A 114,585-nucleotide genomic window follows, 5' to 3' on the forward strand; every position below is an offset into this window, starting at 1 on the left:
CCGCCGCTGGCGACGCCGTCGCCGCCGCTGGCGACGCCGCCGCCGCTGCCACCGACGCCGCCGCTGCTCCGGCCGACGCCGCTGCCGCTCCGGCCGACGCCGCCGCTGCTCCGGCCGACGCCGCTGCCGCTCCGGCTGCCGAAGAAGCCAAGAAGTAATTCTTGCTTCGAAGGTTGTACCCAGAAAGACCCGCCTCGGCGGGTCTTTCTTTTTGGCCTGATGACCCGCCTCGGCGGGTCTTTCTTTTTGGCCTGATGACCCGCCTCGGCGGGTCTTTCTTTTTGACCCGATGACCCGCCCCGGTGGTTCTTGTGATGTCCGGAGGCGGCCGATACGTGCCGGATCGCAATCGTGCGGATCGAGCGCAAGGCCATGCAGTTCGCAAACAGGTGGTGCGGCGCGACCTGGCGCTCTAGTATCGGCGGCGCGACGAGGGGGGACCGGCGCCCGGCACAGACGCCGCCACCGCCGGCTCCCGAGACCCGATGCCGCCACGCACATCCCATGCACTGGAGAATCCGAATGAACCGTCAGCTCTTTGTCCTGCTCGCCGCAAGTGTTTTCGCGCTGTCGGCCTGCAAGAACGAAACCGAAACCGCCCAGAACGAAGCGGCTGAAGCCGCCGCCGCGATGGATCAGGCCGGCGATGCCGCCGCCGATGCCGCCAAGGCCGCCGGCGATGCCGCGACCCAGAGCGTCGACGCCGCCGCTGCCGCGACCGGCGAAGCCGTGGGCGAAGCGACCGCGACCGTCGACGAAGCCGCCGACAAGGCCACGGCCGCTGCGGCCGAAGCGACCGCCGACGCTGCGAACGCCACCGCCAACGCCGCGAACAAGATGGCCGACAAGGCCGACGCGATGGCCGACAAGGCGAACGCTGCCGCGGAAGAAGCCAAGAAATAAGCCGGAACCCGTCCGGGCGTCACCGAGAGACCCGCTGCGGCGGGTCTCTTCTTTTCCGGCACGCATTTTTTCGGAGCCTGCCTCAATCCACGCGATCAGTGCGACCGGCGCAACGGGTATCCTTGTCCTTCTCGACGATGAGCCTCCTTGCGCCATGCCCGTGCTGAGCACCCGCCTCGACCCGCAATCCCAGGAGTTCCGCGACACCGTCGCGTACCACCGCGAACTCGTCGCCGAACTGGATGCCCGCCTCGCGCGCGCAGCGGAAGGCGGCGGCGAGAAGGCCCGCAGCAAACACACCGAGCGCGGCAAGCTGCTGGCGCGCGACCGCATCACCGCCCTGCTCGATCCCGGCTCGCCGTTCCTGGAAATCGCGCCGCTCGCGGCCGAGGGCATGTACGACGACGCGGCACCCGCGGCCGGCATGGTCTGCGGCATCGGCCGGGTGATGGGGACCGAGGTGGTGATCGTCGCCAACGACGCCACGGTCAAGGGCGGCACCTATTTCCCGATGACGGTAAAAAAGCACCTGCGCGCGCAACAGGTCGCGCAGGAGAACAGACTGCCGTGCATCTATCTGGTCGATTCCGGCGGCGCGTTCCTGCCGCTGCAGGACGAAGTCTTTCCGGATCGCGAGCATTTCGGCCGGATCTTCTACAACCAGGCGCGGATGAGCGCCGAGAACATCCCGCAGATCGCGGTGGTGATGGGCAGTTGCACCGCCGGCGGCGCCTACGTCCCGGCGATGAGCGACGAAAGCGTGATCGTGAAGGAACAGGGCACGATCTTCCTCGGCGGCCCGCCGCTGGTGAAGGCCGCGACCGGCGAAGTGGTCGATGCCGAAGCGCTCGGCGGCGCCGACGTGCACACCAGCGTCTCCGGCGTGGCCGATCACTTCGCCGAGGACGACCGTCACGCGCTGCAGATCGCGCGCAATCTGGTCGGCAACCTCAACCGCCGCAAGACGCTGCCGGTCGCGGTGCGCGCATCGAGCGAACCGCTGTATCCGGCCGAGGAGCTGTACGGCATCGTGCCGAAGGACACTCGCCGGCCGTTCGACATCCGCGAAGTGATCGCGCGCATCGTCGACGGCTCGGATTTCGACGAATTCAAGGCGCGCTACGCCAAGACCCTGGTCACCGGTTTCGCGCATCTGCACGGCTATCCGATCGGCATCGTCGCCAACAACGGCATCCTGTTCGCCGAGAGCGCGCTCAAGGGCGCGCATTTCATCGAACTGTGCAACCAGCGCGGCATTCCGCTGGTGTTCCTGCAGAACATCACCGGCTTCATGGTCGGCCGCAAATACGAAAACGCCGGCATCGCGAAGGACGGCGCGAAGATGGTCACCGCCGTCGCCTGTTCCAGCGTGCCGAAGTTCACGGTGGTGATCGGCGGCAGTTTCGGCGCCGGCAACTACGCGATGTGCGGACGCGCCTACGGCGCGCGCTTCCTGTGGATGTGGCCGAACGCGCGGATCAGCGTGATGGGCGGCGAACAGGCCGCGAGCGTGCTGGCGACGGTGCGCCGCGACGGTATCGAAGCCGCGGGCAAGGTGTGGACGCCGGAAGAGGAAGACGCGTTCAAGGCGCCGATCCGCGCGCAATACGAAACCCAGGGCAATCCCTACTACGCCACCGCACGCCTGTGGGACGACGGTGTCATCGATCCCGCCGACACCCGGCGCGTGCTCGGCCTGGGGATTTCCGCATCGCTCAATGCACCGATCGAACCGGCGCGCTTCGGCGTGTTCCGGATGTGAGGCGGGCCGGCATGTGGCGCCGCCGCGCGTTCGCGATTCTCTCGTCGCTGTCGTTCATCGCCGTGCCCGTCGCCGCGCAGGCCGCCGGCCCCGCGCACTGCGCGCGTCTCGAACAGGCGCTGATGCGATTGGGCGATCCCGATCCCGCCGAATGCCTCGAAGGCAAGGCGCTCGACAACGTACGCGCCACGCTGCCGAAAGGTCTCAGGCTGGCGGCGGTGCGCGGGCTGTATGTCGACGACGGCGGTCGCTACGTCGAAGTGGATCCGCGACGCACGCCGGTCGACCTCGACCGGCCGAATGCCGAGGGCAACCCGTTCGGCGGTGCGTTGCTGGTCGCCGGCAAGCGCAAATGGCGAGGTCATCTGCGTTACGAACCGAACAACGCCTGGCATTTCGCCTTCGTGCCCGAAGCGCAGAGCGACGATGCATCCGCACCGCTGCAGCGCGCGTTCGCGACCATCGTGCTGGATCGCGACGACGGCACGCCGCCGGTCTCGCCGCCCGCCGCGCTCGCCGCCGCGGGCTGCTGGGAAGCGACGGCGACCGCGCATTTCGCGGATTTCAGCGTGCTGCTGGGCGATGGCGAACTCGCCGGCGTGCGGCCGATGCTGTTCCGCCTGTCCAACGTGCGCGATTTCCGCGCCTGCCCCTCCCCGGATTCCACCCCATAGCAGAGCCCTTCGCGACATGATCGTCGGTATCGACCTCGGCACCACCCACTCCCTCGTCGGCGCATATTCGGAATCCGGCAGTCGGCTGTTCCCGAATGCGCTCGGCGACGTGCTGACCCCGTCGGTCGTCAGCGTCGACGGCAGCACCGTGCTCGTCGGCCAGGCCGCGCGCGAACGGCTGATCAGCCATCCGCATCACACCGTCGCGTCGTTCAAGCGCTGGATGGGCACCGCGCGCGAAACCCGACTCGGCGATCGCAGTTTCCGCCCGGAAGAACTGTCGGCGCTGGTGCTGCGCTCGCTGCTGGCCGACGCAGAGGCCGCGCTCGGCGAGAAGATCGAGGAAGCGGTGATCAGCGTGCCGGCGTATTTCTCCGATGCGCAACGCAAGGCCACGCGCACCGCGGGCGAACTGGCCGGCGTGCGCGTGGAGCGTCTGATCAACGAACCGACTGCGGCCGCGCTGGCGTACGGCCTGCAGAACCGCGACGGCGAAGGCCGGTTCCTGGTGTTCGACCTCGGCGGCGGCACCTTCGACGTGTCGATTCTCGAATGCTTCGAGAACGTGTTCGAAGTCCACGCCAGCGCCGGCGACAACTTCCTCGGCGGCGAGGATTTCCTCGACGTGCTGGTGGAAGCCTTCTGCCAGGACAACCACCTGCGGCAGCCGGCGATCCTCGCGCAGGAATACGGCCAGCTGCGGCGACGCCTGGAACTGCTGAAACGCGAACTCGGCGGCACCGCCGTGGCGCCGCTGCAGATGGCGATCGGCGGCCGCGACTATGTCTGGAGCATCGACGAAGAGCGCTTCGCGCGCCTGGCCGAGCCGCTGGTGCAGCGCATGCGCACGCCGATCGAGCGCGCGATGCGCGACGCGAAACTGCAGCCGTCGCAGCTCGACGAGATCGTGCTGGTCGGCGGCGCCAGCCGCATGCCGTTGGTGGCACGGCTGGTGTCACGCATGTTCGGCCGCCTGCCGCTACGCCATGTGAATCCCGACCAGGCCATCGCGCTGGGCGCCAGCGTCGCCGCCGGGCTGAAGTCGCGCGACGCGAAGCTGGAGGAAATCATCCTCACCGACGTCTGCCCCTACACCCTGGGCACGCAGATCGCGCGCCGCGACCCGAACGGCCAGATCCACACCGGCTTCTTCCATCCGATCATCCTGCGCAACAGCACGGTGCCGGTGAGCCGCGAGGACCAGTTCTTTCCGATGCACGACAACCAGCAGAAGCTGACCATCGACATCTTCCAGGGCGAGAACCCGCTGGTCGCGAACAACATCAAGCTCGGCGAGATCACGGTCGATCTGGACAAGCGTCGCCAGACCGACGAGAACGGCGTGACCGTGCGCTTCACCTACGACATCAACGGCCTGCTGCAGGTGGAAGTGACCGAGCATGCGAGCAAGCGCCGGCACGAACTGCTGCTCGAACAGAATCCGGGCCTGATGACGCCGGAGGAAATCCGCGCGCGGCTGGCCGCGCTGGCCGAACTGAAGGTCCACCCGCGCGAGCAGCAGGAAAACATCGCCGTGCTCGCGCGCGCCGAGCGCCTGTACGAGGAATTCCTGCACGAACGCGAACGCCTGCAGGAATGGATCATGCACTTCCGCGCGATCCTCGACACCCAGGACAACACGCTGATCGCGCGCCAGCGTGGCCAGTTCGTGGAAGCGCTGGACGCGCTGGAAGCGCAGGCCTGAAGCGCAGCGACATGCATTGGGCGCTGGACACCCTGGGCGTCGGGCCCGATGCCGACGAGCGCGCGATCAAACGCGCCTACGCCGCGAAGCTGAAGACCACGCGGCCGGAGGAAGATCCGCAGGGGTTTCAGGCGTTGAACGAGGCGTATCGAGCCGCCTTGGCGTGGTGCGCCGATGTCCGCACCCGTTCGACCGATGCGGACATCGCGGCAAAGCCGGGAGAAGCGAAAGACGAAGCACCCAGCGACGAAGAGACATCGCGCGCGACGCGCGATGCGGCTGCCGCACCGCCGTCCGATCCCGATGCCGGCACACCGTCTGGCAGTAATGCGCAGCCCGTGCCGGGGTATCGCGCACGCACGCAGATGCGCGATGTCGCACGCGACGCCGCCGATCTCGATGCGCTGCTGGAGGACTGCCTGCGCGCCGCCTACGACGAAGATCCGGGGATGTTGCGCGCATGGGTGACCGAGCACCCGGCACTGTGGTCGCTGCAGCGCAAACGCCAGATCGGCGAACATCTGCTGGGCCTGCTCGACGCGCGCCGCCCGCCGGTGCCCGAACGCAACTTCGACGCACTCGCCGAGCATTTCGGCTACGACGATCTGCACAACGCGATCGATCCGCTGGCGTTGCGCGCGCTGCGCGCGGATCTCGACGGGATCTGGCACGGGGAGCGACTGCGCTTCCGATCCCATGGTTCCCGGCCTTCGGCGCCGCCATGGAGCGCCGAAGCCTCGCGACAGCGCATGCTGGGACAGGAAAGTGCACAGCAACGCGAGACCAGCGCACTCGAAACGCAGCAGAACGAAACCCGCCGGCAGCGCGAGCGCTGGCTGCTCGACGGCGCGAACCGCGAACACCGCCAACTGCTCGATCCACCCAACCTGCTACGCGATCTGCAGCGCATGCTGAAACCCGGTTATGCCACCACGCTGTCGAACTTCCTGATCGAAATGGGCTGCGACGATCCCGACAACATCCCGCAAGGGCTGCGCGCGGACCAGGTGCGTTTCTGGACGGCCGCCGGCAACCGCGAAGTCTGGTCGCTGCCGCGACTGAAACTCGCATTGGTGCGTTTCGGTGCCGCGCTGCTCGTGGTGTGCATCGTTTTGGCGCTGGCGGAGCTGTTGGGGGCGTTCGATGGATGAGCGAGCGCGTACGATGAACCGCATCTTCGAAACGCTCGGCATCGACCCCAGCGCCGACGAACGCATGATCAAGCGCGCCTACGCCGCGAAGCTGAAGACCACGCGACCGGAGGAAGATCCGCAGGGGTTTCAGGCGTTGAACGAGGCGTATCGAGCCGCGCTGGCCTGGCGCAGCGCGCGCGACGCGGGCGAGTTGGACGACGTGGACGCGCGCGACGCCGAAGAGGAGCGCACGACGCAACCCGCAGCCGTCGAAGCCGACAACGACCGCGCCGCGGACGGAAACTCTTCACCCGAAACGACCCCCGACGCCCCGTCGCCACCGGCTATCGAGACCACTGCGGAAGCGCCGGCCACGCGCGCGGACGATGCGACGGACAGCGAAAGCGAACCGTTCGACGTGGAGCGATTCTTCGACGACTGTTTCGCCTCCGCGCGCGACGGCGATCCGAGGGTGATCGATCGTTGGCTCAACGCGCAACCGATCCTTTGGTCGCTGCAGCACAAGGCCATGATCGGGCACTGGCTGCTGCGCGCGATGCACGAGCGCACACCGCCGATGCCGGATCGCAATTTCGATCGCATCGCCCATTTCTTCGGCTATCACGAACTGCACGGCGGCTACGATCCGCTGGCGCTGCAGGGCCTGCGGGCGCGGGTCAACGAGGCATGGCGCTGGGCCCGGCAGGCGAACCAGGCGCCTCCGGTTGCGAACCGCATCGAACGTGCGGACGCCGGACATGACCCCGAGGCCCTGCGCAAGCGACGGGAGACCGAGGCGATGGTCGCGGTCGCACGCCAACATCCGCATCTGGCGCGCGCGGAATCGATCACGTCGCTGCTCTGGCTCGCTCTGGATCCATGGCAGGCCGCATCGATCAGGAAGCTTTTGCAGACGATCGGCGGCGTGGAGATCGACCTGGATGCGCTCCCGCCCCGGATCGACCGCGCGCAGGCGCGTTTCTGGCGCGCCGCGACGGATCCCGCGCGCCTGTCGCCGTGGCGCCTGCTTGTCGCCGTGCTGCGCAGCGCGGTCGCCGCGATCGGCATCGTCGCCCTCATCGTCGCGGGTACGCTGTTGCTCGCGCCGGGCACGTTGGGCGGTCTGGATACGCTGGGCGATGTTTTCGTCTCGTGTTTTTCCGCATTCACCGGCATTTGGCTGGCCTATGCGACGCTGCGGGCGTTTCTGCACTGGCAGTCGCGTCCGGACCCGGAAGCGCTCTGGCATCGCATCCTGCACCGGATGGCGGTCCCCGCACTCCTGCTGGCCGCCGGCGCCGGCACGATGCAGTACGAAGCGAGCCCCTTGCCGATCCTCTTCAGCGTATTCGCGCTGGTCGCCGCGATCATGCGTAGAGGCGCCGCCAGGACGGCCTCGACGCCGGCAAGGTTGCCGCGCTGGATCAGGGCGAACATGCACTGGCAGCATGGCTTCCTGCTGGCGATCCTCGGGCTCGCGACCCTGCCCGCGCTGCTGATGTCCGAAGGCTTCCATGCCCTGGTGCTGTCGGTGGTGTTTCTGATTTCGCTCGTCGTCTGGGCGCTGGACCTGCGCAGGCGCATGCGTCTTTCGGGCAGGAAAAAACCTTTGGAGCCGCAGTCGTGAACTGGGCCCTGCGCCGCCTCGGCCTGCGCGCCGATGCCGACGAGCGCGCGGTCAAGCGCGCGTATGCGGCGCAGTTGAAGACGACGCGGCCGGAGGACGATCCGGAAGGCTTCCAGTCGCTCAACGAAGCCTATCGCGCCGCGCTGGCGTGGGTGCAGTCGAGGCCGCCGGAGGCGCATGTCGAGGACGATGTCGAGGACGACGATATTCCGCGCGACGATGCGACGCAGCCCCCGACCGACGCGAACGCGGCGGCCATCGAACTGCCTGCGGACGTGCTGGCTGCGCTGCAGGATATCGACGCGCAGGTCGAAGCAGCGCGCACGTTGCTGGATCGCGTACAGGCGAACGACACCGCAACCGTCGGGGCGCGCGCGCGTGTTGCGGCGCAGATCGACGATGCGGATGCGTTCGACGCCACCGCATTCCTCGACGAATTGATCGCGCTGGCCGTCCACAGCCGCCACGGCGATCTCGAACGCTGGCTGCATGCGCAACCGGCGCTGTGGTCGCTGGCGCGCAAGGCGCAGATCGGAGGATGGCTGGTGCAGCAGTGGCACATGCGGCGCCCGCCGATCCAGGCGCAACGCTTCGATGTCGTCGCCGATTTCTTCGGGCTGCTCGATCTGAACGGCGAGCACGACGCCTACACGATCCAGCGCCTGCGCCACCGCCTTCATCTGGCGTGGGAAGTGCAGACGAAACAGATGCGCGCGCTGGCCGAACGTACCGGACAGGACGGCGGCAGCGTGGCCTCCAACCTGCGCCAGACGGCCCGCATCCTGCGTCAGCTCACGCGGCCGCTGCAGTGGCCGCAGGTGCTGTGGGCCGGGTTGATGCCGGGTTATCCGACCGCGGTACGCAAATTCCTGCAGCATCTGGATTACGGCGATCTCGACGATCTGCCGCCACCGATCCGCGAAGATCAGATCGCGTTCTGGGACGCCGCCGGCGACCGCATGCGCCTGTCGAAGCCGCGCTGGGCGGTCTCGATCGCGCGGCTGTTCGCGTATTCGACGCTGATCACCCTGGCGTACGCAGGATTGCTGACGCTCCTGCACCGCCAGGACAGCGCCGGCGATGTGCTGCAGGCGCTCTCGTGGCCGCGGTTCGCGGCGGCCACGTTCGCGCTGCTGGGCTCGGTGTGGCTCGGCCAGCTCGCGTATCGGTGCTTCGCCCGCTGGCAGGCGCTGGCGGACGGCGAGGCACCCGCGCCGCGATGGCACGCCGCCGCGATCCCGCTCATGACGGCCCTCGCGATGGGTCTGCTCTGGGCCGCGCCCGGCGACGGCATCGCCGCGGGTGTCGCGGTCGGTCTGTTGCTGGTGTTCGCCGGCATGGCCGCCTGGGTGCGCCATCGCGAACGCAGCGGCCCACCGCTCGGCCGCCACATCGGCTTCTGGCGGGCGATATTCCTGGTGTTGATGGCGCGCACCGCAGGCGACGCGTTCGGTTGGTACGACGATGCGGGTTTTCTCGCGTTGATCGCCGGCGCCATCCTGTTCGTCTGGGCCAAGGACCTGTGGATCCAGCGACGCGCACGCACGCATTGATGAACGCGGGAGAAACATCGCGGCTGGCGGCCGCTGCGATTCTGCTGCCGCAGTCACACCGGTGCCATCGCCGCGGGGCTATGGTGCGAAGTCCTGCCGCATGCCGTCGGCGTTTCCGGAGTCCTTCCGACATGGCCATCTTCAATCAGTCCTCCTCCAGCAAGAAAGACGCCCCGCCCGTCGCCGATACGCCCAGCTTCGCCGCGCGCGAAGCCGCGACGCCGCCGGCGCACACCGATTTCTCGCCCGCCACCTTCCCGCGCGGCAGCGCCGCGGTGGAAACCGCGCCCGTCGCGAAGGAGTCGCTGATCGCCGCCGACCTCACCATCGAAGGCAAGATCGAAGGCTCCGGCCACGTCCGCATCGCCGGCAAGTTCAAGGGCGACGTGAACGTCCAGGGCGATCTGTCGCTGGAGCGCGGCGCCAGGCTCAACGGCGGCGTGCGCGCAAAGAAGGTCGTGGTGGCCGGCGAGCTGGAGGGAAACATCGAATCCGCGGCGCGGGTCGAACTGCTCGACACGTCGGTGCTGATCGGCGACATCAAGGCCGGCACGCTCACGGTCGCGGCCGGCGCGAAGATCCGCGGCCACATCGACTGCGGCTGGGAAACCAGCGGTACGCAGAAATCCGGCGTGAAGGCGGAGTCGGCTCCCGAAGCATGAGCACGCGCCCGGGCACCGCGGGCGCCACCCGCGAGTGCCCGCACTGCAAGGCGACCATTCTCGAAAGCGCGGTGATCTGTCCCGCGTGCAAGCACTATCTGCGCTACGACTCCGACGCGCGGCCGGCGCAACCCAACCAGGTGCCGCTGCAGGTCGAGGGCACCATCCGCCACCCGGCGGATGGCGACCCGTGGGAATACTCGGTGGTCGTGGTGATCCGCGACGAACGCGGCAACGAAGTCGCGCGCAAGGTCGTCGGCGTCGGCGCGATGCATGCCGGAGACGAGCGCAGTTTCAGTCTTTCGGTGGAAGTCTTCGAGGCCAGGGGCGCGAAGCCCAGAAAGCACTGAGCGGACCGCCCCCGTTCGACGCCCTGCCCCGGCGCCATGCATCGGGGTGCGATTGACATCCCTCCCGCCCGCGCCGAAAGTCGGACCGTCATCCGCGGCCGGACGCTTCGTGCAGGGTCCCTTCCGCTGCGGCGACGCCCGTCAACAGCAGGAGAGCACACGTGAGCAAATCAGTGATCGACGAGATCGGCCGGGAACGCGCCGAGGGCCTCATGGCGGAGGCGGTGCAGGACGCGGTCGAAAAAGCCGCCGCACTCGGACTGCCGCAGGTGGTCAGAGTCAACGGCGCCTGGTGCAGGCGTTATCCCGATGGACGCATCGAACCGATCGGCGAGGGGGCATGAGCCATGGAAGATTTCGACGGCAGGGAGCAGGCCGGTAGACCGAAGATGGTGGTGCTGGCCGGACCCAACGGGTCGGGCAAGAGCACGGTCACCCGGGGACTGATGGAAGACCCCCACTTTCCGAAGGATCGTTACGTCAACGCCGACGACATCGCGAAGCGGCTCGAACAGCCGATCGAAGATGCCGAGACGCGGCGGCGATACGCCGCAGTCATCGAACCGAACATGCCGGAACTGCCCCTGGTCGGGAAGATCTGGTACATGGGCTCGCGGATGAGCGAGGAGCAGATCGCCACCGAACTCGGCCGTGGCGTCAGCAATGTCGACCAGCGCAACGGGTTCGCGGCGATCCTGGCCGACGACGCGCGCAAGGCCGAACTGCGGGGCGGCCACGACTTCGCGTTCGAGACGGTGATGTCGACGCAGGGCAAACTCGCGATGTTCGACGAAGCGCGCGGCAAGGGCTACGACGTCGACATGGTGTTCGTCACCACCGAAAGTTCGCTGATCAACCAGCAGCGCGTGCTCAACCGGGTCGCCCAGGGCGGCCATGCCGTGGACCCGGACAAGATCGCGGAACGCTACAACCGCGCGATGCACATGCTGCCGGCCGCGCTGCAGATGGTCGAAACCGCGAGCGTGTACGACAACTCGTTCCACACTCCGGTGCTGATCGCGAAGAAGGAACGCGGCGAGATCGTGTTTCCGGAAGTGACCATGCCGACCATGGAAGACATGCAGAAGCGTCCGGAGCTGCGCAAGGAAGGCCCGCTCGGCGCCTGGTACGTCAGTTCGATGTGGCAGAGCGACTGGGCCGAGGCGCGGGAGGGCATCACCGGCCTGCAGAACCGGATCCGCGAGAACGTCCAGGGGCAGCAGCACGATTTCGACGCACTGCACGACCGCTACGCCAAGGCCGACAAGCCGATGGCGCGCGCCGACATCCAGAACGGCAGCGAGACCGCGGGCCGCGTCGTCGAAGTCACCGACCGCCACGTGCTGCAGTTCGACCGCGAGAACAATCGTTACGTCGCGCACGACCGCACCCTGCTGACGCCGGGCGTGATCGCCAACCTGCAGGAAGCGCAGGTGAGCGGCAAGGACGTGACGATCGCCTACAACTACGGGCCGGACAGCAAGCTGGTCGATCAGAACAAGACCCTGAACAAGACGCCCGAGCTCACCCAGGCCTCGCTCGATCAGTACCTGTTCGATCCTTCGTCGCGCGAAGAACCGAAGCCGAGACAGATGTGAGTCACCGCGCCCGCGCCGCGACGGCGCGGGCGTTTCGACGCGAGCGTGCCGACGCGGTCAGCGGTCGCGCGGCCCGCAGTCGTTGCAGCCGCCGCAACCGTCCGCGACGGCCATCGGCATCGGCGCGATCCGGCGCCCGCATGCGCGCAGCCATGCCGGACGCCCTTCGCGCACCAGCGGCAGCGCGAGCGCGATGCGCAGGCGCCGCGCGGCGGCCGGCGCCTGTTTGCGGAACACCACCCACGCGCTGACCGCGACCGCCAGGGCCACGATCAGATACTGCAGCGTCAGCGAGGCCTGCGGCGACATGCTCAGCCCGCCCCCAGCGCGACCGCGAGCTGGTAGGTGACGAACGAAGCCGCATAGGCCAGACCGAACAGATAGACGATCGCGACGATCATTTTCTGCGCGGAGTTGGTCTCGCGCTTGATCGTGGCCAGCGTGGAAATGCACATCGGCGCGTAGATGTACCAGACCAGCAGCGACAGCGCGGTGGCCAGCGACCAGTCCTGCGCGATCAGCGGCGACAGCGCCTGCGCGGCGATGTCGTCGTTGGCCGCGGACACCGCGTACACCGTCGCCAGCGACGACACCGCCACTTCGCGCGCGGCGAGGCCCGGAATCAGCGCGATGCAGATCCGCCAGTCGAAACCCAGCGGTGCGAACACGACCGTCATCGCCTGTCCGATGCGACCGGCGAAGCTGTAATTGATGGCCGGGCCGACGGCGTCCGCAGGCGCGCCCGGAAACGACAGCAGGAACCACAGCAAGATGGTCAGCGCGAGGATGATGCCGCCCACGCGCTTGAGGAAGATCATCATCCGCTCCCACAGGCCGATCAGCAGATCGCGCGGATTGGGGATGCGGTACGACGGCAGTTCCAGCAGCAGCGCGTGTTCCCCCTTGTCCCGGCGCCAGCGTTTCATCACCGTCGCCACCAGCAGCGCGCTGACGATCGCGGCCGCATACAGGCCGAACAGCACGAGTCCCTGCAGATTGAACACGCCGGCGACTTCGCGACGGGGAATGAAGGCGCCGATCAGCAGCGCGTACACCGGCAACCGCGCGGAACAGGTCATCAGCGGCGCGACCAGGATCGTCGCGAGGCGGTCGCGCGGATCCTGGATGCTGCGGGTGGCCATGATGCCGGGCACCGCACAGGCGAAGCTCGACAGCAGCGGAATGAAGCTGCGCCCGGAGAGACCGGCCTTGTGCATCACCCGGTCGAGCAGGAACGCCGCGCGCGGCAGATAGCCGGACTCTTCCAGCGCGAGGATGAAGGCGAACAGGATGAGGATCTGCGGCAGGAAGATGACGACGCCGCCGAGACCGGCGATCACGCCGTCGACGATCAGGCTTTTCAGCGGCCCTTCCGGCATCGCCGCGCCGACGCGATCGCCCAGCCAGACGGTCGCGAGATCGATCGTGTCCATCAGCGGCGTGGCCCAGGCGTACACCGCCTGGAAGATCAGGAACATCACCAGCGCCAGCGTGATCAGTCCGATCGCCGGGTGCAGCAGCCAACGGTCGAGCGCATCGTCCACGCGCGCGGTGCGCGTGGGCATGCGCACCGCCAGATCGATCAGGCGTCGGGTCTCGGCATGCAGATCCGCACCTTCGGCCATGCCGTGCGCGGGCGGATGCAGCCTGTCGGCCATGGCATCGAGCTGCGCGAGCAGCGCCTGACCGCCGTCGCGGCGCACGGCCACGGTCTCCACCACGGGAACCCCGATCTCGCGCTGCAGCGCCGGCAGGTCGATCTCGATGCCGCGACGTTTCGCGGCGTCCATCATGTTCACCGCCAGCACCATCGGCTTGCCGAGCGCGCGGACTTCCAGCGCGAAGCGCAGGTGCAGGCGCAGGTTGGTGGCGTCGACCACGCACACGAGCAGGTCCGGCGCCGGCTCACCGGGGTAGAAACCGCGGCAGATGTCGCGGGTCACCGCTTCGTCCAGGCTCGCCGCATGCAGGCTGTAGGCGCCGGGCAGATCCAGCAGCACCCATGGACGACCGGACGGCGTCTGCAACCGGCCTTCCTTGCGCTCGACGGTCACCCCGGCGTAATTCGCGACCTTCTGGCGGCTGCCGGTGAGCAGGTTGAACAAGGCGGTCTTGCCGCAATTGGGATTACCGACCAGCGCCAGCCGCGGCGCCTGTGCCGAGCCTGCGCTCACGCCGCCGCCTCTTCGCGCAGTCGTACCCGTGCGGCCTCGTTGTGGCGCAGGGCGAAGCGGGTGTAGCCGATCTGGACCAGCAGCGGCTCGGCGCCGAACGGACCGGCGGCCACGATTTCCACCGGCTCGCCGGCGACGAATCCCAACTCGCGCAGCCGCCGCGCGATGTTGTCGTGCGGGTCCTGGTCCAGCACCTCGTCGACGATGGCGCGGGTGCGTGGCGGCAGCTCGTTCAGCTTCACGTCCGGCTCCAAATAAGAATTGTTCTCATTCTATACCAGCCGGCGGAGCGCGGAACCGATCCGGATCAAATTCGCGGCAGGAACCGCGACCGGCGTCGCCGCCGCAGGCGAACGGATATCATTCGGCACTCCGCAATCATGGACCAGAACAGGGGATCCGCGCATGTCCGACGCGCTGCAGCACCATCGCAATGGGCCCATCGTGCGGCTGCGCCTGCACCGGCCGGACCTGCACAACGCCTTCGATGCCGACCTGATCGGCACCCTGACCGCCGCGCTGATCGCGGTCGGCGAAGACCGCACGGTGCGGGTGGTCGTGCTCGAAGGCGCAGGCCCCAGCTTCTCCGCCGGCGCGGACCTGAACTGGATGCGCGGCATGGCCAACGCCACCGAGGACGAGAACCGGACCGACGCCCTGGCGCTCGCACGGCTGATGCGGATTCTCGACGAACTGCCGCATCCCACGATCGCCCGGGTCCAGGGCGCGGCCTTCGGCGGCGGCGTCGGGCTGATCGCCTGCTGCGACATCGCCATCGGCGTACCGGAAGCGAAATTCGGCCTGACCGAAAGCAAGCTCGGCCTGCTGCCCGCGGTGATCTCGCCGTATGTCGTCGACGCGATCGGCGCGCGCCAGGCCCGGCGCTGGTTCGCCTCCGCGGAGATCTTCGACGCGGCCGAGGCGCAGCGCATCGGCCTGCTGCATGCGGTGGTGCCCGCGGATGCGCTCGATGCCGCGGTGAACCGCCAGATCGATCTGCTGTTGAAGGCGGGTCCGCACGCCGCGAGCCACGCGAAGATGCTGGTGCGCCGCGTCGTCGCCAGCCACGACCGCAGCCGCCTCGATCGCGACAACGCCGACCTCATCGCGCGCCTGCGGGTGTCTCCCGAAGGCCAGGAAGGCCTGGCCGCCTTCCTGGAAAAGCGCAAGGCCGGCTGGGCGCCCTGAGCCCGTCTCCCCTCTCCCCCGACAGGAGCGATCGCATGTTGGACCATCTCGGCTTCACCGTCGTCGATTACCCGCGCAGCCGCGCGTTCTACCGCAAGGCGCTGGCCCCACTGGGCTTCGACGTGGTCATGGATGTGACCCGCGAGATGAGCGGCGGCTACGAAGGTTGCGGCTTCGGCCCGCCGGGACGCCCGCAGTTCTGGATCGGCACCGGCACCGGCGAAGCCGGTCGGGGCATGCACATCGCCTTCAGCGCCGGCACCCGCGCCGAGGTCGACGCCTTCCATGCCGCGGCGCTCGCCGCCGGCGGCATCGACAACGGCGCGCCCGGCCTGCGCCCGCAGTACCACGCGAACTACTACGGCGCGTTCGTCATCGACCCCGACGGCCACAACATCGAAGCCGTCTGCCACGCACCGGAACCGACCGCATGAGCGACGCCGCGCGAACGCCCGCCCCCGGTGCCGGGATCGTCAACCTCGACGCGCTTGAATTCGTCGGCCTGCGCGAACGCGCGCGGGCGCGCGGACAGAGCGAACCGCCGGCACGTTTCGACGCACGCCTCGCTCCGATCGGCGAGAAGATCGGGGCGAGGAAGCTGGGCTGCAATCTCACCGTGATTCCTCCGGGCAAGGCCGCGTTTCCGCAGCACAGCCATCGCGTCAACGAGGAACTGTTCTTCATCGTCGAAGGCACGGGCGAACTGCGGCTCGGCGACACGGCGCACGCCGTGCGCGCCGGCGACGTGATCGCCTGCCCCCCCGGCGGCCCCGAAACCGCGCACCAGTTCGTCAACACCGGCGACGCGCCGCTGAAATTCCTCGCCGTGAGCACGATGGAATATCCCGACGTCTGCGAGTATCCGGATTCGAACAAGTTCCTCGTCCGCACCGGCTTCGCCGCCGACGATTTCTTCACTATCGGCAGGCGCGGCGAAGCGCTCGATTACTGGGATTCCGAATAATCCATGCGCGCAACGACGATGCTCTCCACGATGATGTTCTCCAAAGTCCTCATCGCCAACCGCGGCGAGATCGCGTGCCGCGTGATCCGCACCTGCCGCAGGCTCGGCATCCGCACTGTCGCGGTGTATTCGGATGCCGACGCCGACGCGCAGCACGTGCGTCTGGCCGACGAAGCGCACCATATCGGCGGCGCGCGGCCGCAGGAGAGTTATCTGCTCGGCGAGGTCATCCTCGAGGTCGCGAAACGCAGCGGCGCGGACGCCATCCATCCTGGCTACGGCTTCCTCAGCGAGAACGCGGATTTCGCCGACGCGGTCGAGGCCGCGGGTATCGTGTTCATCGGCCCCAAGGCGGGGTCGATGCGCAAGATGGGCAGCAAGGCCGGCGCCAAGCAACTGATGCACGCCGCGGGCGTGCCCGTGGTGCCCGGCTACACCGGCGAAGACCAGTCGCCGGATCTGCTGCAGCGCGAGGCCGACGCGATCGGCTATCCGCTGATGATCAAGGCCGCGCACGGCGGCGGCGGCAAGGGCATGCGCATCGTGCGCACGTCCGCGGAATTCCTGCCCAATCTCGAAAGCTGCCAGCGCGAGGCGCGCAACGCCTTCGGCCGCGATCGCGTGCTGCTCGAACGTTATGTCGAAAAACCGCGGCACATCGAGATCCAGATCTTCGGCGACGGTTTCGGCAACGTCATCCACCTCAACGAACGCGAATGCTCGGCGCAGCGTCGCTACCAGAAGGTGCTGGAAGAATCGCCCTCGCCGTTCCTCACGCCCGCACTGCGCGAGGCGATGGGCGCGGCCGCGGTGCAGGCCGGGCACGCGATCGATTACCAGAACGCCGGCACGGTCGAATTCATCGTCGGCCAGGATGGAAAGTTCTACTTCATGGAGATCAACACCCGGCTGCAGGTCGAGCACCCGGTCACCGAATACGTCACCGGCCTCGATCTGGTCGAGTGGCAATTGCGCGTCGCCGCCGGCGAAGCCCTGCCGAAGGCGCAGCACGAGATCGCGCAGCGCGGCCACGCCATCGAGGTGCGGCTGTACGCGGAAGATCCCGAAGCCGGCTTCCTGCCCGGTTCCGGCAAGCTCACGCGCCTGCGCCTGCCCAAGCCCGACGCGCATACCCGCATCGACGGCGGCGTGATCGAAGGCGATGTCGTCACCATCTTCTACGACCCGATGATCGCGAAACTCATCGTCTGGGACGAGGACCGGCCGCGCGCCCTCGCCCGCCTGCGCGATGCGCTGGCGCAGTGCGCGATCGACGGACCGAAGTCGAACATCGCTTTCCTCGAACGCCTGATCCGCCATCCGGACATCGTCGGCGCGACCATCGACACCGGCACGCTGGACCGCGCGCTCGACGAATTCATGCCGGCGCCGCCGACCGCGGCGCAGCTGCGCCTGGCGCGCACCGCCGCCGCGACCGCCGCACTGCTGCGCGAAGAAGCGCAGACCCGCGCGCAGGCCGCCGCCAGCGCGGACCCGACCTCGCCCTGGGCCGTCGCCGACGGCTGGCGTCTGGGCCATGGCGGACAACGCCGGCTGGTACTCGACGACGGCAGCGCGCGCCACACCCTCGTCGCCCACGGCAGCGGCGGCGATTACCGGATCGAGACCCTCGGCATCGATGACGACGCCGGCAGCGTCGAGGTCCGCGGCGCGCGCCTGGAAGACGATGTCCTGTCCGCGCGGTTCGACGGCGCGGGCCATCGCCTGCGTCTGGACGCCGGCCCGGCTTCCGGCGCATCCTCGCGACTGGACGTGCACGACGGCGAACGCCGCTGGCGGTTCGCGCGGGTGCCGGCCTATCAGCCCGCGAGCGAACAGACCGGCGCCGCCGGCGACCGCGCGCTGGCGCCGATGCCCGGGCGCATCGTCCTGATCCGAACACAGGTGGGGGATCGTGTCGAACAAGGCCAGGAACTGCTGGTGATGGAAGCGATGAAGATGGAGCTGACGCTCAAGGCGCCGTGCGCCGGCATCGTCGCCGAGATCCGCGTCGCGGCCGGCGACTTCGTCGAGGCCGACATCGCGCTCGTGGTGTTGACGCCATGAGCCTGCGCGGCGCGGCGCTCGCCTTCGCCCTGCTGGCCCTCACCGCCTGCGTCACCTTCGAGCGTGCGCCGGTCGCGACGCTCGCCTGCGATCCCGCGCTGGCCGGGCAGTGGCGGCCGGTCAATGGGGGCCCGCAGGACCGCGACATCGTGGTCTCGGCCGATTGCACCATGCAGTGGCCGGAAGAGAACGGCGGCACCTACACCACCACGCTCGCGGGGTTCGCGCTCGACGCGTCCCGCTATCTTGTTTTCGCCCCGGCGGTCGCCGACCGCCTGATGAACGCCAACGGCGACATGCTGCGCACGGCGCCGCGGGGCAGCGTGTTTCTGGCGCGCTACCGCATCGATGGCGACCGCGCCACGGTCTGGCTGGCCGACGGGGACGAAACGATGCGCCCCCTCGCGAAGGGCCAGGCGAGAGGCCGTCGCCTCGACGCATCGAACGTCCACGTCGAAGGCAGCCGCAAGGCCATCGCGGCGCTGCTGCGCGCGCGCGGCGAAACGCTGTTCGACAGCGACGCGAACGGCATGGGCACGCTGACGCTGCAGCGCATCGCACCGGAGATCACGCCATGACCGACGCGGTCCGCATCGTCGAAGTCGGTCCCCGCGACGGCCTGCAGAACGAAAAGACCCTGGTGCCCGCGGCGGCCAAGATCGAACTGATCGATCGCCTCTCCGCCACCGGCCTGCGCAGCGTCGAGGCCACCAGCTTCGTCAGCCCGCGCTGGGTCCCGCAGTTGGCCGATGCGGCCGAGGTCTACGTCGGCATCGCCAAGCGCCCCGGCGTGCGCTACCCGGTGCTGGTGCCGAACGAACAGGGTTACGAGCGCGCGCGCGCCGTCGGCGTCGACGAGATCGCGGTGTTCACCGCCGCCTCCGAAGCCTTCAACCTGCGCAACATCAACGCCTCGATCGAAGCGTCGCTGCAGCGCTTCGCGCCGGTGATCGCACGCGCGCAGGCCGACGGCGTCGCCGTGCGCGGCTACGTGTCCACGGTGCTCGGCTGCCCCTACCAGGGCGACGTGCCGCTCGCGGACGTCGTGCGCGTGGCGAAAGCGCTGCACGCGATGGGCTGCTACGAAATCTCGCTGGGCGACACCATCGGCATCGGCACGCCATCGAAAGCGGCGGCGATGCTGCGCGCGGTGGCGGAGGAAGTGCCGATGGCCGCGCTGGCGGTGCATTTCCACGACACCTACGGCCAGGCGCTGGCGAACCTGCTGGCCTGCCTCGACGCCGGCGTGCGGGTGGTCGACGCCGCGGTTTCCGGCACCGGCGGCTGCCCGTACGCGAAAGGCGCCAGCGGCAATGTCGCGACCGAGGATGTGGCGTATATGCTGCAGGGCATGGGCTTCGACACCGGCATCGATCTCGACGCGCTCAGCGACACCGGTCGCTGGCTGTCGCGGCTGCTCGGCCGCGAGACGGGCAGCAAGGTCACGCGGGCGCGCGGCGACGCCTCGGGGAGCGTCGCCGCATGACCGACGCCCGCGACGATGCCGTGCCTCCGACGTCCGTCGATCCGACGCAGACCCTCGACGCACTGGATCGCGCACGGCGCAACCCGGACATCGCCCCGGCCGACGCGCAGCGGCTGTTGGAGCGCGCGCACGCCGCACTGCTGGCGGCGCTGGCGGAAACCGAATCCGAACGCCTGCGTTACACCGCGCTGTTCGACGCCGTGCCCGATCCGGTCAGCATCCTGGACTGGGACGGCACCGTCCTCGATCTCAACAAGGCAGGCCTCGCCGCGTATCGACGCCCGCGCGAACAGATCGTCGGCCAACCCATCGAAGTGCTCAATCCCGACCTGCCCAAGGATCACATGGTGCCGGTGTGGGAAGCGCTCAGCCGCGGCGAGACCTACGTCGTCGAAGTCGCCAACATGCGCGGCGACGGCAGCCGCTTTCCGGTGGAGGTGCATACCGCCGGTTTCGACTACAAGGGCAAGCGGCGCATGGTCGCGGTGGCGCGCGACCTCAGCAATCGCTGGACCGCGGAAAACCGCTACCGGCTGCTGCTGGAATCGATCGACGTCGGCGTGATCCTGTTCGACCGCGACATGCGCGTGGTCACCGCCAACCCGGCCGCGCACCGCGCCATCGGCGCGGGCCCCGGCCAGACCGTGAACACACTGCTGCGCCCGGAGAACTGGAAGATCGTCGACGCCCGCGGCCGGCCGCTGACGTTTCGCGAATGGCCCACCACCCAGGCGCTGGAGCGCGCGCAGGTCATCAGCAACACGGTCGTCGGCCTGTATTACGTGCCGAGCCAGCGCATGTCGTGGATCTCGGTGACCAGCGTGCCGGTGTTCGAAGCCGAAGGCACCGCGCCGGACTACGTCTTCGCGATGTTCAGCGACGTCACCACGCTCAAGCGCGACAACGTGCTGTTCGATCGCGCCCAGGGCCTCGCCCACATCGGCGGCTGGGAATGGGATCGCGGCCGCCAGCGGCTCTATCTCACCCACGAAGCGCAGCGCATCCTCGGTCGCAGCCCGCTGCCGCAGACCATCGAAGAAATGATCGCGGGCGTGGCGCCCGGCGACCGCATGCGCCTGCGCACCGCCGTCGACCGGCTGATCGAGACCGGCGGCAGTTTCGATCTGGAGCTGCAATATCTGCGCAGCGACCACCACGCCTGCTGGGTGCGCGTGATCGGCGAAGCCGACACCGCCGACCCGGGCACGTCGCGCATCGTCGGCACGCTGCAGGACATCACCGAACGCAAGCACGCCGAGGAAACGCTGCGCGTGCAGGCACGCACCGATCCGCTCACCGGCCTGCTCAATCGCGACGCGATCCTGGTCGAACTCGACCTGCGCATGCAGGATCCGGCGCACGCGTCGGTCGCCGTGCTCTACATCGACCTCGATCGCTTCAAGGTCATCAACGATGTACTCGGCCACGCCGCCGGCGACGAACTGCTGGCCTCGGCCGCGCAGCGCATTTCCACCGCGGTCGCCGGCGAAGGTCTGGTCGCGCGCTTCGGCGGCGACGAATTCCTGGTCATGTGCAATCTCGCCGACGACGCGCAGCGCCCCGAGCGCATCGCGGGCGCGATCCTGCATGCCCTCAACGACAGCTTCCGCTTCGACAACGAGGAATTCACCATCACCGCCAGCATCGGCATCGCCCGCGCGCCCGGCGACGGCGAACGCCCGCAGTCGCTGATCCAGAACGCGGACGCCGCGATGTACGACAGCAAGCGCCGTTCGCGCAACGCCTGGCAGGCGTTCACGCCCGCGCTGGCGCAGACCCAGGCCGACCGGCTGTGGATGGAAACGCATCTGCGCCGCGCCGCCGACAACGGCGAGTTCCACCTCGTCTACCAGCCGCAGGTCGATCTGCTCAGCGGTCGCGTGGTCGCCGCCGAAGCGCTGATCCGCTGGCAGAACCATCTGCTCGGCGAACTGCGGCCGGACCGCTTCATCAGCCACGCCGAAACCACCGGCGACATCGTGCGCATCGGCAGCTGGGTGCTGCGCGAGGCCTGCCGCCAGGTCGCCGCGTGGCGCGACGCGGGGCTCGGCATCGTCCGGGTCGCGGTGAACGTCTCCTACCGCCAGTTCGTGGGCGAGGATCTCGCCGAAGCGGTGCAGCGCATCCTCGACGAATTCCATCTGCCCGGCGCCGCACTGGAGCTCGAATTCACCGAGCGCGTGCTGATCGAGGACGCGCCCGACACCCTGCGCACCTTCGCCGACCTGCGCGAAATGGGCGTGGTGCTGACCATCGACGATTTCGGCGAGGGCTACAGCGCGCTGAACTATCTGCGCCGGCTGCCGATCCACGGCCTGAAGCTCAGCCAGTTGTTCGTCGAAGGCGTGCCGACCAACCACTCCGACGTGGCCGTATGCCAGGCGGTCGTGGGCATCGCCCGCAGCCTCGGCCTCGGGCTCGTCGCCGAAGGCGTGGAGTCCGAAGCGCAGCGCCAGTTCCTGCTGCGGCTCGGCGTGCCGATCGCGCAGGGCTTCCTGTTCGCGCCCGGCCTGAAACCGGACGAGTTCGCGCGCCGGCTCGAACAGGGTGGCCTGCATCCCTCCACGCACTGACGCCCCCACGCCCATGATCTCCCACGCCGCACCCTCCTTCCGCATCCGCCCAATCGAAGCCCGCGACGACGCCGCGATCGCCGCGATCATCCGCCGCGTCATGCCCGAGTTCGGCGCCTGCGGCAGCGGCTTCGCGATCAACGACCCGGAAGTGGACTGGATGCATCGCGCGTATTCCGCGCCGCGTTCGGCCTATTTCGTCGTCGAGCGCGTCGACGCGCACGGCGATGGCACGGTCGAAGGCGGTGGCGGCATCGCGCCGCTGACCGGCGGCGACGCCGACACCTGCGAACTGCGCAAGATGTATTTCCTGCCGAGCCTCCGCGGCCTCGGCGCCGGCGAAGCGCTGATGACGCGCTGCCTCGACGCCGCGCGCGGCTTCGGCTTCGCGCGCTGCTATCTCGAAACGCTCACCGGCATGGACGCGGCGATGCGCCTGTACGCACGCAGCGGATTCCATCGCATCGATCATGCGATGGGCGCGACCGGACACGGCGGCTGCAATACCTTCTATCTGCGCGAACTGACGACGGACTGAGACCTGCCGGAGAGCGACACGGATGCGCACGCAGGGCACATTGATCAAATGGAACGACGACCGCGGCTTCGGGTTCGCGAAGACCCGCGACACCGGGATGGAGGTCTTCGCCCACGTCTCCGAGTTCCCGCACAGCGGCCGGCGGCCGCAGATCGGCGACCTGCTGTCGTTCGAGATCGTGAGCGGCGACGACGGCCGCAAGCGCGCCCGCGCCATCGTCTTCGAAGTTCCGGCGACGGGGCGCGCCGATTTCACGCTCACGTCGATCGACAGGCGCGCGTCGAAGCCGCCGTCCGCAGCGTCATCGCGTTCGCAGCGCGAAACGCCTTCGCGCCCGCGACGCCCGCAGCACAGGCGCGAGGGTCGCGGCTTCTCCGGTCTGATCGGTACCGCCCTGTTCATCTGCATCGCGATGCTCGCTGGCCATCAGCTCATCGAGGCGTTCCGCACCACCACTTACGTACCGCCACCGGCGGCGCCATCGCAAACGGTATCCCCGCTGTCCGCGGCACCGGCGGCGCGCTGCGACGGACGCACGCACTGCGGCCAGATGCGCTCCTGCGCGGACGCGAAGTGGGTGCTGCGCAATTGCCCGAGTACCGCGATGGACGGCGATCACGACGGCGTGCCCTGCGAAGACCAGTGGTGCCGCTGACCGCCTCAACGCGACGCTTCGACGATGCCCGACAAAAAACCCCGCCTGAGCGGGGTTTTTTGCATGACGCGATGCGACTGCGATCAGAAGCTGTAACGGCCGGAAAGACCGAACAGATTCACGTCGCTGCTGAACTCGCCGAACAGGGCGTGGCGGTTGGCGGCGTCGATGATGCCGATCTTCGGCGTATCCGGTTCGATGCGGGTGTAGGACGCATTGATCTCGACGTTCTCGCTCATGTTCCAGGTCAGGCCGAGCGAATACCAGCGACGGTCTTCATCGGGCAGACGCGGGGTGCGCGTGGCGAACGTGGTCGGGGTTTCGTCGTAGGCGTAACCGCCGCGGAGCGTGAAGGCCTCGGAGAGCTTGTATTCGGCGCCGATCGACCAGAAACGGGTGTCGCCCCAGCTGAAGTCCTCGACCGAATCCGGATCCGCATTGCCGAAGTCGATGCGGATTTCTTCCAGCGAATGCCAGTCGGTCTCGGTGTAGTCGGCCATCAGCGCGAGGCTGTCGTTGAGCTGATAGGCGACGCTCAGCGTGGTCACGCTGGGCGTGGTCAGCTTGGCGCTGGCCTTGCCGTCGTTGAACAGCGCGCTGCGGCCGATCGCGTTGAACACGGTGCGGGCGTTGCTCGGCACGGTCCAGTCGGCCTTGCCCTGCAGCTCGTGGTCGATTTCGGAGCGATGCGACAGGCCGATGGCCAGCTTGTCGGTCGGACGGAAGTTCAAGCCGAAGATGTAACCGAAGCCCGTGTCGTCGCCGGTGATGACCGCTTCACCGTCGGCCGACTGCGGGGCAAAGCCGGGAACGCTGCTGAGCGCCAGCGCCGAGCCGAAATCGACGGCCTTCGACAGCTCCGCTTCTGCGCGCTCGTAGACGATGCCGGCGCCGACGGAGAAGCGGTCCGGCACGATTTCGTAAGCGGCGGAAAGGGTCAGATCGACGGTCTTCAGGTCGGAGGTGAGCGCGTGGTAGCGACCGACCCAGCCGTTGTCATATTCGGTCTTCAGACCGAACGGCGCACTGACCATCGCGCCGACGGTGAGGCCGTTGCTGAACTTGTGGATGAGGGACATGGCCGGAACCGGCGTCGCGCCGCCGGCATTGCCGCCATCGCTGCCCGTGATGGGACGGGCCAGCGGGGTACCGGTCGCGGCATAACCACTACCGTCGAAGCTGGCGTTGAGGTCGATCACGGTCACGTCGGCCTGGATCGTGGTGCCCTCGAACGAAGTCATGGTCGCCGGGTTGTTCACGACGACGGATGCGTCGCCCGTGGCGACGCCGGAACCGGCGAAGGCGCGGCCCATGGCCTTCACGCTGTTTTCTTTCAGCTGGAAGCCCGAGGCCTGGGCTTGGCCGAAGGCCAGCGCGCCGGCGATGCCGAGCGCGAGCGCGGACATCTGGATGAAGCGGTTGTGGGTATGCATTGTGCTTGCGTCTCCGTGGACAGGATTTTTTGGTCTGCGCCGTGCGGCCGGGCGTATTTCCTCGCCCGTGCCGCGCCTGCCGGAAACCCCCTCCCGACGTACGACGCCGTATGTACTATACCGCGCAAGTTAACCTGAAGCTAACAACCGCTTGTCGCACCGCGCCCCATGGATTCATGGGAATTTCGGCATACTCGCGCGATGTTCGTTCAGCTTCCGACCCGCCGGACATCCGGCCTGCGCTGGGCCACGCCGCTGGTCTTCGCGACGCTGTGGCTGGCCTACCTGTGGGCGAGCACCCGGCCGGAAGCGATCCAGCGCGGACTGCTGCAGGACTGGGGCGCGCTGACCGGCGGCCCCGCCGCCGCCGACACCTGGCTGGCGCTGTGGGCGAACGAACGCTGGCTGCGCTTGTTCACCGCGATGTTCCTGCATGCCGACTGGGCCCACCTGCTGGGCAATCTGGTGTTCCTGCTGATCTTCGGACTGCCCGCCGAGCGCGCCATGGGACCGTGGCGCTTCCTGGCGCTGTTCCTGCTCGGCGGCACGCTCGCCAATCTGGCCGCGGTGTTCATGATCGGCACGCCCGAACGACTGGTCATCGGCGCCAGCGGCGCGGTCTCGGCGGTCATCGGCGCTTATCTCGCGCTGTTCCCGCGCGCCAAGCTCGGCGTGGTGGTGCCGCTGGGGTTGTTCCTGGAATTCATCCGCGCGCCGGCCTCCCTGCTGATCGGGGTCTGGGCGATCCTGCAGGTCGTGTTCGCCTACATCGGTCCGGCCTTCGGCGCGGTGGCCTGGAGCGCGCACATCGCCGGCTTCCTGTTCGGCGTGGTCTTCGCGCTGTCCGCCCGCGCCGGCATCGCCCGACGCCTGCGCCACAGCCAGGGCTATTGAATCCTCCGGCATCGCCCCGCCCTCTTCGCGAACCGACTCTTGCATCGGCAGGCTACCGACCGCATCTGCCCCTTGTCGCCCCTCGCCTCCCCTCCGCCATGGCCAAGACGCTTTACAAGATCACCTTCCACAACCACGGCAAGATCTACGAGCTGTACGCGGAGCGCGTGACCAGCGGCAGCCTGTGGGGGTTCATCGAAGTGGCCGGGCTGGCGTTCGATGTGCACGACGGGCTGGTGGTCGATCCCACCGAGGAACGGCTGCGCGACGAATTCGGCGGCACCCGGGTGCTGCATCTGCCGATGCAGAGCATCGTGCGGATCGAGGAAGTCGAGAAGAAAGGCCAGTCCGCGATCCGCGACGCGGCGAGCGGCGAAACCGTGGTCACCCCGTTCCCTTTGCCGGCGAAACCGCGCTGATCCCGGCGACCGCGGAATCCGGATGCGACGGCACGCACTCCGCGCGCCGCCGCATCCTTCCCGAGAGTTACAGACTCACCCGCTTGCGGTTGTCCGCGGACACCCGGTCGATCAGCTTGTTGTAGGGATCGAACCCGGCTTCGTACGGCTCGGCGTCCACCACCACGGTGATCTTCGGATTCTCCGTGGTGATGCGGTGACGCTTGAGATACAGCGGCTTCTCGTCCTTTTCCTCGCCCGACGGGCCGCGCGCGAACACGCCGACCTCGATCCAGTCGTCGATCTTTCCGGCGGTCTCCTTGCCGGTGCCGTCGGCGTACATCTTGGCCGCGCGCAGATCGAGCACGACTTCGTACTTGCCGTCGGGGCGTTTCGTGGCAGACGCGGTCTCCACCCGGTTGTCGTAGAAGCTGATCTTCTCGAACAGGTCGACGATCAGACCCTCGTGCGCAGGGCCGGCCTCGGCGCGGATGTAATCCAGCAGCTCCTTCGAGGTGGTGTATGGCGGCTGCTGATAGCCCTTGTCCTGCAGGAAGCGCTTCAGCGCGCGATTCAACGCATCCTCGCCGACCTCCTCGCGCAGCCGATAGAACGCCAGGGAACCTTTGCGATAGTGGATGTACTGCTGGTTCTCGTTGCGGTAGAGCGGCAGTTCCTCGATCCGCTCGCCGCCGCGATCGGACAGATAGCGGTCCAGTTCGTACTTCAGGAATCGGCGCATCTTGTCGCGTCCGTATTCCTTCTCCATCACCATCAGCGCCGAATACTGCGACAGCGATTCGGACAGGACCGTCGCGCCCTGCACGTTGGCGCCGATCACCTGATGCGCCCACCACTGATGCGCGATCTCGTGAGCCGTGACGTAGAACACGTAGTCGATCGCCTCTTCGCCGTCCAGATCGGCGATGAAACCGATGGATTCCGAGAACGGGATCGTATTGGGGAACGACTGCGCGAAGCGCGAATAGTTCGGAAACTCGATGATCCGCACCTGGCGATGCTGATACGGCGTGAAGTTGCGCTCGTAATAGGCCAGCGACTTCTGGATCGCCTCGATCATCCTCGGCACGTTGTAGGCGTGCTTCGGGTCGTGATAGATCTCGATCGGGATGTCCTTGTACTTGCCGCGGGTGACCTGCCAGCGCGCCGAGAGATAGGAATAGAAAGCGAGGATCGGGCGGTCCATCGCGTAGCTGAAACAGCGCCGGCCGTCGCGGGTGAACTCGCGTTCCAGATAGCCGGGCGACAGCGCGATCTGGTCCGGCGCGGTGCAGATGGTGGTCTTGAAGTCGATCCAGTCGGCGTCGTCGGTCAGGTAGTTGTTGGCGCGCGCCGCCGCATCCTCCAGCTTGGGCATGCGCCGCGGCTCGCCCAGGCCGCGCTTGCGGCGTTCGTTCGGGTCGCTGATCTCCGCGCCTTCGCTGTAGCCGAACGCGGGGAAATAGCTGTTGTTGAAGAACGAACCGTTCTCGACGATCTGCGCCTCCCGCGGGCCGGGCGTGTTGGCGATGCCGTTCGGCGCCAGTTCCACCCGGAACCGGATCTCGCGGGTCTCGCCGGGCGCCATCGGACGCTTCAGGCGATAGATGCGATAGCCCAGATCCTTGTCGTGCCGGATCAGGTCGGCGCCGCCCAGATCGATCCGCTTCAGCGATTCGTCCTCTTCCATGGCGACATGGATCTGGTCGATCGGCGCCGCGTGCGGATTGCGGATGCGATACATGCCGTCGGCGGAGAGGCTGCGGGTCTCCGGACGCAGGTCGATATCGACCCGGGTGGCGACGATCCTGGGCTGCGGAAGGTTCGCGTAACGCTTGTATTCGCGTTCGTATCGGGCCTGCAGATCGAGTTGTTCGTCGGGCGAGCGATAGGTGTTGCGGACGTTGGTGTTCCAGAACAGATAACCACCCATCGCGACGAACGCCAGACCCGCGGCGATGGTGGCGACGCCGAGCGGGCCGCGCATGCGCTGACCGGCGACGCGCATGCGTTCGCGGAGGCCTCCGGCGTTGCCGCGCACCCAAAGCGCCGCCGACAACAGCAGCAGCACCAGCAGGAACAGCGCCCAATAGCTCTGGAACGCGAAGCGCCCGACCAGGAAATGGCCGTAGCCGTTCATGTCGGAATACGGCGCTCCCGGCGCGCCGCCGTAGAGATACAGATTGTGGGTGAAGTCGAGCGTGCCGAGCACGACCTGGCCGATGATGACCACCAGCATCGCCGCGTAGCCGATGAACTTGTTGTTCGTCAGCACCTGCAGGCACAGGGCGAGACCGGCCATCAGCACGAAGCGGACGGAATTGATCGCCAGCGCTTTCGCGTAGAGCGCGGGCTCGATCTGGGTATGCCCCTTGGCGAGCTGGATCGCGATCGCGGTGAGGCTGCCGATCGCCTGGAAGCACAGGACCACCGCGACCAGCGCCCCGAATTTCGCCGCCAGCGGCACCCAGGTGGGCACCGGCATCGCGTCCGTGACCTCATGGATCTTCGCGCCGCGCTCCTTGCCGAACAGTTCGCCGGCGTAGAACAGCACGATGATGACGAGCACGAAATTGAAGGACCCCTGCAGCGACAGCAGCATCTGCGACGTCACCGGATGGATCGGGGTTTCGTACATGGTCTGCGCGTAGATGGCGTTCGGAACGAAGTTCACCATCGCGAACAGCAGCATCACGATGAACGGAACGCCCCGCAGCACGCTCAGCGTATCGAAGCGCAGCTGTTGCAGGCACTGGGAGACCGCGGTCGCGGCGACGAATCGCGGTGCGACCCGCGGCGGCGCGATCGCGCGCGAGGCCGCGGCGACCTGCGCCGGCGCTTCCGTCCGCGCGCCGGCCTTCGGCTTGCGCCAGCCGCGGGCGGTGCCGCTGCGCTCGGTCTTGAAAAAGCGGAAGCATGCGACGATCAGGCCGATGCCGATCGCCGCCCAGAGCGCGCGATTGGCGAGCAGGTATCCGCCGAACTCGGGCAGCAGGGTGTTGCGCTGCTCGACCGACCAGTAGCGGACCGTGCGGTCGAACGCGCGCATCCCGAGCGGGTCGCTCAGCACCGCCATCCAGACGTTGTCCAGATCGGTCATCAGCACTTCGCCGACGATATACAGGATGATGAAGGCCAGCACGCCGATGTACACCCAGAGAATGCTGCGGCTGACGATCGCCAGCAACGACAGCAGCGCCGTGGTGAAGAGCAGGTTGGGCACGACGATGACCGCATAGACCCACAGATACGGCGAGAGCGATACCGGCCCCAACCGCGCGGCATCCACCCAGGGCATCAGCGGCCCGAGGAAGGCGCCGAACCCGATCACCGCATACAGCGCCAGACAGCAGATCAATGCGGCGAGGATCCTGCCCAGCACATAGTCGCGCTGGCGGATGGGGCTGGCGAAGAACAGCTCGGCGGTGCCCTGCTCGAAGTCGCGCAGCAGCGCACCGTTGATCGACATCGCGATGAAGAGCATGCCCAGCAGGGTGAAGGCGCCGATCAGATTGACCGTCACCACCGGGGCGTTGCGGTTGACGTTGCCGATGCCGCCGCCGACCTGGACGGCGTCGGAGGTGGTGGCGCCGAACGCCAGCAGCGCGAACAGCAGCGCCATCAGCCACAACAGCGGAGACCGCAGCTGCTGGCGCAGCTCGAAACGGAGGAACTCGAACATGGCGGGCTCCTCAGGCGGCCTTGGCGTGCTGGCGCAGACGCTGGAAGTACACGTCCTCGAGATCGGGCGCGACCTGCTCGAAACCGTCTTCGGGACGTTCGGCGCTGAACACGTGGATCACCGGCAGGCCACCGACCAGGCGCGTCGACAGCACGGTGAATTCCCGCAGGCAGCGCTCGAGATCGGCCTTCTCCACCTGCTTGCGCCACACCTGCTGCTCCAGCGCGCCGATGGCGTCGGCCGGGCGACCGGTGAGCAACACCTTGCCCTTGTTCATGATCGCCATGGACGGACACAGATCGGTCACGTCCTCGACGATATGGGTGGACAGGATCACCGCGACGTTCTCGCCGATCTCGGCGAGCAGGTTGAGGAAGCGGTTGCGCTCCTCGGGGTCGAGACCGGCGGTGGGTTCGTCGACGATGACCAGGCGCGGATCGCCCAGCAGCGCCTGGGCGATGCCGAAACGCTGGCGCATGCCGCCGGAGAAACCGCCGAGCTTGCGCTTGCGCACGTCCCAGAGATTCACCTGCTGGAGCAGACCGTCGACGACTTCGCGCCGCTGTCTGCGGTCGACCAGGCCCTTCAGCACCGCGAAATGTTCGAGCAGATCGAGCGCGCTGACCTTGGGATACACGCCGAAATCCTGCGGCAGATAGCCGAGCTGGCGGCGCACCGCGTCCTTGTCGCGAAGGATGTCGATGCGACCGCCCTTGCCGTCGTCGAGGGTCGCGGTGCCGCTGTCCGCCTCCTGCAGGGTCGCGAGCGTGCGCATCAGCGACGACTTCCCGGCGCCGTTCGGGCCCAGCAGGCCGAACATGCCGCGCGGGATGTCGAGGGTCACGTGGTCGAGCGCATGCACGCCGTTGGCGTAGGTCTTGCTGAGGTCGCGGATCGCGAGCATGGAGAGTCCCCGGAGACGGGTCCGCGGCTGCGGACGGATCGCATCATCCTAGGGGAGCGGCACGAGCACGCAGACGGGCCATCAGCCCTGATGACTTCCGGCCCAAGGCCGGAAGTCATGGGTATGGCTCAGGAGAAACGCGGTCTCAGCGCCGATCGGCGGCAGGCAGTGCGGCGACCTGCTTCTTCAGCACCGCGAGCGCGGCGGTGATCGGCGCTTCGCCTTCCAGCACGTCGCCGACGCCGACACCGTCGGTTTCCTGGTCGCCGCGCAGGTGGCCGGGCAACGCGGCTTCGGAGTATTCGCCGGGCCGGGCGGCGGCACCGTCGGGTTTCAGCACCACGTCAGGATCGATGCCGCGGGCCTGGATCGAACGGCCGCTGGGCGTGTAGTAGCGCGCGGTGGTGAGCTTCACCGCGTCGCCGTTGTCCAGCGGCAGCACGGTCTGCACCGAGCCCTTGCCGAAGGTGCGGCTGCCGACGACCTGCGCGCGCTGGTTGTCGCGCAGCGCGGCGGCCAGCACTTCCGAGGCGCTGGCGGAACCGGCATCGACCAGCACCACCACCGGCGCGCCGCGCATGCGGTCGCCGGGGGTCGCGCTGAAGGCGGTGTCGGCGACCGGATTGCGACCGCGGGTGCTGACGATGCCGCCCTTCTCCAGCAGATCGTCGGCGACCTGCACCGCGGAGGTCAGCAGACCGCCCGGGTTGCTGCGCAGATCGAGCACCAGCCCGCGCAGGCCCGCGGCGCCACCGGCCTGCGCCTGCAGCTTGTCGACATGGGCTTCGAAATCGTTCGCGGTATCGGCCTGGAACGCGCTGATGCGCAGGTAGGCGTAGCCGGGTTCGAGCATGCGGCTGCGCACGCTGCTGACCCGGATGGTGTCGCGCTGGACGGCGATCTCCAGCGGTTTCTTCGCGCCTTCGCGCTGCACGGTGAGTACGGTCTTGCTGCCCGGTTCGCCGCGCAGCGGATTGCTGTCGGCCTGTTCGGGCGTGAGCGGTTTTCCGTCGACGGCGACGATCACGTCGCCGGGCTTGATGCCGGCGCGCGCCGCGGGCGTGTCGTCGATCGGTGCGATCACGAGGATGCTGCCGTCGGGCTGCTGCTGCACTTCGACGCCGATGCCGTCGTAGGCGCCGTTCGCGTCCTCGTCGAAGGCCTGCGCGTCGCTGCGCACGAGATAGGTGCTGTGCGGGTCGAGATCGAACAGCAGGCCGCGGATCGCGGACTGCATCAGTTTGCGGTCCTCCACCGGCTCGACGTAGGCGTGCTTGACCGCGTTGAACACGTTGACGTAACGCCGGATCTCTTCCAGCGGCACCTTGCCGGCGTCGGCATCGGCGGACGCTTTCACGGCGGGCGCCGCGGGCTTCGCGTCCTGGGCCATCGCCGGCACGGCGGCGCAGGCCGCGAACGCGAGCAGGCCGGCCAAGCCATGGACGCGGAAGGGAAAGGACGCGGACAACGGACGGGACATCGACGACTCCGGAAAGGACTGCTCGGTCGGACCGCGGCGGACGCGACTGGTTCACGCGCCGTGCGGCTGCCGTTCACCGTACCGTTTACTGCCGCCGGAGCCAACTGCCCGGATCGACAGGCTGGCCGTTGCGGCGCAGTTCGAAATACAGCGCCGGCTGCGCCAGCCCGCCGGAGTTGCCGACGCGGGCGACGGCATCGCCGCGCTTCACCGCGGCGCCGACATCCTTCAGCAGGGATTCGTTGTGCGCGTACAGGCTGAGATAGCCGTTGCCGTGGTCCACGATCAGGATCAGACCATAGCCGGTCATCCATTCGGCGAAGACCACGTTGCCGTCCGCGACCGCGCGCACCGGCGTGCCGAGACCCGCCGCGATCAGCAGGCCATGACTGGCGCGACCGTCGGGCATGCGTCCGCCATATCCGGCGAGCAGGTTGCCCGAGAGCGGCCAGCCGAAGCCGCCCACCCGTACCGGCGCCGCGTTGGCGGTCTGCCGCGGCGGTCGCGGCGTCGCGCGCTCGCCCGGCCGCGGCGCCGTGGGTTTGGCGGCGCGGGCTGCGGCATTGCGGGCGTCGCGCTGGGCGGCGGCCCGCTCTGCAGCAGCCCGTTCGGCGGCCGCCTTGGCCGCCGCCGCGCGCAGCCGCGCGACCAGTTGCTGCAGGGCCTTGGCGTCGCTGCCCAGCGCCTGCTCGCGGGCCTGGCGGTCGCGATAGCGCTGTTCCAGTTCGCCGAGGGTCGCGGCGCGGCTGCGGCGATCGCGGGCCAGCGCGGCCAGCTGCGCCTGTTGGCGTTCGCGCGCGGCGTCGAGCGCCGTGCGTTTGGCGGCGATCTGCGCTTCCACGCGTTCCAGTTCGGCGAGTTCGGCGCTGAGCGCGGCGGTGCGCTGCAGGCGCTGGCGCTGCAGATAGCGGTAGTACACCAGTTGGCGCTGGGCGTCGGCGACGCGATCCTGCGCCAGCATCAGCTTCAACGGCCCCTGATCGCCCTGGGCATGCGCGGCGCGCAGCAGCGCGGCCAGTTCGCGGCGCTGTCCGGCCTGCTGGCGCAGCAGATCTTCGCGGCGCGCGCCGAGTTCGGCCAGCGCGGTCTGTTCGCGCGCCAACTGGCGCTCGGCTTCGTACAGCGCACGGCTGGAACTGGCGACGCGCTCGTCCACCGCGCGCAGTTCGCGACTCGCGGCGCCGCGCTGGCCTTCGAGACGACGGCGCTCGGCGGCGACATCCTTCAACTCGCGCTGGACCTTCTCCAGGCGGCGCTGCGCGTCCGGGCTCGCCGCGGGCTTGCCGGCCTGCTGCACACCGGCTTGCTGCGCGCCGGCCTGCGGCAACAGCAGCAGCGCAAGCAGCGCGAGCGCGCACAGCGGGCGCAGGGCATGCCGCATGCGCGCAGGCGTCATCCGGCGGCCAGCAGACTGCGGCCGGACATCTCGGCCGGCTGCGGCAGACCGAGCAGATCGAGAATCGTCGGCGCCACGTCGCGCAGCGCGCCACCGTCGCGCAGTTGCGCATCGGCGCGCTCGCCAACATAGACAAACGGCACCGGGCCGACGGTATGCGCGGTATGCGGCTGCCCGGTCGCGGGGTCGCGCATCATTTCGAGATTGCCGTGATCGGCGGTGATCAGCAGCGCGCCGCCGGCCGCGCGCACCGCGATCTCGACCGCACCGATGGCCACGTCCACCGCCTGCGCGGCCAGGATCGCCGCCTGCAGATCGCCGGTGTGGCCGACCATGTCGGGATTCGCGATGTTGCACACCACCACGTCGAAGCGGCCGCCGGCGATCGCATCGACCAGCTTCGCGGTGACTTCGGGACAGCTCATTTCCGGCTGCAGATCGTAGGTCGCGACCTTCGGGCTGGGCACCAGAATGCGCGCTTCGCCCGGATACAGGTCCTCGCGGCCGCCGCTGAAAAAGAAGGTGACGTGCGCGTATTTCTCGGTCTCGGCGATCCGCAGCTGAGTCTTGCCGTGCGCGGCCAGCACTTCGCCCAACGTGTTGCGCAGATCGTCCGGGCAGAAGGCCACCGGCGCCGGCAGTTTCGCGTCGTATTCGGTGAGGCAGACGAAGCGCGACAGCGCCGGGCGCCGCACGCCCGCATCGAAGCCGTCGAAGGCGGGCGAGACGAAGGCCGCGGTGATCTGGCGCGCGCGGTCGGCGCGGAAATTCATGAACACCATCGCGTCGCCGTCGCGCATGGGCTGCGCGCCCTCGATCACCGTCGGCGCCACGAATTCGTCGTTCTCGCCGCGGGCGTAGGCGTCGCGCAGCGCCGCCAGGGCATCGAACGCACGATGGTCCGCATGCGCTTCGACCATCGCGTCCCAGGCGCGGCGCACGCGGTCCCAGCGCTGGTCGCGGTCCATCGCGAAGTAACGGCCGCTCACCGACGCGATCCGCGCATTGCCCAGCGCGTCGCACTTCGCCTGCAGCGCGCGCAGGCTGGGTTCGGCCGATTTCGGGGGCATGTCGCGACCGTCGAGGAACGCATGCACCGCGACCTGCGGCACGCCTGCGCGCGCGGCCAGATCGAGCATCGCGAAGATGTGCAGTTCATGGCTGTGCACGCCGCCCGGCGACAGCAGGCCCATCACGTGCAGGGTGCCGCCGGCGGTCTTCGCCCCGTCGCAGGCGGCGCGCAGTTCGACGTTGGCGAAGAAGCTGCCGTCCTCGATCGCGGCGTCGATGCGGGTCAGATCCTGGTACACGATGCGGCCGGCGCCGAGATTCATGTGCCCGACCTCGGAATTGCCCATCTGCCCGTCCGGCAGACCGACATGGCGGCCCTCGGTGTGGATCAACGTGTGCGGCCGCTGCGCCCACAGCCGACGCCAGTTCGGCAGTTCGGCGAGCGCCAGCGCGTTGTCGGTCGGGTCTTCGCGATGGCCCCAGCCGTCCAGGATCATCAGCACCACGGGCTTCGGACGGGCGGCAGCGGACATGTGACCTTCGGGGCAGTGACTTAGGACAGATGCGATTGTAGCGAAGCGGCCGCATCCTGCTCCTGCCGGCCCCTCCCCCGGGTCTCACGTGTTCAGAAGAGGTCATCCCATGCATGCCACCAAATCCGCTCTCGGCGTCGCCATCGCGTCCACCCTCGCGCTCGTCCTGCTCGCGCCCGTCGCCCACGCCGGCAAGGACATCGACAAGGTCATGGGCAGCATCACCGCCCACGCCGGCGAGGATTACGGCGATCTGTCGAGCGTGAACGGCAGCGTGCGCGTCGAGGCCGGCGCCAAGGCGCAGGACATCTCGACCGTCAACGGCAGCGTCCGCCTGGCCGAAGGCGCCCGCATCGGCGACGCCGAAACCGTCAACGGCAGCATCAAGGCCGAAGGCCGGGTCACCGCCGGGTCGCTGGAAACCGTGAACGGCAGCATCCGCCTCGACGAACAGGGCCAGGCCACCAGCATCGAGACCGTCAACGGCAGCATCTTCGTCGGCCGCGGCGGCGCGGTGAGCAAGGACATCGAAACCGTGAACGGCGCCATCGGCATCGTCGACACCGACGTGAGCGGCAGCATCAGCACCGTCAACGGCGACATCACCGTCGGCATCGGCTCGCACGTGCGCGGCGGCATCACCATCGAGAAGCCGAGCGGCAACTGGATGCCGGTCGCGACCAAACAGCGCAAACCGCGCATCGTCATCGGCCCGAATGCAGTGGTCGAAGGCCCGCTGGTGTTCAAGCGCGAAGTGAACCTCTACGTCCACAAGACCGCCCGCATCGGCCAGGTCACCGGCGCCACCGCCGTGCGCTACGACGGAGCGACGGCGCCGAAGGATTGAGGGCGGGTTCTGCGTTTACGCGAAGATCGGCGATACAAAATCACGCGGTCTCCGAGAGAGGCCGCCTTGCGCCATTCCACATTGCGTGATGTCGCGCAACGCATTCCCGCTGGTAGAGCGGCCTTCAGACCGCTGAAAGCATTGAGTTGATCAACGACGCGGCGCGGCCGCCTACGGCGACCGCACCATCCGGCCTAGCACTGCACGTCGGGGCCGGCCTACCGGCCCGCCCCGCTGCCACGGGCCTCCGGCCCGCCGGGAAACTTTAGGGCAAAGCGGAAGCCGAGGTCCCAGCTAGCGCCCCCGCCGGGCCTCCTAAGGCGGTATGCGGCGCGGGCGGATCCAGGGTGGTTGAACCACGAACCGCCACGGACAACGCGAAACACCTCGTCCGACCGCGCGCCCAGCGCGTCACGACGCGGACCCCAAGCGTCCGAACACCATTCCCACACATTGCCGTGTACGTCGTACAGGCCGCACGAGTTGAGTGGGTAGCGGTCAACAGGCGTGGTGCGCTTGTGCCGTTCGTTCCAGTTGGCTCGACGATAGTCAACCTGATTTCCCCACCAGTACGCTGTGCGCGTCCCAACACGCGCCGCATATTCCCATTCCACTTCGGTTGGCAAACACAGACGCTCTCCCGTGCCCCAATCCGGATGCTGCGCAAAGCGCGCAATGAACTGCGCCATCACATCGACCCAGCTGACGTTCTCAACCGGGCGCTTTGGCGCATCAGCGCCTCGCTTAAAATAGCTGGGGTTCGTGCCCGTCACCGCATGCCAGAAAGCTTGAGTGCACGGCGTGTCCGCCAGCCAGAAGCCTTGCGCAACCCTTTCACGGCGCGGGGCATGTTCGGACTTGTCGGCCCATGCACGAACATCCTTGTTCTCTATCGCGGCCCGCTCTTGCTTTGTCGACCCCATCCAGAAACCCTCTGGCCCGCTCGGCTCGATCCACCGCATCCGTTGAGTCACGCCATTGACGGTGAGATCGGCCCAGAGGCCGTAGGGATCGTCACCCCAGGCGCTGGCCCAGGGCGGCGGGAAGTCGCCGATGGGCGCGCGCCATGCGTCTTCAGCGGGCCACATGCGTTGTCTCGCCATGTGCAAATGCGACACGACGCCCGAACATCGGTCCGCGCAATGAAGGCAACTGTATTTCAGCCATCGTCCCGGCGAAGGCCGGGATCCCGCTTGGCATCGTCATTGCAAAAGTCTGGGTTCCGGCCTTCGCTGGAATGACAGCAAAAAGCGAATGCACTGCAGTCCCATTGCATATCAACCGGTCGTTTGAAAAACGATCGACCTCGCTGTGCGCCGGCTCCGGCTGCCTTGCTGCGATGAAAAAGCAGTGCAGACTCATTCGGGCCTGTCCTTGTCTTGATCCTTGCCCCGAAATAACGGCCCTTTGCCGCGAGCCCGCCGGGGTGGCTCCGCCGCCGGTGCGGCCGCCCCACCCCGGCGCGATGGGCCTGGCCCTGCGGGCGGGGCCACCGGCCCACAGGGAGACCTCAGGGCAAAGCGGAAGCCGTCGCCCCGGATGGCGAACCTGCGGAGCCTCCTGTTGCGGGAAGCGGCGCTGGCAAGGTCGGGGTGGTAGAACCACGAACCGCCGCGCACCACGCGCGATTCGCCTGCGCTGGGCCCCTCCGGGTCCCGCGCTGGCGAGTCGGCGTAATCGCGGTCGCCATCGGCGCACCATTCCCAGACGTTGCCATGCATGTCGTATAGCCCCCAGGGGTTGGGCGGGTAGCGGTCCACGGGGGTGGTGCTCTCGTGTTGTCCATTCCAATTGGCACGGGCGTCATCGGGCTCGTCGCCCCACCAATACTTGGTCTGCGTGCCGGCGCGACAGGCGTATTCCCACTGGCTTTCGGTGGGCAGCACCGCCTCGCAACCGGGCGGCAGCAGGCGCTGCAGTCGTTTCAGAAATGCCGTCGCGTCGTCCCAGGACACGTTCTCCACCGGCCGCCGTGGCGCATCCGCGCCATCTTTGAAATGACTCGGGTTCATGCCCATCACCGCCTGCCACAACGCCTGGGTGCAGGGGGTCTCGGCCAGCCACAAGCCTTGCGTGAGGGTGACGGGGTGTCGGGGGTGTTCGTCGTTGTCGCCGATGCTGGGGGGGGAGCCTTGGAGGTAGCTGCCCGGGGGGAGGTAGCGGAAGTACACCCGTTGCGCATCGATCGATTCATTCCCGGAAACTTCCAAAGAGAGCCGTGGACCATATCGGTCGATCTCGAACTGCCAACCCTTCGGCGTGCTGTAGACCACACCCTCCGGTGCGGAGGGCTCCATGGTCACCGGCTGTCCGTCCGGCCAGTGGAACAGGCCATCCGCTCCCCACCCCATGTTGGAACGGTCCGTGACCCAACGCCCTGCCCACGCAGGTTGCACCGCAAACTCGGCGGCCCAGTGCGGCCGGGCGACCGCATCGATGCACAACCGATCCGTCACGCCTCGCACGCGAACGCTGTTCGGCGGCATGCGTTCCCATTTGACCAGTTCGATGCCCCCTGACACCAGCGCATCGCACGGGCACCAGATCACACGAGACACGCCATCGCATTCCACAAACAACCAGCGCCGATCAATGGTGATCGCGGTCATGGCCACGCCCGGACCGACAAAGTCGATTGGCACCAGAAGCAGACGCTGGCCTTGTTGGAACAGCCAGACGCTCAGTGGGCCGCCCTTGTCATCGACCTCGCTGCCGCGCGGTGACAGCGCACCATCAGAGGGCTGGGCAGCCTGAAGCAGGAGTCGCTCAAGGTACGCGCGGTCAGCACCCAGACACTCGGGCAGCGAGTGCAATCGTTGCATGGCGGCGGCACGAATCACACCGGGGCTGCTGACACCAGTCAGCCCGACGACATCGGCATGATCGCGAAGTTGCAACAGATGCTGCGCGACGCGTGCATAGCGCGATTTGGCCTGATCGAACTCCGCAATGATGTCACGACGGGCGACACCACCCTCGTCCGCAGCATCGGCCCAGTCCAGCAATTCCTGATCGCGCTGCACCTGGCTGCGGTGACGGTGCGACTCGGCCAGCACGGCCCAGCAGGCATCGATGACCTCGGGCGGGTGTTGCCGCAGCCGCTGCAGGTATTCGCGCTGCGGGCCACAATGCCATTGCCTGAACGGCAGCGCGCCATCCAGATCCGGGTGGCACCAGACCTCCCGTTCCAGCGCAAGGCCGCCCGGCAGACGCAATGCCCGAATCATCGCGCGGACCAGGGCGGGTTCGACGGTCATTGCCGGTGCCAGACAGGCCAGCAGTCGCGACAGATCGGCGGCATCCGCAGGAGGCGGACTCTGCGTGAGGTCACCTCCCACAGGCAGCACGTGGACGAAACGCGGCTGATCGTCAGACGTAGCGGCCCAAGCTTCAGGTCGCCAGTCCAGCGACCACACCACCGTGGCCCCCTGCGCGACCAGTTGGGCCTCGATGTCGCGCCATCTGCGCCGCTCGTCCACAGGCATCAGCCTGGGCTCGGCGAGCAGCAGCACGGCATGCCCGGATACGATGCTGTCGAGCACGGAAGGCCAGCACCACGGACCTTCGATCGAATGCAGGAACAGCTGCGCCCCGGGACGGGACGCGATCAATTGGTCCATGCAGACCATGCAGTCGTCGATCAGGAACTGACGATCCGGGTGGACATCGACGCACAGATGCAGATCTTGAACGCGGTACGCCCGGGGGCGTTGCGGCAATGGGGCCGGCCACTCGGTCCGCGCCAGCGCCTGCACCATGCGCTCGAGATCCAACGGGCCTGGTCGCCGCGACTGCAGAATGCTGCGCCATCGCGTTTGCAGTCGCGGCAGGTCCAACAGGGTCTGCGCGACGGGTGGATCCCCATTGATATCCAGCATGCGCTCGACAGCCGCCGCCTCCTGCGGCTCCCAGTCGGGCAAGGACTTGGGCTTCACCGCCACAGACCGTTCGCCGCGCTCCACGCGAACGGTGAATCCCTGCGGACAACGCAACGGCAGCCGAAACCGCGCCTCGATGGATTTCGATGACGACGACTCGCCGATCCGCGGTTTGTGCGTTTTCTCTCTGCGTACCGCACGCGCAGGCAGAATGACCTGCGGCAAGCCCAGCAGTTTCGCCGCTTCAATAATCTCCTCCGCAGCCCCGGAGAAGGACTGGTAGCGGAGCAGATCGCTCCATGAGACGGGAGCGCGACGAGAAGTGCTCATACCACTGGCCAAGTATCCGCGACCATCATCCTTGCAGCCTGTTCGCTTCGCCCTTATGCGAAGTGACGCTGGGCGCAAGACTTTCGATCAAAGCAATTTGCTCGTGCGCAGAGGCATTCGCGGCCAATTCGGTGATCGCTTCGCAGAGATCGATGTACTCGGCCACACCAGGCCTGTAGCGCTGCTTCGACGACACGCTGCGCCGATCCTCGTCGATCAATTCCGCCGCACGACGAAGTGCATCGTCCTTGATCTTTGACGCAGTGAAATGCAATCGCCCACGCTTCATCAGCCAATCGACCAACCCATCAGTCGGCAACTGCATGGCCAGCACAATGCAGCGGCGCAGGAACGGCGCGGGGAGTTGGCGGGCGCCGTTGGAGGTCAACAGCAGGAATGGCTCGGACTTCGGATCGCCAAGAACCTCCTGGCCTGTCCAAGGCACTGAAAATCGTTTCTCATCCAGCAACTCCAGCAGACTCTCCGCCAATTCGTCACTGCCCTTGTCGACCTCATCGATCAATATCACGCTGGCACCACCAGACCACTCCGGCGGCATGCCGTAGGGCGCGATCACCTTGAAAGGATCCGGCCGACCATCATTGAGCCGCCATGCGCTGGGCGCGTTGATCGCCCACCACAACGGGCCGGGACGCAGATAATGGGATGGCTTCAGCGGATCGCAATACTTTGGTTTCACAGCGTCGATTGCTGGCCCGAGGGCACCCAGCGCGGATCGTAGCTGCGCATCCGAAAGTCTCGCAATCGCATCAAAATGGAAAAAAAGGTCTTGCGCCTCGGTGCGCGCATGGATGGTCCGCGCGAACAAGGGTACACCCCAAGCCTTCGCTAGCGCCTGCGCCAACCGGGTCTTGCCGCAGCCGGCTTCGCCCACCACCAGCAGCGGACGCGATGTGGCCCAGGCCATGCGCACGGCAAGCTTCGCGCGGTCATCGAGCAGATATCGGGCATCGCCCTCGAGCGGGAGAGATTCGTCGAAAAAATGCGGATCGGCGAGATCGTTGCTTGGATTCGGATGCACTGCATTTTTTTCGGTCAAGACGCCTTTCTCCTCGCATTCTGGACATTGACGAGAAACACTTGCACATTCTGATAAGCCTTACCAAGCATCCGCCTCTTCTTCAGGTCAACAGCATCGCCCTGCACCGGCAACATCAACGTGATCAACTCGCCGAATGCGCGTCCAAGACGATCGCGCATTTCAGGCGCGCTGTACGGCGAATCAGCGCCATGCGCATCCAACACCACGCCCATTTGATAGCGCAACAAGGCTCCGAGTCGATCACGGGCGTCCTGGAGACGATCTTCATCCGCGACACCACCGACGGACTTCGCTCTTTTCGGCCATTGCGTCCGATCATGTCCGGCCAATGCATGCGGCGGTTTGCGCACCATGACGGGATCGAGGATGCGATTCGCCAGATGATTCAGATGATCCTCGTCCCGCCATGAGCCAGGGGCCTGTCCCGATGAGCCGAGAATCCAACTCCCTGGTAGCAGCCTGCCTTCCTTTACCTGAAACTTTGCCGGCCAATTCCTGAGGCTGGCATGCAGGATTTCTGCCATCAGCAACCGTTGCTCGTCTCGATCCAATGCCGGCACATCAATCTTCAACACCTCTCCCACGCCTGCAGGACGGTCGACATCCTCACGCAGGTAAGCCATCAGCAAGATGGAACCAATACGGGACAGAGCGTCGCATAGATCATCGAAACGGCCGTGATTTTTTGGGATTTCACCGACCGACCTGCCAATCTCGGCCAAGAGATCCAGGACAGCTTCACCTTCGGAAGTCGCCAACTGCCTGGCCGCATACAAGTGTTCGGCCGCACTAGGGGGCATGCCTTTCGATATTCTACGAAAGCAGCTGAGGTCAAGCAGGTCCTGGCATTTAAACAATTCTGCATGGATGAGCATGCCGATCCGACGCGGCCAGTGTGCCTCCACTCCAAGATCGAAATCATTCTCCGCAACCTGGCGAATCAGGGCATCCAGACCTTCGACCACCCAGTCGATGTCGGAGGTAGGCTTGACCAATTCGCTGTGGTCCTTGTCCGTGACGGGCAACACCTGCACTTTGGGCCATGTGCCGACCCTCAGATTGGGATCTGCGCTCTCAGACGGCACCACCATCAACGTGCGAAAGATTCCAAGCCTCATGCCTTTGGCTTCGGCATAAACACGAACAATGAAATCAGTTCCCGCCCGCGACTCGTAGTACGCCCTGAAGTCCTCATTGAGATGTTGGAGGCCGATATCGTTTCTCTCGAGCTCATCGATTAGTTGGCTGGTCCTGAAAGCACACTTCGCCACCCAGCCCGCATAGCGCGCACCATCCAAGCCGAGCCCCACCATCAGCGCGCCCGGAGCGATGTTTTTGACCCACTCAGCCCCCTTCAACACATTGGCCAACGCAGACCCTCGATGCGGCGTACCGCAGAACATGACGGCGTGAACACCTTCATGAAGAAAACGATCACGACTGGCAGGATCTTGCCCTCGAGCGTCGAGCAGGATGCGTTTGGCCAACAAGCCGCCAAGGCTGTGACAAACGAAAACCGCGGGGCGTTCGCCGATCCGGTTATCCCGCATCCGCGCTGCCGCCAACAACGCCAATCCACGAATCCCGGGTTGATCGACCTCGCCAAGCGAGACTACTGCACCGATGTTTGCGGGATAGCGCAAGGACCACACCTGCGCGTCCCGATGCGCATTGGCGACCCGCTGCGGCCAAGTCATCTCCTTTTCCGAGTTACGCCATGTGACTTCATGATGCCCACCGAGGCCGTGAATGAAGATCACATCCAGGATCGGCTTGGGCCTGTCGGCCGAATCTTCGGGCTCGACTCTCCACAGGTTCACATCGCTTTCGTTGCGCTCCGCATCATCACCGGCCGCATTCGGTCGCCCCATGTCGCCCCCCGTTCCCTCCTTGGCTCCTCCGAGTCTACCCAGCCGGAGCTCGGGTTTCACAGGTGGCTGGCGACCTGCCGACCGGCGGCGTGGGCGATACTGCGGCGGAGGGTGGCTGCTAGACTCCCGGCCCCTGTTTCCCGCGCTACGAGAGCCGCCCGATGAGCCGCACATTGCCCAAGACCCTCTGGTTAACCCTCGCCGCCACCGCCGCGCTCGCCGCCTGCCAGCGCGGCGCGGAGACGCCCGAGGCACCGAAACCCGCCGCCGAAGCGCCGAAGCCGGCGGCGTTCGCGTTCAAGGACGCGATCGATGCCGCCGATTTCGGCGAGCATGTGCGCGTGCTGGCCTCCGATGAATTCGAGGGCCGTGCGCCGGGCACGCTGGGCGAAGAGAAGACCGTCGAATATCTGAAGGCGCAGTTCGAGCGCATGGGGCTGAAGCCGGGCAACGGCGACAGTTATTTCCAGGTCGTGCCGATGATGGAAACCACCGCCGACGAAACCTCGTCGCTGACCATCGACGTAAAGGGCACACCGCGCACGCTGAAATTCGGCAGCGACATGGTGATCGGCACGCGTACCGGCCAGCCTGAAGTGAAGATCGATGCCAGCGAGCTGGTGTTCGTGGGCTACGGCGTCGACGCGCCGGAGCAGCAGTGGAACGACTATGCCGGCGTCGACGTGAAGGGCAAGACCGTGGTCATGCTCATCAACGATCCGGGGTTCCACGCGAAGGACGCGAATCTGTTCGACGGCAACCGCATGACCTATTACGGGCGCTGGACCTACAAGTTCGAGGAAGCCGGGCGCAAGGGCGCGGCGGCGGCGCTGATCATCCACGACACCGAAGGCGCGTCGTACGGCTGGGAGGTGGTGAAGAACTCGTGGTCGGGCGCGCAGTACGATCTGCGCACGGCCGACGATCCGGCGCCGCGGGTGCCGCTGCAGGGCTGGATCACCGGCGAGCAGGCGAAGACGCTGTTCGCGGACGCCGGTCTGGATCTCGATGCGATGCGCGCCGCCGCCGGCAAGCGCGGCTTCAAGCCGGTGACCCTGCCGGCGAAGATGAGCACGACGCTGAAGAGCACCATCGCCGAGAAGGAATCGCGCAACGTGCTCGCGCTGCTGCCCGGCACCGAGCGCCCGGACGAGGCCGTGGTCTATACGGCGCACTGGGACCATCTCGGCAAGCATCCGGACGAACCCGGCGACAACATCTACAACGGCGCGGTCGACAACGCGACCGGCGTCGCGGGCATCCTGGAAATGGCCGAACAGTTCGCGAAGATCGGCAAGCCGAAGCGCTCGGTGCTGTTCGCCGCGGTCACGCTGGAGGAATCCGGGCTGCTCGGTTCGAAGTACTACGTCGCCCATCCGTCCATCCCGCTGGACCGCACCGTCGCCGTGATCAATCTCGACTCGATGAGCGTGGCCGGCCGCGCGCGCGATCTGACCGTGATCGGGATGGGCAATTCCGAACTGGAAGACATCCTCAGACCGATCGCGGACAAACAGGGACGCACGCTGGTGGCGGAACCGAATCCGGCCGGCGGCTACTACTTCCGCTCCGATCACTTCAATTTCGCCAAGGCCGGCGTGCCCGCGCTGTACACCGATGGCGGCAACGATCTGCGCGATGGCGGCGAAGCCGGCAAGGATTACAACGAGCACCGCTATCACAAGCCCGGGGACCAGTACGACCCGGCGACGTGGAAGCTCGATGGCGCGATGGAAGATCTGACCGCGGTGTACGAGGTCGGCGCGGTGCTCGCCAACGGCGAGGGCTGGCCGAACTGGTATGCCGGCAATCCGTTCCGCGCCGCGCGCGATACGATGATGAAAGCGAATCCGCCGCCGGCGCCGGGCGCGCCGGCGGCGGCCGCGACCAAGTAAGGTCGGGGTTCACATCGCGGAACGCGAAAACGGCGCCGGAAGGCGCCGTTTTCGTTCACGGAAGGCCGCTGCGCTCAGGCCGCTGCCGCAGACCTCAGAGCCTGTTTAAATTGTTCCGATGGCAGCGGTAGATCGGCCTGATATGTCACCGGAGCCCCTGTGGGAGCGACGGAAGTCGCGACGAGCTGCGGGTTTCAAACGGCCGAATGAAAGCTAAAGCGCTCGGGAAAGCGTCGCGACTTCCGTCGCTCCCACAGCGGTTCCCTGATGCGATGCAGGCTCACTGCCGTCCGCGTGCATCTGCACGAGAGACGAAAAGCACGATATCCGCTGGCAATACAGCCGCCTCGCTGAGATTGCAAACAGACCTCAGAGCGTGCGGTGCGCGGATGCCTTCCAGGCGAGCGTGTCCTCGCCGACCTGGAACGCGTTGCGCGATTCGGCTTCGCGCTGCGCGCGCACTTCCTGCGCCTGCTGCTGCTCGCGCTGCTGATTCTGGGCCGTGAGCTTGTCGTTGATCTGCTCGGGGCTCTGGTTGCGCGACTGTTCGACGTTCACGTAACCGTTGAAGATCGGTTCCTTGCCCACGCGCTCGGCGATCATCACGTGGCCGTTGCGCACGTCCATGTATTCGGGCTTCTCGGAAATGCCGGGCGTGTGCCGCGCGGTCAGCACCACGTCGGTGGCGACCTTCTTCGCGTCGTCTTCGGTCATGCCGGTCTTGTTCTGCACCAGCGTCATCGCGCGCTCGAACAACTGGCGCTCGGCCGGATTCATTTCGAGTTCTTTCTGTTTCTGCGGGGCCTGCAGCATCGGACCGGAGCGGTCCAGATCGGGTGCGGCCACGGCGTGCGCGCCGAGGTTGCGCGGGCCGTCTTCCTGGCCCGGCGCGCCGGCCTGTTGTCCCGCAAAGCGTTCGCTCATCGTCGTTCTCCTGCGTGAGCGGTCGGACGCCCCTGCCGCGCCGCGACCTGCGGGCCGAGCATACTGCGGAATCCGGATCGACGCACGGGCCGTGTCTTGCCGGACCAGGGCCGGCAAGACCAGACCGGGCGGAAGCGACTCAGCCCGCGGCGCGCTCCGGCCAGACCGTCTTCGCCAGCAGTTCGTCGTTCCAGTCGAACCGCAGCGCACCCTGCTTGTCGAGCAGCAGCGAGACGAAGTTGAAGACGTTGCGGGCGAACATGTCGCTGGCGTGCATGGCGCCGCTGCTGGCCAGGTTCAGCGGGCCGGAGACGGTAACGCCGTCGTGCATGACGATCTCGCCGGGGCGGGTGAGCTCGCAGTTGCCGCCGGTCTCGGCGGCGAGGTCCACGATCACGCTGCCGGGCTTCATGCCGGCGACCATCGCGGCGCTGACGATCTTCGGCGCCGGGCGACCGGGCACGGCCGCGGTGGCGACGATCACGTCGACGTTCTTCAGATGGTCGGCGAGACGCTGCTGCTGCAGCGCGCGCTCCTCGTCGGTGAGCTGGCGGGCGTAACCGCCCTCGCCCGCGGCGCTGACGCCGAGGTCGAGGAACTTGCCGCCCAGCGATTCGATCTGTTCGCGCGTTTCCGGACGCACGTCGAAGCCTTCGACCTGCGCGCCGAGGCGCTTGGCGGTGGCGATCGCCTGCAGACCGGCGACACCGGCGCCGATCACCAGCACCTTCGATGGACGGATGGTGCCGGCGGCGGTGGTGAGCATCGGGAAGAATTTCGGCGCCAGCTGCGCCGCGATCAGCATCGCCTTGTAACCGGCCATGCCGGCCTGCGAGCTGAGGATGTCCATGGCCTGGGCGCGGGTGGTGCGCGGCAGGCGTTCCAGCGGGAAGGCGACGATGCCGCGGGCCTGGATGGCCTCGCCGCGGGCGGCGTCGCCCTGCGGTTGCAGCATGCCGACGAGCACCGCCCCCGATTTCATCGTGGCGATGGCCGCCGCCGGCGGCGGCTGCACGCAGACCACGATGTCGGCGCTGCCGAGCACTGCGTCGGCGCTGTCGTGGACTTCGGCACCGGCATCGGCGTAGGCGGCATCCGCGGCGTGCGCGCCGCTGCCGAGGCCGCGCTCGATGCGCACCGTGGCGCCTGCGGCGACGAGTTTTTTGCAGGTTTCCGGCGTCAGCGCGACGCGGCGCTCGCCCGCAGCGGTTTCGCGTACCGCACCGATGATCACTTTCGCAGCCGTCGCCTGTGCCGCCTGTTCCGCAGTGTCCGTCATTCCCTGCCTCCCCATCGCTTCGAACCGGTTGCCGGCATCCTAGCAGGTGCGCGGGCGACCGATGACGACACGGCGGACACGCCAACGAAAAGGGCCGCCGACGCGAGGTCGTGCGGCCCTTCCGAGCGCGATGCCGACGATGCGTCGCCGATCAGGACACCGCGGCGCGGCTCTGCCCGAGCTGCTGCCACATGTCGCGCATGGCTTCGTCGAACGGCGCCTCGGACGAGCGCAGCGCGACCCGACCCTTGGCGACCAGCGCGGCCAGTTCTTCGGGCGAGACCACGAGCTTGCGCATGCCGCGGCGATTGACGATGAGGAAGCGCGACGTGAGCGGGCTGACCCACGCGATGCGGGCGGTGCTCTCGCGGCCGTCTTCTTCGATCAGGCGCAGGCTCTGGCCGACGCGCAGGCGACGCATGCGCGCGGCCATCGACAGATCGATGTCGTTGAGGTCGTTGCCGCCGACCAGGCGCAGGCCGCCCCAGTTGGCCGCGTCGCTGGCTTCGACGACCGGCTCTTCCACCGTCACCGGATGCACCGTACGCGGCTGATCGGGGAACGCCAGCGAGGTGACGATCTTCGCCAGCGAATCGCGCGCGGCCGACGCGTCGAGCCCGCAGCTCGCATAGCAGCGCCCCAGCGGGCCCTGCAGTTCGAGGATCTTGTCGGCGACGCGACCGCCCTCGCAGCGCGCCGCATCGGCATCGGCCTGCATCAGGCCGTCGCCGATCGACAGCGCGGAGAGGTATTGGGCCGAGCTCGGGCCTTCGCGCAGCCACGTCTGCACCAGATGGTGGCGCCAGTGACCGGTGAGGAATTCGGCGATGCCGTCGGTGAGCGAGCGCTGGCCGAGGCGCGAGACCAGCAGTTCGTCGACCGCGCGGCGCGCGTGCTGCAGGCGTTCGCGGCCGCCGACGGCTTCCGCGGCGCGCTGCTCGGCGATGTCGCGAATCTTCTTCTGCTGATCCAGATGGTCGCGCAGTTCCGACGCGGCCATTTCGAAGATCGCCTTGTCGTCGCGATAGTCCTCGACCACGCGATCCACCGCCAGTTCGGCGTGGGTCAGAGTCTGCTGATCCTGCGGCGATTCGCCGGTGTTGCCGTCGCAGGCTTCGCTCAGCGCTTCGAGCAGCTTGCGTCCCGGATGGGCGCGCTGGTCGAACAGGCTGTCGTCGCTGAGGGCGAGCTTGAGATACGGCGCCACCAGCCGTCCGTACAGCGCGCGCGAACGGCCCAGCGCGGCATGGCTGTGGGCCAGGGTCTGCAGCAGGATGCCGACGAGATCGATCGCATCCTCGTCGATTTCGTTGAAGCGGGTCTGGGTGGGATCGAGACCGAGCTGACGCGAGCCGGTGACGATCTGGTCGCGGATGACGGCCGACAGCGGACGACTGTCGTCGCCGGTCAGCGCACGGACGTAGGGCGCGGGATCGTCGCCCTGCAGCATCGACGCGATGCCCAGCAGTTCCTGCGGCGCCAGCACGCGGACGCCGACCAGCGCCGAGGACGGCGGCGGCATCGAACCGCGGCGCAGGACGCTCTGGCGCCAGGCGCGCAGCTGCTGGTGCACGGTTTCGCGATAGCGCAGCGGACGGCTGCCGTCGGACAGCATGCCGCCCACGCCCTGATCGCCGCCGGCCATGGACTGGCCGCCCATCGGGTGGGCACCCATCGGGTGGGCACCCATCGCGTGACCACCCATGGGCTGGCCGCCCTGGTAGCCCCACGGGGTCGCCGTCGGCTGGGCCGGACTCGCATGGCCGCCCTGCTGCGGAAGATTGCTCTCGACCAGTCCACCATCGGGCACCCAACCGGCATTCGACGGCTGCGGCGCGGCGGCCTGCGGCGGAATCGGCATCTCGCGCGGCGCGAAATCGTGTTCCAGCGCGCTGTTGACCTTGGTATACAGGTCGACGAGCGACTTCGAGAGCCGCTTCTCCAGCTGCAGGAAGATCAGCCGGCGCAGTTCCGGGGTGAGGTCGTCCTCACTGAACAGTTTGACGAAGGCCTGCACCGGCACGTCCGGGCGCAGCGGATTGTTTTCAGGCGCCTGCCGCGGCAGGCCGAGCGCGGTGGCCAGCGCATCGAGCCGCTCGTGCAGCATGTGCAGCGGATGCATCAATTGATGCTCCAGCAGCTCCACGATCTGCTGGCCGGCGAGATGGACTTCGAGCTGGCCTTCGGACATCAGGCTCAGGCTCTTGTTGTCGACGCCGCGCGGGCGCGGATTGCGCCACAGGTCGAAGGCGCCTTCCAGGGATTCGCGGTAGCGGCTCGCCAGCTCCAGCGCGCGCTGGTTCAGCAGCCGGATCGCGAGGCGATCGTCGTAGATGGCGCGACTGTCGTGGCTGGCGATCGCGGCGAGCCGGACCTGTTCCTCGATATCGCCCCAGAAGCCCGCCAGCACGCCGGACAGCGCCGTTACGGCGTCGCGCCGCACGGACTCGAAGACCTTCTCGGCAGTCTGGGGGGCCAATGGCGAGCGGCCCGGGAAGAACCGGCTGTTATCGTCCATGGTGATTGATGTCGGGGGAAGTTTTGGGGGAGATTTCGGGGACAATGTGCCCTTGTCCCGATGCGCTACGATCTTTTAAACCATACCGGTCAGTCTGTGAACTCAATCTCAAATCATCCACCCGGAATGTTGCAGATACTGGATGCGCGACGCTCGGTCGCAAGCCGACAACTTGGGGCGCCGGGCCCCGATCACCCCACTCTGTTGCGGATGTTGCAGTCCGCGGTGCGGGTGCCCGACCACGGAAAAAGAACACCGTTCCGGTTTCTCAGGATCGAAGGCGAATCCCGTCACAGTCTTGGCGCTCTGCTCGCCGCCCGCAGCCGGACCCGCGACCCGGACGCTTCGGACAGCGTGATCGAGAAAGACCGCATGCGGTTCTCCTTCGCACCGACGATCGTGACCGTCATCGCAAAACTCGGCCCGGACCCGAAAATTCCCGTGCAGGAGCGCCTGCTCTCCGCCGGCTGCGTCTGTTTCGCGCTGCTCCAGGCCGCGCAGGCGATGGGTTTCGGCGCGCAGTGGCTGACCGGCTGGGCCGCGTACGACCCGGAGATCCGCTCGCGGCTGGGGATCGGCGAGGACGAAGTCGTCGTCGGCTTCATCCACATCGGCACGATCCAGCAGGGCGAAGCGCCGGAGCGCGAGCGTCCGGATGCCGCCGCGCTGCTCACCGACTGGACCGCGGGATGAGTGCCGGCACGCGCGACAACGACGAAGACGACGACATCCTCGACCGCGACCTCCCGTCGCAGGCGCGGCACACCGCGGAACCGCCGCCGGTGTATCTGATCGACGCCAGCATTTACGTCTTCCGCGCCTGGCACACGATGCCGGACGAGTTCCGCGACACCGACGGTTGGCCGACGAACGCGGTGCAGGGGTTCGCGCGGTTCCTGCTCGATGTGCTCGAACGCGAGCGTCCGCAGCACATCGCGGTCGCGTTCGACGAAGCCCTGGACTCCTGCTTCCGCAACCGGCTGTACCCGGCCTACAAGGCGAACCGCGACCCCGCACCGGACGAGCTGAAACGGCAGTTCGCGCATTGCAAGGCGCTGTGCGCGGCGCTCGGGCTGACCGTCCTGGGTCATCACGATTACGAAGCCGACGACCTGATCGGCAGTGCGCTGCGTCATGCGCGCGATGCCGGGCATCGCGGCATCATCCTGTCCGCCGACAAGGATCTGTCGCAACTGCTGCACATCGGCGACGAACAGTGGGATTACGCCCGCAACCAGCGCTGGGGCGTGCACGGCGTGAAGGCGCGGCACGGCGTGGAGGCGCACCAGATCGCCGACTACCTCGCGCTCAGCGGCGACGCGGTGGACAACATCCCCGGCGTACCCGGCATCGGCGCCAAGACCGCGGCGGTGCTGCTGGCGCATTTCGGCGATCTCGACAGCCTGCTGACGCGGATCGACGAAGTGCAGTTCCTGCGTTTCCGCGGCGCCGCGCAGGCGGCGGCGAAACTGCGCGAACACCGCGACAATGCCCGGCTGTTCCGCCAGCTCACCACCATCGACTGCGATGCGCCCGTGGGCGACACCGCGCCGCGTTTCCATCGCGCGAACGCCGAGCCGTCCGCGCTGGGCGCGCTGTGCGACACGCTGCGCTTCGGTCCGATGACCCGACGACGCGCGTACGCCGCGGGCGGGCTGGATTTTTCCGAGCACGCGCCGCAGAGCGACCACACCTGACCCACCGCACCCGAGACAGGATTCCGAGGCCCGAATGACCGATCACGACGAAACGCTGTACGACGGCAAATGGCTGCGCATGAAGCGCCGCGGCACCTGGGAATACTGCGAACGCAGCCACGGCGCCGGCGGCATGGCGGTGATCATCGTCGCGGTGACGCCGCACGACGAGGTGCTGTTCGTCGAGCAATACCGGGTGCCGCTGGGCGCGCGCACCATCGAGATGCCCGCCGGCCTGGTCGGCGACGATCACGCCCACGACACCCTGGAAGACGCCGCACGGCGCGAACTGGTCGAAGAGACGGGCTGGCATCCGCATCGGGTCGAGGTGCTGCTGATCGGACCGACCTCCTCGGGCATGAGCAACGAACGCATCGCCTTCGTCCGCGCCCGCGATCTGGAAAAGGTCGGCGACGGCGGCGGCGTCGACAACGAAGACATCCTCGTGCACACCGTGCCGCGCGCGCAGGCCCCGGCATGGCTGATGCAGAAGCAGCGCGAAGGCTACGAACTCGATCTCAAACTCTGGGGCGGGCTGTGGATGATCGAGCACAATCCGGATGGGTCGCGTGCGATGTGAATCCCATGGACGACTTCGCTGCACTGAAGGCGGCATGGCCCTGGGAGGAAATTCGCAACTGCCCTGGGCGGTTCGTCCTTGAGACGGGGCGCACCTCGATCGCACCCTCGGATCTCGTCGGCGACACGGCATCGCCCCGTGAATTCCGCGTGCCTGCCTGCAGGGATCCGGTTCTGGTCGTCCGTTTGCCCGATGGCGGATTGATTTCGTACAGGCACGAAGATGGCGGATTCACGCATACGCTGAATACCGTGGAAGGATTTGCACGCAAGCTCGCGCAACTCGGCATCGGGCTCGACAGGCCATCGCGCACGCCATGATTCTCGCCGTCGACGTCCATTACCCGGCCCGCGGCGCCATCGCGGCCGGCGTGCTGTTCGGGGATTGGACGGACGCGGAGCCCGCGGCGACATGCATCAGCCGCTTCGACCACGTCGAGGACTACGTGCCCGGCGCGTTCTACCGCCGCGAACTGCCCTGCATCCTCGGCCTGCTGCAGGAACACGCGCTGACGCCCGGGTGCATCGTGATCGACGGCCATGTCGTGCTCGGTCATGACGGCCGGCCGGGGCTTGGCCGGCATCTGTTCGACGCCCTGGACGGTCGGATTCCGGTGATCGGCGTCGCCAAGACCGCCTTCGTCGGTATCGGGCCCGATAGCGAAGTCCTGCGTGGCGGCAGCCGCCGGCCGCTGTACGTCACCTGCGCCGGCATGCCTCCGGAAAACGCGAAGGCATCGGTGCGCGCGATGCACGGCGCGCATCGCCTGCCCACGCTGCTGAAAGCCGTCGACGCGCTGTGCAGGCAGTCCGCGGCGACCATGGATGACGCCGCGTCTCCCGAATGAAGGCGGCGATGCGCCGCCCATGCGCAGACGACACCGAGACGCTCAGCGCTCCGCCATGAACGCTTCGATCTCGTCCGCGCTGCGGGCAAGCCCTTCGGTCAGCACCTTGTGGCCGTCCTTCGTGACCAGGACATCGTCCTCGGTGCGGATGCCGATGCCGCGCCACTTCTCGTGCACGCCCTTGTCGTCGGCGGAGATGTACAGACCGGGCTCGATCGTGAACACCATGCCCGGTTCGAGCAGGCGCGATTCGCCGTCGAGGCGGTACTCGCCGACGTCGTGCACGTCGAGGCCCAGCCAGTGGCCGGTCTTGTGCCGGTAGAAGCGCTTGTAGTGACCCTCGGCGATGTTCTTCTCCAGCCCGCCCTTGAGCAGTCCGAGCTTCAGCAGGCCTTCGGTCAGGGTTTCCACCGCCGCGTGGTGACCGGCTTCGTACGGCACGCCGGGCCGCGCCTGCGCCAGCGCCGCGCGCTGCGCTTCGCCGACCAGATCGTGCAGCGCGCGCTGTTCCTGCGTGAAACGACCGTTGACCGGGAAGGTGCGGGTGATGTCCGCGGCATAGCCGCGATACTCGGCGCCCGCGTCGATCAGCACCAGCGCGCCGTCCTTCGCCTGGGCGTTGTTGGCGCGGTAATGCAGCACGCAGCCGTTGACGCCGGCGCCGACGATGCTGCCGTAGGCCGGCTCGGCATCGTGACGGCGGAACACGCGCTCGATTTCGGCCTGCAGTTCGTATTCGTGGATGCCGGGCCTGGCCGCGCGCATCGCGACGCGATGCGCCTCGATGCTGATGTCGGCGGCGCGCTGCATCAGCTTCAGCTCCTCGCGATCCTTGAACAGGCGCATCTCGTCGAGCAGATGGCCAAGTTCGAGGAATTCGTGAGGCGGCTGCGCACCCATCCGCACCTGCGCGCGCACCCGGTTGAGCCAGCCGATCAGCTTGAGATCGAAATCGGTGTCGCGGCCGAAGTGGTAGTAGACGCGGGTGCGACCTTCGAGCAGGCCGGGCAGGATCTCGTCGAGATCGTCGATCGGATAGGCATCGTCCATGCCGAGCGCGTCCACCGCGCCTTCCGGACCGACGCGCGGGCCGTCCCAGCCCTCGCGCTCGGGATCGCGCTCGCGGCAGAACAGCAGGGCCTCGCCGTGCCGACGCCCGGGAATCAGCACCAGCACCGCTTCGGGCTCGGCGAAACCGCAGAGATACCAGAGATCGGAATCCTGCCGGTACGGGTAATGGGTATCGCGGCTGCGGATGCGTTCCGGGGCCGACGGGATCACGACGATGGCGTCGTCGCCGGCCATCCGCATCAGTTGGCGGCGGCGACGGGCGTAGGCCTGTGCGGAGATGCCGGTGTGGGTCATGCCTGCGTGTGAAGTCGGCTCAATGCAGTTGGCGGCGATGGCGGGCCGCCATGGCGCAATCGCCATGCAGCAGCAGCGCGGCGACGCGCACGAACTCCTCGATCTCCGCCAGCGCGGCTTCGTCGTCCTCGTCGCCGTCCTCCTGCGGGCTGGCGGCGGCGAGTTTGGCCAGATCGGTCAGCGCCTCGAGACTTTCCTCGGACAGCGGCGGTTTGGCGCCGGCCGCCAGGCCGAATCCGCCGAGGAAACCGCGGCACCAGTCGAACAGGCCGCTGCTGCGCACCTCCAGCGAGGCGTCGGCATCGGGCATCAGCAGATCGAAGTCGAACTCGCGGTCTTCCATCTGGGCCACGCTCGCCGTGCGCAGGCGATCCAGCGGGCTGCCGGCACCCGGCGCGGGCAGACTGTCGTCGGCCAGGACCTGGGCCAGCCATCGCGGGGAATCGGCGCCGCCGCCGGCCAACCAGCCGCACAGCGCGCCGTGCAGTTCGCAGGCGCCCACGCCCAGACCCTGGGCGCGCACCGCCTCCTCGATGTCGTCGACGTCGGGCAGGACCGGGCTGGGCTGGGCGGACATCATGCGGTCGGACACCATGCGGTCGGGTGGATGCGGTCGGATTCGTGGCGCGGTCGCCTCTGCGACAGGCGGGCAGTGTACAACGGCACCGCTTCGCCGCCGGCACGTCCTGCGCCGGGCCGGTGGCCCGAACCGCGATCGGCGGCCGTCGCGGCCGACGCTGGCAAGGATCGTTTTTCAACCCCCGTCACAGCCCGTACACTGGCGGCTTCGTCAGAGGTACCCGGGGGGCCTCGTGTCGGATTCGGTGGAACTGCAGCTCTTCGCCTCGCTGGCACTGGCCGGCGTGCTGGGCGCGGTGTTGTTGTTCGTCTGGAGCCGTCGGGTACGCGGCGACAAGCGCCATACCGCCCAGCTGCGCGAACGCGAGGACCGGCTGAAGCTGGCGCTGTGGGCTTCCTCCGAGCAGTACTGGGACTACGACCTGAAAACCCGGCACATGCGGCGCACCTGGGTGGACTCGCGCAGCAACCGGTCCGACCTGCAGGTGATGTCGACGACCGAAAGCGACCATCGCATCCACCACGACGACCTGCCGCAGGTCGAAGCCAAGCTCCGCGCCCATCTGCGCGGAGAGGCCGAATTCTTCATTTCCGAACATCGCATCCTCGATCCGCGCGGCGAGTGGCTGTGGGTGCGCGCGCGCGGCCGTGCGGTGGAAAGCGGGCCCGACGGCAAGGTCCGGCGCATCGCCGGCACCGCGCGCGACATCACCAAGGTCCGCCAGGCCGAACGCGAGCGCCGGATCGCCATCGCGGTGCTGCGCAGCATGAACGAATCGGTCGCGGTGCTCGACCGCGACTTCAATTTCATCTCGATCAATCCCGCCTTCACCCGCACCACCGGCTACAGCGAACGCGAAGTCATCGGCCAGAGCGCCAGTCTGCTGGACAGCACCCAGCACGACGTCGCCTTCTACAACCGCATTCGCCAGAAGCTGGTGACCGAAGGCCACTGGGCCGGCGAGATGTGGCAGCGGCGCAAGAACGGCCAGGAATTCCTCTGCTCGATCGAATCCAGTTCCACCGAAGGCATCTACGGCGAACACCGGCTGTACATCGCCGTGATCACCGATATCACCCAGCAGAAGCGCGCCGAGCAGAAGCTGCGCTATCTCGCCAATTTCGACACGCTCACCAATCTGCCGAACCGCGCGATGCTGTCGGAGCGGTTGTCGCGGGCGATCGTGCGGGCGCGCCGGCAGAACCACCGGATCGCGGTGCTGTTCCTCGATCTCGATCGCTTCAAGGACATCAACGACTCGCTGGGCCACACCGCCGGCGACCGCATCCTGCGCGCGGCGGCGATGCGCCTGCAGGAAACCGTCGGCGAACACCAGACCGTCGCCCGCCTCGGCGGCGACGAGTTCACCGTGGTCCTGGAGAATCTCGATCAGCCGGCCGATGCCGACAAGATCGCGCGCGAGATCATCATGGCCTTCGAGGCGCCGCTGGTGCTGGACGACCGCCAGGAAGTGGTGATCTCGCCCTCGATCGGCATCAGCCTGTATCCGGACCACGGTCAGGTGCCGACCGAACTTCTGAAGCAGGCCGACACCGCGATGTACCAGGCCAAGGCCGCCGGGCGTCGCACCTTCGTGCGCTACGACGACAGCATGGAGATCGCCAACCGCCGGCGCGCTCAGCTCTCCAGCGCGCTGCACAAGGTGCTCGACCGCGGCGAACTGCGGCTGGTGTTCCAGCCGCGGCTGTCGCTGACCACCCGCCGCATCACCGGCGTGGAGGCGCTGCTGCGCTGGACCAGCGAGGAGTACGGCGAAATCCCGCCGATCCAGTTCATCCCGCTGGCCGAGGAGAGCGGGTTGATCCTGGAGATCGGCGAGTGGGTGCTGCTCGATGCCTGCCGCACCCTGCAGCGCTGGCGCCAGGCCGGGATGACCGACCTCACCGTGGCCGTGAACGTTTCGGTGCTGCAACTGCTGCGCGGCGATTTCTCCGAGAGCGTACGCAAGGCCCTGACCGAAACGGGGCTGCCGCCGCATGCGCTGGAGCTGGAGCTGACCGAGAGCGTGCTCATGGCCAACGCCGAGCAGACCGCCGCCAAGCTGCAGGCGCTGCGCGAAATGGGCGTCTCCCTGGCGATCGACGACTTCGGCACCGGCTATTCGTCGCTGGCCTATCTCAAGCGCCTGCCGATCACCACGCTGAAGATCGACAAGACCTTCATCACCGACCTGAACCGGGACCCGGACGACACCGCGATCACCACCACCGTGATCACCATGGCCCACTCGCTGGGCCTGACCGTGGTCGCCGAGGGCGTGGAAAGCGAAACCCAGCTGCGGTTCCTCGATCACTTCCGCTGTGACGAGATCCAGGGCCACTGGCTGTCGCGGCCGGTCGATCCCGAAAGCTGCCTGCGGTTCATCCGCGAGTGGAGCCCGGCCGCCATCGGTCACGGCATGATCGGTCACGGCGCCACCGGCGGCATGCCCGACGATCCGGCCCGCACACCGGCGGCCGCCCGCGACGACCGCGCTTGACCCCCGACAGAGGCCTGCCTATCGTGCCCGACATGGATCCCGCCGATACCCTCGCCGAACTGCGCGCCCTGGCCGCCAAGGTCGATGCCCTCGCCCAGCGCGTGCAGCGCCTCGGCGAGGAGAACCGCAGCCTGCGCCTGCAGCAGGAACAACTGGCCAACGACCGGTCGCAGTTGCTGGCGAAGAACGAACAGGCGAGATCGCGCGTGGAGGCGATGATCGCCCGCCTGAAGTCGCTGGAACAGCACACGTGAGCCGTCGTCCATGAGCGAAGCGGTCAACATCCGCATTCTCGACCGCGAGTACACTGTCGGCGTCGATCCCGACGAACGCGAGAGCCTGCTCGCGGCCGCGCGCCTGCTCGAAACCAAGATGCGCGAAGTGCGCGGCAGCAACCGCATGGCCGCGGTCGATCGCGTCGCCGTGCTCGCCGCGCTCAACCTCGCGCACGAACTCGAACAACTGCGCAACGAACACCGCGCGCGCGATCGCGAACTGACACGCACGCTCGCCGAGCTGAACCGCAAGCTCGACGCACTGCCGTCCACGGACTGAACCGCAGCGCGCGCCTCGCGGCGCATTCCCGCGGATCTTGCGACACACGGCGATTGGCGCATGAGGAATGCGCATGAAAACGCATGCGATGCGCATCGCCGCTCGATCATCGTGTTCACGCTGAACGGAACCGAGACCGAAGGCGCTTGCACTGCCGCGACGTGCGCCTATACTTCGTCTGCGTCCTCTGCCCTGGTCGACAGCGTGCCAAACATTCACCTTGGCCCTTAAATACGACCACGGGAATGCAACGGAATCCGGGAGTGCATGTCCGCCTTGCTGCGGGAAGCCCGATGGAGCCAGAGCGTTCCCACTTGAACCCCGGGTTCAAGGTCGTTTAGCACGCATCGTCATGGCGGAGGATGCATTTTTTCGCGAGACCCGCGCTCACCGGCGCGGGTTTTTGCGTTTCGGAGCACGGCATTCCCCCCTTCGCGACCACGCCAGCGAATGCAGCGAAAGATCGCGGCCCGCGTTTTCTGGAACCGCTGCCGCGCATGCCGCACAATGTGCGCCCGATCAGCATTCCTCCCCACGCGGCGCACCGATGACCGAAGCCACCGCCACGGCGCGCGACGCGCTGCGCCGCGAACTGCGCGAGCGCCGCCGGCGATTGCCGCCCGCGACCCGCATCGCCGGCGCCGAAGCCCTCGCCGCGCGCCTGTCGGCGCTGCCGTTCGCGCCCACCACCGGGCATGTCGCCGGCTACTGGGCGATGGACGGCGAAATCGCGCTGCACGTCTGGCAACTGCGGCTGCCGCCCGAGGTGCGCTACTGCCTGCCGGTGCTGGGCGACGACGGCGTGCTCCGGTTCGCGCCGTGGCGGCCGGGCGAAGACCTCGTCGCCAACCGCTACGGCATCCCCGAACCCGCATCCGCCGAACCGTTGCCGGCCGCGGCCATGGCCTTGATCGTGACCCCGCTGGTCGGGTTCGATCCCGCCGGGCACCGGCTGGGCATGGGCGGCGGCTGGTACGATCGCACCCTCGCCTTCCGCCGCGACCGCGCGGCGCCGCCCTGGCTGGTCGGCGCGGGCTTCTCGGTCCAGCGCTGCGACGCGCTGCCGGCCGAAGCCTGGGATGTGCCGCTGGACGCGGTCTGCACCGAAACCGACACGTTCACACCGAGCCGCCACGCCGCATGAGCACCCGCACCCGCTACTGGCTGATGAAGTCCGAACCCGAGGACTTCTCGATCGACGATCTCGCCCGCGTGAAGGTCGAACCCTGGACCGGCGTGCGCAACTACCAGGCGCGCAATTTCATGCGCGCGATGCAGCTCGGCGACGGCGTGCTGTTCTATCACTCCAACGCCGAGGTGCCCGGCGTCTACGGCCTCGCCGAAGTCGCCAGCGCGGCCTACCCCGATCCGTCCCAGTTCGACCGCAAGTCGAAATACTTCGACGAGAAGTCGACCCGCGAACAGCCGCGCTGGGATCTGGTGGACGTGCGCTACGTGCGCACGCTCAAGCGCGCGATCACGCTCGACGACATCCGCGGGCAGGCCGAAAAGCTCGGCGAGGATTTCGCGCTGATCCGCAAGGGCAACCGCCTCTCCGTGCTGCCGGTCACCGCCGCGCAGTGGAAAACCATCCTGTCCCTCGAGTGATCCACGCCATGTCCGAAGCGAAGCGCCTCGCCGCCGAAAAAGCCCTCGAATACGTCGAAGACGGCATGATCGTCGGCGTCGGCACCGGCTCCACCGTCGCCTACTTCATCGACGGTCTGGCCCGCTTCAAACACCGCATCCAGGGCGCGGTGTCCAGCTCCGACCAGAGCACCGCGCGCCTGCGCGGCCACGGCATCGACGTGCTCGATCTCAACGCCACCGGCCCGCTGGCGCTGTACGTGGACGGCGCCGACGAATGCGATCCGCACAAGCGCCTGATCAAGGGTGGCGGCGCCGCGCTCACCCGCGAGAAGATCATCGCCGAGGCCAGCGCGAAGTTCGTCTGCATCGTCGACCCGAGCAAACAGGTCGGCGTGCTCGGCCGTTTTCCGCTGCCGGTGGAAGTCGTGCCGATGGCGCGCAGCCTGGTCGCGCGCGAGATCGTCCGCCTCACCGCCGGCCAGCCGGTCTGGCGCGACGGCGTGGTCACCGACAACGGCAACTGGATCCTCGACGTGCACGGCCTCGCCATCGTCGATCCGGTCGGCATGGAGCGCGATCTGAACCAGATTCCCGGCGTGGTCAGCGTCGGTCTGTTCGCCCGTCGCCCGGCCGACGTGGTGATCGTCGGCGGCGAGCCACCAGCGGTGCTCTAACCCCGGAGACCATCGCGGTCAGTAGAGCAGCGCGGTCACCGGATGTTGCCGATCGTGTTCTTCGCGGTGTCGTGCCTCACCTTCAGCACGCCACCCTCCACGCTGAAGACCATGTCGATGCGGATCCGCGGCGGCGTGGCCATGCGCACCTGCGTCTTCAGCGTGTCCTTCAGGCCGCTGGTCGCCTTCTCCACCACGAGGGTCAGCACGTACTCGCCGTCGACCAGCGGCTCGGTAACGTCGATGTTGCCGGCGTCGCGGCGACGGCTGGCGAGCGGCGCGGGCGCGGCCTGACGTCCGGTCGCGGCGTAGGAGGCCGCGGCCGCACCGCTTCCGGCGCTGCGCGTGCCGACCGAGGACACGGCGGCCGAGACGATGCCCGCACCGGGAACCGCGCTGCCCGGCATCGAAGCGGTGGCCTGCTCCTTCGTCTGCGGGGTCAGCGTCATGTCATCGAGATTCGCCCGATAGCCGCTGCCGTCCGGGAGCGCCACCGCGCAGATCGTGCCGCCGCAGACCACCGTCAGACTGGCGCCCTGGACCACGGCGCTGCCGGCGGCGTGCAACCCGGCGTTGACCTTCTCGCCGAAGGTGGCGCTCTGGGTCGGCTTGGATACCGTGACGTTCATGGAAATGCGGTTCGGCATTCCACCGTTGATTCCATTGACACCGCTCGCCGCGGCGACGCCCGCCGCCATCAGTTGCACCGTCAACACGACCGCAAGCACGGCTCTGGACCCCATGGCACGTCCCCTCTCGTGGATTCGGGCCGAGTATGGGCACATCCCGCCGCCGCACTCCAGCCGGCGACGGCGCCAGCCCGGGCGCCGTTCATCCTCGCATCCGATCGCCGCCGCCGGGGGTCCCCGGACGGTGCCATAATCGCCTTGCCCGGTCCGGCGACCGGGCGCCGCATCACCCGCACGCGCCGTTGGGGCGGACGTGCCGCAGACCCCGCTTCGACTCTCTGCGACCCGCCCATGACCCTGCGCTGCCTCTTCGTCGACTTCAATTCCTACTTCGCCTCGGTCGAACAGCAGGACGACCCGCGCCTGCGCGGTCGTCCCGTAGGCGTGGTGCCGGTGATGGCCGAGACCACCTGCTGCATCGCCGCCAGCTACGAGGCCAAGGCCTTCGGCGTGAAGACCGGCACGCCGGTGTGGGAAGCGCGGCAGAAGTGTCCGGACATCGCGATCATCCTGGCGCGGCCGGCGCGCTATGTCGAGGTGCATCACCGGATGATGGCCGCGATCGCAGATTGCATTCCGCTCGGCACGCGCGAGTCCATCGACGAAGTGCCGTGCTGGCTGATCGGGCGCGAACGCCGGCGCGAGAACGCGGTCGCGATCGCGCGCAACATCAAGCGCAGCCTGCTCGATCATGGCTTCGACGCCATCGGCTGCTCCATCGGCATCGCACCGAACAAGTTCCTGGCCAAGACCGCCTCCGACATGCAGAAGCCGGACGGGTTGACCGTGCTGGAACTGGCGGATCTGCCGCATCGGCTGCACGCGCTGGAATTGCGCGATTTCTGCGGCATCGGGCCGTCGATGGAGAAGCGTCTGCATCGCGCCGGCATCCGCACCGTCGAACAGCTCTGCGCCGCGAACCGCGAACATCTGCGCGCCGCCTGGGGCAGCATCGAGGGCGATCGCTATTGGCTGCAATTGCGCGGCTTCGAATTGCCGGAGCGGAAAACCGAGCGCGGTTCGGTCGGTCATTCGCACGTGCTCGGGCCGGAGCTGCGCAGCTACGAAGGCGCGCGATCGGTGCTGTTCAAACTGCTGGCGAAGGCCGCGATGCGGCTGCGCAAGGAGGAATTCCTCGCCGGCGGCCTGGCCATCCGCATCCGTTTCGTCGGCATGGACAAGCGCTTCGAGCGCGATCTGTCGTTCGCGCCGATCGACGATACGCCCACCCTGCTCAAACTGCTCGGCCGCGAACTCGAAGCGCTGGAGCGCGCGCTCGCCAGCGGTCGCTGGAAGGAAAAGCGCCATCCGCCGCTGTCGGTCTCAGTCACACTGGTCCATCTGGAGCAGCGCGGCAGCGTCAGTGGCGAACTGATGACCGAACGCCGCCGCAGCCGCGACATGAGCGCCGTGCTCGACAAGATCAACCAGCGCTACGGCAACAACGCGCTGTATTTCGGCGCGATGCAGAACGCGCTGTCGCAGCGCGCCGCGCCGATGCGGATCGCCTTCGGCCAGATTCCGGACACCGAAGCCGAGGAAGATGCGGGCAACGAGCTGTGGCTCAAGCGCGAACGCCAGTTCAAGGTCCTCGCCGAAACCGCACACCGCGAAGCCCGCGAAAAATCGCGAAAACCGCAGCCCGGCGCATAGGGCTGCGGTTCGCGCCGCACGGGCCGTGAGGTCAGCCCAGCGTCAACTTCACCTCGTAGGTGCCGCCGCTGAAATCCACGCGTTCGGCGACGACGACCGCACCGCCACCGAGCGCCCTGACGATCGGGCGCCCGCCGCCGCGATATTTCGCCGCGACCGGGAATTCGAGGCTGCCGAGATCGTCGACGAACGTATCTTCCTCGAAGAACTTCAGTTCCAGACGATCGACGTACGTCACCGGCGACGACAGCCACGGATCCAGCCAGCGGATATCGCCGGTATCGAAATTGCCGATCTCGCGGTTCGGAATGACCGCCACGCTGACGCCATCGGCGAACAGTTCCAGGGCGATATCGTCCGAACCCGCGTCGAAGGGACTGTCGGTTTCCTCGATGCACGACAACTTGATGCCGTCCGGCGGCGGCAGTCCGGCCAGTGGATTGAACTCGTCCGGGCCGGGCACACGCTCGTAGGCGGCCGGCATGTAGAGGATCGACACATCCGAATCCCAGGACAGCGAGAAGTCGGAACCGGCGAAACCACCGCCCGGCTGGCGCTGTACGACCACGAAATAATGTCCCGGCTTCAGCTCGGCGGAGAGCGAAAACGCGCCGGTGCCGAAAGCGGTGTTGGCCACGACATCGAGCACGTCGGGCGCGACTTCCTGCCCGACGATCAGGCGCATCGGCGCACCGCCGCTGCTGGACGCGCCGCTCAGCCGGATCCGCTGCGGCCTTCCGCTCGTCGTGGGCAGCACGTCGAACTCGAAGTAACGCGCGTCCGCGATCGATTCGCCATCGCCCAGACGGCATTCGTAGGCGCTGTTCGGCGCACCGACGCGATGGCTCGACGTTGCCTCCCTGCGCCGCACCAGGCCGATCGCATCGCGCAGGCTGGTGCCGAGATAGCGGCGGACGTTCAACGCGTAATCCGCCCTCGCATGGCGATCGGCAGACTGCATCTTCACGAAGATCGGCGCATCGGGCAGCAGATACTTGACGCTGCGTTCGGCGCCGCGATCCAGGGTCTGGTACACCGCCAGCGGCCGGCTGAGGTTGTCCTCGCCGTACAGTTCGAGATCGGCGCCGAAGGTCGCGAATTCGTACGTGCCCGGCCTGAGCACGCAGAACCAGTCGATTTCGCCGGCACGGAGCCGGCCGCTGGTGCCGAAGCTCGGCGAAGTCTCGTCGCAGATCACCGGGATTCCGCGCGCGGCGCTGGTGCCCGGACCGCGATGATCGGGCAGCATGTCGGCGACCACCGGCCAATGGTCGCTCATGAACGGCGGGTTCTTCACCGGCACGCACAGCGCATGGTCGATGAAGGCATGCTGCAGGCTGCGATTGCCGGTGCCGGGCCTGGTGAGGAAGTAGTCGTAACGGCGATCGCCGTTGGCGGTGGGCGCGGTGATGCCGGGGTCCTTCGGATGAATCAGCGTCGCGCTGGTGGCCTCCCACAGATGCGGGCTCTGCTCGAACGCGATCGCATCCCAGTAATCCGCGGGGCCACTCATCGGCTGCGAAAACCGCGCTTTCCATTCGCTGCCGGCGTCGCCCGCATCCGGCAGCGTCATCGCGCCGTTCACGTTCACGTCGCCGCAGTGGACGAAATCGTATTCGCGATTGCCTTCGGAAATCAGCGGCTTCAGGTTGTCCCACGCTTCGGTGAATTGGGACAACCGGACATCGGCGTACTCCTCGTCGTCCTTGGGACTGGCCTGCATGTGGGTGAGGCTGACGACGTACTTGTCGCCGCCGGGCAGCAGCAGCCGGACCGCCAACGCACCCTTTTCGGACGTGGCATCGTCGTCGGTGCGCTCCGAATAGGGCTTCCAGTTGAGGGCCGGCACCGTCGCCGCGGCATCGTCCGGGCTGGGCTGGGTGTCGAACGGAAAGCGGCTGAACAGCATCAATCCGCTGTCCTGCGATTTGCCGAAAACTTCGAGCAGGCCCAGCGTGAGCGCCTGGAAGCCGACGGCGAGCGCGACGTAGCCCGCATTGTCGGTGGACGCCAGCGACGACGCGAAGCCGCGGTCGCCGCCGATGCGCTCGACGTAATGCGGATATTTCGTCTTGAGCCCGGCGACGAATTTCTCGCGGGCGTCTTCGTCGAAGACCTCGTTCAGGCAGACGATGTCGAAGTCCCGAGGCGAGGTGTCGATGCGCTTCGCGATCTCTTCGGCGCGGGCTTCATTGTCGACGTTGTCGAAGATCGGGCGGCATTGGACGTTGTAGGTGAGGACACGCAGGTGCATGGAAATTCCTTCCGTTGAGAGAATCCGATTCGGGTGGCGTGGCCCGATGACGGCATCGGGTCGCATGGATACGTCCAGGCCGCTGCCTGCCGTCGAACCGACGGCAGCACGGCGCCCGCAGAACACATCGCCATCCCGAACGGGATGGCGGGAACGATCCGGACCTCGGTCGGAAAAAATTTTCTGTCGCCCGAACACGGGCGAAACCGCGCAGGCATCCGCTGCCTGCGGTTCATGCTGTCCGAAGTCGAGTGCAAAGCGCGTTTGGTCTTCGCGCCGAACGCATGCACCAAGCTTTTCGCAGGAGCGACGCAAGTCGCAACGCTCTTCTGCTCTCGTCGTGCCAACGAGCAGGCACCAGGACCGTCGGGCGCATCAGCCGAAGGCGTCATGCGTCATTCGGTGGAAGCCTCACCGGAAACGTCAGAAGGCGCATGGCCTTTCGCTTATGCACCATGCGGACTTGCAGTTCAATCTAAGGATTCTGGCGACTTCAGAATTTTTACCTGCTCCGCCCCAACTTTATTAATTTTAAATGCAGCCCTAATCAACAATCCAATCCCTATCGCCATAGTAGTAGCAGAAATTCCGACATCGATAAGAATGGGATAATTCACAGCCAAAGATTCTTTTATGTGCCGAGTTTCAACCCCCAAACTTGCCTCGACACTGGGATCGAAAGCGATCGACTCGACAAGATTAACCGCAAAGGCACCGAAAGCCAGCAGAACAGAGTTGAGAGCCTTGTCTCCCTGCTGAGCAAGCTCATACTGATTTTTATATTTCAGAATGATTTTTTTGGACGCGTCTTTTTTCGCACTACCATCAAGCTCCCCATCATCCCAGCTTTCTTTTTGTTTTTTGAAGGAATCCCTGATTTTTTCCGCTCTTTCAACCTGATTTTTGACCAGATTAGCAAGAAGAGATGCTGCCGTGAGACTCATTCCAGCGAGCGTAGCCGCCAAAGCTGCAGTAAGAGTTGAATCCAGTGCAGCCAGCCATTCAATGAACTGCATCACAGCCTCCTTGTTAATCAGCAGCAGTTATATTTTCAGCGGTTCAAAATTCTGATTATCGCGAGCAGTCATCAAGTGAATCCCACCGCAAACCCTTCCCGCGTCAAATTCACCGCATCGCCTTCCGTGCACACCACATCGTCCTCGATGCGGATGCCGCCGTAGGGCTTGAACTGCGCGACGCGGTCCCAGTTCACGCTCGGGCCGAGGCCTTTGTTCTTCAGCGCTTCGAGCAGCATGTCGATGAAGTAGATGCCGGGCTCGATGGTGACGACCATGCCGGGCTCGAGGACGCGGGTGAGACGCAGGTAAGGATGGCCGTCGGGTTTGGCGATGCTGCCGCCGCTGTCGGAGGCGGCGAAGCCGGCGACATCGTGCACCTGCAGGCCGATGCCGTGGCCGATGCCGTGCGGGAAGAAGGCGCTGCTGACGCCGGTTTCGACCGCGACGTCGGGCGCGACGTGGATCAGTTCGAAATCGAGGAGGATGCGCGCGAGCGCGAGGTGCGCGTCGAGGTGGATGCGCTTGTAGTCGGTGCCGGCGCGGACCTGCGCGCACATCCCGAGCTGAGCGGCGTCGACCGCGTCGATCATCGCCTGGAATTCGCCGCCCGGGTCCGCCGCGTAGGTGCGGGTGATGTCGCAGGCGTAACCGCGATGGCTGCCACCGGCGTCGATCAGGAAACTGCGCGCCTGGCGCGGGGCCATGCGGTCGCGGTCGGTGTAGTGCAGCACCGCGCCGTGTTCGTTGAGCGCGATGATGTTGTTGTACGGCAGGTCGTTGGCGTCCTGGCGCGCGGCCTGGCAGTACGCGAGATGGATGCCGAACTCGCTGGCGCCGCTGCGGAACGCGCGCTCGGCGGCGCGATGGCCGCGCACGCCGACACGGGTGGCCTCGCGCATCATCGCGATTTCGTACGGCGTCTTGAACGCGCGATGGTAGTGCAGGTAGTCGAGGACCGGCTGCGGATTGTTCGGCGCGAACGCGCCGTACTGGCCGAGCGCGCTCTGCGCCTCACCGAGGATGGCGCAGCGCGCGGCGTTCCTGGGCAGATGCTGTTTGGCGTCTTCGGCGTTGCGGATGATGCGGATGTCGAAATGCTCGACCCACTCGCCGCTCGGCGCTTCCGGCACCACGTGCCAGTAATCGTGCGGCTGCAGGAAGATCAGCTGCGGACGCTCGCCCGGGGTGTACACCAGCCAACTGCCGGGTGCCTGGGTGATCGGCAGCCACGCCTTGAAGTGCGGATTCACCGCATACGGATAATCGCGGTCGTCGAAGACCTGGTAGTGCGCGGTGCCGCTGGGCACGACCAGGTGCGCGAAGCCGCCGCGCTCCAGCGCGATGTCGGCGCGGGCGCGCAGGGTGGCGAGATGTTCGGCGTAGAGGCGGGACAGATCTGCGGACATGGGCAAGATTCGCTGCGAAGAGTGGGGGAAATCGCCCTTCCGCGCCGACGCCGCACCTGCCGGGCGGCGGGCCGTCGCGGCGGCTCAGTCGTAGTGTGCGCCGGGCGCTTCGACCCAGGCATGAAGCGCCTCGCGGTGGACGTCGGTCATCGCGATGAAGCGGAAGCCCGCCCAGGACTGCCCGGGCGAACTGGCGCGATCGCTCCACAGCAGGTGCGCGCCGGCCTCGATATCGGCGCCGTCCACGCCCGGCAGGCGGAAGCGGAACTGGTAGAGCGCGTCTTCGGTCAGCGGCACGCTCGCCATCAGCAACATCCCGCCTTCGGACAGATTGCCGATGCGGCCGACGATCTCTTCGGTCATGGTGTCGGCGACGATCACGGTCTCGGCGACCTTGCGCCGCGGCGAGCGCCGGTGTTCCTTGCTGCTCATCAGGCGTTACCTCGCGGCAACGGCGCGGATTCGTCGCCGATCAGGCCGGGATAGGGTTCGACCGCGGACATGCCGGGCACGGACATGCCGGCTACGGGCACGCTGGGCGCGGAGCGCGCGTCGGCGGCGTCCATCGCGAAATCCTCCAGCGGTTCGGCGGGCATGGAGCGCACCGCGACATCGACGCTGCCGTCGTCGCTCTCCTGATCGTCGCGACGGCCGGTGAGGCTGCGCAGCGCGTTGAGCGCGGCGTGCCAGGCGCGGTCGACCAGGCCGGCGCGCTGGGCGGTGACGATGCGTACCTGGTCCTTGGCCATCATCCGCGCGAGGCTGTCGAGCGAATGTTCGCCCACGCGCTGACCGCGCTGATTGACGAACAGCGCATTGCCGGTGACCGGGCTGAACCACGACATGCGGCGGCGGACCACGTCGCCCTGCTGGTTGGTGACGAATTCGATCCAGGTGCCGAACGGCAGCAGACGCAGTTGCTCGTAGCATTCCTGTTCGTGCGGCGAACGCGACGGCAGGTCGGGCTTGCGCGCCTTCTGGCTTTCCTCGCCCAGGCGCACGCGCGCCTTGAGCTTCATGGTCAGCTCGGTGCGGGATTCGCCGTCCTCGTCGTCGCGCAGGCTGCTCGACAGGCGCCGGGCGATGACGTCGGCTTCCGCGTCATGATAACCGACCTGCTTGAGCGCGGCCTCGACGTGCGACTTCAGCGCCGGATGTTCCGCATCGCCGTCGCGATGGGTGCAGGCGGCCACGACCTGCCGGGTCGCATCGATCTGCCGGTTCCACTCTTCCGAACCCTCGCCGTGGCGCAGGAAGGTGAGCGTGAGCACATCGGCCCAGGCCTGGTTCAACAGCGCGCGGGTGAATTTCGGCAGCGGCGCTTCGCCGATGGTCTCGCTGAGCACCTGTTCGGCGCGCAGTTTCGCGGCTTCGAGCTTTTCCTTGCCGCGGGCGGCCTCGACGTGGCGTTTTTCGAGCGTTTCGGCGCGGCGCACCTGGGTGTCGATGTGCGCCTGCAGCTGTTTGTTGCTCTGCTCGAAGACTTCGAGGCCGCCGTCGTAATTCTTGACCGCGTGGGTCACCGCCTGCTGCAGCGGCGCCAGCAGAGCCGGATCGATATCGTCGTCGGCCAGCCACTTCGCCGCGGTTTCCGAGACCGTGCTGAGCAGTTGCCGCGCCGGGTGGTTGGGACGCACGAAGAAGCTGCGGTCCTGCAGCGCAACGCGCAGCAGGGTGAGCTGCATGCGCTTGACCAGCGCCGCGGCAGGCGCGTCGTCGCGGATCTCGCGCTGCAGATGGTTGTAAAGCAGCCCGACGAGATCGAAGGTGTCGCTGTCGCTGGGCGCCAGCGCCACCGGCTTGCCGTGCTGCTGTCGCGCCTGCGCCAGCAGAGACTGCTTGATGTCGGCGATGCTGGGATGGTGGCCACCGGGCAGCGTCGGCTCGGCATCCATCCGGCCGAGGGTCTGCAGCAGGTCGCGGGTGGCGATCGAGATTTCGGGGCGCTGTCCGGGCGGAATCGGGTTCAGGCGCTCGGTCTGCGCGCGTCGCTGGGTCAGCAACTGCTGCAGATCGTGGAAGGCCTTCTGTTCGTCCACCGCCGCGGCGGGAAGCGGCTGGCCCATCCAGACGGTATGCGGACGGTTGGCGTCGTAAGGCGCGGACTCGCCGGCGCGGCCGCCCGAGCCGCTGCCGCCATGCCCGCTGCCGCCGCCGTAATTGCCGCTGCCGTAACCACCGCTGCCGTAACCGCCATCGGCATGGCCCTGACCGCCGCTCTGGCCGCCATCGAAACCGGACGCCTCCATCTGTTCGGGCTGACCGGGCTGTCCGAACGCGCCAGGCTGTCCGAACGCACCGGACTGGCCGAAGGGACCGCCCCCGCCTGAGGAACCGGACGGGCCCGGCCCGCCGGATCCGCCGGGCTGACCCGACGCGCGGACGCCGGTGCCGCCTGCGGCGCCCATGCGTGCCGAACCGCCGGACGGACCGCCGGACCGCGTGGACCGCGCAGCCGGATCCTGTTCGCGCTCGCCCGATCGGCTTGTCGAGGCGGCATCGCTGCCCTCCTCGGCGACGCCGGAAGCCCGCGTGCGCATGGGCACGTAGCTCAGTCCGGGCAGCACGCCCTCTTCCAGCAGCAGCGCATCGAGTTTCTCGCACAGCGGCGCGTACAGCGTCATCACCCGGCGATCGAAGATCCGATAGAACAGCAGCCGCGCGCCGTGATCGAGCTGCATGGTCTCGGTGGCGTGGCGCACCGCGCGGCACAGCGCCTGCGGACCCAGCGGAATGCGCTCGCTGTCGAACGCCGGGGCCGCGGCCAGCACCGCGAAACGCTGGCCGAGCAGGTGCAGCACCAGATTGGCGCGCGACTCCTGGCGGGAAGCGATTTCGTGCAGTACCGCGCCTTCGTCCATCATCGATTCGTCGACGAGGCTGAGGTTGCGGAAATTCACCGACGCCGAAGGCACCGGCACCGGACGCGCGGGGATCGACAGGAACGACGGTTTGCGCAGGCCGGCGAGGCCGGCCTCGATCAACTGCATGAAACGCGGCACCAGATCGTGACGATTGAGCCGCACCACGCGCAGCGTGTGCATGTAATCGGTCTTGGCGCCGCCGCCGGTGGTGCCGCCGCGATCGGCGAGACGGAACAGCTCTTCCTCGAACTCGGTGACCGCCGAAACGAGATTCTTCTCCAGTTCCTCGCTGAACAGGGTCAGCGCGCGCTCCAGCGTGCGCCGCACCCGGCGGGGCAATCCGGCAGAGGCCAAAGTCCTTGGCGCGGTGTCCTGGGGGTCGGTGGGCGCAGCCATCTCAGCCTGTCGAAGTGCGACGATAACCGCATTTCTTAACATGCCGGGCACCCGCGAGCCAATTGCTGCAACGCAGCATCTCCCGGTCGCACGGGTCCGACGGGCTCATGCGGACACCGTCCCATCGGCATCTTCGCCGGTCAGGAACAGAGAAATCGCATCGTTGGCGAAACGCAGCCCGGCCTCGGTCGGCGCGACGCGATCCCCGGCCACGACCAGCCAGCCGGCATCGACTGCGCGGGCCAGCGGCGCGGCGATGGCCGACCGCGGCAGGCCGGTGCGGGTCTCGAAGGCGTTCAGGGCGAAGCCTTCCCGCAGCCGCAGGGCGTTCAGCATGAACTCGAACGGCCGCTGCGCCGGCGGAATCTCGCTGTCGCCGCCGATCGCCGCCGCGGTCCCGGCCTGGGCCAGATAGGTCGCGGGATGTTTGTGCTTCCAGCGCCGCAGAATCCGGCCCTCGCCCTCGCCTTCCGCGGCCGGCAGGGTGAGCTTGCCGTGGGCGCCGGCGCCGATCCCGAGGTAGTCGCCGAAGCGCCAGTAGTTCAGGTTGTGGGCGCACTGCCGGCCCGGACGCGCATAGGCGCTGATCTCGTACTGCGCGAACCCCGCCTCGGCCAGCCGCGCCTGGCAGTGTTCCTGGATGTCCCAAGCCGCATCCTCGTCGGGCAGCCCTGCCGGCGGGCGCACGGCGAACACGGTGTTCGGTTCCAGCGTCAGCTGGTAATGACTGATGTGCGCGGGCTGCAGCGCGAACGCGCGTTCCAGATCGCGTTCGGCCATCGCCAGCGTCTGCCCGGGCAGCGCGTACATCAGGTCGAGATTGAGATTGTCGAACCCGGCATCCTGCGCCAGCTTCACCGCGGCGTCGGCCTGGCCGCTGTCGTGGATGCGGCCGAGGCGCTGCAGGCAGCCGTCGTCGAAACTCTGGATGCCGAAGGAGATGCGATTCACGCCGGCGCGCCGGTAATCCTCGAACCGCCCGTGTTCGGCGGTCCCGGGATTGGTTTCGAGCGTGATCTCGCAGCCCGGCGCGAAGCGCAGGCGCGCGCTCGCGCCCTGCAGGAAGCGATCGATCGCCGCCGCCGGAAAAAGGCTGGGCGTGCCGCCGCCGAAGAACACGCTGTGCACGCTGCGGCCCCACACCAGCGGCAGATCGACATCGAGATCCGCCAGCAGCGCGTCGACGTAGGCCTCGAACGGCGGACCGCCGCGACCGTCGCGGTATTCGTGCGAATTGAAATCGCAGTACGGGCATTTGCGCACGCACCACGGCAGATGCACGTACAGCGACAGCGGCAACAGCCCCAGCATCAGGACCGCCGGATCGCCGCGAGCAGCGCGTCGCGCAGCCGCGCCAGCGCGATGCCGCGATGGCTGATGCGGTGCTTCAGTGCGGCGTCGAGTTCGGCCGCGCCCATGGCGCGCGCGGGATCGAAGAAGACCGGGTCGTAACCGAAGCCGCCTCTGCCGCGCGGCGCATCGAGAATGCGGCCTTCCCAGACGCCCTCGGCGATCAGCGGCTGTGGATCCTCGGCGTGGCGCAGCACCGCGAGCACGCAGACGAAGCGCGCGGTGCGCGCCGCCTCCGGCACGTCGCGCAGCGCGGCGAGCAGTTTCGCGATGTTCGCCGCGCTGTCGCCGTGGCCACCTGCATAGCGGGCGCTGTACAGGCCCGGTGCGCCGTCGAGCGCGTCGACGCAGAGGCCGGAGTCGTCCCCAAGCGCCGGCAGGCCGGTGGCGCGCGCGGCGTGACGTGCCTTCAACAGCGCGTTCTCGACGAAGGTGAGGCCGGTTTCCTCGGCATCCTCCACGCCGAATTCGGACTGCGCGTGCAGTTCGATCCGCGCATCGCCGAGCAGGTCGCGCAGTTCGACCAGCTTGCCGGCGTTGCTGCTGGCCAGCACCAGCTTCATGCGCGCCGCCGTCATGAGCGCAGCTCCAGCAGGTCCCACTTGTTGCCGTAGGGATCCTCGAACACCGCGACGGTGCCGTATGCCTCCTCGCGTGGCGTTTCGAGGAAGCGCACGCCCTTCGCCGACATCGCGGCGTGGTCCCGGCGGAAGTCGTCGGTATGCAGGAAGAAACCGACGCGCCCGCCGGTCTGGTCGCCGATGCGCGCACGCTGGACGTCGTTCGCGGCCTGCGCCAGCAGCAGCGCGGTCTCCGCGCCGTGCGGCGCCACCAGCACCCAGCGCTTGCCGTCGCCGCGCGGCGAATCTTCGCGCAGTTCGAAACCGAGGGCGCCGGTGTAGAAATCGATGGCGCGATCGTAGTCGTCGACCACGATCGCGATGCAGCCGAGGTGTCGCCGGTTCATGCGTCGCGCGCCGTCGTCCGGATCAACCGGCCAGCGCCGCGCGCTGCGCGGCGAACAGTTCGGCGATGCCGGATTCCGCCAGGTTCAACAGGGCATTCAGTTCGTCGCGGCGGAAGGCATGGCCTTCGGCCGTGCCCTGCACTTCGATGAAGCCGCCGCCGTCGTTCATCACCACATTCATGTCGGTGTCGCAGTCGCTGTCTTCGGCGTAATCGAGATCGAGCACCGGCACGCCGCGATACACGCCGACCGAGACCGCGGCGACCGCACCGTGGATCGGATCGCGCGCGATGTCCCTGCGCTTCTGCAGCCAGCGCACCGCATCGACCAGCGCGACGTAGGCGCCGGTGATCGCCGCGGTGCGGGTGCCGCCGTCGGCCTGCAGCACGTCGCAGTCGAGGGTGATGGTGCGTTCGCCCAGCGCGTTGCGATCGACGCAGGCGCGCAGCGCGCGGCCGATCAGGCGCTGGATCTCCAGCGTGCGCCCGCCCTGCTTGCCGCGGGCGGCCTCGCGGTCACTGCGCGAATGGGTGGCGCGCGGCAGCATGCCGTATTCGGCGGTCACCCAGCCCTCGCCCTTGCCGCGCAGGAATCCGGGCACCTTGTTGTCGACGCTGGCGGTGCACAGCACCCGGGTCTCGCCGAAGGACACCAGCACCGAACCCTCGGCATGACGGGTGTAACCGCGCTCGATCCGGACCTCGCGCAGTTGCTCGGGGGTGCGGCCACTGGGACGGGCGATGCTCATGCGCGGGAAACCTTCGGGAAAGCCGGGCAGTCTAGCATCCGCCCCGAACGCGTCCCCGGCCATGCGATCGGGCGCGGCCGGGACGGCTACGACGCACAAGGCCGCGCCGATAGCGGACAATGGCGCCCCCGCCGGCACCGGCGGACCCGATCGTTCGAGGACCCGCCACATGATCCGCAGCATGACCGCCTTCGCCGCCGGCGAACGCCAGACGCCCTGGGGCACGCTCGGCTGCGAACTGCGCGCCGTGAACCACCGCTTCCTCGAACTCGGCGTGCGCCTGCCCGACGACCTGCGCGCGGCCGAACCCGCGCTGCGCGAGCGCGTCTCGGCGCGACTCTCGCGCGGCAAGCTCGAACTGGGCTTCCGCCTGCGCGGCGACGATCGCGACGACGCGCTGCAGCTCAACGCCGCGCGGGTGGCGCAGTTGGCCGCGCTCGGCCGCAACCTGCAGGAACACTTCCCGGCGATGCGCGTGGAGATGACGGAACTGCTGAAATTCCCGGGCGTGCTGCAATCGAACGCGGAAGATCCGGCGGCGCTGCACGCCGAAGCGCTGTCGCTGCTGGACGAGGTGCTGACCCAGTTCGTCGAAGCGCGCGAACGCGAAGGCGGCAAGCTGGCCGCGGTGATCCTGGAGCGGGTCGATGCGATCGCGAAACACGCCGCCGACGCACGCACGCTGATGCCGGCGATCCGCGCGGGACAGAAACAGAAACTCGAGAAGCGGCTCGCCGATCTGCCGCAGCCGCTCGATCCCGGCCGCTTCGAACAGGAACTGGTGCTGGCGCTGCAGAAACTCGACGTGGACGAGGAACTGGATCGGCTCGACAGCCACATCGCCGAACTGCGCCGGGTGCTGAAGCAGAAGGAATCGGCGGGCCGCCGCCTCGATTTCCTGCTCCAGGAATTCAACCGCGAGGCCAACACCTTCGGTTCCAAGTCGGTCGATGCGCGCACCTCGGCGCTGGCGGTGGAGCTGAAGGTGCTGATCGACCAGATCCGCGAGCAGGCGCAGAACATCGAGTGAGCCGCGGGTCGAATGCGCCGCGGGCGGGTTACACTCCCCTCCCCCCGAGCGACCGCCCCACACCATCCGAAGCAGCGAACCCGGAGCAGCGAAGCCAGCCATGCGTGGAACCCTGTTCATCGTCGCGGCGCCGTCCGGCGCCGGCAAATCCAGCATCGTCAACGCCTGCCTGGCGCGCTTCGCGGACATCGCCCTGTCGATCTCGTTCACCTCGCGCGGCATGCGCCCGGGCGAGCGCCACGCGCAGCACTATCACTTCGTCAGCGTCGAAGAATTCCAGCGCATGATCGATGCCGGCGATTTCTTCGAGTGGGCCAACGTGCACGGAGACCTGAAAGGCACCGCGCGGCAATCGGTGGAACCGCAGTTGGCCGCGGGTCGCGACGTTCTGCTGGAGATCGACTGGCAGGGCGCGCAGCAGGTGCGGCGGCACGTGCCGGATGCCGTCGGCATCTTCATCCTGCCGCCATCGCGCCAGGCGCTGGAAGAACGCATGCGCAAGCGCGGGCAGGACAGCGAGGAGACCATCGCGCGCCGCCTCGCCGCCGCGCGCGAGGAAATGTCCCACTACGGCGAATTCGAGTACGTGATCGTCAACGAAGTCTTCGACACCGCGGTGGACGACATGTGCGCGATCTTCACCGCCAGCCGCCTGCGTCGCGACGCCCAGGCGCAGCGCCACGCGACGATGATCGACGAACTGCTGCGCTGATCGCGCATGCCCGGACGGGCATGCGGATAACTGAAGAACCGTTTCGCGACGGCTTCGCGTCAAAAATGAAGGGCCGTCTTTCGACGGCTTCGCGTCAAAAAATGAAGGGCCGTCTCTCGACGGCCCTTCGTCCTCCCCGCCATGGTCGTCGCTTACGCGACCAAGGTGCCTCGGGACGGATTCTCGCGCTGCTGCGTCGTGTCCTGCGCCGGCGCCTGCGGCTGGTTCTGGGTGTTCTGCTGCATCAGCTGCGTGCTCTGCTGCACCGTCTGCTGCACCGCCTGCTCGCGATCCACGTACACTCGCTTGTTCGTCGGGTCTTCCAGGCCACCCTGCACCGCGAAGAAACCGGCGTTGTTCCCGCCCGCCTTCACGTGGTCGATCTGGCTCAGGCCCGACACCTTCGCTTCGAAGGCGATCGTCGCCGCCGCGTTCTCGCGCTCCTGCGCATTCTTGAACGTCCCCGCCGGCATCTGTTCCAGGCCCTTCATCGCCTGCTGATACAGCGCGTTGTCCGGGTGGTTCGGATTCGACAGCTTCGGCGACTGCTCCGCCTTCGACAGCGCTTCCAGCGTCTTCGGACCGGCGATCCCGTTGGGATCCAAGCCGTTCTCCTTCTCGAACGCCTTCAGCGCGTGCGTCGTCGCCGCATCGAAGGTGCCGTTGGTCGGAATCGGCTGGCCGTCCGGGCCACGGAAGCCCTGGTTGTTCAACATCGTCTGCAGTTTCGCCACCTCGGGGCCGGTCGAACCCTGCTGCAGGATGCCTTCGCTCGCCGCAAGGTTCGCGGGAATCGTCGCGTTGGGCTGCTGCGGCGCATTCGGCTGCGGCTGCGTGGGCTGGGGCTGGGTCGGGGTGTCGGCGCGCGGTTGCGTCGGCTGCGGCGTGGCCTGCTCGGGTTGCGCAGGCGTGGGCGTATTGGGATTGGGCTGCGGCTGGGTCGGCTGGGGTTGCGCCGGCGTGTCCGCGCGCGGCTGCGTGGGCGTGTCCACCCGCGGCTGCGCCGGCGTCTGCGTCTGTTCCTGGCCCGGGAAGATGCCCAGCGACTTCAGCGTGTTCTCGCCGGCCTTGCCGTCGACTTCCAGTCCCTTCTGTTCCTGGTATTTGCGCACCGCCGCTTCGGTCTTGTCGCCGTAGAAACCGGTGGTCGGCAGCGGCTGGCCTTGGTCGTCGCGGATGCCGGCCTTGTTCAACGCTTCCTGCAGGCGCTTCACGTCGGGGCCCTGATCGTCATGCACCAGCAGCGTGCGCGGCGGGAATTCGAGGTACTTGCGTGGATCGACCGCAGTGCCGCCGAGCACCACGCCGTTCGAGTTCTCGCGGGTCTCGAAGTGCAGATGAGTGTCGCCGCCGCTCGGCGTGTTGCCGCTGCGTCCCATCGTGCCGATGCGCGTGTTCTCGGTCACGCGCGCGCCCACGTCCACGCTGCGCGAATCCAGATGCCCGTACAGGGTCTGCAGGCCGTTGTCGTGCTGGATCACGACGGTGTTGCCGTAACCGCGCATCGTGCCGCTGAAGATCACGCGGCCCGGGCCGAAGGATTCGATCGGATCGCCGACGCGGCCGCTGATGTCGATGCCCGCATGATTGCGGCCGCCGCTGCGCTGCGTGCCGAATTCGCCCTCGCCCTCGCCGGGCTTGTCGGCGCGGTTGACGGTGAAGTTGCCGGGCGCCGGCCAGGTGTTGCCGCCGGTCTGTGCGGGCTGCTGCGGCTGCGGGGCCGGCTGCTGCGGCGTGGGCTGGGCCTGCGTCTGGCCCGGGAAGATGCCCAGCGCCTTCAGCGTGTTCTCGCCGGCCTTGCCGTCGACTTCGAGGCCTTTCTGTTCCTGATACTTGCGCACCGCGGCTTCGGTCTTGTCGCCGAAATAGCCCGTGGTCGGCAACGGCTGGCCGTTCTCGTCGCGGATGCCGGCCTTGTTCAGCGCGTCCTGCAGGCGGCGCACGCCTTCGCCGCGCTCTTCCTTCAACAGCAGGGTGTCGCGCACGGTGCCGCTGTCCGGCGACGCCGGCGTCGCGCCGGGCGTGGTGCGGTTCGGCTGGCTGGCATCGATCGGTTCGATGCCCTTTTCCGGAATCGCGATGCGGTTGTATTTGGTTTCCCAGTAATTGACGAAGGTCTGCGCGAGATCGCGGTCCGATAGGCCCGAGAGCTGGTTCCTGCGCACGCCGGTCAAGCGTTCGACGTCGTCGCCGATGTTGGCGAGGATGTTGCCGCGGGTGTCGGTGTCGTTGAAGAAGCGGTTGAAATTCGGATCCAGCGCGGCCTGGATCGAACGATAGCCGTAGGCGCCCTGCTGGTGGGCCATGTACAGATCGAAGCCGTTGGGCTGCGCTTCGCCGGACAGATAGTCACGGCCGGAGCGGCCGTGGCTGGCGATGATGTCGTTGCGGTTGTCGATGTACAGCCGTGCGCCGGCATCGGCATTCGCGATCGGATCGAGCTCGCGCCCGGCGATGCCGTACTGGCGCGCGGTGTCGGGCAGGAACTGGAACAGCCCCTTCGCGCCGCTGCTGCGGTTGATCGCGGCTTCGTTGTAGGTGAAGCCGGTTTCGATCGCGGTGAAGCGCAGGAAATCTTCGCGCGAAATGTTGTGGGTACGTGCGGCGTTGTCGACGATGTCGAGCACTTCCTGCTTGGAATAATCGCGCATGGGATCTCCTGTCTCGGTCTGCGTGGTCTGGAAGCGTGGGTGTGCGGGTTACCGGGCGGTGCTGTCGGCGTACGTCGCGGTGGCCGCGTCGTAACGGTAGGTCCGGGTATCCGCGGAACCGGCGGGACGGATCGCACCGTCGTCGCCGCGGGTACTGCCGGTGAAATTCACGGTGATGTCGGGCATGGCGCCGGCGGCGGACGCGTCGAAACGCAGACTGCCGCTGTTGCGCACGCATTCGGTGTCGGGCGTGGACGGCCCCTGGCGGCAACTGGCGCTGTAGTCCACGCCGGACTGCACGGTGCCGACATGGCGCCATGCGCCGTCCGCACCGGCGTACAGGAAGAGCTCATAGGCGCGGACGCGCACGCCGCCGGTCGCGACCGTCGCGCTGGGCAGCGCGAGCAACGCCTTGTCCGGCGCGACGGTGTAGGTCAGTTCGACGCGTCCGGCATCGGCTTCAGGCGCGCGGCCCATGCCGCCGAAGCGACCGACATCGGTCTGCGGCGTGCCCGCTTGCCAGGCGCCGTCGCGCAGGGTGTAGGTGATCTGCGCGAGTTCCGCCTGATCTTCCGGCTGCGGCATGCCGTTCTCGCCGGGAGCGACCGTATCGACGAAAGCGGTGTAACGCGCCTGCCCGCCGGCGCGATACGCGTATCCGCGCCAGAACGCGGCCTGTCGTCCATCGGGCAACGCCGCATCGGCCTTCGCGCCGTAGGCGGCGGCGAGCACCGCCTCTGCCGCAGGCGACGGCACGGTGGTGTCCACACCGGGCATCCACGCGACCGATGCATCGGCGACAGGCGCCGCCGCGGGTGCGTCGACCGTCGCTGCGGGCGGCGCGACCGTCGTCGGCGCGGCACTGCGGTCGCATGCGGCGAGCGCCGCGCACAGCGACAGCGCGAGGATCGCGGCGCGCGATGCATCGATGCGGCGCGCGGCCGGAAAGGAAGTCGGAATCGGCGTTGTTCTCGATGTCATCGGGTCCTCGTTGGCATGGCCTGTCCGGTGGGAAACGCCTCGCCCGTCCGCAATCCGCGGACGCGGAGAAGCCGTCCCTGGCACCATACTCCGGCGTTTCCGAACCGTCATCGCGCATTCCGTCATCGCATTCGATTTCATGCGAGCAATGCGCCCCGCTGCGTGTTTTCGCGCTGCTGCGTCGTGTCCTGCGCCGGCGCCTGCGGCTGGTTCTGGGTGTTCTGCTGCATCAGCTGCGTGCTCTGCTGCACCGTCTGCTGCACCGCCTGTTCACGATCCACGTACACCCGCTTGTTCGTCGGATCTTCCAGGCCGCCCTGCACCGCGAAGAAACCGGCGTTGTTCCCGCCCGCCTTCACGTGGTCGATCTGGCTCAGGCCCGACACCTTCGCTTCGAACGCGATCGTCGCCGCCGCGTTCTCGCGCTCCTGCGCATTCTTGAACGTCCCCGCCGGCATCTGTTCCAGACCCTTCATCGCCTGCTGATACAGCGCGTTGTCCGGGTGGTTCGGATTCGACAGCTTCGGCGACTGCTCCGCCTTCGACAGCGCTTCCAGCGTCTTCGGACCGGCGATCCCGTTCGGGTCCATGCCGTTCTCCTTCTCGAACGCCTTCAGCGCGTGCGTCGTCGCCGCGTCGAAGGTCCCGTTGGTCGGAATCGGCTGGCCGTCCGGGCCGCGGAAGCCCTGGTTGTTCAACATCGTCTGCAGCTTCGCCACCTCGGGGCCGGTCGACCCCTGCTGCAGGACGCCTTCGCTCGCCGTCATGCTCGCCGGAATCGTCGCGTTCGGCTGGGTGGGCGTGTTCGGCTGCGGCTCGGGCGACGCGTCGGCTTTCCGCATCTCCTCCACAGGCGGTGTGCGCGAAGGCGGCACCGACTCGGAAGACGCATCGATATTCGACGCAGCGGCAGCGCGCACGGGTTCATTGAGTTTGCCCAAGGTCTCGGGGCCCGCGATGCCATCCACCCGCAACCCGTTCTGATGCTGGTACAGCGTGACGGCGGCCTCGGTGAGCGGGCCATAGATGCCATCAACCGGAATATCCAACCCCATGCGCTCGTTGAGGCGCTCCTGGATCTTCCGCACGGTCTCTCCACGATCGCCGTCCTGATAAATACCGGTCAGGGGCTCTGGTGCAGGGGGCGGGCTTGGCGGGGCGGCCTCCTCCTGCGGCGGCCTTTGTGGCGGCCCTTCCAAAACAGGCGCCTCATCCGCCTTCGGCGGCACCGGAGGCGCGGGAGAATCCTGCGGCGGCGCAGGCGACTCCGAGGTCGGCGGCACAGGCGGAGCTTCTTCCTGTGGCGGGGGCCCTTCCAGAACCGGCGCCTCATCCACCCCAGGCGGCACCGGAGGCGCGGGAGCGTCCTGCGGCGGCGCAGGCGACTCCGACGTCGGCGGCAGAGGCGGAGCTTCTTCCTGTGGCGGCTGGCCATCCGGAACCGGCGCCTCATCCGCCGTCGGCGGCACCGGAGGCGCGGGAGACTCCTGCGGCGGCACAGGCGGGCCAGCGTCTTCCTGGGGCGGCGGCGATTCCGACGACGGCGGCACAGCGTCCTCCTGCGGCGGCTGCGGTGACGTTTCCTCCGCTGGCGGTGCCGTCACGGGTTCTTGACCCGGATAAATGCCCAGCGACTTCAGCGTGTCCGCTCCGGCGATGCCGTCGACACCAAGGCCCTCCCGCTCCTGGTACTTCCGCACGGCGTCTTCGGTCATGTCGCCGAAGTCGCCGTCCGCCTTCAATGGCTGCCCTTCCTCGTCGCGGATACCGGCTGCGTTCAGCGCTTCCTGCAAGCGCCTGACGTCCGCGCCCTGATCACCATGATCCAGCAACGCGCGCGGCGGAGCGTCGAGATACTTGCGCGGGTCGACCGCACTACCGTTCTCGCGTGTTTCGAAATGCAGATGGGTGTCACCTTCATCGGGCGTATTGCCGCTGCGGCCCATCGTGCCGATGACCGTGTTTTCGTCGACCTTCTGGCCGACTGTCACATTGATCGTGTCCAGATGCAGATATCGACTCGTCAATCCGTCGCCATGGTCGATGACGATGTAGTTGCCGGCATCGGGGTGGCCCTCCGTGACCTGAATGACTTCGCCCGGGCGGAAAGCCTCGATCGGATCCCCGATCTCGCCGACGATATCGATGCCTTTGTGCTCGCGTTTGCCGCCGTCACGGGACTCACCGAATTCACCCCCGCCCTCACCGGGTTGGTCCTTGGTGTTGATGACGTAGTTGCCCGGCGCCGGCCAGTTGCTGCCGCCGGCTTCGACGGGGGCTGCCTCGACGGGGGCTGCCTCGACGGGGGCTGCCTCGACGGGCGCTGCGTCGACGGGCGCTGCGTCGACGGGGGCTGCCGCTTCGGTCGGTGCCACTTCAGCGGGCATCGCCCTCAACTCATCGTAGATTCCGAGCGCAGTCAGCGTGTCCCTTCCAGCCTTGCCATCGACGTCGAGCCCCTGCTGCGCTTGATACTGGCGCACCGCGTCGCGGGTTTTCCCGCCGAAGTCGCCATCGGCCTGCAGCGGTTCTCCATCGGCGTCGCGGATGCCGGCATCGTTCAGCGCCTGCTGCAGGCGCGCCACCGACTCGCCATGCTCGCCGTGCTCGAGCATGCGATCGCGCATCGGGTCGATCGTCAGATAGGTCTGGGTTCTCTCGAAGTCCGGCACGAAGTGCTGGTCGAAACCGTCGTTGTTGCGGGCGATATCGTCGTAGTACTTGCCGGTGGTCGTGCCGAAATCATCCGCGACGTTGCCGCGCCCCTGGGCGGCATCGATGGCACCTTCGTATCCACCCAGATGGCGGGCCTTGAGAAAGCCGGCGACCACATTCGGCGGAGTGTCGGCGTTGAGCACCCCTTCGCGCACCGCCGTATCGTAGGTCGCGCTGGAAACGGTCTGAAACGCCTGATCCTGCATCTCGGCGGACGCGAGGTACTTGTCGAGGCTGAGATCGTTGTTCCAGTTCGCGGGATCATTCAGGAATGTCTTCATTCCGCCATCCACGCCCCAGTCCCATTCGCTCTCGAAGCCGGAGGCCGCGAGCGCCGCCTGGTACTTCTCGCGATCCACCAACCCCGCTTCGACCAGCCAGCCCGCACCCGCCTGATAACGTCCGTAATAACCATAGCCGTTGTGCGCATCGAGATTGCCGCCGTAACTCTCGGTATCGACCACGGACGCGATCAGACGCCGGGTCCAGGCATCGTCGAGGCTGCCGATGGTACCGGCGGCGTAGTCGTTCGCGGTCTGTACGGATTTTTCAGGATGCTCGGCCATTTCGTTCTCTCGTTGCAATCACTGTGTGGTCGATCTGCAGTTGATGTGGATCAGTGGGAGACGCAGCCCATATCGGCGATGCGCGCATCCGGACGAATGCGGGTGAATTCATACGTGGTATAGCCGGGGCCGAGCTTGCCTGTGTCGGAGTCGGCGTTGCCTTCCATGTAGATGGGCGCTGCCGGACCCAGGTGCAGTTCGTAGAAAGCGGTACCGCGGCGGTTGGCGCGACGCGTGCCATAGACGCGGGCGCAGCGATCGGCGATCAGCTTCAAGCGCACGTCATCGCCGAGTTGGGCACGGATCGCAGCTTCGTAGTCGGTGGACGGCCTGAATTTGCGGAATGCGACGGACTCGACCGATTCGCGCCCGATGAGGGTGATGCCGGCCTGATCCTCCGATGCGACGTCGGACGGACGAGTCGCGGTATCGGTCCATGGCAGTTTGCCGGTGCGCGTGCGGGTATCTTCGGCACCGTATGCGCCGGGCGCCGGAACCGGCTCGGTTTGGTGCCAAGTCACGCCGGCAAGGCGCCCGAAGACGTCCCATCCGCGCGGGCTCGCGACGAAAGCATCCAGAGCGGCGCGCACTGGCTTCTCATCGATCGGCGACGATGGCGACGGCTCCGCATCCGGCAGCACGACAGTCTCCGCGACAGCAGTGGCAGAGGCTGCCGCACTTGTAGCGGGAGTCGGCGTCGCGACCGACGTCGACCCGCGCTCGCAGGCCGACAGTGCGAAGCACAGCGACAGCAAGGCCGTGAAGCGCGCGGGAAGCGGATGGCGGATGGAATCGGAAATCATATGGAACTTCATGGGGTCCTCGTGGAATCGCATGCGTCGTGGGTGTTCGCGCTCTGCCCTGTATCGACACGGCGGCAAACCGTTCCCTGCAACATGACCCATACGATCAGGCCGTCATGACACCTCGGCTGCGCTGTTCCTGCTGCGGATCGGACGGACCGTGCGGCTGCGCGAGCTGGCGGGCCATCTCGCTGCTCTGCTGCACCGTCTGCTGCACCGCCTGTTCGCGATCCACGTAAACGCGCCTGTTCGTCGGATCTTCCAGACCGCCCTGCACCGCGAAGAAGCCGGCGTTGTTGCCCGCAGACTTCACGTGGTCGATCTGACTCAGGCCCGACACCTTCGCCTCGAACGCGATCGTCGCCGCCGCGTTCTCGCGCTCCTGCGCATTCTTGAACGTGCCCGCAGGCATCAATTCCAGTCCCTTCATCGCCTGCTGGTACAGCGCGTTGTCCGGGTGATTCGGGTTGGACAGCTTCGGCGATTGCTCCGCCTTCGACAGCGCTTCCAGCGTCTTCGGACCGGCGATCCCGTTCGGGTCCATTCCGTTGTCGCGCTCGAACGCCTTCAGCGCGTGCGTCGTCGCCGCGTCGAAGGTGCCGTTGGCGGGAATCGGCTGGCCGTCCGGGCCGCGATAGCCCTGGTTGTTCAACATCGCCTGCAGCTTCGCCACTTCGGGGCCGGTCGAACCCTGCTGCAGGATGCCTTCACTCGCCGCCACGTTCGCGGGAATCGTCGCGTTGGGCTGCTGCGGCGCATTCGGCTGCGGCTGCGTGGGCTGGGGCTGGGTCGGGGTGTCGGCGCGCGGCTGCGTCGGTTGCGGCGTGGCCTGCTCGGGTTGCGCGGGCGTCGGCGTCTCCGCTTTCGGCTGCGCAGGCGTTTGCGTCTGGCCCGGGAAGATGCCCAGCGCCTTCAGCGTGTTCTCGCCGGCCTTGCCGTCGACTTCCAGGCCCTTCTGTTCCTGATACCTGCGCACCGCCGCTTCGGTCTTGTCGCCGAAATAGCCCGTCGTCGGCAACGGCTGGCCATTCTCGTCGCGGATGCCGGCCTTGTTCAGCGCGTCCTGCAGGCGGCGCACGCCTTCGCCGCGTTCTTCCTTCAACAACAGCGTGTCGCCGATCCCGCCGCTCTGCCCCGGGGTCGCCCCGTTTTCCGTGCGCGCGGGCGGCGTCTGACCGCGGTCGAGCGCGCGATGGAACGCCAGCCGTTCGTTGTAGTAATCGACGGCCTTGTCGACGGTGTAACCGGCCTGCACCTGACCGTAGGGCGAACCCGGCAGCGACGCCCATTCCTTGCCGCCGCGTTCGATCGCGGTGCGGATGTCGCCGTTCTGCAGCGGCGCCATCACGCCGCGATAGTTCATCTTCGCGACCGCGATGCGATCCTGGCTCTCGGGCGAGAAATCGTCGATTTTTCCGTCGTAGCGCTTGCGCATGTCGTCGACGTCGACCTGTTTCATCTGATAGCGGCCGACGTTGTAGCGCAGCTCGTCGCGCGGCAGGGTGCCGTTGTCGGCGATCGCGGATTCGGGCATCAGGCCGCGGCTGCCGGCCACGCCGTTGCGCTCACGATAGCCGGCGGGCGAACCGTCGGCGTTGAGCGACTGATGCACTTCCTTCCAGGCCACGAGATCGAGATACGCGCGCACTTCCGGCGACTGCGACTTGAGGAACTCGCTGGCGGCGAAGTTCGCCTTCGCGTCCGGGTTGGCCGGCGTCTGCGACTGCGGCGTCTGTGCTTGCGGCGTCTGCGGCTGAGGCGTCTGCTGCGGCTGCGGATCGGCGGTCTGCGGACGCGGCGGCTGCGTGCCCTGCTTCAGGCCGAGCGCGGTCAGGGTGTCGTTGCCGGCCTTGCCGTCGACTTCCAAACCTTTCTGTTCCTGATACTTCCGCACCGCGGCTTCGGTCTTGTCGCCGAAGTAGCCCGTGGTCGGCAGCGGCTGGCCGTTCTCGTCGCGGATGCCGGCCTTGTTCAGCGCGTCCTGCAGGCGCGTCACCGCATCGCCGCGCTCGCCGTGCTTCAGCACGCCGTCGGCCATCGGATCGGCATTGACCGCGCCCGTTCCCGGACGCACAGCGCCGTTGGATTGGATGCGGCCACTGGTGATGTCGTTGATGTAACGCTCGAAGACGGCCGCGGGCGCTTCGACGTGCGCATGCACCGATCCCGGGCTGCCGACATCGCCCATGCGCCCCATCGGCTGGCCGTACTCGATCCGGCTGCCGTTCGCCGGCTGGCTGCCGCGCGCCATGTGCAGGGACTGCGCGAGCACCCGGCCGTTGTCGTCGACGATCTGCACCGTGTTCCAGTCGTCGTTGAGCACGCGGATGGTGCCCGACGCCGGCGCCGGAATCGTCGGCGGGTCGATGATGAAGTCCTTCTTGACGTGCGGTTCGGTGCGGTTGCGGGTGCGCACCTCTTCGAGTTCGCCGTCGATGGTGCGGTATTCGCGCCCCGCTTCGCGGCCGCTGCTGGGGTGGTGCTTTTCCAGATCGCGATAGCTGTTGACCCGCTCGACGCGGTTGCCGACGCTTTCGGTGATGACGTAATTCGGCATGACGTTCTCTGCTCCGGAAGGATATCGATGCGACCCGGGAATGCGGGTCGCGTCCATGAACTCGATGGTCTGCGACGATGACGCGGAAAGACGTGAAAAATACGGACGCGCGATTCGTACGGGACGGGCGACGCTGGCGAGACGGGGGGAATCCGTTTCGCGAGGCGTGCGGACCGCACCGCGTCGGCACGGAAGACGGAACGATCGCGGTGGCTGTCGGCAGCGCGGCGCATCGTGCGCATGAACGCCGACCCTCGATCCGCGACCGTCGCGACCTCAGTGCGCGACGACGGAAGAATCGCGGTCCGCGCCCATCGGACCCCTGTCCCGCAGGGCTGCGGCGATCTCCCGCGACACGCACGGCCACGCATCCCCAAGACAACGGGCATGGCGTGCGCGGAAGCGCCCGGTCCGCGATGGCCGGCTCGGGCGGGGGACGCCGGAGCGCAACGCTGGACCGACCCGGACGGAGACCGGGTGCGAGGGCTGGGAGGGGTGGGCGAAAACGTGGGCCGGCGCCGGCGCGCTGGCTGGGCCGCCCATCACGGGCGGCGCGGCCGAGCCATGCGGGCTCGAGCCGTGGAGGCCTGGGGACACAGGTGCGGCATCCGCCGTCCCGGTGTTCCGGATGCCCGGGGACGGACGCCCCGGGCGATGTTCGGCAGTGGCCACTGCCTGCAGTCTCGTATCAGCCATGACAGCTTCCTCGTTGGATACGACTGGGTGAATTGGGTTGTAGGTGCTGCGGTGACGCGGAATCGGTGAACCTGTCTTGCGCGTTCGGCGCCTGTATAGCACGACCTCCGCGGAAATGTCGCGGGCCTTCCGCGCGCCATGAACCTGGTACCGCGCGGGTGGTTCGGATCGCCCTGACCGCAGGAATGTGCCGCAGAGGCTTGATTCGCAAGACCGCGCCCGAGGGTCGCCGCCGATGCCTCCCGGTGTCATCGTCATCGCCCGCGATCGACCCGTCTTCGCATGCCGTCCGACGGGCGGTCGGGAGCCCCTGCGGTAAAATCGATCTTTTCGCGCCCAGGGATCGCCCGCATGCAACTCTCCAACGCCCGCGCCATCGTCACCGGTGGCGTCTCCGGCCTCGGCTTCGCCGTCGCCAGACACCTCGTCGCCCATGGCGGCAAGGTCGCGCTGTTCGATCTCAACGACGACAAGGGCACCGCCGCCGTCGCCGAACTCGGCGCAGCCAACGCCCGCTATTTCCGCACCGACGTCAGCGACGAAGCCGGCGTCGCAGCCAATGTCGCCGCGGCGAAGGGTTTCCTCGGCGGCCTGAACGCAGCGATCAACTGCGCCGGCATCCTCGGCGCCGGCCGCGTGCTGGGCAAGGACGGCCCGATGGCCCTGTCGCAGTTCCAGGCCACCGTGATGGTGAATCTCGTCGGCAGCTTCAACGTCGCCAAGGCCGCCGCGGACCTCATGCAGCACAACGAGGCCGGCGTCGACGGCGAACGCGGCGTGATCGTCAACACCGCGTCGGTCGCGGCCTACGAAGGCCAGATCGGCCAGGCCGCGTATTCGGCCAGCAAGGGCGGCGTGGTCGGCATGACCCTGCCGATGGCGCGCGAACTCGCCCGCTTCGGCATCCGCGTGATGACCGTCGCCCCGGGCATCTTCTGGACGCCGATGGTCGACGGCATGCCGGAGTCGGTGCAGCAGTCGCTGTCGGCCTCGATCCCGTTCCCGTCGCGACTGGGCAGGCCGGAGGAATTCGCCGATCTCGTCGCCTACATCCTCGGCAACCCCTATCTCAACGGCGAGACCATCCGCCTCGACGGCGCGACGCGTCTCGCGCCGAAGTGACGACAGGATGTCGTCACACCGGACAGCACGTGGACGTGCGTTGATCCGGGGTCAGGCCTCTTTCGAACATTCATCCTCCGCAACCATTGGATTCCGGTTTTGACCGGAACGACGAGATCAACATGAAGGCTTACGACATCAAGAAAGGCAACGTCGTCGAACACAACGGCACCGTGTACCAGGTGCGCGACATCGAGCGCAGCTCGCCGCAGGGCCGCGGCGGCAACGTGAAGTACCGCTTCACCATGTACAGCGTGCCCGGCGGCAACAAATACGACCTCAGCGTCGGCGCCGAGGACGATCTGAAGGAAGTGGAACTCGCGCGGCGCCAGGCCACGTTCTCGTACAAGGACGGCGATGCCTTCGTGTTCCTCGACGACGAGGACTACACCCCGTACATGCTCGACGCCGACGTCGTCGGCGATGGCGCGGGTTACATCACCGACGGCCTCGCCGGCTGTTACGTGCAGGTGATCGACGACGCGCCGGTCGCGCTGCAGTTGCCCCAGAGCGTGGTGCTGGAAGTCGTGGAAACGCCGCCGGAACTCAAGGGCGGCACCGCGACCAAGCGCCCGAAACCCGCGCGCCTGAATACCGGCATCGAAATCCAGGTGCCCGAATACATCGCCAACGGCGAGAAGGTGTGGGTGAACACGGTCACCGGCGAATTCGGCGGTCGCGCGGAATAAGCGTGTCGATGCGCGCGCTCGCCGCACTCTGCGCGCTGTGCCTGCTGGGCGGCTGCGCCGCCCGGCCGTTCGCGGCGTTCGAGGATCCGCGCCCCGAGGGCCGGATGAGCCTGCGCGAGCGTTCGCAGTGCGAGCCGCCGGAAACGCAGCCGGGCTGGTGCGATTTTCCGCATGAAGTTCGCGTGTTCCTCGAACGACGCGAAGGCTGCGACCACTTCCGCGGCGAGCCGGTGCCGGACGCCGCCGGCGATCCCGGCGGCACGCGCCGTCGCCAGATCGAAACCGCGCTGCGCGAGCTGTGCACCGGCACGGATGCGGAGCTGGCGCGGCTGCGTACGCGCTATCGCAAGGATGCGTCTGTCGGCGCGGCGCTGGAAACGTTCGAAAGCGATATCGAGTAAGCGCCGCGCGATTCGTTCGCAACCACAGCCGATGCCGATCAGGCATCGGCTAAACGTGTTTGCTCACCCATTTCATCGCCATGCGGACAATCGACGGATCGATGCCGGGCTCGGCCGGCAGCGCGTCGATCTCCCGCCACGCCAGCGCGTGCGATTCGTCGCTGACCGCGAAGTCGTCGCTGCCGGTCGCGCGCACGATGTAGCGCACGTCGTAGTGCCAGTGCCCGGGCACGTCGCCGCGTTCGGGAATCCAGTGCCGATCGAGATCGAAGATCTCCGGCTCCACCGCCAGCCCAGTGAGTCCAGACTCCTCCTCCGCTTCGCGCAGCGCGACCGCGGCCAGATCGCGGTCGCCATCGGCGTGGCCGCCCAGTTGCAGCCAGCGATCGAGTTTGCGGTGATGGGTCATCAGCAGGCGACGACCTGCGGCATCGACCAGCCAGGCCGAGGCGGTGAAGTGCCCGGCGAGTCGTTCGCGGCGGAAGGGGTCTTCGCTGCCTGACCGGTCATCACCGGGCCGCTCGACATCGGCGAGCAGCGCGGCGAATTCGACCGCGGCCTCCGCTTCGTCGGGCCAGACCTGCGCATGACGTGCGAAGGCGGCGCGCAGGGACGATACGGTGGCGTCTGGGAGAGTCATGCTGCGCTGCACCAGCGGAAGGCGGGGGCGGATTATCGCCGGAGTCGCCGTGCGATGCCCGGCCAACCGCCTCGTCCGCGGCTTGTGCCACGGCGGAGGGCCCGGTATGTTCGCCGGGTTGTCTCGCCGGCGGTACTCCCGCCGGCGACCGTCGCGACCACCCGGAGAGTTCTCAATGCTGTTCCAGCGCAAGAAGCCGCTCGACCTGATTCTCGCCACCGCCGAAAAGCGCTCGCTCAAACGCCAGCTCGGCGCCTTCGACCTCACCATGCTGGGCATCGGTGCCGTCATCGGTACCGGCATCTTCGTGCTCACCGCGGTGGCGGCCAACAAGGCCGGCCCGGGCATGATGTATTCCTTCATCATCGCCGGCGTGGTCTGCGCGCTCACCGCGCTGATCTATTCCGAAATCGCGGCGATGGTGCCGGTCTCCGGCTCCGCCTACACCTACTCCTACGCGGTGCTGGGCGAACTGGTCGCCTGGATGGTCGGCTGGGCGCTGATCCTCGAATACGCGGTCGCCGCCGGCGCGGTCTCGGTCGGATGGTCCGGGTATGCCAACGGCTTCCTCGCATTCCACGGATTGGGGCTGCCCGACTTCCTGACCGCGGGTCCGTTCTACACCCAGCACGTCGACGGCAACACGTCCGTGCACATGGTCGACGGCGTCACCCACAAGGGCGGCTTCAACCTCATCGCATTCCTGCTGGCGCTGCTGGTCACCTGGCTGCTGGTGATGGGCACCTCGAAGTCCGCCAAGGTCACCGCGGTGCTGGTGATGATCAAGATCATCGCGCTCGCGGCCTTCATCGCGCTGGCCTTCCCGGCCGTCGAAAGCGCCAACTTCTCGCCGATGCTGCCCAACGGCTGGGGCACGCCGCTCTCGGGCGTGGGCGTCCTCGGCGCCGCCGCCTCGATCTTCTTCGCCTACGTCGGTTTCGACGCAGTCTCGACCGCAGCGGAGGAAACCAAGAACCCGAACCGCAACATCCCGATCGGCCTGATCGGCTCGCTGGGCATCTGCACCGTGTTCTATCTGCTCGTCGCCTATGCGGCGGTCGGCGCGATGGGTGCGCAGCCCGGCGGCCTGTTGTCGCAGAGCAAGGAGCCGCTGGCCTTCATCCTGCGCGAGATCGGCTGGCCCAAGGTCGGCGATCTGGTCGCCGGTGCGGCCATCCTCGCGCTGCCGTCGGTGGTGCTGATGATGATGTTCGGCCAGACCCGCATTCTCTTCACCATGTCGCGCGACGGTCTGATGCCGGAGAAGTTCTCCAAGGTGCATCCGAAGTACCACACCCCGCACGTGGTGACGTGGACCACCGGCCTGTTCGTGGCCTTCTTCGCCGCCCTGTTCCCCGTGGACATCCTGGCCGACATCTCGAACGCCGGCACCCTGTTCGCGTTCTTCATGGTGGCCGCGGGCGTGATGATCCTGCGCAGGACGGACCCGGGCCGCGCCCGTCCGTTCCGCACCCCGCTGATCTGGGTGGTCGGTCCGCTGGCCATGGGCGGCTGCGTGCTGCTGTTCTTCAGCCTGGGCTGGAACCCCACCATCAAGTTCTTCTGCTTCTGGGCGGTCATCGGCCTGATCGTGTACTTCCTGTTCGCCCGCAAGCGCAGCCATCTGGCGCCCGGCAACGAAGCCCTGCTGCACGGTGGCGGCGAGAAGCTGGCGGCGGATCCGCTGGTGCAGGAAGGCCCGAATACCGGCCCCTGATTCATGGCCCCGGCAAACGAAAACGGCGCGGTTTCCCGCGCCGTTTTTTTTCGCCCGTCGAAGCGGGCCGTCGGCAGGCTGCCTCAGGGTTTCTTGGCCCAGGCGCTGCACCAGCCCTTGGACACGACGCTGTTCTTCGGGAACAGGGTGCAGGGGCCGCTTGCGGCGCCCTTCGCGCCCTTGAAGAAATTGCAATTGGCGCAGCTGCTGCCGGGCTTGAACGCGGCGTGCTTCACCTTGGTCGCGTCCTCGGCGTAGGCGAGCGCCTTCGCGGTGGGATCGGTGGCGGCCAGCTTCGGCAGCGGCTTGGCCGCGGCCGGCGCCGGGGCGGCGGCATTGGCGTCGAGCGAGCGCAGCGCCAGCGGCGCGGACGCCGCGGCGACGACGGCGATGGTCAGGAAACGGCGGCGGGAAGCATCGTGTGACATGGCGGAGTTCCGTGCGTGGGGTGATGGGAGGAGTATGGGACCCGGTGCGCGCATCGTCCTTGCGCTGGATCAAGCGCGCCAGCGGGATGCGGCTGGCGCAGGGCGCCGGATGCGCCGAATGCTAGCAATCGCCCGAAAAACAGGGCGAAACGCGAATTGTTCGCATCACCGCCTGGCGCAGGACCGGGTTCCGCTAAACTCGCAGCCATGAACGCCCACGACGCCCCCTTCGATACCGCCCGCCTGCAGGTGCTGGCCGACGACATCATCGCCAACGTCCGCGAGCTGGCCCTCGCCGGCTGGACGCCCGCCACCAGCAGCAATTTCTCCCAGCGCCTGGACGACCGCCACGCCGCGATCACCGTCTCCGGCCGCGACAAGGGCCGGCTGACACGCGACGACATCATGGTCGTCGACTTCGACGGCAAGGCGGTCGGCAGCGATCACCGCCCGTCAGCCGAAACCCTGCTCCACACCCAGCTCTACCGGCGGTTCCCGGAGGTCGGCTGCGTGCTGCACACCCATTCGCACAACCAGACCGTGGCGTCGCGCCTGTACGGCGACGCCGGCAAGGTGCATCTGGCCGGCTACGAACTGCTCAAGGCCTTCGCCGGCAACCAGACCCACGAGACCGAACTCGATCTGCCGGTGCTGCCGAATACCCAGGACATGCCTGCGCTCGCCGCGCAGGTCGAAGGCCTGCTCGACGCCGGTCCGCTGTGGGGCTATCTGATCGACGGCCACGGCCTGTACGCGTGGGGCCGGAGCATGGCCGAGGCGCGGCGGCATCTGGATGCGTTCGAGTTCCTGATCGGTTGCGAGCTGGACCTGCTGCGGCTTCGCCGCTGAACACGCCGGCGCATCACCACCACCAGCCGCAGGCGCGGCCCGGTCGACACCGCCAACAACGTGCTGCCTGGGCCGGCTGCGAGCTGGACTTGCTGCGGCTTCGCCGCTGATCCGCACTCCGCACGCCCCTGTAGGAGGGGCTTCAGCCCCGATCTCTTCCCTCAGCAAAGCTCGGGGCTGAAGCCCCTCCTACGAGGCCTCCTGTCCCTCCGCAAAGCTCGGGGCTGAAGCGAAACCCGTTCCCGCGGACGCCCGCGCATCGCGGCATTCCACTGCGGAGATTGATCGCCTCCGGATGCGGCCCCATCATGGCGCGACCCACGTCACCGTCCGGAAACACCGCCATGAGCCGCCTGCGCATCTTCGCCGACGACCGCCCCGACGTCCCGCTGTCGGAAACCCGCGACCACGCCGCGATGGCCGCCGAACTGGCGAAGCTCGGGGTCGATTTCGAGCAGTGGACCACCACGCAGTCGATCGCGCCGGGCGACGCGCCGGAGACGATCATCGCCGCCTACAGGAGCGACATCGACCGGATCAGCGCCGAGCGCGGCTTCACCACCATCGATGTCGTCAGCATCGCCCCCGACAATCCCAATCGCGACGCGATGCGCGCGAAATTCCTCGACGAGCATTATCACGTCGAAGACGAGGTCCGCTTCTTCGTCGCCGGCAGCGGGCTCTTCAGCCTGCACGTCGACGGCAAGGTCTACGAAGTGCTGTGCGAGGCCGACGACCTGATCTCGGTGCCGGACAAGACCACGCACTGGTTCGACATGGGGCCGGAACCGAGCTTCGTCGCCATCCGCTTCTTCCAGAAGGCGGACGGCTGGGTCGGACATTTCACCGGCACCGACATCGCGCAGCGGTTTCCGCGGTATGAGGTGGGTCAGGCGACGTGATGCTCGTCGAATTCGCAGGCTGGGTCATCGACCCGGCCCAATCCATGCAAATGCCGGGTCGATGACCCAGCCTACGAACCTGCGCTCGGGATGACACCGGATCCATGACCGGCATCGGCCAACACGAACTTCGGAACGCAACGCATTCATGCTGATCCTCACCGACATCGAAGGCACCACCTCCTCCATTTCGTTCGTGAAGGACGTGCTGTTTCCGTACGCACGGCGCGCGCTGCCGGCATTCGTGCGCGCGCGCGGGCAGGAGCCGGAGGTGCGGCGCTGGCTGGACGCCGTGGCGACCGAGCATGGCGCGGTCTGCAGCGACGCGGTCATCGTCGAGATCCTGCAGGGCATGATCGACGAGGATCGCAAGCACACCGCGCTCAAGGCGCTGCAGGGCATGATCTGGAGCGACGGTTACGACAACGCCGACTTCAGCGCCCACATCTATCCCGACGCTGCGGCGCAGCTGCGCGACTGGCATGCCGCCGGCATTCCGCTGGCGGTGTACTCCTCCGGCTCGGTGCCGGCGCAGAAGCTGTTCTTCGGCCACACCGACGCCGGCGACCTCACCGCGCTGTTCGAGGGCTGGTTCGACACCGAGGTCGGCCACAAGCGCGACGCCGGCAGCTATCGCGAGATCGCGCGCCGCCTCGGCCGCCCCGCCGGCGACATCCTGTTCCTGTCCGACGTGGTCGAGGAGCTCGACGCCGCGCGCGAGGCCGGGATGCGCACCGCGCTGATCGACCGGCGCGAGGATTATCCGCAGCCGCGCCTCGGCGACGCCGCCCACGGCCACGCCCGCGTCGAGCGTTTCGACGCGATCGATACGGAGCCTGCCTGAGGCCATGAACGCCCGCCTGCTGCCGTTCGTGTTGACGCTCGCGCTGGGCCTGTCGCACGTCGGCGACGCGCTGGCGGCCGAGAAGATCAAGGGCATGTCCGATCCAGGCCTGTACGAGCGCGAGCGCGCACGGGTCGCGGCGGCGGTCAACGCGCTGGTCCCGCAGCGCCCGGGCAAGCCCGATCTGTACGTGGTCGGTTTCGGCGGCGACAGCAGCGAGGACGTGTTCCGCAACGAAACGGAATACCTCGAAAAGTTGATGTCGCAGCGGTTCCGCACCCAGGGCCGGGTGATCGCGCTGATCAACCACAACGACAGTCTGGTGCGCACGCCGCGCCCGCTGGCGACCCTGGAAAACCTGCGCGGCGCGCTCGCCGGTATCGGCAAGGTGATGGATCCCGAGCAGGACGTGCTGCTGCTGTTCATGACCCTGCACGGCACGCCCGATCACCGGTTGTTCGTGCGGATGGCACCTGCCTATCTCGATCTGATCACTCCGGAAGAACTGCGCAAGGCGCTCGACGATGCCGGCATCCGCAACCGCGTGCTGGCCCTTTCGGCCTGTTTTTCAGGCGGTTTCGTGCCGGCGCTGAAGGAACCGCACACGCTGATCCTCGCCGCGGCGCACCGCAACCGCACCTCGTTCGGCTGCGGTCCGGATTCCGACGCCACCTATTTCGGCCGCGCATGGATGATCGAAGGGCTGAACGAGACCACCGATTTCGTCGCCGCCTTCGAATCCGCGAAATCGCGCATCGACGCACGCGAGCGCGCCGAAGGTTTCCGGCCGTCGAAGCCGCAGATCGAAATCGGCGAGGCCATCCTGCCGCGACTGCAGGCGTGGCGCGATCAACTGGTGCCCGGCCCCGCGGTGCCCTACGACTATCCCGTGCCGGCGCGGACGCCCGCGCAGGACACCACCGAGAAAAGCGGAAAGACGGCGGGCGCGAAGAAGTGATGTGCCGGCGTCAGTGCAGTTTCTCGCCGCGCGCCAGCATCGCCACCAGGGTCTCCACCCGTTTCGCCTTCGTGTCCGGCTTTTTCGCGGTCTGGACGCGCCAGCACACGGCGTAGCGGTTGGTCTTGTCGAGCGTGTCGAAAAACGCGCGCGCCTTCCGGTTCTTCGCCAGCGCCGCCGCCAGTTCTGGCGGCGTTTCCATGTTGCGTGCGCCGTCGTAAGCGGCCTCCCAGCGGCCGTCGGCCTTCGCGGCCTCGATCTCTCGCAGGCCGCCGTCGCGCATGCGGCCCGCGGCGATCAGGCGTTCGGCGTGACCGATGTTGATCTTCGACCACAGCCCCTTCGGCCGCCGCGGCGTGAACCGCTGCAGGAAATACGCAGCGTCGAAACCGCGCTTCTGGCCGTCGATCCAGCCGTGGCACAGCGCCACGTCCAGCGCGCCGGCGTAGGTGACGGTGGCGATGCCGGAATCCTTCTTCGCGATCTTCAGCCACAGCCCCTTAGAGGCCGCGTTCGCGCACAGCCAGGCCTCGAACGCCGCGTCGTCGGCGAACGCCAGCACCGGCAGATCGTCGGGCAGCGATGCGGGCGTGGGTGTGTCGGCCATGCTCATTCCTCCGCGTCGTCGAGACGATACCTGGTTTCGGCGCGCAGTTCGCCGCGCCAGGCATCGAATGCGCGCACCTCGATGCGATGTTCGCCCGCCGCCAGGTCGGTCGGCAGCGTGCCGCGCCAGAGATGCGCCGAGGTCGTCGCTTCCGGCGATCGATCGTAACCGCGCAGCGTCTCCGCATCGGCGTCGCGCAGATTCTCGCGCAGCAGGTTCGGATCGGGCGCGAGCACGCGGCGCATCGGCATCCATTCGCCGCCGTCGATGCGGAACTCGACGCGATCGTCGCGTCGCCCCATGTAGACGTTCGCGTACACGCCGTAGGCCGGATACGCATCGCGCCGCAGCACTTTCGGCGCATGCAGGCCGATCGCCGGATCGCCCGCGGCGCGGGCGACGTGCCAGCGCAGCGCATAGTCGCCGCCGCGCGCGATGCGCAGGCTGGCGTAACCGTTCGGTGTGCCGTCGGCCATGGTGGTGTCCGGAATGCCCGCCGCATCCTTCGCGCCGGTCCAGAACGCACCGCAGGCGGCGCCGGCGTTGTACTCGTGCAGCGGCGCCGCGCCGTGCCAGTCGCTGCGCGCATCGTGCATCCAGTGCTGCTGCGTGTGGCTGTGGCCGCTCAGGATCAGTACGTGCGGGAAGTCCTTCAGCAGTGCGAACAGGCGCGCGCGATCGGCATCGCGGAAGGTTTCGCGACCCTCCATCTCGAACAGCGGGATGTGCATGCCCAGCACCAGCAGGCGATCCTTCGGCACGCGCGGCAGATAGGCTTCGAGGAAGGCGAACTGGTCTTCGCGGAATCCACCGATGTACCCGGGCCGCTGGCCCGGCGAACGCGATGGCAGGTAGATCACGTCGTCGAGACCGACGAACACCGCCTCGTCTTCTTCCCAGGCGAAGGTATCGGGGCCGAAGGTGTTGCGATAAGTGAGCAGCGAATCCTCGTCGCGGGCGACATCGAAATCGAGATCGTGATTGCCGGCGATGTGCAGCCACGGCACGCCGATGCGGCGGGTCTCGGCATTGAGCGCCGGATACAGATCCAGCGCATCGTCGACGACATCGCCCAGGGTCAGGCCCAGCTCGGGCGCGCCCAGCGTGTCGTCCCGCGTTTCGGCGAGCACGCTGTCGACGATGTCGCGGGCGTAGTAGCCGACCTCCTTGCGGGTCGCGACCTGCGAGTCGGCGAAGATCCGCACATCCAGCCGACCGTCGCCCGGCGGCATCCGGCGCAGGGCGATGTCGAAGCGCGCCGGCGGCGCGGCGGCGACGATGCCGCCGTACTTCACCGCCGGCGCATCGGCGGTCGGCACGTGCCGCCAGAGACCGGCGCGGGCCGGATCGTCGCCGGGCAGCCGCCAACCCGCCGGCTTGATCGCGAAGACCGTCTGCCCCGGCGCCACGGCCAGCCGATAACGCCCAGCCGCATCGCTGACGGCCAGCGCGCGACCGTTCGAGACGGCCACGTCGGGAATGCCGGGTTCGTCGCGATCGCGGCGGCCATCGCCGTCGCGGTCGTCGAACACGATGCCGGCGAGCGCGCGCGGCGCATCGGCGGCGACCGCCTGCCCGATGGCGCAACAGCAAGACAACAACACAATGCCTGCGCGGAATCGCATCGCCACCTCTATTTCTGGCCGGACCAGTACAGGATTATGCCCGCGTCGAGCTTCCGCGCGGAGGCCGTCGGCGAGGTTCAGGTGCAGTAAGATCGGCGCTTGTACCGAGGGCGAGGGGGGAGGCATGCCGTTTCGACGCATCTGGCTGCACGCCATCGTGGCTGCGACCCTGCTGCTGTTCGCGATGTGCTGCCACGCCGCGCCGCCACCGGCAGCGCTGGACCCGGGCACCGAGTCGATGCCGCTGACGCCCTACCTCAGCCATTTCCACGACAAGAGCGCCGGCGATTCGGCCGACAACGCCTGGCAGCGATTGGCGCGCGGCGATTTCGAACCCGTGCCCGACGGCAAGACCGCGTTCGGTTTCCAGCGTGGCGCCTACTGGTTCCATGCGCGCCTGGTCAACCGCAATCCCGCCGAGCCGCACTGGATGCTGGTGCAGCGCTTCGCGCTGATCGATCGCATCGACCTGTACGTGCGCTACCCCGACGGACGCGTCGTGCATCAGGCCAGCGGCGATCATCTGCCGTTCTCGGCGCGCAGCATTTCCTATCGCCATCCGAATTTCCGCATCGACCTGCCGCCCGGCCAGACCGTCGACGTGCTGGTGCGCACCCAGAGCGAAAGCTCGATGCAGGTGCCGCTCGACCTCTACACCCCGGCCGCGTTCACCTCGCTGTCGCGCGACGCCCAGTTCGTGATGGGCGTGTACTACGGCATCCTGCTGGCGCTGTTCGTCTACAACCTCGTGCTGTGGCTGACGCTCCGCGACGCGAGCTATTTCTGGTATCTGTTCCACATCTCCGCGTTCGGCCTGGTGCTGTTCACGCTCAACGGTTACAGCTTCGAGTATCTGTGGCCGCGCAACCCGTGGCTGGCGAACGTGGCGGTGCCGCTCTCGATCTGTTTCGCCATCATCGGCATGCAGCAGTTCGCGCGCACCTTCCTGGAACTGCCGAAACGCTTCCCGCGCGGCAACCTCGTCAGCTTCGGATTCATCGGTTTCTGCATCGCGCTGGGCATCGCGTCGCTGTGGCTGCCCTACAGCGCCTCCACGCCCTGGGCCACCCGCGCGGTGATCGTCAGCGTATTGTGGACGGTGACCGCCGCGATCGTGGTGCTGCGCCGCGGCTACATGCCGGCGCGGCTGTTCCTGGTGGCATGGGCGCTCTTTCTCGCCGGCACCGCGATGATCGCCGCCCTCGCCTTCGGCCTGTTGCCGAAGAACATCATCACCGAGTACGGGGTTCAGATCGGTTCTGCGCTGGAAATGCTGCTGCTGTCGATCGCGCTGAGCTACCGCTACGCCTCCCTGCGCAACGAGAACGAACGGATCGCCGCGGAAGCGAACCAGCAGCTGGAACGCAAGGTGGCGCAGCGCACCCAGGAAGTGCGCAGCGCGCTCATGCAACTGGAGGACGCGCATCGCCGCCTGCGCGATTCCAGCCGGCGCGACGGCCTCACCGGGCTGTACAACCGCACCCATTTCCACGAGAGCTTCGAGTCGCTGCTGAAGGAAGGGCGCGATCAGGCGCGACCGGTGTCGCTGCTGATGATCGATCTCGATCACTTCAAGTCGATCAACGACCGCTACGGCCATCTGGTCGGCGACGACTGCCTGCGCTGGGCGGCGCAGCGCATCGGCCAGGCGCTGCGCGCGTACGAAACCTCGGTGCTGGCGCGTTTCGGCGGCGAGGAATTCGTCGTGGTGTTGCCCGGCCACGATCTGCACAGCGCGGTGAACGTGGCCGAGAGCCTGCGTCGCCGGCTGGTCGAAGAGCCCTGCGTCAGCGGTCCGCATCGCCTGCGGGTGTCGGCGAGCATCGGGGTGCATACGGTCGATGCCGGCAGCGAGACCGATTCCGACGCGGCGCTGTCGGTCGCCGATCAGGCGCTGTACGCGGCGAAGGCGAACGGCCGCGACTGCGTGCGGACGTCGATCACGGCGGCGTGAGGCTGCAGGTATTCGGACGACACTGTCACTGTGTCGTCGATCACGCAGGATCGGAAACCAACATCGTCATCCTCGCGCAAGCGAGGACCCATGCATGCGAGCGGCTGAAGGTTGGGTCCTCGCTTGCGCGAGGATGACGTCTCTTTTCGAGCGCGTCGACCACGAAACAGCACGCCTGCCACGACCCGACGCAATGAAACGGCAGAAACACGGGCGACACGACCGCTACGTTGTCGATAACACGGGATCGAAAGCAAACACCGTCATCCTCGCGCAAGCGAGGACCCATGCATGCGTGCGGCTGAAAGCTGGGTCCTCGCTTGCGCGAGGATGACGTCGCTTTTCAATCCGACCCAACCGCCCTCGCGAAACAGAAAAAGGGCCCGCGATGCGGGCCCTTTCGTCGTTCGAACCGACAGGATCGGGATCAACCGCCCGGAATCGGCGGCGGTGCGGACGTACTGGTGATGTTGTGGATATACCGCTCGAACACCCGGGTGTAATCGCGGGTGGTGTGACGGTCCAGCACCGCGGCGTTGAGATTGTCCAGCACCGCATTGTAGTGCGAGACCACCCCGGCTTCGCCGCCGAGATTGTTGAGCTTCAGCATGCTTCCCATCGCGTCGAGCGTGCGCACCGCGTTCTCGCGCGAGATGTTGTCGCGGACCTGCTGGCGCCCGATCGCGATCAGCGCCTTGTAGATGTCCTTCAGCTGCTCGATGAAATTCTTGCGGATGTCGATGCTGAAACCGGTCTCGCCGAGCGAGAACTTCAGCTCAACGTCCATGTCGATGGTGCCGGCGGTTTCGATGGCGACGTAGCCGACGCGATAGTTCGCGTACTCGTAGCGCTTGATCATGCGCTTGCTCGACACCGCGGAATCGCCGTCGACGTGGATCAGGGCGAGGTTGGTGAAGCAGTATTCGTCCTTCTTCGACTTGATCAGGAAGAAGATTTTCTCGCCGTCTTCGTGGAAGAGATAATCGTCGGCGTCGACCTTGTCGTAGTCGGCCGGGGACACGATGACGCCGATGTCGCTGATGCCGAGGGCTTCTGCGGCGAACTTCTTGAACACGCGGATCTCCTTGGGGGATGGCCCGCCGCCGGGACGGCGACGGTCGCGCGAAATCTAGCAAAAAGATCCGACGCGCGATGCCATGACCGATGGCCTATGGAGTCGCCGCATGGCGCCCATATCTGGTGTCTCTTGACCGTCCCGCGGGGTCACCCGCGCCGCGTGTCCAGCACCGCGCGGACATCGTCCAGCGACAGTCCGCGCGCCTGCAGCAGCACGATCAGGTGATAGAGCAGATCGGCGGCTTCGCCGAGCAGCGGCGCATCCTCTTCCGCCACCGCGGCCAGCGCGGTTTCGAGGCCTTCCTCGCCGACCTTCTGCGCGATGCGCTTGATGCCGGCGTCGAACAGCTTCGTGGTGTAGCTGCCGGCCGGGCGCTCGGCGTGGCGCGTGCGGATCAGGGCCTGCAGCGCGCCGAGCGTGTCGCCGGGCGCATCCGGAAAACAGCTGACGCTGCCGAGATGGCAGGTCGGGCCGTGCGGACGCGCCTGCACCAGCAGGGTGTCGCGGTCGCAGTCGGTTTCCAGCCGCACCAGCGCGAGCACGTGGCCGCTGCTTTCGCCCTTGGTCCAGAGCCGGCCCTTGCTGCGGCTGAAGAACGTCACCTGGCCGCTGTCGAGGGTTTTCGCCAGCGCTTCGCGCGACATGTAGCCGACCATCAGCACGCGCAGGGTATCGGCGTCCTGCACCACCGCCGGCAGCAGGCCGTCCTGCTTGTCCCAGGCCAGCGTCTCGATGTCGAGGGCGGCCGGCTTCGTTGCCATCGTTTCGTTCACAGCCGCACCTCGATGCCCTGCGCGCGCAGATCGCGCTTGAGTTCCGGAATCGCGATCGCACCGGAGTGGAAGACGCTGGCCGCCAGCGCGGCATCGACATCGGCCTCGCGGAACGCGTCGAGGAAATGTTCGACCGCACCGGCGCCGCCGCTGGCCACCAGCGGCACCTCGCAGATCGCGCGCACCGCCTTCAGCTGTTCGAGGTCGTAGCCCCTGCGCACGCCGTCGCTGTCCATGCAGTTGAGCACGATCTCGCCGGCGCCCAGCGCCTGCGCTTCGCGCACCCAGTCCAGCGTGGCCTTGCCCGGCGCCCGCGTGCGCTCGGGATCGCCGGTGTAACTGCGCACGCGCCACACGCCGTCGGCGTCGCGGATCGAATCGATGCCGACCACCACGCACTGGTTGCCGTAGGCCTCGGCGATCTCGGCGATCAACTGCGGCCGCTCCAGCGCCGGCGTGTTGATCGAGACCTTGTCGGCGCCGGCGAACAGCACGCGGCGCGCGGTGTCGACGCTGCGGATGCCGCCGGCGACGCAGAACGGGATGTCGATGACCGAGGCCACACGCTCGACCCAATCGACGTCGACCGCGCGCCCGTCCGGACTCGCGCCGATGTCGTAGAACACCAGTTCGTCGGCGCCCTGGTCGCGATAGCGGCAGGCGAGTTCGACGATGTCGCCCATGTCGACGTGATCGCGGAAGCGCACGCCCTTGACCACGCGGCCGCCGCGCACGTCGAGGCACGGCACGATGCGGACGCTCAGCATGCCAGCGCCTCCTCGACCGTGAGCCGGCCTTCGAGCATCGCCTTGCCCAGCACCGCGCCGGCGCAGCCCGCATCGCGCGCAGCGATCACGTCGGCGACATCGCGCACGCCGCCGCTGGCCTGCAGCGCGAACCCGTCGCCGCGCGCGATCACGCGCCGGTACAGATCGAGATTCGGCCCGAGCATCATCCCGTCGCGGGCGATGTCGGTGCACAGCAGATGCTTCGCGCCGGCGTCGCGGTAGAACGACAGGCAGGCGTCGAGATCGAGCGGCGCGCGCTCGGTCCAACCGTGGATCGGCAACTGCCACACGCCCGTCTCGTCCTGGCGCGTGTCCAGCGCGATGGTGATGCGCTCGGCGCCATGCCGCCGCAGCCAGTCTTCGACGCGCGCCGGTTCGCGCACCGCCAGCGAACCGACGACCACCCGCGACGCGCCCGCGTCGAACAGATCCACGATCGCGGCTTCGTCGCGCACGCCGCCGCCGGTCTGCACGCGCAGGCGACCGTCGTCGGCGATCCGGCGCAGCAGCGGCGCGAGCGTGTAGCCCCCGGCCCGCGCGGCGTCGAGATCGACCAGATGCAGCCAGCGCGCGCCGGCATCGGCGTAGCGCATCGCGACCGCGAACGGATCGTCTGCGTAGCGCGTCTCGCGCGCGTAGTCGCCCTGCAGCAGGCGCACGACGCGACCGTCGCGCACGTCGATCGCGGGATAGGCGGTGAAGGCGGCGTCGTTCATGCGGGAAGCTTCAGGAAATTGTCGAGCAGTGTCAGGCCGGCCGCGGACGAGCGCTCGGGATGGAACTGCGCGCCATAGCGCCGTCCCTGCCCCACCACCGCGGCGAAACGCTGGCCATGGTCGGTGTCGGCGAGCACGCAGGCATCGCTTTGCTCATCCGCGAACACCGCATAGCTGTGCACGAAGTACGCATGCGCACCGTCGTCGATGCCGTCGAGCAGCGGCGTGGTCCGCCCCTCCGCATCGACACGCTTGCGCAACCGGTTCCAGCCCATGTGCGGCACGCGCAGCCCGGGGCCGCCGGCGAGTTTGCGCACGCGGCCGGGCAGCAGACCGAGGCACGCGACATCGCCCTCTTCCGAACGTTCGAACAGCAACTGCATGCCGACGCAGACGCCGAGCAGCGGCGCGGTGCTGGCGCGCAGCGCGGCGTCGAGACCCCGCGCGCGCAACAGCGCCATCGACGGCGCCGCGGCGCCGACGCCAGGAAGAATGATCCGTTCGGGTTCGCCGAGCGCATCGGCATCGCGCACCAGCCGCGGCGCCGCGCCGATACGCTCCAGCGCATAGCGGACCGATCCGAGATTCGCGCCGCCGGCATCGATCAGCGCGAGATCGCCGCCGTTCGGACGGCCGGCACCGGAACCTGCGTTCACAGCGTCCCCTTGGTGCTCGGCAGCGCATCCCCTTCGCGACGGATCGACTGCCGCAACGCGCGCGCCACCGCCTTGAAGCAGGCTTCGATCTTGTGATGATCGTTGTCGCCCTTCACCGACAGATGCAGGTTGAGGCCCGCGGTTTCGCACAGCGAACGGAACACGTGCGGCACCAGTTCGGTGGCGAGGTCGCCGACCTTTTCGCGCTTGAATTCGCCGTCGAACACGAAATACGGGCGGCCCGACCAGTCGAGCGCGGCGGAGGCCTGCGCTTCGTCCATCGGCAGGGTGAAGCCGTAACGCCCGATGCCCTTCTTGTCGCCCAGCGCCTGGCGCAGGGCCTGGCCGAGCGCGAGCGCGGAATCCTCGACCGTGTGATGTTCGTCGATATGCAGGTCGCCATCGCAGTGCAGGCGCAGCGCGAACCCGCCGTGCTTGCCCAACTGCTCCAGCATGTGATCGTAGAAGCCGAGGCCGGTCTTCACTTCGGGATCGGCCTCACGATCGAGATCGACCTCGACTTCGATTTTCGTTTCCTTCGTCGCGCGCACCACCTTCGCGGTGCGCGGCACGTCGACCAGCGCGTGCGCGATCTCCGCCCAGTCGACACCGTCGCCGAACTGCGGCGACTTCAGCTTGAAACCGCGGATGCCGAGATTCGCGGCGAATTCGATGTCGGTCTCGCGGTCGCCGACCATCGCCGAGCGCGTCCAGTCGATGCCGCGGTCGCGCAGCAGCGGCTGCACCAGTCCCAGCCGCGGCTTGCGTGTCGGCGCGTTCTCGTGCGGGAAGCTGCGGTCGATGAGCGTATCGCGGAAGCGGATGCCCTGGCTCTCGAAGATCTGCACCATCAGCGCGTGCGGGCCGTCGAAATTCGCCTGCGGAAAGGCGTCGGTGCCGAGCCCGTCCTGGTTGGTCACCATCACGAACTCGTAGCCGGCGTCGCGCAGCCGCAGCATCGCCGGAATCACGCCGTCGACGAAGGCCAGCTTGTCGTAGGCGTCGATCTGGAAGTCCGCGGGCTCGCGGATCAAAGTGCCGTCGCGGTCGACGAACAGGATGGGTTTCATCGCGCTCATGCCGCGGCCTCGACCGGCTGCAGTGCGGCGAACACCGCGTCGTTCTCGTCCGGCGTGCCGATGGTGATGCGCAGCGCGTCGCCGAGTCCCGGCGAGGCGCGCATGTCGCGCACCACCACGCCCGCGGCCAGCAGGCGGCGATACGCGGTCTCGGCGTCGTCGAAACGCGCGAGCAGGAAATTGCCGGCGCTGGGATACACCCGGCGCACGCCGGCCAGCGACTGCAGTGCGGCGAGCATGCGGCCGCGCTCGGCGCGGATCCGCGCGGCGCGTTCGGACGCCTGCGCCAACGCTTCGGGCGACAACGCCCGCAGCGCCAGCGCGGCGCAGGGCTCGGGCACCGGATACGGCGCCTGGCAGCGGCGCAGCACCTCGATCAGCGCCGGATCCGCGAGCAGGCAGCCGATCCGCGCGCCGGCGAGCGCATGCAGCTTCGACAGCGTGCGCAGTACGGCGATGTTGGGATATTCGTCGATCAGCGACGCCGCCGACGGCGCGTCCGCGTATTCGATGTAGGCCTCGTCGACCACCACCAGCGCGCGTCCGACGAGCATCTGCGCCATCGCGCGGATCGCTGCGAGCGGAATGAGTTCGCCGGTGGGATTGCCGGGCGAGCACAGGAACACGATCTTGGCGCGACGCGCGGTGGCGAGGTCGCGCATCGCGGCGAGATCGGCGATCCAGCCGTCGGCGTAATCGCGCAATGGCGCTTCGATGATCGGCGCACCCTGCAGCCGCGCGCAGACCGCGTACATGCCGAACACCGGCGGCGCGATCACCACCGGATCGTGTTCGGCGCGGCACAGCGCGCGCACCAGCAGATCGATGGCCTCGTCGCTGCCGCGGCCGATCAGCAGTTGTTCCGGACGCACGCCGTACACCTCGGCCAGCCGCGCGCGCAGCGCGTCCGGCTGCGGCTGCGGATAACGTCGCAGCGCACCGGCGCCATCGGCCGCGTTGGTCCACGGCGATTCGTTGGCGTTGAGCCAGACCGTACCCTCGACCTTGTGGCTGCGCGCCGAGGAGTATCCCGCGAACGCACGCAGATCCTCGCGCACCAGGTCGAGCACGCCCGGCTTCGGATGCGTCGGCGACGGCGTGCTCATCGTGGGTTGTCCAGCGCCGCGATGCGGATCGACACCGCACTGGCGTGCGCCTGCAAGCCTTCGGCCTCGGCGATCCGCACCGCGCTCGGCCCGATCCTGCGCAGGCCTTCGGCGGTCACGTTCTGCACGCTGATCGCGGTCTGGAAGCTGGTGACCGACAGCCCGCTCCACGCGCGCGCGGCGCCGCCGGTGGGCAGCACGTGATTGGTGCCGCTGCAGTAATCGCCCAGGGCTTCGGCAGCATAATCGCCGAGGAATACGGAACCCGCGGCGCGCACCCGGCTCAACCATGCTTCCGGCGCGCGCAGCGCGAGGATCAGGTGCTCGGGCGCATAACGGTTGCTGACCTCGAACGCCGCCTCGATCGACGGCACCAGAATCAACCGCGACTGCGCCAGCGCCCTGCGCGCGATGTCGGCGCGCGGCAGGCGCGCGAGTTGTCCGGCGAGTTCGGCGGCGACGCGCGCCATCAGCGGGCCCGAATCGCACAGCAGGATGACCTGCGAGTCCGGGCCGTGCTCGGCCTGCGACAGCAGATCGGCGGCGACGAAGGCCGGGGTGGCGCCGCCGTCGGCGATCACCAGCAGTTCCGACGGGCCGGCCGGCATGTCGATGGCGGGGCCGCCTTCGACCGTCGACACCTGGCGCTTGGCCTCGGTCACCCAGGCATTGCCGGGGCCGAAGAGTTTGTCGCAGGCCGGCACCGTTTCGGTGCCGATCGCCATCGCGGCGATGGCCTGGGCGCCGCCGAGCTTGAACACCCGGCTCGCACCGCAGTGACGCGCGGCGAACAGCACGGTCGGATCCGCGCTGCCGTCCGGGCGCGGCGGCGTGCAGACCACGACTTCGTCGCAGCCGGCGATGCGCGCGGGCACGCCCAGCATCAGCATCGTCGACGGCAGCGGCGCGCTGCCCGCGGGAATGTACAGCCCCACCCGGGCGATCGGCCGCACGATCCGCGCGCAGTGCACGCCTTCGGCGGTGTCGACCGCGTATTCGCGCGCGCCGCTTTCGCGATGGAAGGCGTCGATGCGCTCGGCGGCATCGACGATCGCCGCCTTCAGCGACGGATCCAGCGCAGCCTCGGCCGCCTCGAATTCCGCAGCCGAGACTTCGAAAGTCTCGAGCACGGCGTGATCGAGCAGACGGGTGAATTTGCGCAGCGCGGCGTCGCCGTCGGCGCGGACGCGGGCGACGATCTTGCCCACGCCCAGGCGCACGGCGGCGGCGGAATCCTGGGTCGGCCGGCGCAGCGCCGCGCGCTGTCCGTCCGCGTCCAGGCTGGCCCAGGTCAACAGATTGAGATCGATCCGGTTCGCGAGCGCAGCGCTCTTCGACGTCGTCATGCCAACATCCTCTCCACGGGCAATACCATCAGGCCGCGCGCACCGGCGCGTTTCAGATCCTCGAGCCGCTGCCAGGTCATCGCGCCATGGCACAGCGCCTGCACCGCGACATCGCCGCCGGGCTGGCCGTCGAGCGGGGTGACCGTCGGCGGCTCGGCATCGGGCAGCAGTTGCATCAGGTGCGGGAGGACCGCGCGCGGAGCTTGCAGCATCAGCAGCTTGCTGTCGCGAATCTTCATCACACCGTCGAGACGCCGCAGCAGCAGTTCGGCGATTCCGGCGCGCACGTCGGCGAAGCTTTCGGTCGGGCCGGCCAGCACCGCCTCGCTGTCGAGCACCACTTCCACCGGCTTGAGCTGGTTCGCGGACAGGGTGCCGCCGCTGGAGACCAGATCGCAGACCAGGTCGGCCTGCCCCAGCCGCGGGGCCAGTTCGACCGAGCCGGACATCAGCACCACGGTGGCGTCGATGCCGCGCTGCTGCAGCCAGCGGCCGAGCAGCGCGGGATAGCTGGTGGCGATGCGCTTGCCGGGCAACTGGACCTCGGGCTGCCAGTCCCAGGCCTCGGGAATGCCGAACATCAGCCGGCAGCGGCCGAAGCCGAGGCCGCGCAGCTCGCGGAACGGCCGCGGCTGCCCGCGGCTTTCGCGCTCGTACTGCTGTTCGATCAGGACGTTGCGGCCGACCATGCCGAGGTCGCAGACGCCATCGGCGATCAGGCCCGGGATGTCGTCGTCGCGGACCAGCAGCAGATCGATCGGCAGCGACTCGCCGTAATAGAACTGCTTGTCGCGGCTCTCCTGCCAGCTCAGGCCGGCGGCGGCCAGCAGCGCCAGCGCGGGCTCGCTCAGGCGCCCGCTCTTCTGGATCGCGATGCGCAGGCGATCGCGCTCGTTCGGCGCGGTGGTTCGTTGCATGGTGTTGTCCTCAGGCGCTGCGGCGTTTGGGCCGCGGCAGATGTTCGATGGCAAGTGCGTAGCCGCCGCTGCCGCGTTCGAGCGTGCGCGCGACCCGACCGATGGTGGTCACGCTGACCAGGGTGCGGTCGTGGATTTCGCGGTAGGGCACGCCCTCGACCAGCAGCGGCACCACCTTCCAGCGATCGGCCATGGCTTCCAGCTCGGCCGGGGTGCACAGGTCTTCGAGGAAGGCGCGCACGTGCGCCGGTGTCGTCAGCCCCGCCAGCGCACGCGACAGCGCATCGAGGTCGGCCTCGGCGTCGCGGTCCGGAACGGGCTGGGGGCGGTGTTTCATGGCGGATGGCCGGGAGACCCGGTGGCACTCATGTATTAACGTGCTAATACGTTAACGCGTCGGGACATGCCGGGTCAAGCCGGTCAGCGCCGGACCGCAGGCGTTGCGAGACGATCAGGGCATCGGCTTGGGCAGCACCGGCACCGGTGGGGCGCGACGAGCCCGTGCGAGGCGGCGGAATTCGGCTTCGATGGCCGCCGCGCCATGGCGCGCTTCGAGCCGGCGGACGATGAAATGGCCGCGGGCCATGTTCTGGAAGTGATCGGTGAACAGGGCGTTGATGGTCGCCCCACCGGCCGCGCCGACGATCGGGACCATCTGCGCCGCCGCCTTCTCGGAGAACACCACGCCCAGGCGCGCGGCCACCGCCTTGACCACCTTGGTCAGCAAGGCGCCGGCCTCGCTGGCGGCGACCGAACGCTTCGCGGCATGCGCGATCAGCGCCGGACCGGCGCCTTCGGTCGCGGCCTCGATCATCGCGCGGGTCGCGTAGTAGCCGGTCTCCGCCGCATCGTCCGCGGCGCCGGTACCGCCGAGCGAGAACACCGCGATGCAGTCCCGCTGCACGCTCGGATCCGCAAGGGAAAACCCTTCGCTGCGCGCGACGTCGGCGATCGCCCGCAGCATCACCGTGGTCGAAGCCGGAATCTCCACCAGCAGCCCGGTCCAGCCGAAGAAACCGCCGGCGGCGCCGGTGGCGGCGGCGACCGCCTTGTGCATGCGCGTCGATGCCTTGCGCTCGGGGGCGTCGTCCATCTTCCACAGCGCGACCTGCGCCGATTTTTCCAGCGCGGCCTCGACCGCCCCGTGGATGCGCCGCGACGCGCCCTTCGGCAGTTTCGCCAGCAGCTTCTCGACCGGCGTGCCGACCAGCGCGGCGATGCGCACGGTCAGCGAGGGCGTGGTCAGCAGCGCGACCGCGCGTTCGAGGTCGGCGAGATCTTGCCCCGCGAGGTCTTGCCCCGCGAGATCATGTCCGGCAATGCCCTGCGGCATCTGCGCGGCGGCCGCGGGAATGACGTCCTGTCCCGACATCGCGCGGCGCCCGGACTCAGCGCGCCTGCCGGACCGCCGCGAGCACCCCGCCCTCGCGCACGACCGCGAGCATCGCGGCGAGATCGATGTCGAGCGCACGGTCGCGTTCGAGGAACGGCACGCGCTCGCGGATCGCAGCGTGCGCCGCGGCGACCGCGACGCCCGGATGGAACGGTTCGGCGGCGGACAGCTCCGCGCGCAGCGCCTCGACCTCCGCCAGGAAGGCGTCGTGCCCGGGCGTGCCCGGCAGCGGGCCGCCCTGCACCTTCGCGGCGAGCCCGGCGGCATCGGCGCGATCGGCGAGATCGCGCGCGGCGTTGATCATGTCGCGACGCAGATCCAGCGCCTGCGCCGCGGTCATCAGCTCCAGCGCCAGCACCTTGCCCAGGTCCTCGACCATCGCCAGCACGTGGCGCGCTTCGTTCGCGCCCATCGACACATGGTCCTCGGCGTTCGCGCTGGTCGGAATCGAATACACCGATGCCGGATGCGCGCGGCTGGCGAGATCGTTGACGATCGCGGCCGCGGTGTACTGCACGATCATGAAGCCGGATTCGGTCGCGTCCTCGTTGCCGATCAGGAACGGCGGCAGGCCGTCGCTGGTCGCGGGATCCACGAGCTTGTTGAGCCGGCGTTCGCTGATCGACGCCAGCACCGGGATCGCCGCCTTCACGTAGCTCATCGCCAGCGCCAGCGGCATGCCGTGGAAGTGGCCGGCGGAAATCACCTGCTGCTCGACGTGCTCGGCGCGCGCATCCGGGAACACCAGCGGATTGTCGGTGACCGCGTTCAATTCGATGTCGAGCACGCGCCGCGCCTGCGCCGCGGCGTCGCGCACCGCGCCGTGCACCTGCGGGATGCAGCGCAGCGAATAGCTGTCCTGCGGCTGATGCTTCTTGCCGCCGCGGAAAGGCTTGAAGCGGCGATAGAACTTCTCGCGGCCATGGCGCTGATCGGACGGCACCCAGTCCCAGCCGATGTCGAAACTCAGTGTCTGTGCGTCGGTGGTGTCCCAGCTCTTCGGCAGCCACGGCCGGAATTTCGGCACCAGATGGTAGGGAATGTCCGCCAGGGTCGAGCCTTTGAGCAGATCGCGCAGGTTCGCGGCGCTGTCGACCTGGCCCGGATGCGGACGCAGGGCGTGCACGTCCTCGGCGAAGGCGCCGAGGCGTCCGGCGAAGGCGTCGAGGGTCATCGCCGCGGCGAGATCGGCGGTGTCGAGCATCTCCTCCAGACGATGCAGCGCGAGCACGCCGGTGGCGAGCATCTGCGCGGTGCCGTTGTTCAGTGCGAGGCCTTCCTTGTACGACAGCGAGACCGGCGCGAGACCGGCGCGCTTCAGCGCCTCATCGCCGCGCAGGCGCTCGCCCTCATGGAACGCTTCGCCGCCGCCGAGCAGCACGATCGCCAGATGCGACAGCGGTGCGAGATCGCCCGACGCGCCGACCGAGCCGAGCTGCGGCACCACCGGCACCACGCCGGCGTTGAGCATCGCGGTCAACGCCTGCAGCGTCTCCACGCGCACGCCGGAATGCCCGCGCAGCAGCGTGTTGATGCGGATGCACAGCATCGCGCGCACGACATCGGCGGCGAACGGTTCGCCGACGCAGACCGCATGCGAAATGATCAGGTTGCGCTGCAGCTCCTCGTGCAGCGAACGCCCCGACGGCGTCGCGCCAGGCAGCTCGTCGCGCAGCGGGTGGGCGCCCAGCAGCTTGTCGGCATTGCTGCCGAAACCGGTGGAAACGCCGTAAATGGGCTCCTCGCGACGCACCTGCTCGGCGAGGAAGGCGGCGGCGTGCGCGACGTTGCGCAGCGCGGCCTCATCGAGCATCACCTGCGCGCCGTAGGCGACTTCGACCAGCTTGGCGCGGGTCAGGGAACGTCCGTCGAGACGGATGGGTTTCACGATCGACTCTCCACTATCTCAATGGCCATGATCGTCGGCGATACCCAACCGGCGATCCGCTTCTTCACGTCTTGCCTTGCTTTCTGCGATCTCGCGACGCAGCACCAGCATGTACAGATACAGCGCCCAGAGCGACAGCCAACCGAAGACGATGCCGAGAAACATCCCGAAACCGAAAAACTCGCCGATCCATCCGCAGATCACGATCAGCACGACGATGAAGGCGGCCGCGCGTATCCACGCCAGCACGAAATCGAAAAGAATCGATCTCAGCACTCGCCTGAGCAGTGCGGACTCCATCGTTCGTCGTCAACCGCCCTGCACAGGCAGCGCGCGCCATTGTTCGCGCTCGACCAGCAGGGTGCGCGCGAGCTCGGCCTCGGCGACCTCGAACTGCTCGCCGCGACGCAGGTCCTTCACCGCGACCACGCCCTTCGCCGCCTCGTCGTCGCCGCGAATCACCACGAAGCGGATGCCGGCGCGGTCGGCGTACTGCATCTGCTTCGCGAGTTTGCGCGGTTCGAGCTGGGTTTCGACGTTGAGACCGGCGGCGCGCAGCTTCTGCGACAGCGACAGCGCGGCTTCGAGGCCGGCGTCGTCCATCAGCGACACCAGCACGTCGACCGAACTGTCGGCGGTCTTCACCAGCCCCGCCTCGCGCAACTGCCAGAACAGACGCGTCAGCCCGATGGAAATGCCGACGCCCGGCAGCTTCGACTTCGTGTAGTGGCTGGCGAGATTCTCGTAGCGGCCGCCGGAGCAGATCGAACCGATCTCCGGATGCGCGTTCAGCGTGGTCTCGTAGACGATGCCGGTGTAGTAGTCGAGGCCGCGGGCGATCGAGAGGTTCAGCGCGAAGCGGTCGTCGGCGACGCCCAGCGCGCGCAGCTGGCGCAGCACCTCGCGCAGCTCGGCACGGCCTTCCTCGAACAGCGGCGTGCCCGCGCCCAGCGCGTCGAGCGCGGCCTGCGCCGCGTCGTGGCCGACGGCGCGCACGCGCGAGAACGCGAGCAGGGTGTCCGCGACTTCGGCCGCGAGGCCGAAGCCCTCGCCCACCAGGGTCGCGCGCACCGCGTCTTCGCCGCGCTTGTCGAGCTTGTCGATCTCGCGCAGCACCGCGACCTGGCGTTCGCCCTCGCCGATGCCCTGGCCCTCGAAGAAGCCGCGCAGCAGCTTGCGGTGGTTGAACTGGATGGTGAACTCGCCGATCGCCAGCGCCTCGAACACCGAGGCGATCACCGCCGGGATCTCGGCGTCGTGGCGGGTGCTCAGCGCATCCTTGCCGATCACGTCGATGTCGCACTGGTAGAACTCGCGGAAGCGGCCGCGCTGCGCGCGCTCGCCGCGGTACACGCGCTGCATCTGGTAGCGACGGAACGGGAACGCGAGATCGTGCTCGTGCTCGGCCACGTAGCGGGCCAGCGGCACGGTGAGGTCGAAGCGCAGCGCCATCTCCGGCAGGCCCTCGGCGCCCTTTTCGAGGCTGCCGGTCGACTGCACGAAATACACCTGGCGCTCGGTCTCGCCGCCGGTCTTGGTCAGCAGCACCTCGGACAGCTCCATCACCGGCGTCTCCACCGGCAGGAACCCGTAGCGCTCGAAGGTACGACGGATGGTGTCCAGCATCCGCTGGAACGCGATCTGGTCGCGCGGCAGCAGTTCGAGGACGCCGGGCGGGGTACGCGGCTTGATCAAGGGGAACTCCGGGGCATGCAGCTGAAGGCGCAAGTTTAGCGGCTGGCCGGCCCCGCGGACCGGGCCGGGATGCCCCCACCCCCGGCCATGGCGGCCGTTTGGCGCCCGGGCTTGCCGAACAGGGTGTCGGGTCCTTAGAATACGCGGCTCGCATGTCGGGGTGTAGCTCAGTCTGGTAGAGCGCTACGTTCGGGACGTAGAGGTCGCAGGTTCGAATCCTGTCTCCCCGACCAATCGATTCAACGAAAACGCCAGCCGCAAGGCCGGCGTTTTTGTTTGTCCGCCAATAGGGTGCGCCCTGGCGCACCGGCTTTCATCGCGCATCGGTCGATCGGTGCGCCGGGGCGCACCCTATGAAGCCGGTGCGTGCTTCAGATTCCGCGTCTGCCCTGCCCCGCGCACCACGAAGCGCTCGATGGTCAGCGATTCCGCGCCCATCGGGCCGTAGGCGTGCAGGCGCGTGGTGGAAATGCCGATCTCGGCGCCGAGGCCGAGTTCGCCGCCGTCGGAGAAGCGCGAGGACGCGTTGACCATCACCACCGCGCTGCGCAGGGCGTGGACGAAACGCGCGGCGGCGGCTTCGTCGCGGGTGGCGATGACTTCGGTGTGATCGGAGCCGTGGCGGCGGATGTGGTCGATGGCCGCATCGAGCGAATCGACCACGCGCACGGCGATCACCAGATCGAGGAATTCGGCGTCCCAGTCGTCGTCGGTCGCCGGCACCGCGCCGGACATGTGCGCGAGCGCGCGCGGATCGGCGCGCAGCTGTACGCCGCGTTCGCGCAGCATCGCCGCGGCGCGCGGCAGGAATGCCTCGGCCATGTCGACATGCACCAGCAGCGTTTCCAGCGAATTGCAGGCGCTGGGCCGCGCGACCTTGCCGTCGAGCAGCAGATCGAGCGCGAGATCGGGATCGGCGGACGCGTCCACGTACAGATGGCAGACGCCCTTGTAGTGCTTGATCACCGGCACCCGCGCATGTTCGGCGACGAAGCGGATCAGGCCTTCGCCGCCGCGCGGGATCGCGAGGTCGACGATATCGTTGAGTCGCAGCAGTTCGACCATGGTCTCGCGGCGCAGATCCTCCACCAGCGTGATCGCCGCCGGCGCAATGCCGTGCGCCTGCAGGGCACGCTGCAACGCAGCGGCGATCGCCACGTTCGAGCAGATCGCTTCCGAGCCGCCGCGCAGGATCACGCCGTTGCCGGCCTTCAGGCACAGCGCCGCGGCGTCCGCGGTCACGTTCGGCCGCGCTTCGTAGATCATCGCAATCACGCCCAGGGGCACGCGCACGCGTTCGATGGCGATGCCGTTCGGCCGCGTCTCGCGGCGCGTGACCATGCCGACCGGATCGGGCAAGGCCGCGACTTCGCGCAGCGCGTTCGCGATCCCCGCGAGCCGCGCGGGATCGAGTCTGAGCCGATCGAGCATCGCGCCACCGGTGCCCTTCGCTTCCGCCACGCGCAGGTCCTCGACGTTCGCTGCCAGGATCGCGTCGGCATCGGCGTCGAGCGCATCGGCCATCGCGTGCAGCAATGCGTCCTTGGCGTCGGTCGACAGCGCGGCCACGGCCTGCGCGGCGTCGCGGCAGGCGAGCGCGAGCGCGCGGATGGCCATGGGATCGTTCGTGGGATCGTGCGTGTTGTCAGACATCCTGCGGCTCCTGCGCGTTCGCGGCGTGCAGCGAGAGATCGTCGCGGTGAACGATGGTGTCGCCGTAGTTGTAGCCGAGCACGCTTTCGATGTCCTGCGAGCGCCGGCGGGCGATGCGGCGGATGTCGGCGGCGGAATACTGGGTGACGCCGCGCGCGACCGGTGCGGCGTGCGCAGCGTCGGCGCGGACGATCTCGACCAGATCGCCGCGGCGGAATTCGCCGCGCGCATCGGCGACCCCGATCGGCAGCAGCGACGCGCCCTTGCCGGTCAGCGCCGCGGCGGCGCCGGCATCGATCACGATCGCCGCGCCGGGTTCGACCGGCGCATGGCGCAGCCAGTGTTTGCGCGCGGCGATCCGGCTGCGA

Annotated in this window: 101 protein-coding genes, 1 tRNA gene and 1 other RNA gene (1 of these 103 only partly in view); 49 read left to right on the plus strand and 54 right to left on the minus strand. The window is 67.8% G+C overall.

From position 1 onward, the window contains the following. Positions 1-522 precede the first annotated feature (522 nt). The 11 genes from ABD974_RS17145 to ABD974_RS17195 all read left to right on the plus strand — a co-directional run bounded on the left by ABD974_RS17145 (position 523) and on the right by ABD974_RS17195 (position 11,967). On the plus strand, positions 523-903 hold the full coding sequence (locus ABD974_RS17145; RefSeq protein ID WP_345304564.1) for a hypothetical protein: 381 nt from the start codon (positions 523-525) through the stop codon (positions 901-903). A 154-nt stretch (positions 904-1,057) separates the two neighbouring features. Next, entirely contained in the window at positions 1,058-2,665 is a 1,608-nt protein-coding gene (locus ABD974_RS17150) for a carboxyl transferase domain-containing protein (protein WP_345304565.1), read from the plus strand. A gap of 11 nt (positions 2,666-2,676) precedes the next feature. Beyond that, a complete protein-coding gene (locus ABD974_RS17155) occupies positions 2,677-3,339 on the plus strand; it encodes a hypothetical protein (RefSeq protein ID WP_345304566.1) in 663 nt (220 codons plus the stop codon). Positions 3,340-3,355: 16 nt separating this feature from the next. After that, positions 3,356-5,044 carry an Hsp70 family protein gene (locus ABD974_RS17160; protein ID WP_345304567.1) on the plus strand — a complete coding sequence of 563 codons (1,689 nt, stop codon included), beginning with the start codon at positions 3,356-3,358 and terminating at the stop codon, positions 5,042-5,044. Positions 5,045-5,055: 11 nt separating this feature from the next. Next, positions 5,056-6,195: a J domain-containing protein gene (locus tag ABD974_RS17165; RefSeq protein WP_345304568.1), complete on the plus strand. Its 1,140-nt coding sequence runs from the start codon at positions 5,056-5,058 to the stop codon at positions 6,193-6,195. A gap of 13 nt (positions 6,196-6,208) precedes the next feature. After that, a complete protein-coding gene (locus ABD974_RS17170; protein ID WP_345304569.1) occupies positions 6,209-7,804 on the plus strand; it encodes a J domain-containing protein in 1,596 nt (531 codons plus the stop codon). Continuing rightward, complete coding sequence (locus ABD974_RS17175) at positions 7,801-9,357, plus strand: J domain-containing protein (RefSeq protein WP_345304570.1); 1,557 nt, start codon at positions 7,801-7,803, stop codon at positions 9,355-9,357. Before ABD974_RS17170 ends, ABD974_RS17175 begins: the two co-directional genes overlap by 4 nt. 131 nt (positions 9,358-9,488) lie before the next feature. Then, positions 9,489-10,019, plus strand: coding sequence for a bactofilin family protein (locus tag ABD974_RS17180; RefSeq protein WP_345304571.1), 531 nt, complete (start codon positions 9,489-9,491; stop codon positions 10,017-10,019). Further along, positions 10,016-10,369 (plus strand): hypothetical protein, encoded by a 354-nt coding sequence (locus ABD974_RS17185; protein WP_345304572.1) that lies wholly within the window; start codon positions 10,016-10,018, stop codon positions 10,367-10,369. Before ABD974_RS17180 ends, ABD974_RS17185 begins: the two co-directional genes overlap by 4 nt. A gap of 161 nt (positions 10,370-10,530) precedes the next feature. Then, positions 10,531-10,713, plus strand: a complete 183-nt coding sequence (locus tag ABD974_RS17190; RefSeq protein ID WP_345304573.1) for a hypothetical protein — start codon at positions 10,531-10,533, stop codon at positions 10,711-10,713. A 3-nt stretch (positions 10,714-10,716) separates the two neighbouring features. Continuing rightward, on the plus strand, positions 10,717-11,967 hold the full coding sequence (locus ABD974_RS17195) for an ATPase (RefSeq protein WP_345304574.1): 1,251 nt from the start codon (positions 10,717-10,719) through the stop codon (positions 11,965-11,967). A gap of 57 nt (positions 11,968-12,024) precedes the next feature. Here the strand turns inward: ABD974_RS17195 and ABD974_RS17200 are convergent, their stop codons facing one another. From ABD974_RS17200 to ABD974_RS17210, 3 genes are read right to left on the minus strand one after another with little or no spacing between them, the layout of a single operon-like run. Continuing rightward, positions 12,025-12,276 (minus strand): DUF6587 family protein, encoded by a 252-nt coding sequence (locus ABD974_RS17200; RefSeq protein WP_345304575.1) that lies wholly within the window; start codon positions 12,274-12,276, stop codon positions 12,025-12,027. Between the two features lie 2 nt (positions 12,277-12,278). Then, positions 12,279-14,141 carry a ferrous iron transport protein B gene (feoB, locus tag ABD974_RS17205; protein WP_345304576.1) on the minus strand — a complete coding sequence of 621 codons (1,863 nt, stop codon included), beginning with the start codon at positions 14,139-14,141 and terminating at the stop codon, positions 12,279-12,281. After that, positions 14,138-14,383, minus strand: coding sequence for a FeoA family protein (locus tag ABD974_RS17210; protein ID WP_345304577.1), 246 nt, complete (start codon positions 14,381-14,383; stop codon positions 14,138-14,140). Before ABD974_RS17210 ends, feoB begins: the two co-directional genes overlap by 4 nt. A gap of 163 nt (positions 14,384-14,546) precedes the next feature. Between ABD974_RS17210 and ABD974_RS17215 the strand changes: the two genes are divergently transcribed. Genes ABD974_RS17215 through ABD974_RS17255 form a run of 9 tightly spaced genes read left to right on the plus strand, consistent with a single transcriptional unit; the run spans position 14,547 to position 23,612 of the window. Further along, on the plus strand, positions 14,547-15,329 hold the full coding sequence (locus tag ABD974_RS17215; RefSeq protein ID WP_345304578.1) for an enoyl-CoA hydratase-related protein: 783 nt from the start codon (positions 14,547-14,549) through the stop codon (positions 15,327-15,329). Between the two features lie 35 nt (positions 15,330-15,364). Then, on the plus strand, positions 15,365-15,763 hold the full coding sequence (locus ABD974_RS17220; RefSeq protein ID WP_345304579.1) for a VOC family protein: 399 nt from the start codon (positions 15,365-15,367) through the stop codon (positions 15,761-15,763). After that, complete coding sequence (locus ABD974_RS17225) at positions 15,760-16,293, plus strand: cupin domain-containing protein (protein ID WP_345304580.1); 534 nt, start codon at positions 15,760-15,762, stop codon at positions 16,291-16,293. Before ABD974_RS17220 ends, ABD974_RS17225 begins: the two co-directional genes overlap by 4 nt. A gap of 33 nt (positions 16,294-16,326) precedes the next feature. After that, positions 16,327-18,360 (plus strand): acetyl/propionyl/methylcrotonyl-CoA carboxylase subunit alpha, encoded by a 2,034-nt coding sequence (locus ABD974_RS17230; RefSeq protein ID WP_345304703.1) that lies wholly within the window; start codon positions 16,327-16,329, stop codon positions 18,358-18,360. After that, positions 18,357-18,938, plus strand: a complete 582-nt coding sequence (locus ABD974_RS17235; RefSeq protein ID WP_345304581.1) for a hypothetical protein — start codon at positions 18,357-18,359, stop codon at positions 18,936-18,938. Before ABD974_RS17230 ends, ABD974_RS17235 begins: the two co-directional genes overlap by 4 nt. Then, a complete protein-coding gene (locus tag ABD974_RS17240) occupies positions 18,935-19,846 on the plus strand; it encodes a hydroxymethylglutaryl-CoA lyase (protein ID WP_345304582.1) in 912 nt (303 codons plus the stop codon). The genes ABD974_RS17235 and ABD974_RS17240 overlap by 4 nt, the downstream gene beginning before the upstream one ends. Then, the gene (locus ABD974_RS17245) at positions 19,843-22,419 is read left to right on the plus strand and encodes a sensor domain-containing protein (protein ID WP_345304583.1); all 2,577 of its coding nucleotides are present in this window, start codon (positions 19,843-19,845) and stop codon (positions 22,417-22,419) included. The genes ABD974_RS17240 and ABD974_RS17245 overlap by 4 nt, the downstream gene beginning before the upstream one ends. A 13-nt stretch (positions 22,420-22,432) precedes the next feature. Next, the gene (locus ABD974_RS17250) at positions 22,433-22,957 is read left to right on the plus strand and encodes a GNAT family N-acetyltransferase (protein WP_345304584.1); all 525 of its coding nucleotides are present in this window, start codon (positions 22,433-22,435) and stop codon (positions 22,955-22,957) included. Between the two features lie 22 nt (positions 22,958-22,979). Beyond that, complete coding sequence (locus tag ABD974_RS17255) at positions 22,980-23,612, plus strand: excalibur calcium-binding domain-containing protein (protein ID WP_345304585.1); 633 nt, start codon at positions 22,980-22,982, stop codon at positions 23,610-23,612. Positions 23,613-23,695: 83 nt separating this feature from the next. Here ABD974_RS17255 and ABD974_RS17260 read toward each other — a convergent pair whose 3' ends face one another. Then, entirely contained in the window at positions 23,696-25,045 is a 1,350-nt protein-coding gene (locus ABD974_RS17260; RefSeq protein WP_345304586.1) for an OmpP1/FadL family transporter, read from the minus strand. Between the two features lie 201 nt (positions 25,046-25,246). Between ABD974_RS17260 and ABD974_RS17265 the strand changes: the two genes are divergently transcribed. Together ABD974_RS17265 and ABD974_RS17270 are read left to right on the plus strand one after the other, a co-directional pair. Continuing rightward, positions 25,247-25,939: a rhomboid family intramembrane serine protease gene (locus ABD974_RS17265; RefSeq protein ID WP_345304587.1), complete on the plus strand. Its 693-nt coding sequence runs from the start codon at positions 25,247-25,249 to the stop codon at positions 25,937-25,939. A gap of 98 nt (positions 25,940-26,037) precedes the next feature. Continuing rightward, on the plus strand, positions 26,038-26,358 hold the full coding sequence (locus ABD974_RS17270; protein ID WP_345304588.1) for a DUF1820 family protein: 321 nt from the start codon (positions 26,038-26,040) through the stop codon (positions 26,356-26,358). A gap of 67 nt (positions 26,359-26,425) precedes the next feature. On the opposite strand, the gene ABD974_RS17275 is transcribed toward ABD974_RS17270, so the two are convergent. The 5 genes from ABD974_RS17275 to gpmI all read right to left on the minus strand — a co-directional run bounded on the left by ABD974_RS17275 (position 26,426) and on the right by gpmI (position 35,343). Further along, on the minus strand, positions 26,426-30,019 hold the full coding sequence (locus ABD974_RS17275; RefSeq protein WP_345304589.1) for an ABC transporter permease/M1 family aminopeptidase: 3,594 nt from the start codon (positions 30,017-30,019) through the stop codon (positions 26,426-26,428). Positions 30,020-30,029: 10 nt separating this feature from the next. Further along, on the minus strand, positions 30,030-30,923 hold the full coding sequence (locus ABD974_RS17280; RefSeq protein WP_345304590.1) for an ABC transporter ATP-binding protein: 894 nt from the start codon (positions 30,921-30,923) through the stop codon (positions 30,030-30,032). A 145-nt stretch (positions 30,924-31,068) separates the two neighbouring features. Then, on the minus strand, positions 31,069-32,403 hold the full coding sequence (locus tag ABD974_RS17285) for a S41 family peptidase (RefSeq protein WP_345304591.1): 1,335 nt from the start codon (positions 32,401-32,403) through the stop codon (positions 31,069-31,071). A gap of 85 nt (positions 32,404-32,488) precedes the next feature. Then, entirely contained in the window at positions 32,489-33,784 is a 1,296-nt protein-coding gene (locus ABD974_RS17290) for a murein hydrolase activator EnvC family protein (RefSeq protein WP_345304592.1), read from the minus strand. An 11-nt stretch (positions 33,785-33,795) separates the two neighbouring features. Beyond that, positions 33,796-35,343, minus strand: coding sequence for a 2,3-bisphosphoglycerate-independent phosphoglycerate mutase (gpmI, locus tag ABD974_RS17295; RefSeq protein WP_345304593.1), 1,548 nt, complete (start codon positions 35,341-35,343; stop codon positions 33,796-33,798). A 109-nt stretch (positions 35,344-35,452) separates the two neighbouring features. On the opposite strand from gpmI, the gene ABD974_RS17300 reads away from it, so the two are divergent. Next, complete coding sequence (locus ABD974_RS17300; RefSeq protein ID WP_345304594.1) at positions 35,453-36,190, plus strand: DUF4097 family beta strand repeat-containing protein; 738 nt, start codon at positions 35,453-35,455, stop codon at positions 36,188-36,190. Between the two features lie 218 nt (positions 36,191-36,408). Here ABD974_RS17300 and ABD974_RS17305 read toward each other — a convergent pair whose 3' ends face one another. The 5 genes from ABD974_RS17305 to ABD974_RS17325 are packed head-to-tail and all read right to left on the minus strand — an operon-like array spanning position 36,409 to position 43,332. After that, a complete protein-coding gene (locus ABD974_RS17305) occupies positions 36,409-37,278 on the minus strand; it encodes a formylglycine-generating enzyme family protein (RefSeq protein WP_345304595.1) in 870 nt (289 codons plus the stop codon). Continuing rightward, positions 37,265-37,552, minus strand: coding sequence for a hypothetical protein (locus tag ABD974_RS17310; protein ID WP_345304596.1), 288 nt, complete (start codon positions 37,550-37,552; stop codon positions 37,265-37,267). Before ABD974_RS17310 ends, ABD974_RS17305 begins: the two co-directional genes overlap by 14 nt. Then, entirely contained in the window at positions 37,549-40,398 is a 2,850-nt protein-coding gene (locus ABD974_RS17315; protein WP_345304597.1) for an SUMF1/EgtB/PvdO family nonheme iron enzyme, read from the minus strand. The genes ABD974_RS17310 and ABD974_RS17315 overlap by 4 nt, the downstream gene beginning before the upstream one ends. 25 nt (positions 40,399-40,423) lie before the next feature. Further along, a complete protein-coding gene (locus ABD974_RS17320; RefSeq protein WP_345304598.1) occupies positions 40,424-41,458 on the minus strand; it encodes an AAA family ATPase in 1,035 nt (344 codons plus the stop codon). Then, positions 41,455-43,332: an esterase/lipase family protein gene (locus tag ABD974_RS17325; RefSeq protein ID WP_345304599.1), complete on the minus strand. Its 1,878-nt coding sequence runs from the start codon at positions 43,330-43,332 to the stop codon at positions 41,455-41,457. Before ABD974_RS17325 ends, ABD974_RS17320 begins: the two co-directional genes overlap by 4 nt. 173 nt (positions 43,333-43,505) lie before the next feature. Between ABD974_RS17325 and ABD974_RS17330 the strand changes: the two genes are divergently transcribed. Beyond that, positions 43,506-45,227: a M28 family metallopeptidase gene (locus ABD974_RS17330; RefSeq protein ID WP_345304704.1), complete on the plus strand. Its 1,722-nt coding sequence runs from the start codon at positions 43,506-43,508 to the stop codon at positions 45,225-45,227. A gap of 369 nt (positions 45,228-45,596) precedes the next feature. Here ABD974_RS17330 and ABD974_RS17335 read toward each other — a convergent pair whose 3' ends face one another. The 3 genes from ABD974_RS17335 to ABD974_RS17345 form a co-directional block, all read right to left on the minus strand. Beyond that, positions 45,597-46,151, minus strand: a complete 555-nt coding sequence (locus ABD974_RS17335) for a hypothetical protein (RefSeq protein WP_345304600.1) — start codon at positions 46,149-46,151, stop codon at positions 45,597-45,599. 139 nt (positions 46,152-46,290) lie between these two features. Beyond that, entirely contained in the window at positions 46,291-47,430 is a 1,140-nt protein-coding gene (locus ABD974_RS17340) for an NAD(P) transhydrogenase subunit alpha (RefSeq protein ID WP_345304601.1), read from the minus strand. Between the two features lie 151 nt (positions 47,431-47,581). Then, positions 47,582-49,948, minus strand: coding sequence for a DUF1631 family protein (locus ABD974_RS17345; protein WP_345304602.1), 2,367 nt, complete (start codon positions 49,946-49,948; stop codon positions 47,582-47,584). Positions 49,949-50,008: 60 nt separating this feature from the next. Between ABD974_RS17345 and ABD974_RS17350 the strand changes: the two genes are divergently transcribed. From ABD974_RS17350 to ABD974_RS17370, 5 genes are read left to right on the plus strand one after another with little or no spacing between them, the layout of a single operon-like run. After that, positions 50,009-50,641, plus strand: a complete 633-nt coding sequence (locus tag ABD974_RS17350) for a nitroreductase family protein (protein WP_425562728.1) — start codon at positions 50,009-50,011, stop codon at positions 50,639-50,641. After that, entirely contained in the window at positions 50,638-51,645 is a 1,008-nt protein-coding gene (locus ABD974_RS17355) for a 5'-3' exonuclease (RefSeq protein WP_345304603.1), read from the plus strand. Before ABD974_RS17350 ends, ABD974_RS17355 begins: the two co-directional genes overlap by 4 nt. A 34-nt stretch (positions 51,646-51,679) precedes the next feature. Then, complete coding sequence (locus ABD974_RS17360) at positions 51,680-52,225, plus strand: NUDIX hydrolase (protein WP_345304604.1); 546 nt, start codon at positions 51,680-51,682, stop codon at positions 52,223-52,225. A 5-nt stretch (positions 52,226-52,230) separates the two neighbouring features. Next, the gene (locus ABD974_RS17365) at positions 52,231-52,545 is read left to right on the plus strand and encodes a hypothetical protein (RefSeq protein WP_345304605.1); all 315 of its coding nucleotides are present in this window, start codon (positions 52,231-52,233) and stop codon (positions 52,543-52,545) included. Next, complete coding sequence (locus ABD974_RS17370; protein ID WP_345304606.1) at positions 52,542-53,072, plus strand: endonuclease V; 531 nt, start codon at positions 52,542-52,544, stop codon at positions 53,070-53,072. Before ABD974_RS17365 ends, ABD974_RS17370 begins: the two co-directional genes overlap by 4 nt. A 42-nt stretch (positions 53,073-53,114) precedes the next feature. On the opposite strand, the gene ABD974_RS17375 is transcribed toward ABD974_RS17370, so the two are convergent. Continuing rightward, positions 53,115-54,437, minus strand: a complete 1,323-nt coding sequence (locus ABD974_RS17375; RefSeq protein ID WP_345304607.1) for an aminopeptidase P N-terminal domain-containing protein — start codon at positions 54,435-54,437, stop codon at positions 53,115-53,117. A 19-nt stretch (positions 54,438-54,456) separates the two neighbouring features. Beyond that, positions 54,457-55,014 carry a UPF0149 family protein gene (locus ABD974_RS17380; protein ID WP_345304608.1) on the minus strand — a complete coding sequence of 186 codons (558 nt, stop codon included), beginning with the start codon at positions 55,012-55,014 and terminating at the stop codon, positions 54,457-54,459. A gap of 247 nt (positions 55,015-55,261) precedes the next feature. Here ABD974_RS17380 and ABD974_RS17385 point away from each other — a divergent pair, with 247 nt between their 5' ends. The 7 genes from ABD974_RS17385 (at position 55,262) to rpiA (ending at position 60,336) form a co-directional block, all read left to right on the plus strand. Then, complete coding sequence (locus tag ABD974_RS17385) at positions 55,262-57,517, plus strand: putative bifunctional diguanylate cyclase/phosphodiesterase (protein ID WP_345304609.1); 2,256 nt, start codon at positions 55,262-55,264, stop codon at positions 57,515-57,517. Positions 57,518-57,549: 32 nt separating this feature from the next. Continuing rightward, entirely contained in the window at positions 57,550-57,771 is a 222-nt protein-coding gene (locus ABD974_RS17390) for a TIGR02449 family protein (RefSeq protein ID WP_345304610.1), read from the plus strand. Between the two features lie 10 nt (positions 57,772-57,781). Then, on the plus strand, positions 57,782-58,072 hold the full coding sequence (locus ABD974_RS17395) for a cell division protein ZapA (RefSeq protein ID WP_345304611.1): 291 nt from the start codon (positions 57,782-57,784) through the stop codon (positions 58,070-58,072). A 181-nt stretch (positions 58,073-58,253) separates the two neighbouring features. Continuing rightward, positions 58,254-58,438: non-coding RNA, 6S RNA (ssrS, locus tag ABD974_RS17400), on the plus strand. Positions 58,439-58,619: 181 nt separating this feature from the next. Next, positions 58,620-59,216 carry a 5-formyltetrahydrofolate cyclo-ligase gene (locus ABD974_RS17405; RefSeq protein WP_345304612.1) on the plus strand — a complete coding sequence of 199 codons (597 nt, stop codon included), beginning with the start codon at positions 58,620-58,622 and terminating at the stop codon, positions 59,214-59,216. Next, complete coding sequence (locus tag ABD974_RS17410; RefSeq protein WP_345304613.1) at positions 59,213-59,680, plus strand: EVE domain-containing protein; 468 nt, start codon at positions 59,213-59,215, stop codon at positions 59,678-59,680. The genes ABD974_RS17405 and ABD974_RS17410 overlap by 4 nt, the downstream gene beginning before the upstream one ends. An 8-nt stretch (positions 59,681-59,688) precedes the next feature. Next, the gene (gene rpiA / locus ABD974_RS17415; RefSeq protein WP_345304614.1) at positions 59,689-60,336 is read left to right on the plus strand and encodes a ribose-5-phosphate isomerase RpiA; all 648 of its coding nucleotides are present in this window, start codon (positions 59,689-59,691) and stop codon (positions 60,334-60,336) included. Positions 60,337-60,371: 35 nt separating this feature from the next. Here rpiA and ABD974_RS17420 read toward each other — a convergent pair whose 3' ends face one another. After that, on the minus strand, positions 60,372-61,079 hold the full coding sequence (locus tag ABD974_RS17420) for a hypothetical protein (RefSeq protein ID WP_345304615.1): 708 nt from the start codon (positions 61,077-61,079) through the stop codon (positions 60,372-60,374). 237 nt (positions 61,080-61,316) lie between these two features. Between ABD974_RS17420 and ABD974_RS17425 the strand changes: the two genes are divergently transcribed. After that, positions 61,317-62,678, plus strand: a complete 1,362-nt coding sequence (locus ABD974_RS17425; protein ID WP_345304616.1) for a DNA polymerase Y family protein — start codon at positions 61,317-61,319, stop codon at positions 62,676-62,678. 31 nt (positions 62,679-62,709) lie between these two features. On the opposite strand, the gene ABD974_RS17430 is transcribed toward ABD974_RS17425, so the two are convergent. The 9 genes from ABD974_RS17430 to rph all read right to left on the minus strand — a co-directional run bounded on the left by ABD974_RS17430 (position 62,710) and on the right by rph (position 73,682). Next, entirely contained in the window at positions 62,710-64,932 is a 2,223-nt protein-coding gene (locus ABD974_RS17430) for an endonuclease/exonuclease/phosphatase family protein (RefSeq protein WP_345304617.1), read from the minus strand. Positions 64,933-65,402: 470 nt separating this feature from the next. Further along, positions 65,403-65,948 carry a hypothetical protein gene (locus ABD974_RS17435; RefSeq protein WP_345304618.1) on the minus strand — a complete coding sequence of 182 codons (546 nt, stop codon included), beginning with the start codon at positions 65,946-65,948 and terminating at the stop codon, positions 65,403-65,405. 71 nt (positions 65,949-66,019) lie between these two features. Then, positions 66,020-67,357, minus strand: coding sequence for a Xaa-Pro dipeptidase (gene pepQ, locus ABD974_RS17440; RefSeq protein WP_345304619.1), 1,338 nt, complete (start codon positions 67,355-67,357; stop codon positions 66,020-66,022). Positions 67,358-67,441: 84 nt separating this feature from the next. Continuing rightward, positions 67,442-67,789 carry a PilZ domain-containing protein gene (locus tag ABD974_RS17445; protein ID WP_345304620.1) on the minus strand — a complete coding sequence of 116 codons (348 nt, stop codon included), beginning with the start codon at positions 67,787-67,789 and terminating at the stop codon, positions 67,442-67,444. Further along, positions 67,789-70,617 (minus strand): DUF1631 family protein, encoded by a 2,829-nt coding sequence (locus ABD974_RS17450; RefSeq protein ID WP_345304621.1) that lies wholly within the window; start codon positions 70,615-70,617, stop codon positions 67,789-67,791. Before ABD974_RS17450 ends, ABD974_RS17445 begins: the two co-directional genes overlap by 1 nt. 105 nt (positions 70,618-70,722) lie before the next feature. Continuing rightward, positions 70,723-71,928 (minus strand): radical SAM family heme chaperone HemW, encoded by a 1,206-nt coding sequence (gene hemW, locus ABD974_RS17455; protein WP_345304622.1) that lies wholly within the window; start codon positions 71,926-71,928, stop codon positions 70,723-70,725. Beyond that, positions 71,928-72,530, minus strand: coding sequence for an RdgB/HAM1 family non-canonical purine NTP pyrophosphatase (rdgB, locus tag ABD974_RS17460; protein ID WP_345304706.1), 603 nt, complete (start codon positions 72,528-72,530; stop codon positions 71,928-71,930). The genes hemW and rdgB overlap by 1 nt, the downstream gene beginning before the upstream one ends. 11 nt (positions 72,531-72,541) lie before the next feature. Further along, positions 72,542-72,934 (minus strand): VOC family protein, encoded by a 393-nt coding sequence (locus ABD974_RS17465; protein ID WP_345304623.1) that lies wholly within the window; start codon positions 72,932-72,934, stop codon positions 72,542-72,544. Positions 72,935-72,956: 22 nt separating this feature from the next. Further along, positions 72,957-73,682, minus strand: a complete 726-nt coding sequence (gene rph, locus ABD974_RS17470; protein WP_345304624.1) for a ribonuclease PH — start codon at positions 73,680-73,682, stop codon at positions 72,957-72,959. Between the two features lie 169 nt (positions 73,683-73,851). Here rph and ABD974_RS17475 point away from each other — a divergent pair, with 169 nt between their 5' ends. Continuing rightward, on the plus strand, positions 73,852-74,712 hold the full coding sequence (locus tag ABD974_RS17475) for a YicC/YloC family endoribonuclease (protein ID WP_345304625.1): 861 nt from the start codon (positions 73,852-73,854) through the stop codon (positions 74,710-74,712). 100 nt (positions 74,713-74,812) lie between these two features. Further along, on the plus strand, positions 74,813-75,424 hold the full coding sequence (gene gmk / locus ABD974_RS17480; protein ID WP_345304626.1) for a guanylate kinase: 612 nt from the start codon (positions 74,813-74,815) through the stop codon (positions 75,422-75,424). 152 nt (positions 75,425-75,576) lie between these two features. Here gmk and ABD974_RS17485 read toward each other — a convergent pair whose 3' ends face one another. The 5 genes from ABD974_RS17485 to ABD974_RS17505 all read right to left on the minus strand — a co-directional run bounded on the left by ABD974_RS17485 (position 75,577) and on the right by ABD974_RS17505 (position 85,697). Next, the gene (locus ABD974_RS17485; RefSeq protein WP_345304627.1) at positions 75,577-78,075 is read right to left on the minus strand and encodes a peptidoglycan-binding protein; all 2,499 of its coding nucleotides are present in this window, start codon (positions 78,073-78,075) and stop codon (positions 75,577-75,579) included. Positions 78,076-78,123: 48 nt separating this feature from the next. Next, a complete protein-coding gene (locus tag ABD974_RS17490; protein WP_345304628.1) occupies positions 78,124-79,056 on the minus strand; it encodes a hypothetical protein in 933 nt (310 codons plus the stop codon). 137 nt (positions 79,057-79,193) lie between these two features. Then, entirely contained in the window at positions 79,194-82,337 is a 3,144-nt protein-coding gene (locus ABD974_RS17495; protein ID WP_345304629.1) for a peptidoglycan-binding protein, read from the minus strand. A 50-nt stretch (positions 82,338-82,387) separates the two neighbouring features. Then, positions 82,388-83,152 (minus strand): hypothetical protein, encoded by a 765-nt coding sequence (locus ABD974_RS17500; protein WP_345304630.1) that lies wholly within the window; start codon positions 83,150-83,152, stop codon positions 82,388-82,390. A gap of 94 nt (positions 83,153-83,246) precedes the next feature. Then, positions 83,247-85,697, minus strand: coding sequence for a peptidoglycan-binding protein (locus tag ABD974_RS17505; RefSeq protein WP_345304631.1), 2,451 nt, complete (start codon positions 85,695-85,697; stop codon positions 83,247-83,249). 1,047 nt (positions 85,698-86,744) lie between these two features. Between ABD974_RS17505 and ABD974_RS17510 the strand changes: the two genes are divergently transcribed. The 3 genes from ABD974_RS17510 (at position 86,745) to ABD974_RS17520 (ending at position 88,605) form a co-directional block, all read left to right on the plus strand. Then, positions 86,745-87,515: an SDR family NAD(P)-dependent oxidoreductase gene (locus ABD974_RS17510; protein WP_345304632.1), complete on the plus strand. Its 771-nt coding sequence runs from the start codon at positions 86,745-86,747 to the stop codon at positions 87,513-87,515. A 122-nt stretch (positions 87,516-87,637) separates the two neighbouring features. Next, positions 87,638-88,204: an elongation factor P-like protein YeiP gene (yeiP, locus tag ABD974_RS17515; RefSeq protein WP_345304633.1), complete on the plus strand. Its 567-nt coding sequence runs from the start codon at positions 87,638-87,640 to the stop codon at positions 88,202-88,204. An 8-nt stretch (positions 88,205-88,212) separates the two neighbouring features. Continuing rightward, positions 88,213-88,605, plus strand: coding sequence for a hypothetical protein (locus tag ABD974_RS17520; RefSeq protein WP_345304634.1), 393 nt, complete (start codon positions 88,213-88,215; stop codon positions 88,603-88,605). Between the two features lie 49 nt (positions 88,606-88,654). Here ABD974_RS17520 and ABD974_RS17525 read toward each other — a convergent pair whose 3' ends face one another. Continuing rightward, on the minus strand, positions 88,655-89,245 hold the full coding sequence (locus ABD974_RS17525; RefSeq protein WP_345304635.1) for an NUDIX hydrolase: 591 nt from the start codon (positions 89,243-89,245) through the stop codon (positions 88,655-88,657). Between the two features lie 175 nt (positions 89,246-89,420). Here ABD974_RS17525 and ABD974_RS17530 point away from each other — a divergent pair, with 175 nt between their 5' ends. Further along, the gene (locus tag ABD974_RS17530) at positions 89,421-90,962 is read left to right on the plus strand and encodes an amino acid permease (RefSeq protein ID WP_345304636.1); all 1,542 of its coding nucleotides are present in this window, start codon (positions 89,421-89,423) and stop codon (positions 90,960-90,962) included. Positions 90,963-91,045: 83 nt separating this feature from the next. Here the strand turns inward: ABD974_RS17530 and ABD974_RS17535 are convergent, their stop codons facing one another. Continuing rightward, a complete protein-coding gene (locus tag ABD974_RS17535) occupies positions 91,046-91,390 on the minus strand; it encodes a high-potential iron-sulfur protein (protein WP_345304637.1) in 345 nt (114 codons plus the stop codon). A gap of 207 nt (positions 91,391-91,597) precedes the next feature. Here ABD974_RS17535 and ABD974_RS17540 point away from each other — a divergent pair, with 207 nt between their 5' ends. The 4 genes from ABD974_RS17540 (at position 91,598) to ABD974_RS17555 (ending at position 94,943) form a co-directional block, all read left to right on the plus strand. Next, positions 91,598-92,239 carry a methylthioribulose 1-phosphate dehydratase gene (locus ABD974_RS17540; RefSeq protein ID WP_345304638.1) on the plus strand — a complete coding sequence of 214 codons (642 nt, stop codon included), beginning with the start codon at positions 91,598-91,600 and terminating at the stop codon, positions 92,237-92,239. Between the two features lie 344 nt (positions 92,240-92,583). Further along, positions 92,584-93,141, plus strand: coding sequence for a 1,2-dihydroxy-3-keto-5-methylthiopentene dioxygenase (locus tag ABD974_RS17545; protein ID WP_345304639.1), 558 nt, complete (start codon positions 92,584-92,586; stop codon positions 93,139-93,141). Between the two features lie 148 nt (positions 93,142-93,289). Further along, complete coding sequence (mtnC, locus tag ABD974_RS17550) at positions 93,290-93,985, plus strand: acireductone synthase (protein ID WP_345304640.1); 696 nt, start codon at positions 93,290-93,292, stop codon at positions 93,983-93,985. 4 nt (positions 93,986-93,989) lie between these two features. Beyond that, on the plus strand, positions 93,990-94,943 hold the full coding sequence (locus tag ABD974_RS17555; protein ID WP_345304641.1) for a C13 family peptidase: 954 nt from the start codon (positions 93,990-93,992) through the stop codon (positions 94,941-94,943). A gap of 10 nt (positions 94,944-94,953) precedes the next feature. Here the strand turns inward: ABD974_RS17555 and ABD974_RS17560 are convergent, their stop codons facing one another. Next, positions 94,954-95,550: a YdeI/OmpD-associated family protein gene (locus tag ABD974_RS17560; RefSeq protein ID WP_345304642.1), complete on the minus strand. Its 597-nt coding sequence runs from the start codon at positions 95,548-95,550 to the stop codon at positions 94,954-94,956. Positions 95,551-95,552: 2 nt separating this feature from the next. Further along, positions 95,553-97,175 (minus strand): calcineurin-like phosphoesterase C-terminal domain-containing protein, encoded by a 1,623-nt coding sequence (locus tag ABD974_RS17565; RefSeq protein WP_345304643.1) that lies wholly within the window; start codon positions 97,173-97,175, stop codon positions 95,553-95,555. A 124-nt stretch (positions 97,176-97,299) separates the two neighbouring features. Between ABD974_RS17565 and ABD974_RS17570 the strand changes: the two genes are divergently transcribed. Then, positions 97,300-99,129, plus strand: a complete 1,830-nt coding sequence (locus ABD974_RS17570; RefSeq protein WP_345304644.1) for a diguanylate cyclase — start codon at positions 97,300-97,302, stop codon at positions 99,127-99,129. Between the two features lie 427 nt (positions 99,130-99,556). Here ABD974_RS17570 and ABD974_RS17575 read toward each other — a convergent pair whose 3' ends face one another. From ABD974_RS17575 to hisS, 14 genes are all read right to left on the minus strand, one after another. Then, a complete protein-coding gene (locus tag ABD974_RS17575) occupies positions 99,557-100,204 on the minus strand; it encodes a PH domain-containing protein (protein WP_345304645.1) in 648 nt (215 codons plus the stop codon). 149 nt (positions 100,205-100,353) lie between these two features. After that, positions 100,354-100,968, minus strand: a complete 615-nt coding sequence (gene hisIE / locus ABD974_RS17580; RefSeq protein ID WP_345304646.1) for a bifunctional phosphoribosyl-AMP cyclohydrolase/phosphoribosyl-ATP diphosphatase HisIE — start codon at positions 100,966-100,968, stop codon at positions 100,354-100,356. 8 nt (positions 100,969-100,976) lie between these two features. Continuing rightward, positions 100,977-101,747 carry an imidazole glycerol phosphate synthase subunit HisF gene (hisF, locus tag ABD974_RS17585; protein WP_345304647.1) on the minus strand — a complete coding sequence of 257 codons (771 nt, stop codon included), beginning with the start codon at positions 101,745-101,747 and terminating at the stop codon, positions 100,977-100,979. Further along, positions 101,741-102,484 carry a 1-(5-phosphoribosyl)-5-[(5-phosphoribosylamino)methylideneamino]imidazole-4-carboxamide isomerase gene (hisA, locus tag ABD974_RS17590; protein WP_345304648.1) on the minus strand — a complete coding sequence of 248 codons (744 nt, stop codon included), beginning with the start codon at positions 102,482-102,484 and terminating at the stop codon, positions 101,741-101,743. Before hisA ends, hisF begins: the two co-directional genes overlap by 7 nt. Next, on the minus strand, positions 102,481-103,140 hold the full coding sequence (gene hisH / locus ABD974_RS17595; RefSeq protein ID WP_345304649.1) for an imidazole glycerol phosphate synthase subunit HisH: 660 nt from the start codon (positions 103,138-103,140) through the stop codon (positions 102,481-102,483). The genes hisA and hisH overlap by 4 nt, the downstream gene beginning before the upstream one ends. Next, on the minus strand, positions 103,137-104,210 hold the full coding sequence (gene hisB, locus ABD974_RS17600) for a bifunctional histidinol-phosphatase/imidazoleglycerol-phosphate dehydratase HisB (protein ID WP_345304707.1): 1,074 nt from the start codon (positions 104,208-104,210) through the stop codon (positions 103,137-103,139). Before hisB ends, hisH begins: the two co-directional genes overlap by 4 nt. A 5-nt stretch (positions 104,211-104,215) precedes the next feature. Continuing rightward, on the minus strand, positions 104,216-105,325 hold the full coding sequence (hisC, locus tag ABD974_RS17605) for a histidinol-phosphate transaminase (RefSeq protein ID WP_345304650.1): 1,110 nt from the start codon (positions 105,323-105,325) through the stop codon (positions 104,216-104,218). After that, on the minus strand, positions 105,322-106,671 hold the full coding sequence (hisD, locus tag ABD974_RS17610; RefSeq protein ID WP_345304651.1) for a histidinol dehydrogenase: 1,350 nt from the start codon (positions 106,669-106,671) through the stop codon (positions 105,322-105,324). Before hisD ends, hisC begins: the two co-directional genes overlap by 4 nt. Further along, the gene (gene hisG / locus ABD974_RS17615; protein ID WP_345304652.1) at positions 106,668-107,588 is read right to left on the minus strand and encodes an ATP phosphoribosyltransferase; all 921 of its coding nucleotides are present in this window, start codon (positions 107,586-107,588) and stop codon (positions 106,668-106,670) included. Before hisG ends, hisD begins: the two co-directional genes overlap by 4 nt. 10 nt (positions 107,589-107,598) lie before the next feature. Then, positions 107,599-107,925, minus strand: coding sequence for a YerC/YecD family TrpR-related protein (locus tag ABD974_RS17620; RefSeq protein WP_345304653.1), 327 nt, complete (start codon positions 107,923-107,925; stop codon positions 107,599-107,601). Positions 107,926-108,039: 114 nt separating this feature from the next. Then, a complete protein-coding gene (locus ABD974_RS17625) occupies positions 108,040-108,960 on the minus strand; it encodes an EcsC family protein (RefSeq protein WP_345304654.1) in 921 nt (306 codons plus the stop codon). 16 nt (positions 108,961-108,976) lie between these two features. Next, positions 108,977-110,869, minus strand: coding sequence for an HAL/PAL/TAL family ammonia-lyase (locus ABD974_RS17630; protein WP_345304655.1), 1,893 nt, complete (start codon positions 110,867-110,869; stop codon positions 108,977-108,979). Positions 110,870-110,887: 18 nt separating this feature from the next. Continuing rightward, positions 110,888-111,169 carry a hypothetical protein gene (locus ABD974_RS17635; RefSeq protein ID WP_345304656.1) on the minus strand — a complete coding sequence of 94 codons (282 nt, stop codon included), beginning with the start codon at positions 111,167-111,169 and terminating at the stop codon, positions 110,888-110,890. A 9-nt stretch (positions 111,170-111,178) separates the two neighbouring features. Next, positions 111,179-112,564, minus strand: a complete 1,386-nt coding sequence (gene hisS, locus ABD974_RS17640) for a histidine--tRNA ligase (protein WP_345304657.1) — start codon at positions 112,562-112,564, stop codon at positions 111,179-111,181. Between the two features lie 156 nt (positions 112,565-112,720). On the opposite strand from hisS, the gene ABD974_RS17645 reads away from it, so the two are divergent. Continuing rightward, positions 112,721-112,797, plus strand: a tRNA-Pro gene (locus ABD974_RS17645). 118 nt (positions 112,798-112,915) lie between these two features. Here ABD974_RS17645 and ABD974_RS17650 read toward each other — a convergent pair. Next, a complete protein-coding gene (locus ABD974_RS17650) occupies positions 112,916-114,181 on the minus strand; it encodes a glutamate-5-semialdehyde dehydrogenase (RefSeq protein ID WP_345304708.1) in 1,266 nt (421 codons plus the stop codon). Positions 114,182-114,209: 28 nt separating this feature from the next. After that, positions 114,210-114,585, minus strand: partial view of a glutamate 5-kinase gene (gene proB, locus ABD974_RS17655; RefSeq protein ID WP_345304709.1) — the final stretch only. 830 nt of this gene lie beyond the right edge of the window; the window shows 376 of its 1,206 coding nt (coding positions 831-1,206); the start codon falls outside the window, past its right edge — the gene reads right to left on this strand; its stop codon occupies positions 114,210-114,212.

The sequence above is a fragment of the Lysobacter hankyongensis genome (genome assembly GCF_039543145.1).
Lineage (GTDB): Bacteria > Pseudomonadota > Gammaproteobacteria > Xanthomonadales > Xanthomonadaceae > Lysobacter_I > Lysobacter_I hankyongensis.

Coding starts and splice junctions, on each gene's coding strand:
- ABD974_RS17315 (WP_345304597.1), bottom strand. CDS start 40,398: ATGAGCACTTCTCGTCGCGCTCCCGTCTCATGGAGCGATCTGCTCCGC.
- hisIE (WP_345304646.1), bottom strand. CDS start 100,968: ATGGCAACGAAGCCGGCCGCCCTCGACATCGAGACGCTGGCCTGGGAC.
- ABD974_RS17275 (WP_345304589.1), bottom strand. CDS start 30,019: ATGTTCGAGTTCCTCCGTTTCGAGCTGCGCCAGCAGCTGCGGTCTCCG.
- ABD974_RS17165 (WP_345304568.1), top strand. CDS start 5,056: ATGCATTGGGCGCTGGACACCCTGGGCGTCGGGCCCGATGCCGACGAG.
- ABD974_RS17325 (WP_345304599.1), bottom strand. CDS start 43,332: ATGGGGCGACCGAATGCGGCCGGTGATGATGCGGAGCGCAACGAAAGC.
- ABD974_RS17195 (WP_345304574.1), top strand. CDS start 10,717: ATGGAAGATTTCGACGGCAGGGAGCAGGCCGGTAGACCGAAGATGGTG.
- ABD974_RS17620 (WP_345304653.1), bottom strand. CDS start 107,925: ATGAAACACCGCCCCCAGCCCGTTCCGGACCGCGACGCCGAGGCCGAC.
- ABD974_RS17475 (WP_345304625.1), top strand. CDS start 73,852: ATGATCCGCAGCATGACCGCCTTCGCCGCCGGCGAACGCCAGACGCCC.
- ABD974_RS17185 (WP_345304572.1), top strand. CDS start 10,016: ATGAGCACGCGCCCGGGCACCGCGGGCGCCACCCGCGAGTGCCCGCAC.
- ABD974_RS17560 (WP_345304642.1), bottom strand. CDS start 95,550: ATGGCCGACACACCCACGCCCGCATCGCTGCCCGACGATCTGCCGGTG.
- ABD974_RS17435 (WP_345304618.1), bottom strand. CDS start 65,948: ATGCAGTTCATTGAATGGCTGGCTGCACTGGATTCAACTCTTACTGCA.
- ABD974_RS17290 (WP_345304592.1), bottom strand. CDS start 33,784: ATGCGGCATGCCCTGCGCCCGCTGTGCGCGCTCGCGCTGCTTGCGCTG.
- ABD974_RS17365 (WP_345304605.1), top strand. CDS start 52,231: ATGGACGACTTCGCTGCACTGAAGGCGGCATGGCCCTGGGAGGAAATT.
- ABD974_RS17395 (WP_345304611.1), top strand. CDS start 57,782: ATGAGCGAAGCGGTCAACATCCGCATTCTCGACCGCGAGTACACTGTC.
- ABD974_RS17410 (WP_345304613.1), top strand. CDS start 59,213: ATGAGCACCCGCACCCGCTACTGGCTGATGAAGTCCGAACCCGAGGAC.
- hemW (WP_345304622.1), bottom strand. CDS start 71,928: ATGCTGGGGCTGTTGCCGCTGTCGCTGTACGTGCATCTGCCGTGGTGC.
- ABD974_RS17625 (WP_345304654.1), bottom strand. CDS start 108,960: ATGTCGGGACAGGACGTCATTCCCGCGGCCGCCGCGCAGATGCCGCAG.
- hisD (WP_345304651.1), bottom strand. CDS start 106,671: ATGACGACGTCGAAGAGCGCTGCGCTCGCGAACCGGATCGATCTCAAT.
- ABD974_RS17520 (WP_345304634.1), top strand. CDS start 88,213: ATGCGCGCGCTCGCCGCACTCTGCGCGCTGTGCCTGCTGGGCGGCTGC.
- ABD974_RS17255 (WP_345304585.1), top strand. CDS start 22,980: ATGCGCACGCAGGGCACATTGATCAAATGGAACGACGACCGCGGCTTC.
- ABD974_RS17245 (WP_345304583.1), top strand. CDS start 19,843: ATGACCGACGCCCGCGACGATGCCGTGCCTCCGACGTCCGTCGATCCG.
- ABD974_RS17500 (WP_345304630.1), bottom strand. CDS start 83,152: ATGAAGTTCCATATGATTTCCGATTCCATCCGCCATCCGCTTCCCGCG.
- ABD974_RS17375 (WP_345304607.1), bottom strand. CDS start 54,437: ATGACCCACACCGGCATCTCCGCACAGGCCTACGCCCGTCGCCGCCGC.
- gpmI (WP_345304593.1), bottom strand. CDS start 35,343: ATGTCCGCTGCCGCCCGTCCGAAGCCCGTGGTGCTGATGATCCTGGAC.
- ABD974_RS17425 (WP_345304616.1), top strand. CDS start 61,317: ATGACCCTGCGCTGCCTCTTCGTCGACTTCAATTCCTACTTCGCCTCG.
- ABD974_RS17485 (WP_345304627.1), bottom strand. CDS start 78,075: ATGCGCGATTATTCCAAGCAGGAAGTGCTCGACATCGTCGACAACGCC.
- ABD974_RS17535 (WP_345304637.1), bottom strand. CDS start 91,390: ATGTCACACGATGCTTCCCGCCGCCGTTTCCTGACCATCGCCGTCGTC.
- rdgB (WP_345304706.1), bottom strand. CDS start 72,530: ATGAAGCTGGTGCTGGCCAGCAGCAACGCCGGCAAGCTGGTCGAACTG.
- ABD974_RS17355 (WP_345304603.1), top strand. CDS start 50,638: ATGAGTGCCGGCACGCGCGACAACGACGAAGACGACGACATCCTCGAC.
- ABD974_RS17300 (WP_345304594.1), top strand. CDS start 35,453: ATGCATGCCACCAAATCCGCTCTCGGCGTCGCCATCGCGTCCACCCTC.
- ABD974_RS17215 (WP_345304578.1), top strand. CDS start 14,547: ATGTCCGACGCGCTGCAGCACCATCGCAATGGGCCCATCGTGCGGCTG.
- ABD974_RS17200 (WP_345304575.1), bottom strand. CDS start 12,276: ATGTCGCCGCAGGCCTCGCTGACGCTGCAGTATCTGATCGTGGCCCTG.
- ABD974_RS17635 (WP_345304656.1), bottom strand. CDS start 111,169: ATGGAGTCCGCACTGCTCAGGCGAGTGCTGAGATCGATTCTTTTCGAT.
- ABD974_RS17180 (WP_345304571.1), top strand. CDS start 9,489: ATGGCCATCTTCAATCAGTCCTCCTCCAGCAAGAAAGACGCCCCGCCC.
- gmk (WP_345304626.1), top strand. CDS start 74,813: ATGCGTGGAACCCTGTTCATCGTCGCGGCGCCGTCCGGCGCCGGCAAA.
- ABD974_RS17335 (WP_345304600.1), bottom strand. CDS start 46,151: ATGAGCGAACGCTTTGCGGGACAACAGGCCGGCGCGCCGGGCCAGGAA.
- ABD974_RS17465 (WP_345304623.1), bottom strand. CDS start 72,934: ATGAACCGGCGACACCTCGGCTGCATCGCGATCGTGGTCGACGACTAC.
- ABD974_RS17220 (WP_345304579.1), top strand. CDS start 15,365: ATGTTGGACCATCTCGGCTTCACCGTCGTCGATTACCCGCGCAGCCGC.
- ABD974_RS17155 (WP_345304566.1), top strand. CDS start 2,677: ATGTGGCGCCGCCGCGCGTTCGCGATTCTCTCGTCGCTGTCGTTCATC.
- ABD974_RS17510 (WP_345304632.1), top strand. CDS start 86,745: ATGCAACTCTCCAACGCCCGCGCCATCGTCACCGGTGGCGTCTCCGGC.
- ABD974_RS17250 (WP_345304584.1), top strand. CDS start 22,433: ATGATCTCCCACGCCGCACCCTCCTTCCGCATCCGCCCAATCGAAGCC.
- ABD974_RS17525 (WP_345304635.1), bottom strand. CDS start 89,245: ATGACTCTCCCAGACGCCACCGTATCGTCCCTGCGCGCCGCCTTCGCA.
- rpiA (WP_345304614.1), top strand. CDS start 59,689: ATGTCCGAAGCGAAGCGCCTCGCCGCCGAAAAAGCCCTCGAATACGTC.
- ABD974_RS17495 (WP_345304629.1), bottom strand. CDS start 82,337: ATGGCCGAGCATCCTGAAAAATCCGTACAGACCGCGAACGACTACGCC.
- ABD974_RS17240 (WP_345304582.1), top strand. CDS start 18,935: ATGACCGACGCGGTCCGCATCGTCGAAGTCGGTCCCCGCGACGGCCTG.
- ABD974_RS17540 (WP_345304638.1), top strand. CDS start 91,598: ATGAACGCCCACGACGCCCCCTTCGATACCGCCCGCCTGCAGGTGCTG.
- pepQ (WP_345304619.1), bottom strand. CDS start 67,357: ATGTCCGCAGATCTGTCCCGCCTCTACGCCGAACATCTCGCCACCCTG.
- ABD974_RS17530 (WP_345304636.1), top strand. CDS start 89,421: ATGCTGTTCCAGCGCAAGAAGCCGCTCGACCTGATTCTCGCCACCGCC.
- hisA (WP_345304648.1), bottom strand. CDS start 102,484: ATGAACGACGCCGCCTTCACCGCCTATCCCGCGATCGACGTGCGCGAC.
- mtnC (WP_345304640.1), top strand. CDS start 93,290: ATGCTGATCCTCACCGACATCGAAGGCACCACCTCCTCCATTTCGTTC.
- ABD974_RS17570 (WP_345304644.1), top strand. CDS start 97,300: ATGCCGTTTCGACGCATCTGGCTGCACGCCATCGTGGCTGCGACCCTG.
- ABD974_RS17230 (WP_345304703.1), top strand. CDS start 16,327: ATGTTCTCCAAAGTCCTCATCGCCAACCGCGGCGAGATCGCGTGCCGC.
- ABD974_RS17445 (WP_345304620.1), bottom strand. CDS start 67,789: ATGAGCAGCAAGGAACACCGGCGCTCGCCGCGGCGCAAGGTCGCCGAG.
- ABD974_RS17405 (WP_345304612.1), top strand. CDS start 58,620: ATGACCGAAGCCACCGCCACGGCGCGCGACGCGCTGCGCCGCGAACTG.
- ABD974_RS17650 (WP_345304708.1), bottom strand. CDS start 114,181: ATGGCCATCCGCGCGCTCGCGCTCGCCTGCCGCGACGCCGCGCAGGCC.
- ABD974_RS17390 (WP_345304610.1), top strand. CDS start 57,550: ATGGATCCCGCCGATACCCTCGCCGAACTGCGCGCCCTGGCCGCCAAG.
- ABD974_RS17490 (WP_345304628.1), bottom strand. CDS start 79,056: ATGACATCGAGAACAACGCCGATTCCGACTTCCTTTCCGGCCGCGCGC.
- ABD974_RS17380 (WP_345304608.1), bottom strand. CDS start 55,014: ATGTCCGCCCAGCCCAGCCCGGTCCTGCCCGACGTCGACGACATCGAG.
- ABD974_RS17430 (WP_345304617.1), bottom strand. CDS start 64,932: ATGCACCTGCGTGTCCTCACCTACAACGTCCAATGCCGCCCGATCTTC.
- ABD974_RS17360 (WP_345304604.1), top strand. CDS start 51,680: ATGACCGATCACGACGAAACGCTGTACGACGGCAAATGGCTGCGCATG.
- ABD974_RS17450 (WP_345304621.1), bottom strand. CDS start 70,617: ATGGCTGCGCCCACCGACCCCCAGGACACCGCGCCAAGGACTTTGGCC.
- hisB (WP_345304707.1), bottom strand. CDS start 104,210: ATGAAACCCATCCTGTTCGTCGACCGCGACGGCACTTTGATCCGCGAG.
- ABD974_RS17160 (WP_345304567.1), top strand. CDS start 3,356: ATGATCGTCGGTATCGACCTCGGCACCACCCACTCCCTCGTCGGCGCA.
- ABD974_RS17310 (WP_345304596.1), bottom strand. CDS start 37,552: ATGAGTCTGCACTGCTTTTTCATCGCAGCAAGGCAGCCGGAGCCGGCG.
- hisC (WP_345304650.1), bottom strand. CDS start 105,325: ATGAGCACGCCGTCGCCGACGCATCCGAAGCCGGGCGTGCTCGACCTG.
- ABD974_RS17420 (WP_345304615.1), bottom strand. CDS start 61,079: ATGGGGTCCAGAGCCGTGCTTGCGGTCGTGTTGACGGTGCAACTGATG.
- ABD974_RS17345 (WP_345304602.1), bottom strand. CDS start 49,948: ATGGACGATAACAGCCGGTTCTTCCCGGGCCGCTCGCCATTGGCCCCC.
- hisF (WP_345304647.1), bottom strand. CDS start 101,747: ATGCTGAGCGTCCGCATCGTGCCGTGCCTCGACGTGCGCGGCGGCCGC.
- hisG (WP_345304652.1), bottom strand. CDS start 107,588: ATGCAACGAACCACCGCGCCGAACGAGCGCGATCGCCTGCGCATCGCG.
- ABD974_RS17265 (WP_345304587.1), top strand. CDS start 25,247: ATGTTCGTTCAGCTTCCGACCCGCCGGACATCCGGCCTGCGCTGGGCC.
- ABD974_RS17270 (WP_345304588.1), top strand. CDS start 26,038: ATGGCCAAGACGCTTTACAAGATCACCTTCCACAACCACGGCAAGATC.
- ABD974_RS17150 (WP_345304565.1), top strand. CDS start 1,058: ATGCCCGTGCTGAGCACCCGCCTCGACCCGCAATCCCAGGAGTTCCGC.
- rph (WP_345304624.1), bottom strand. CDS start 73,682: ATGAGCATCGCCCGTCCCAGTGGCCGCACCCCCGAGCAACTGCGCGAG.
- ABD974_RS17285 (WP_345304591.1), bottom strand. CDS start 32,403: ATGTCCCGTCCGTTGTCCGCGTCCTTTCCCTTCCGCGTCCATGGCTTG.
- ABD974_RS17350 (WP_425562728.1), top strand. CDS start 50,009: ATGCGCTACGATCTTTTAAACCATACCGGTCAGTCTGTGAACTCAATC.
- ABD974_RS17225 (WP_345304580.1), top strand. CDS start 15,760: ATGAGCGACGCCGCGCGAACGCCCGCCCCCGGTGCCGGGATCGTCAAC.
- ABD974_RS17170 (WP_345304569.1), top strand. CDS start 6,209: ATGAACCGCATCTTCGAAACGCTCGGCATCGACCCCAGCGCCGACGAA.
- ABD974_RS17235 (WP_345304581.1), top strand. CDS start 18,357: ATGAGCCTGCGCGGCGCGGCGCTCGCCTTCGCCCTGCTGGCCCTCACC.
- ABD974_RS17305 (WP_345304595.1), bottom strand. CDS start 37,278: ATGTGGCCCGCTGAAGACGCATGGCGCGCGCCCATCGGCGACTTCCCG.
- ABD974_RS17340 (WP_345304601.1), bottom strand. CDS start 47,430: ATGACGGACACTGCGGAACAGGCGGCACAGGCGACGGCTGCGAAAGTG.
- ABD974_RS17565 (WP_345304643.1), bottom strand. CDS start 97,175: ATGCGATTCCGCGCAGGCATTGTGTTGTTGTCTTGCTGTTGCGCCATC.
- ABD974_RS17555 (WP_345304641.1), top strand. CDS start 93,990: ATGAACGCCCGCCTGCTGCCGTTCGTGTTGACGCTCGCGCTGGGCCTG.
- ABD974_RS17545 (WP_345304639.1), top strand. CDS start 92,584: ATGAGCCGCCTGCGCATCTTCGCCGACGACCGCCCCGACGTCCCGCTG.
- ABD974_RS17505 (WP_345304631.1), bottom strand. CDS start 85,697: ATGCCGAATTACGTCATCACCGAAAGCGTCGGCAACCGCGTCGAGCGG.
- ABD974_RS17260 (WP_345304586.1), bottom strand. CDS start 25,045: ATGCATACCCACAACCGCTTCATCCAGATGTCCGCGCTCGCGCTCGGC.
- ABD974_RS17145 (WP_345304564.1), top strand. CDS start 523: ATGAACCGTCAGCTCTTTGTCCTGCTCGCCGCAAGTGTTTTCGCGCTG.
- ABD974_RS17280 (WP_345304590.1), bottom strand. CDS start 30,923: ATGCTCGCGATCCGCGACCTCAGCAAGACCTACGCCAACGGCGTGCAT.
- yeiP (WP_345304633.1), top strand. CDS start 87,638: ATGAAGGCTTACGACATCAAGAAAGGCAACGTCGTCGAACACAACGGC.
- ABD974_RS17370 (WP_345304606.1), top strand. CDS start 52,542: ATGATTCTCGCCGTCGACGTCCATTACCCGGCCCGCGGCGCCATCGCG.